The organism is Pseudomonas sp. TNT2022 ID1044 (genome assembly GCF_028656895.1).
Classification (GTDB): Bacteria; Pseudomonadota; Gammaproteobacteria; order Pseudomonadales; family Pseudomonadaceae; genus Aquipseudomonas; species Aquipseudomonas reinekei.
Genome location: NZ_JAMDHB010000022.1, coordinates 282,450 through 393,718, shown reverse-complemented (window position 1 = coordinate 393,718; position 111,269 = coordinate 282,450). Strand labels below are relative to the sequence as shown.

114 protein-coding genes and 1 pseudogene (2 of these 115 cut by a window edge) are annotated in these 111,269 nt (G+C 59.0%); 55 read left to right on the top strand and 60 right to left on the bottom strand.

Annotated features, from left to right (window positions below):
* Both M5G20_RS24245 and M5G20_RS24240 read right to left on the bottom strand, forming a co-directional pair.
* Positions 1-873, bottom strand: partial view of an NAD(P)/FAD-dependent oxidoreductase gene (locus tag M5G20_RS24245; RefSeq protein WP_273921233.1) — the 5' portion only. 741 nt of this gene lie to the left of the window's left edge; 873 of the gene's 1,614 nt are visible here — the first part of the coding sequence; its start codon is at positions 871-873; its stop codon lies beyond the left edge, outside the window.
* A gap of 95 nt (positions 874-968) precedes the next feature.
* Positions 969-1,634, bottom strand: coding sequence for a COG3650 family protein (locus tag M5G20_RS24240; RefSeq protein WP_273921232.1), 666 nt, complete (start codon positions 1,632-1,634; stop codon positions 969-971).
* Positions 1,635-1,811: 177 nt separating this feature from the next.
* Between M5G20_RS24240 and M5G20_RS24235 the strand changes: the two genes are divergently transcribed.
* The gene (locus M5G20_RS24235; protein ID WP_273921231.1) at positions 1,812-2,171 is read left to right on the top strand and encodes a hypothetical protein; all 360 of its coding nucleotides are present in this window, start codon (positions 1,812-1,814) and stop codon (positions 2,169-2,171) included.
* A gap of 45 nt (positions 2,172-2,216) precedes the next feature.
* Here M5G20_RS24235 and M5G20_RS24230 read toward each other — a convergent pair whose 3' ends face one another.
* On the bottom strand, positions 2,217-2,816 hold the full coding sequence (locus M5G20_RS24230; protein ID WP_273921230.1) for a short chain dehydrogenase: 600 nt from the start codon (positions 2,814-2,816) through the stop codon (positions 2,217-2,219).
* A gap of 106 nt (positions 2,817-2,922) precedes the next feature.
* On the opposite strand from M5G20_RS24230, the gene M5G20_RS24225 reads away from it, so the two are divergent.
* Complete coding sequence (locus tag M5G20_RS24225) at positions 2,923-3,831, top strand: LysR family transcriptional regulator (RefSeq protein WP_273921228.1); 909 nt, start codon at positions 2,923-2,925, stop codon at positions 3,829-3,831.
* 176 nt (positions 3,832-4,007) lie between these two features.
* Here the strand turns inward: M5G20_RS24225 and M5G20_RS24220 are convergent, their stop codons facing one another.
* From M5G20_RS24220 to M5G20_RS24200, 5 genes are all read right to left on the bottom strand, one after another.
* Positions 4,008-4,709 carry an ABC transporter ATP-binding protein gene (locus M5G20_RS24220; RefSeq protein ID WP_075946837.1) on the bottom strand — a complete coding sequence of 234 codons (702 nt, stop codon included), beginning with the start codon at positions 4,707-4,709 and terminating at the stop codon, positions 4,008-4,010.
* Positions 4,710-5,477, bottom strand: coding sequence for a high-affinity branched-chain amino acid ABC transporter ATP-binding protein LivG (livG, locus tag M5G20_RS24215; RefSeq protein WP_273921227.1), 768 nt, complete (start codon positions 5,475-5,477; stop codon positions 4,710-4,712). It lies immediately after the preceding gene.
* Entirely contained in the window at positions 5,474-6,730 is a 1,257-nt protein-coding gene (locus tag M5G20_RS24210) for a high-affinity branched-chain amino acid ABC transporter permease LivM (RefSeq protein WP_150732164.1), read from the bottom strand. Before M5G20_RS24210 ends, livG begins: the two co-directional genes overlap by 4 nt.
* Complete coding sequence (gene livH / locus M5G20_RS24205; RefSeq protein ID WP_060541117.1) at positions 6,727-7,650, bottom strand: high-affinity branched-chain amino acid ABC transporter permease LivH; 924 nt, start codon at positions 7,648-7,650, stop codon at positions 6,727-6,729. Before livH ends, M5G20_RS24210 begins: the two co-directional genes overlap by 4 nt.
* 233 nt (positions 7,651-7,883) lie before the next feature.
* Entirely contained in the window at positions 7,884-9,011 is a 1,128-nt protein-coding gene (locus tag M5G20_RS24200; protein WP_273921226.1) for a branched-chain amino acid ABC transporter substrate-binding protein, read from the bottom strand.
* 350 nt (positions 9,012-9,361) lie between these two features.
* Between M5G20_RS24200 and M5G20_RS24195 the strand changes: the two genes are divergently transcribed.
* The gene (locus tag M5G20_RS24195) at positions 9,362-9,667 is read left to right on the top strand and encodes a DUF2288 domain-containing protein (protein ID WP_075946841.1); all 306 of its coding nucleotides are present in this window, start codon (positions 9,362-9,364) and stop codon (positions 9,665-9,667) included.
* A 294-nt stretch (positions 9,668-9,961) separates the two neighbouring features.
* On the opposite strand, the gene M5G20_RS24190 is transcribed toward M5G20_RS24195, so the two are convergent.
* A complete protein-coding gene (locus tag M5G20_RS24190; protein WP_273921225.1) occupies positions 9,962-12,163 on the bottom strand; it encodes a hypothetical protein in 2,202 nt (733 codons plus the stop codon).
* Between the two features lie 198 nt (positions 12,164-12,361).
* On the opposite strand from M5G20_RS24190, the gene M5G20_RS24185 reads away from it, so the two are divergent.
* Entirely contained in the window at positions 12,362-13,258 is an 897-nt protein-coding gene (locus M5G20_RS24185) for an NAD(P)-dependent oxidoreductase (RefSeq protein ID WP_273921223.1), read from the top strand.
* Here M5G20_RS24185 and M5G20_RS24180 read toward each other — a convergent pair.
* Complete coding sequence (locus M5G20_RS24180; RefSeq protein WP_337994302.1) at positions 13,215-15,431, bottom strand: putative bifunctional diguanylate cyclase/phosphodiesterase; 2,217 nt, start codon at positions 15,429-15,431, stop codon at positions 13,215-13,217. The genes M5G20_RS24185 and M5G20_RS24180 overlap by 44 nt on opposite strands.
* Positions 15,432-15,724: 293 nt before the next feature.
* On the opposite strand from M5G20_RS24180, the gene M5G20_RS24175 reads away from it, so the two are divergent.
* Positions 15,725-17,077 carry a spinster family MFS transporter gene (locus M5G20_RS24175; protein WP_273921219.1) on the top strand — a complete coding sequence of 451 codons (1,353 nt, stop codon included), beginning with the start codon at positions 15,725-15,727 and terminating at the stop codon, positions 17,075-17,077.
* 87 nt (positions 17,078-17,164) lie between these two features.
* On the opposite strand, the gene rapA is transcribed toward M5G20_RS24175, so the two are convergent.
* Positions 17,165-20,011 carry an RNA polymerase-associated protein RapA gene (rapA, locus tag M5G20_RS24170; RefSeq protein ID WP_273921218.1) on the bottom strand — a complete coding sequence of 949 codons (2,847 nt, stop codon included), beginning with the start codon at positions 20,009-20,011 and terminating at the stop codon, positions 17,165-17,167.
* Positions 20,012-20,242: 231 nt separating this feature from the next.
* Here rapA and M5G20_RS24165 point away from each other — a divergent pair, with 231 nt between their 5' ends.
* The 3 genes from M5G20_RS24165 to ccoM all read left to right on the top strand — a co-directional run bounded on the left by M5G20_RS24165 (position 20,243) and on the right by ccoM (position 21,106).
* A complete protein-coding gene (locus M5G20_RS24165) occupies positions 20,243-20,584 on the top strand; it encodes an aspartate-semialdehyde dehydrogenase (RefSeq protein ID WP_273921217.1) in 342 nt (113 codons plus the stop codon).
* 100 nt (positions 20,585-20,684) lie between these two features.
* Positions 20,685-20,846: a hypothetical protein gene (locus M5G20_RS24160; RefSeq protein ID WP_092267318.1), complete on the top strand. Its 162-nt coding sequence runs from the start codon at positions 20,685-20,687 to the stop codon at positions 20,844-20,846.
* Between the two features lie 143 nt (positions 20,847-20,989).
* Positions 20,990-21,106 (top strand): cytochrome c oxidase subunit CcoM, encoded by a 117-nt coding sequence (gene ccoM / locus M5G20_RS30175; RefSeq protein WP_056856105.1) that lies wholly within the window; start codon positions 20,990-20,992, stop codon positions 21,104-21,106.
* 168 nt (positions 21,107-21,274) lie between these two features.
* Here the strand turns inward: ccoM and M5G20_RS24155 are convergent, their stop codons facing one another.
* The gene (locus tag M5G20_RS24155; protein WP_273921216.1) at positions 21,275-22,750 is read right to left on the bottom strand and encodes an inorganic phosphate transporter; all 1,476 of its coding nucleotides are present in this window, start codon (positions 22,748-22,750) and stop codon (positions 21,275-21,277) included.
* 378 nt (positions 22,751-23,128) lie between these two features.
* Positions 23,129-23,329 (bottom strand): hypothetical protein, encoded by a 201-nt coding sequence (locus M5G20_RS24150; protein WP_075949566.1) that lies wholly within the window; start codon positions 23,327-23,329, stop codon positions 23,129-23,131.
* A gap of 677 nt (positions 23,330-24,006) precedes the next feature.
* Here M5G20_RS24150 and pcaR point away from each other — a divergent pair.
* From pcaR to pcaC, 11 genes are all read left to right on the top strand, one after another.
* The gene (gene pcaR / locus M5G20_RS24145) at positions 24,007-24,849 is read left to right on the top strand and encodes a pca regulon transcriptional regulator PcaR (RefSeq protein WP_150732173.1); all 843 of its coding nucleotides are present in this window, start codon (positions 24,007-24,009) and stop codon (positions 24,847-24,849) included.
* A 125-nt stretch (positions 24,850-24,974) separates the two neighbouring features.
* Positions 24,975-26,321: an MFS transporter gene (locus M5G20_RS24140; RefSeq protein WP_212625574.1), complete on the top strand. Its 1,347-nt coding sequence runs from the start codon at positions 24,975-24,977 to the stop codon at positions 26,319-26,321.
* Positions 26,322-26,529: 208 nt separating this feature from the next.
* Positions 26,530-27,387, top strand: a complete 858-nt coding sequence (locus tag M5G20_RS24135) for a CoA transferase subunit A (protein ID WP_150732175.1) — start codon at positions 26,530-26,532, stop codon at positions 27,385-27,387.
* Positions 27,387-28,166 (top strand): CoA-transferase subunit beta, encoded by a 780-nt coding sequence (locus tag M5G20_RS24130; protein WP_103394508.1) that lies wholly within the window; start codon positions 27,387-27,389, stop codon positions 28,164-28,166. The genes M5G20_RS24135 and M5G20_RS24130 overlap by 1 nt, the downstream gene beginning before the upstream one ends.
* Positions 28,163-29,368: a 3-oxoadipyl-CoA thiolase gene (gene pcaF / locus M5G20_RS24125; RefSeq protein ID WP_273921215.1), complete on the top strand. Its 1,206-nt coding sequence runs from the start codon at positions 28,163-28,165 to the stop codon at positions 29,366-29,368. Before M5G20_RS24130 ends, pcaF begins: the two co-directional genes overlap by 4 nt.
* 37 nt (positions 29,369-29,405) lie before the next feature.
* Positions 29,406-30,110, top strand: a complete 705-nt coding sequence (gene pcaH / locus M5G20_RS24120; protein ID WP_150732177.1) for a protocatechuate 3,4-dioxygenase subunit beta — start codon at positions 29,406-29,408, stop codon at positions 30,108-30,110.
* A 1-nt stretch (position 30,111) separates the two neighbouring features.
* Entirely contained in the window at positions 30,112-30,678 is a 567-nt protein-coding gene (gene pcaG / locus M5G20_RS24115) for a protocatechuate 3,4-dioxygenase subunit alpha (RefSeq protein ID WP_150732178.1), read from the top strand.
* A 239-nt stretch (positions 30,679-30,917) separates the two neighbouring features.
* Complete coding sequence (locus M5G20_RS24110) at positions 30,918-32,222, top strand: MFS family transporter (protein WP_150732179.1); 1,305 nt, start codon at positions 30,918-30,920, stop codon at positions 32,220-32,222.
* A 45-nt stretch (positions 32,223-32,267) separates the two neighbouring features.
* Positions 32,268-33,632 (top strand): 3-carboxy-cis,cis-muconate cycloisomerase, encoded by a 1,365-nt coding sequence (locus M5G20_RS24105; RefSeq protein WP_273921214.1) that lies wholly within the window; start codon positions 32,268-32,270, stop codon positions 33,630-33,632.
* Between the two features lie 11 nt (positions 33,633-33,643).
* The gene (pcaD, locus tag M5G20_RS24100) at positions 33,644-34,435 is read left to right on the top strand and encodes a 3-oxoadipate enol-lactonase (RefSeq protein WP_150732181.1); all 792 of its coding nucleotides are present in this window, start codon (positions 33,644-33,646) and stop codon (positions 34,433-34,435) included.
* 10 nt (positions 34,436-34,445) lie between these two features.
* Positions 34,446-34,838 carry a 4-carboxymuconolactone decarboxylase gene (gene pcaC / locus M5G20_RS24095; RefSeq protein WP_034146727.1) on the top strand — a complete coding sequence of 131 codons (393 nt, stop codon included), beginning with the start codon at positions 34,446-34,448 and terminating at the stop codon, positions 34,836-34,838.
* A gap of 160 nt (positions 34,839-34,998) precedes the next feature.
* Here the strand turns inward: pcaC and M5G20_RS24090 are convergent, their stop codons facing one another.
* The 4 genes from M5G20_RS24090 to emhA all read right to left on the bottom strand — a co-directional run bounded on the left by M5G20_RS24090 (position 34,999) and on the right by emhA (position 42,480).
* Positions 34,999-36,258 (bottom strand): OprD family porin, encoded by a 1,260-nt coding sequence (locus M5G20_RS24090; protein WP_273921213.1) that lies wholly within the window; start codon positions 36,256-36,258, stop codon positions 34,999-35,001.
* A gap of 439 nt (positions 36,259-36,697) precedes the next feature.
* Positions 36,698-38,158 carry an efflux RND transporter outer membrane subunit EmhC gene (gene emhC / locus M5G20_RS24085; protein WP_273921212.1) on the bottom strand — a complete coding sequence of 487 codons (1,461 nt, stop codon included), beginning with the start codon at positions 38,156-38,158 and terminating at the stop codon, positions 36,698-36,700.
* A complete protein-coding gene (gene emhB, locus M5G20_RS24080) occupies positions 38,158-41,319 on the bottom strand; it encodes an efflux RND transporter permease subunit EmhB (protein WP_273921211.1) in 3,162 nt (1,053 codons plus the stop codon). The genes emhC and emhB overlap by 1 nt, the downstream gene beginning before the upstream one ends.
* A gap of 3 nt (positions 41,320-41,322) precedes the next feature.
* Positions 41,323-42,480: an efflux RND transporter periplasmic adaptor subunit EmhA gene (gene emhA / locus M5G20_RS24075; RefSeq protein WP_273921210.1), complete on the bottom strand. Its 1,158-nt coding sequence runs from the start codon at positions 42,478-42,480 to the stop codon at positions 41,323-41,325.
* Positions 42,481-42,746: 266 nt separating this feature from the next.
* On the opposite strand from emhA, the gene emhR reads away from it, so the two are divergent.
* The gene (emhR, locus tag M5G20_RS24070; protein ID WP_273921209.1) at positions 42,747-43,379 is read left to right on the top strand and encodes an efflux system transcriptional repressor EmhR; all 633 of its coding nucleotides are present in this window, start codon (positions 42,747-42,749) and stop codon (positions 43,377-43,379) included.
* A 352-nt stretch (positions 43,380-43,731) separates the two neighbouring features.
* Complete coding sequence (locus M5G20_RS24065) at positions 43,732-44,124, top strand: VOC family protein (protein ID WP_075949549.1); 393 nt, start codon at positions 43,732-43,734, stop codon at positions 44,122-44,124.
* 34 nt (positions 44,125-44,158) lie between these two features.
* Here M5G20_RS24065 and M5G20_RS24060 read toward each other — a convergent pair whose 3' ends face one another.
* Positions 44,159-44,506: a winged helix-turn-helix transcriptional regulator gene (locus tag M5G20_RS24060; RefSeq protein WP_273921208.1), complete on the bottom strand. Its 348-nt coding sequence runs from the start codon at positions 44,504-44,506 to the stop codon at positions 44,159-44,161.
* 148 nt (positions 44,507-44,654) lie between these two features.
* On the opposite strand from M5G20_RS24060, the gene gstA reads away from it, so the two are divergent.
* Positions 44,655-45,284, top strand: coding sequence for a glutathione transferase GstA (gstA, locus tag M5G20_RS24055; protein WP_273921207.1), 630 nt, complete (start codon positions 44,655-44,657; stop codon positions 45,282-45,284).
* A gap of 156 nt (positions 45,285-45,440) precedes the next feature.
* Here the strand turns inward: gstA and M5G20_RS24050 are convergent, their stop codons facing one another.
* The 4 genes from M5G20_RS24050 to M5G20_RS24035 form a co-directional block, all read right to left on the bottom strand.
* On the bottom strand, positions 45,441-45,749 hold the full coding sequence (locus M5G20_RS24050) for a DUF3077 domain-containing protein (RefSeq protein ID WP_273921206.1): 309 nt from the start codon (positions 45,747-45,749) through the stop codon (positions 45,441-45,443).
* A 387-nt stretch (positions 45,750-46,136) separates the two neighbouring features.
* Positions 46,137-47,186: an alkene reductase gene (locus M5G20_RS24045; protein ID WP_273921205.1), complete on the bottom strand. Its 1,050-nt coding sequence runs from the start codon at positions 47,184-47,186 to the stop codon at positions 46,137-46,139.
* A 21-nt stretch (positions 47,187-47,207) separates the two neighbouring features.
* Complete coding sequence (locus tag M5G20_RS24040) at positions 47,208-48,374, bottom strand: MFS transporter (protein WP_273921204.1); 1,167 nt, start codon at positions 48,372-48,374, stop codon at positions 47,208-47,210.
* Positions 48,375-48,409: 35 nt separating this feature from the next.
* The gene (locus M5G20_RS24035; RefSeq protein WP_075947552.1) at positions 48,410-48,712 is read right to left on the bottom strand and encodes an ArsR/SmtB family transcription factor; all 303 of its coding nucleotides are present in this window, start codon (positions 48,710-48,712) and stop codon (positions 48,410-48,412) included.
* A gap of 171 nt (positions 48,713-48,883) precedes the next feature.
* Between M5G20_RS24035 and M5G20_RS24030 the strand changes: the two genes are divergently transcribed.
* Entirely contained in the window at positions 48,884-49,462 is a 579-nt protein-coding gene (locus M5G20_RS24030) for an acyl carrier protein phosphodiesterase (RefSeq protein ID WP_273921203.1), read from the top strand.
* A gap of 38 nt (positions 49,463-49,500) precedes the next feature.
* Here the strand turns inward: M5G20_RS24030 and M5G20_RS24025 are convergent, their stop codons facing one another.
* Positions 49,501-50,292 (bottom strand): lysophospholipid acyltransferase family protein, encoded by a 792-nt coding sequence (locus M5G20_RS24025; protein ID WP_273921202.1) that lies wholly within the window; start codon positions 50,290-50,292, stop codon positions 49,501-49,503.
* The gene (gene olsB / locus M5G20_RS24020) at positions 50,292-51,047 is read right to left on the bottom strand and encodes an L-ornithine N(alpha)-acyltransferase (RefSeq protein WP_034146715.1); all 756 of its coding nucleotides are present in this window, start codon (positions 51,045-51,047) and stop codon (positions 50,292-50,294) included. The genes M5G20_RS24025 and olsB overlap by 1 nt, the downstream gene beginning before the upstream one ends.
* A gap of 155 nt (positions 51,048-51,202) precedes the next feature.
* On the opposite strand from olsB, the gene M5G20_RS24015 reads away from it, so the two are divergent.
* From M5G20_RS24015 to M5G20_RS23975, 9 genes are all read left to right on the top strand, one after another.
* Entirely contained in the window at positions 51,203-52,081 is an 879-nt protein-coding gene (locus tag M5G20_RS24015; RefSeq protein ID WP_273921201.1) for an acyl-CoA dehydrogenase family protein, read from the top strand.
* 179 nt (positions 52,082-52,260) lie between these two features.
* The gene (locus M5G20_RS24010; protein ID WP_273921200.1) at positions 52,261-53,355 is read left to right on the top strand and encodes a serine hydrolase domain-containing protein; all 1,095 of its coding nucleotides are present in this window, start codon (positions 52,261-52,263) and stop codon (positions 53,353-53,355) included.
* Complete coding sequence (locus M5G20_RS24005) at positions 53,352-53,675, top strand: amidase (RefSeq protein WP_273921199.1); 324 nt, start codon at positions 53,352-53,354, stop codon at positions 53,673-53,675. Before M5G20_RS24010 ends, M5G20_RS24005 begins: the two co-directional genes overlap by 4 nt.
* A 321-nt stretch (positions 53,676-53,996) precedes the next feature.
* Positions 53,997-55,172, top strand: coding sequence for a M20 aminoacylase family protein (locus tag M5G20_RS24000; protein ID WP_273921198.1), 1,176 nt, complete (start codon positions 53,997-53,999; stop codon positions 55,170-55,172).
* An 80-nt stretch (positions 55,173-55,252) separates the two neighbouring features.
* A complete protein-coding gene (locus M5G20_RS23995) occupies positions 55,253-56,563 on the top strand; it encodes a citrate-proton symporter (protein ID WP_273921197.1) in 1,311 nt (436 codons plus the stop codon).
* Positions 56,564-56,565: 2 nt separating this feature from the next.
* The gene (locus M5G20_RS23990) at positions 56,566-58,008 is read left to right on the top strand and encodes an amidase (protein WP_273921371.1); all 1,443 of its coding nucleotides are present in this window, start codon (positions 56,566-56,568) and stop codon (positions 58,006-58,008) included.
* A gap of 82 nt (positions 58,009-58,090) precedes the next feature.
* Entirely contained in the window at positions 58,091-58,861 is a 771-nt protein-coding gene (locus M5G20_RS23985; RefSeq protein WP_273921196.1) for an IclR family transcriptional regulator, read from the top strand.
* Positions 58,862-58,964: 103 nt separating this feature from the next.
* Positions 58,965-59,555 (top strand): YceI family protein, encoded by a 591-nt coding sequence (locus M5G20_RS23980; RefSeq protein ID WP_273921195.1) that lies wholly within the window; start codon positions 58,965-58,967, stop codon positions 59,553-59,555.
* A gap of 1 nt (position 59,556) precedes the next feature.
* Entirely contained in the window at positions 59,557-60,714 is a 1,158-nt protein-coding gene (locus M5G20_RS23975; RefSeq protein ID WP_273921194.1) for a phospholipase D-like domain-containing protein, read from the top strand.
* A gap of 208 nt (positions 60,715-60,922) precedes the next feature.
* On the opposite strand, the gene bglX is transcribed toward M5G20_RS23975, so the two are convergent.
* Complete coding sequence (gene bglX, locus M5G20_RS23970) at positions 60,923-63,214, bottom strand: beta-glucosidase BglX (protein ID WP_273921193.1); 2,292 nt, start codon at positions 63,212-63,214, stop codon at positions 60,923-60,925.
* Between the two features lie 236 nt (positions 63,215-63,450).
* On the opposite strand from bglX, the gene M5G20_RS23965 reads away from it, so the two are divergent.
* From M5G20_RS23965 to M5G20_RS23950, 4 genes are all read left to right on the top strand, one after another.
* Entirely contained in the window at positions 63,451-64,056 is a 606-nt protein-coding gene (locus tag M5G20_RS23965) for a LemA family protein (protein ID WP_212625557.1), read from the top strand.
* A gap of 29 nt (positions 64,057-64,085) precedes the next feature.
* Positions 64,086-64,838 carry a TPM domain-containing protein gene (locus M5G20_RS23960; RefSeq protein WP_075947539.1) on the top strand — a complete coding sequence of 251 codons (753 nt, stop codon included), beginning with the start codon at positions 64,086-64,088 and terminating at the stop codon, positions 64,836-64,838.
* Positions 64,839-64,866: 28 nt separating this feature from the next.
* Entirely contained in the window at positions 64,867-65,484 is a 618-nt protein-coding gene (locus tag M5G20_RS23955; RefSeq protein ID WP_212625556.1) for a TPM domain-containing protein, read from the top strand.
* A 120-nt stretch (positions 65,485-65,604) separates the two neighbouring features.
* Positions 65,605-66,819 (top strand): class I SAM-dependent methyltransferase, encoded by a 1,215-nt coding sequence (locus tag M5G20_RS23950; RefSeq protein WP_273921191.1) that lies wholly within the window; start codon positions 65,605-65,607, stop codon positions 66,817-66,819.
* A gap of 74 nt (positions 66,820-66,893) precedes the next feature.
* On the opposite strand, the gene M5G20_RS23945 is transcribed toward M5G20_RS23950, so the two are convergent.
* Positions 66,894-67,784 (bottom strand): DMT family transporter, encoded by an 891-nt coding sequence (locus tag M5G20_RS23945; protein WP_273921190.1) that lies wholly within the window; start codon positions 67,782-67,784, stop codon positions 66,894-66,896.
* Between the two features lie 335 nt (positions 67,785-68,119).
* Here M5G20_RS23945 and M5G20_RS23940 point away from each other — a divergent pair, with 335 nt between their 5' ends.
* The 3 genes from M5G20_RS23940 to M5G20_RS23930 all read left to right on the top strand — a co-directional run bounded on the left by M5G20_RS23940 (position 68,120) and on the right by M5G20_RS23930 (position 69,541).
* A complete protein-coding gene (locus M5G20_RS23940; RefSeq protein ID WP_273921188.1) occupies positions 68,120-68,701 on the top strand; it encodes a DJ-1/PfpI family protein in 582 nt (193 codons plus the stop codon).
* 13 nt (positions 68,702-68,714) lie between these two features.
* Entirely contained in the window at positions 68,715-69,020 is a 306-nt protein-coding gene (locus M5G20_RS23935) for a ribbon-helix-helix domain-containing protein (RefSeq protein ID WP_273921187.1), read from the top strand.
* A 176-nt stretch (positions 69,021-69,196) separates the two neighbouring features.
* A complete protein-coding gene (locus M5G20_RS23930) occupies positions 69,197-69,541 on the top strand; it encodes a YegP family protein (protein ID WP_212625551.1) in 345 nt (114 codons plus the stop codon).
* A gap of 129 nt (positions 69,542-69,670) precedes the next feature.
* On the opposite strand, the gene M5G20_RS23925 is transcribed toward M5G20_RS23930, so the two are convergent.
* Both M5G20_RS23925 and M5G20_RS23920 read right to left on the bottom strand, forming a co-directional pair.
* A complete protein-coding gene (locus M5G20_RS23925; RefSeq protein ID WP_273921186.1) occupies positions 69,671-70,558 on the bottom strand; it encodes a dihydrodipicolinate synthase family protein in 888 nt (295 codons plus the stop codon).
* A 30-nt stretch (positions 70,559-70,588) separates the two neighbouring features.
* Positions 70,589-71,371, bottom strand: a complete 783-nt coding sequence (locus M5G20_RS23920) for an aldolase (RefSeq protein WP_273921185.1) — start codon at positions 71,369-71,371, stop codon at positions 70,589-70,591.
* A 111-nt stretch (positions 71,372-71,482) separates the two neighbouring features.
* On the opposite strand from M5G20_RS23920, the gene M5G20_RS23915 reads away from it, so the two are divergent.
* Positions 71,483-72,025: a helix-turn-helix domain-containing protein gene (locus tag M5G20_RS23915; protein ID WP_034150121.1), complete on the top strand. Its 543-nt coding sequence runs from the start codon at positions 71,483-71,485 to the stop codon at positions 72,023-72,025.
* A 151-nt stretch (positions 72,026-72,176) separates the two neighbouring features.
* On the opposite strand, the gene M5G20_RS23910 is transcribed toward M5G20_RS23915, so the two are convergent.
* Entirely contained in the window at positions 72,177-73,196 is a 1,020-nt protein-coding gene (locus tag M5G20_RS23910) for a DUF4917 family protein (RefSeq protein WP_273921184.1), read from the bottom strand.
* 147 nt (positions 73,197-73,343) lie between these two features.
* Here M5G20_RS23910 and M5G20_RS23905 point away from each other — a divergent pair, with 147 nt between their 5' ends.
* The 8 genes from M5G20_RS23905 to M5G20_RS23870 all read left to right on the top strand — a co-directional run bounded on the left by M5G20_RS23905 (position 73,344) and on the right by M5G20_RS23870 (position 81,247).
* Entirely contained in the window at positions 73,344-74,252 is a 909-nt protein-coding gene (locus tag M5G20_RS23905; RefSeq protein WP_273921183.1) for a LysR family transcriptional regulator, read from the top strand.
* Between the two features lie 237 nt (positions 74,253-74,489).
* Complete coding sequence (locus tag M5G20_RS23900; RefSeq protein ID WP_273921181.1) at positions 74,490-75,683, top strand: CaiB/BaiF CoA transferase family protein; 1,194 nt, start codon at positions 74,490-74,492, stop codon at positions 75,681-75,683.
* The gene (locus M5G20_RS23895; RefSeq protein WP_273921180.1) at positions 75,680-76,612 is read left to right on the top strand and encodes a hydroxymethylglutaryl-CoA lyase; all 933 of its coding nucleotides are present in this window, start codon (positions 75,680-75,682) and stop codon (positions 76,610-76,612) included. Before M5G20_RS23900 ends, M5G20_RS23895 begins: the two co-directional genes overlap by 4 nt.
* 157 nt (positions 76,613-76,769) lie before the next feature.
* The gene (locus M5G20_RS23890; RefSeq protein ID WP_273921179.1) at positions 76,770-78,101 is read left to right on the top strand and encodes an MFS transporter; all 1,332 of its coding nucleotides are present in this window, start codon (positions 76,770-76,772) and stop codon (positions 78,099-78,101) included.
* A 222-nt stretch (positions 78,102-78,323) separates the two neighbouring features.
* A complete protein-coding gene (locus M5G20_RS23885) occupies positions 78,324-78,962 on the top strand; it encodes a LysE family translocator (RefSeq protein ID WP_150732223.1) in 639 nt (212 codons plus the stop codon).
* A gap of 87 nt (positions 78,963-79,049) precedes the next feature.
* On the top strand, positions 79,050-80,396 hold the full coding sequence (locus M5G20_RS23880) for a sensor domain-containing protein (protein WP_273921178.1): 1,347 nt from the start codon (positions 79,050-79,052) through the stop codon (positions 80,394-80,396).
* A 117-nt stretch (positions 80,397-80,513) separates the two neighbouring features.
* The gene (locus M5G20_RS23875; protein WP_007976786.1) at positions 80,514-80,672 is read left to right on the top strand and encodes a KGG domain-containing protein; all 159 of its coding nucleotides are present in this window, start codon (positions 80,514-80,516) and stop codon (positions 80,670-80,672) included.
* A gap of 71 nt (positions 80,673-80,743) precedes the next feature.
* Positions 80,744-81,247, top strand: a complete 504-nt coding sequence (locus M5G20_RS23870; protein WP_150732225.1) for a DUF4142 domain-containing protein — start codon at positions 80,744-80,746, stop codon at positions 81,245-81,247.
* Positions 81,248-81,287: 40 nt separating this feature from the next.
* On the opposite strand, the gene M5G20_RS23865 is transcribed toward M5G20_RS23870, so the two are convergent.
* A complete protein-coding gene (locus M5G20_RS23865) occupies positions 81,288-81,698 on the bottom strand; it encodes a low affinity iron permease family protein (protein ID WP_273921175.1) in 411 nt (136 codons plus the stop codon).
* 213 nt (positions 81,699-81,911) lie between these two features.
* Here M5G20_RS23865 and M5G20_RS23860 point away from each other — a divergent pair, with 213 nt between their 5' ends.
* Together M5G20_RS23860 and tam are read left to right on the top strand one after the other, a co-directional pair.
* Positions 81,912-82,997: a type I restriction endonuclease gene (locus M5G20_RS23860; RefSeq protein WP_273921174.1), complete on the top strand. Its 1,086-nt coding sequence runs from the start codon at positions 81,912-81,914 to the stop codon at positions 82,995-82,997.
* 232 nt (positions 82,998-83,229) lie between these two features.
* Positions 83,230-84,000, top strand: coding sequence for a trans-aconitate 2-methyltransferase (gene tam / locus M5G20_RS23855; RefSeq protein WP_273921173.1), 771 nt, complete (start codon positions 83,230-83,232; stop codon positions 83,998-84,000).
* Between the two features lie 64 nt (positions 84,001-84,064).
* Here tam and M5G20_RS23850 read toward each other — a convergent pair whose 3' ends face one another.
* From M5G20_RS23850 to M5G20_RS23835, 4 genes are all read right to left on the bottom strand, one after another.
* Complete coding sequence (locus tag M5G20_RS23850; protein ID WP_150705074.1) at positions 84,065-84,334, bottom strand: short-chain dehydrogenase; 270 nt, start codon at positions 84,332-84,334, stop codon at positions 84,065-84,067.
* Between the two features lie 406 nt (positions 84,335-84,740).
* Positions 84,741-85,661 (bottom strand): RHS repeat-associated core domain-containing protein, encoded by a 921-nt coding sequence (locus tag M5G20_RS23845; RefSeq protein ID WP_273921370.1) that lies wholly within the window; start codon positions 85,659-85,661, stop codon positions 84,741-84,743.
* Between the two features lie 181 nt (positions 85,662-85,842).
* Positions 85,843-86,250, bottom strand: coding sequence for a type II toxin-antitoxin system HicB family antitoxin (locus M5G20_RS23840; protein WP_273921171.1), 408 nt, complete (start codon positions 86,248-86,250; stop codon positions 85,843-85,845).
* Positions 86,251-86,327: 77 nt separating this feature from the next.
* A complete protein-coding gene (locus M5G20_RS23835; RefSeq protein ID WP_273921170.1) occupies positions 86,328-86,597 on the bottom strand; it encodes a short-chain dehydrogenase in 270 nt (89 codons plus the stop codon).
* 59 nt (positions 86,598-86,656) lie between these two features.
* On the opposite strand from M5G20_RS23835, the pseudogene M5G20_RS23830 reads away from it, so the two are divergent.
* Positions 86,657-87,520: pseudogene (locus M5G20_RS23830) on the top strand (phage portal protein); the annotation flags it as partial.
* A 57-nt stretch (positions 87,521-87,577) separates the two neighbouring features.
* Here the strand turns inward: M5G20_RS23830 and M5G20_RS23825 are convergent.
* From M5G20_RS23825 to M5G20_RS23815, 3 genes are read right to left on the bottom strand one after another with little or no spacing between them, the layout of a single operon-like run.
* Positions 87,578-88,114, bottom strand: coding sequence for a hypothetical protein (locus M5G20_RS23825; protein ID WP_273921169.1), 537 nt, complete (start codon positions 88,112-88,114; stop codon positions 87,578-87,580).
* Between the two features lie 5 nt (positions 88,115-88,119).
* A complete protein-coding gene (locus tag M5G20_RS23820; protein WP_273921168.1) occupies positions 88,120-88,458 on the bottom strand; it encodes an STAS-like domain-containing protein in 339 nt (112 codons plus the stop codon).
* On the bottom strand, positions 88,448-89,629 hold the full coding sequence (locus M5G20_RS23815; RefSeq protein WP_273921167.1) for a hypothetical protein: 1,182 nt from the start codon (positions 89,627-89,629) through the stop codon (positions 88,448-88,450). Before M5G20_RS23815 ends, M5G20_RS23820 begins: the two co-directional genes overlap by 11 nt.
* On the opposite strand from M5G20_RS23815, the gene M5G20_RS23810 reads away from it, so the two are divergent.
* Positions 89,606-89,941, top strand: coding sequence for a hypothetical protein (locus M5G20_RS23810; protein ID WP_273921166.1), 336 nt, complete (start codon positions 89,606-89,608; stop codon positions 89,939-89,941). The genes M5G20_RS23815 and M5G20_RS23810 overlap by 24 nt on opposite strands.
* Positions 89,942-89,998: 57 nt before the next feature.
* Here M5G20_RS23810 and M5G20_RS23805 read toward each other — a convergent pair whose 3' ends face one another.
* The 3 genes from M5G20_RS23805 to M5G20_RS23795 all read right to left on the bottom strand — a co-directional run bounded on the left by M5G20_RS23805 (position 89,999) and on the right by M5G20_RS23795 (position 92,755).
* Positions 89,999-90,805 (bottom strand): DUF3800 domain-containing protein, encoded by an 807-nt coding sequence (locus M5G20_RS23805; protein WP_273921165.1) that lies wholly within the window; start codon positions 90,803-90,805, stop codon positions 89,999-90,001.
* 195 nt (positions 90,806-91,000) lie between these two features.
* Positions 91,001-91,264: a hypothetical protein gene (locus tag M5G20_RS23800; protein WP_273921163.1), complete on the bottom strand. Its 264-nt coding sequence runs from the start codon at positions 91,262-91,264 to the stop codon at positions 91,001-91,003.
* Positions 91,265-91,969: 705 nt separating this feature from the next.
* Positions 91,970-92,755: a hypothetical protein gene (locus M5G20_RS23795; RefSeq protein ID WP_273921162.1), complete on the bottom strand. Its 786-nt coding sequence runs from the start codon at positions 92,753-92,755 to the stop codon at positions 91,970-91,972.
* A gap of 445 nt (positions 92,756-93,200) precedes the next feature.
* On the opposite strand from M5G20_RS23795, the gene M5G20_RS23790 reads away from it, so the two are divergent.
* The gene (locus M5G20_RS23790; RefSeq protein ID WP_273921161.1) at positions 93,201-94,418 is read left to right on the top strand and encodes a tyrosine-type recombinase/integrase; all 1,218 of its coding nucleotides are present in this window, start codon (positions 93,201-93,203) and stop codon (positions 94,416-94,418) included.
* Between the two features lie 529 nt (positions 94,419-94,947).
* Here M5G20_RS23790 and M5G20_RS23785 read toward each other — a convergent pair.
* The 11 genes from M5G20_RS23785 to M5G20_RS23735 form a co-directional block, all read right to left on the bottom strand.
* Positions 94,948-95,163: a helix-turn-helix transcriptional regulator gene (locus M5G20_RS23785; protein ID WP_273921160.1), complete on the bottom strand. Its 216-nt coding sequence runs from the start codon at positions 95,161-95,163 to the stop codon at positions 94,948-94,950.
* A gap of 125 nt (positions 95,164-95,288) precedes the next feature.
* Positions 95,289-96,968, bottom strand: a complete 1,680-nt coding sequence (locus M5G20_RS23780; protein WP_273921159.1) for a DNA cytosine methyltransferase — start codon at positions 96,966-96,968, stop codon at positions 95,289-95,291.
* Between the two features lie 329 nt (positions 96,969-97,297).
* Positions 97,298-97,543, bottom strand: coding sequence for a hypothetical protein (locus tag M5G20_RS23775; protein WP_273921158.1), 246 nt, complete (start codon positions 97,541-97,543; stop codon positions 97,298-97,300).
* Between the two features lie 58 nt (positions 97,544-97,601).
* Positions 97,602-97,739, bottom strand: coding sequence for a hypothetical protein (locus M5G20_RS23770; protein WP_273921157.1), 138 nt, complete (start codon positions 97,737-97,739; stop codon positions 97,602-97,604).
* Positions 97,740-97,777: 38 nt separating this feature from the next.
* Positions 97,778-98,080 (bottom strand): hypothetical protein, encoded by a 303-nt coding sequence (locus M5G20_RS23765; RefSeq protein WP_273921156.1) that lies wholly within the window; start codon positions 98,078-98,080, stop codon positions 97,778-97,780.
* A gap of 26 nt (positions 98,081-98,106) precedes the next feature.
* Complete coding sequence (locus M5G20_RS23760; protein ID WP_273921369.1) at positions 98,107-100,905, bottom strand: toprim domain-containing protein; 2,799 nt, start codon at positions 100,903-100,905, stop codon at positions 98,107-98,109.
* Positions 100,906-100,910: 5 nt separating this feature from the next.
* The gene (locus M5G20_RS23755) at positions 100,911-101,156 is read right to left on the bottom strand and encodes a hypothetical protein (protein WP_056852146.1); all 246 of its coding nucleotides are present in this window, start codon (positions 101,154-101,156) and stop codon (positions 100,911-100,913) included.
* Between the two features lie 70 nt (positions 101,157-101,226).
* The gene (locus tag M5G20_RS23750) at positions 101,227-101,601 is read right to left on the bottom strand and encodes a hypothetical protein (protein ID WP_273921155.1); all 375 of its coding nucleotides are present in this window, start codon (positions 101,599-101,601) and stop codon (positions 101,227-101,229) included.
* Positions 101,598-101,891 carry an ogr/Delta-like zinc finger family protein gene (locus tag M5G20_RS23745; protein ID WP_273921154.1) on the bottom strand — a complete coding sequence of 98 codons (294 nt, stop codon included), beginning with the start codon at positions 101,889-101,891 and terminating at the stop codon, positions 101,598-101,600. The genes M5G20_RS23750 and M5G20_RS23745 overlap by 4 nt, the downstream gene beginning before the upstream one ends.
* Positions 101,888-102,361 (bottom strand): YmfL family putative regulatory protein, encoded by a 474-nt coding sequence (locus M5G20_RS23740; RefSeq protein ID WP_273921153.1) that lies wholly within the window; start codon positions 102,359-102,361, stop codon positions 101,888-101,890. Before M5G20_RS23740 ends, M5G20_RS23745 begins: the two co-directional genes overlap by 4 nt.
* A gap of 29 nt (positions 102,362-102,390) precedes the next feature.
* On the bottom strand, positions 102,391-102,603 hold the full coding sequence (locus M5G20_RS23735; RefSeq protein WP_273921152.1) for a DNA-binding protein: 213 nt from the start codon (positions 102,601-102,603) through the stop codon (positions 102,391-102,393).
* A gap of 86 nt (positions 102,604-102,689) precedes the next feature.
* Here M5G20_RS23735 and M5G20_RS23730 point away from each other — a divergent pair, with 86 nt between their 5' ends.
* A complete protein-coding gene (locus tag M5G20_RS23730) occupies positions 102,690-103,037 on the top strand; it encodes a helix-turn-helix domain-containing protein (RefSeq protein ID WP_273921151.1) in 348 nt (115 codons plus the stop codon).
* Between the two features lie 30 nt (positions 103,038-103,067).
* A complete protein-coding gene (locus tag M5G20_RS23725; RefSeq protein WP_273921149.1) occupies positions 103,068-103,634 on the top strand; it encodes a hypothetical protein in 567 nt (188 codons plus the stop codon).
* A gap of 382 nt (positions 103,635-104,016) precedes the next feature.
* Here the strand turns inward: M5G20_RS23725 and M5G20_RS23720 are convergent, their stop codons facing one another.
* From M5G20_RS23720 to M5G20_RS23680, 9 genes are all read right to left on the bottom strand, one after another.
* The gene (locus tag M5G20_RS23720) at positions 104,017-105,273 is read right to left on the bottom strand and encodes a phage late control D family protein (RefSeq protein ID WP_273921147.1); all 1,257 of its coding nucleotides are present in this window, start codon (positions 105,271-105,273) and stop codon (positions 104,017-104,019) included.
* Positions 105,270-105,710 (bottom strand): phage tail protein, encoded by a 441-nt coding sequence (locus M5G20_RS23715; RefSeq protein ID WP_273921146.1) that lies wholly within the window; start codon positions 105,708-105,710, stop codon positions 105,270-105,272. Before M5G20_RS23715 ends, M5G20_RS23720 begins: the two co-directional genes overlap by 4 nt.
* 7 nt (positions 105,711-105,717) lie before the next feature.
* Positions 105,718-108,306, bottom strand: a complete 2,589-nt coding sequence (locus M5G20_RS23710; protein ID WP_273921145.1) for a phage tail tape measure protein — start codon at positions 108,304-108,306, stop codon at positions 105,718-105,720.
* Positions 108,299-108,418 (bottom strand): GpE family phage tail protein, encoded by a 120-nt coding sequence (locus tag M5G20_RS23705; protein ID WP_273921144.1) that lies wholly within the window; start codon positions 108,416-108,418, stop codon positions 108,299-108,301. The genes M5G20_RS23710 and M5G20_RS23705 overlap by 8 nt, the downstream gene beginning before the upstream one ends.
* Before the next feature lie 8 nt (positions 108,419-108,426).
* Positions 108,427-108,753 carry a phage tail assembly protein gene (locus tag M5G20_RS23700; protein WP_273921143.1) on the bottom strand — a complete coding sequence of 109 codons (327 nt, stop codon included), beginning with the start codon at positions 108,751-108,753 and terminating at the stop codon, positions 108,427-108,429.
* A 47-nt stretch (positions 108,754-108,800) separates the two neighbouring features.
* Positions 108,801-109,316 (bottom strand): phage major tail tube protein, encoded by a 516-nt coding sequence (locus tag M5G20_RS23695; RefSeq protein ID WP_130932221.1) that lies wholly within the window; start codon positions 109,314-109,316, stop codon positions 108,801-108,803.
* A 49-nt stretch (positions 109,317-109,365) separates the two neighbouring features.
* Complete coding sequence (locus M5G20_RS23690; RefSeq protein WP_273921142.1) at positions 109,366-110,538, bottom strand: phage tail sheath protein; 1,173 nt, start codon at positions 110,536-110,538, stop codon at positions 109,366-109,368.
* A gap of 150 nt (positions 110,539-110,688) precedes the next feature.
* Positions 110,689-111,111 carry a phage tail assembly chaperone gene (locus M5G20_RS23685; RefSeq protein WP_273921141.1) on the bottom strand — a complete coding sequence of 141 codons (423 nt, stop codon included), beginning with the start codon at positions 111,109-111,111 and terminating at the stop codon, positions 110,689-110,691.
* A gap of 3 nt (positions 111,112-111,114) precedes the next feature.
* Positions 111,115-111,269, bottom strand: partial view of a phage tail protein gene (locus M5G20_RS23680; protein WP_273921140.1) — the final stretch only. The gene runs 1,399 nt beyond the window's last position; the window shows 155 of its 1,554 coding nt (coding positions 1,400-1,554); its start codon lies beyond the right edge, outside the window — the gene reads right to left on this strand; its stop codon occupies positions 111,115-111,117.

Here is a 111,269-nt window from a genome sequence, read left to right as displayed (position 1 = left end):
ACGGAAACCCACCGAGAACGGTTTGGCTTCCATGTATACACCACGACCGTGGAGCATGCGGAAGGTGTCACGGGCACTGTGGCCGAGGGCGAGGATCACGTGTCTGGAGTGGATCTGCTCGCCGCCATCGAGTTCGACACCGACCAGTTGCCCGTCTTCGATCAGCACGTCGGTGACCCGCTGCTGGAAGCGAACTTCGCCGCCCAGAGCGCGAATCTGTTCACGCATGTTTTCCACGACACCGGTCAGACGGAACGTACCGATGTGCGGTTTGCTGACGTAGAGGATTTCTTCCGGGGCACCGGCCTTGACGAATTCGTGCAGGACTTTGCGGCCAAGGAATTTCGGGTCCTTGATCTGGCTGTAGAGCTTGCCGTCGGAGAATGTCCCCGCGCCGCCCTCGCCGAACTGCACGTTGGATTCCGGGTTGAGTACGCTTTTACGCCACAGGCCCCAGGTGTCTTTGGTGCGCTGGCGTACTTCGGTGCCGCGCTCGAGGATGATCGGCTTGAAGCCCATTTGCGCGAGCAGCAGCCCGGCGAAAATCCCGCACGGACCGAAGCCGACGACGACCGGGCGTGCACTCAGGTCGGCCGGCGCCTGGCCAACTTCTTTGTAGCTGACATCCGGTGCCACGTTGACGTTACGGTCATCGGCGAACGTGTGCAGCACCGCCGCCTCATCGCGAACGTTGAGGTCGATGGTGTAGATGAAGCACAGTTCGGAGGATTTTTTGCGCGCATCGTAGCTGCGCTTGAACAAGGTGAAATCGAGCAAATCATCGCTGGCGATGCCCAGGCGCTGCACGATGGCAGGGCGCAGGTCTTCTTCGGGATGGTCGATCGGCAACTTGAGTTCAGTGATTCGTAACATGGCGGGATCCGGTTCGCGGGGCGCACAACTGCGCCAGGGCGTTTGAAGCCGGCGATTATAAGCTTCAAAGGCCCGGTTCCGTGAGGCTTAAACGATCAGTCGTCGCGCGAGCCGCCGAAATACCCGCAACCGCGCTGCACCTGACCATCGATGCGCAGTTCGGCGCTCATGTGCTGGATGCTGCCGCTGCTGCTGTCGACGCAGCGTTGCGGCGCGACCCACAGTTCGATGTGCTGGTTGTTGGCGTCGGTGCTGAGGTTGAAGCGGCCATCGCCCAGTTGTTCTTCGACGTAGGGTACGGCCAATGGCGGCTGGCCGGCGCGGTCGATGACCATGCCTTTGCCGCTGACCTTCACGCTCCACTCGGGCGCATGGCCGGCGGCGCGCAGAATCAGCAGTTTGAAATTGGGATCGTCACACGCAGTGCCGGAACGTTCGACGCGGTAGAGCGTTTCCAGATCGAGCTGACCGTCGCCATTGCCGGCAACGACTCGCCCACGCACATCGGCGAACAACTTGCCCTGCGCATCGGCCAGACTCGCGGCCTGTTGCAGCACGCTGGTGCCGCCCGTGTCGTTGACCACATAACGACGGGTGTCGCCGCACGGCTGGAACCACAGCTTGCCATCCGCTGCCGTTAACTGGCCTTGCATGCGGGTCTGGCCGACGTGGGAAGCATTTTCACGCGGGCCATCGAACAACTGGCAAGCGGCGAACAGCGGAAGCAGGGCAACAAGGACTAAGGAACGGGCAACACGCATCTTGGGGTCTCCTGACAAGTGACGCCACGTTACTCAGCCTGACCGTTCATCACAACCCATGTCTGGCAATTGTCAGGGGCTTGAACCCGGCGCAGGTAATATTTGGCTTTACTTCAGCCACGGGTAGTTTCATGCCCTGGTGTTTAATCGGTCGGCCATCTATTTACGGGAGATGTTATGAAGGGATTGACCAAGGCGATACTGGTGACGTTAGGGATGATGGGGGGACTGCAATGCCTGGCGGCCGAAATTGCTTTTTCATCCGCGACGGATTTCAGGGAGATCAGCCTGAACCTCAAGCGGGCAGATGATCCCATCCCGCCCGCTATCAACCTGCAAGTTACGCTCAGCCCGGATGCGCAACGCCGCATGGCGCAGTTGACGCGGGAGAACCTGTATCAGCCTTTGACGCTGTTCATCAACGGGGTGCATGTGTCGACTTCGACGATTCAAGCAGCGGTCGAAGGCCCCGCGCTGATGATCGCATTACCGCCTGAAACAGCGCGCCATCTGCTGCCGACGTTAGTGGAGCCATAAGGCACTGCAAGGTGGCGCGAGGCCCGCGCCGCACATTGAACATGTTCAGCCTACGTGAAAGGTCTGCCCCGTCTGCAAGCCTTCGACACTTTTGGCGTAGGCCAACGCCACATCCACTGCGGGAACCGGTTTGAAACCGCGGAAGTACGGCGCGTATTTGCCCATGGCTTCGACCAGAACGTTCGGACTGATCGAGTTCACCCGCAGCCCGCGTGGCAGCTCGATGGCGGCAGCGCGGACGAAGCTGTCCAGCGCACCATTGACCAGTGCCGCCGAAGCGCCGCTGTAAATCGGGTCATGGCTGAGCACGCCAGTGGTGAAGGTGAACGAGGCGCCGTCGTTGGCGAACTCACGGCCAATCAGCAGCAGGTTGACCTGGCCCATCAGCTTGTCTTTCAGGCCAAGGGCAAAACTTGCGTCTGTCATTTCTGCCAGTGGCGCGAAGGTCACGTTGCCGGCGGCGCAGATCAGCGCATCGAATTTGCCGGTCCGCTCGAACAGTTTGCGAATCGAGGTGCTGTCACTGATATCCACTTGAAAATCACCGCTGCTGCGACCAATGCGGACGATCTCGTGGCGCTGGGACAGTTCCTTGTCGACTGCCGAACCGATGGTGCCGCCTGCGCCGATCAAAAGAATTTTCATGGGTAGTGATCCTCATGTGGGTTGAATGAGGCTTGAGTTTAGAGTGGTTTTTTCTGCTGATAAGCGTGCTAATAGGCAACCTTTGGTTTTCAGATGGAAACAATCCATGAGCGAAATGGATGATCTGGCGGCGTTCGCGGTACTGATCGAAGCGGGCAGTTTTACCTTGGCCGCGCAGCAACTCGGTTGCAGCAAGGGGCAATTGTCCAAGCGCATCAGTCAACTGGAGACGCAGTTTTCCGTGGTCCTGTTGCAACGCACTACGCGGCGCTTGAGCCTGACAGCGGCGGGCGCTGCGTTACTGCCGCAGGCGCAAGCCTTGGTGGTTCAGGTGGAAAGGGCGCGTCAGGCGTTGGCGCGGTTGAAGGACGACATGGCCGGTCCGGTGCGGATGACGGTTCCGGTTTCGCTGGGCGAAACCTTCTTCGATGGTTTGTTGCTGGAGTTCTCGAGCCAATACCCCGAAGTGCAGATCGAACTGGACCTGAGCAACCAGTATCGCGATTTGTCCCGTGACGGATTTGACCTGGCGGTTCGCTCTGACGTGGCCAATGATGAACGCCTGGTCGCTCGGCCGTTGCTGGCGTGGCACGAAATGACCTGCGCCAGCCCTGCTTATCTGGAACAGTTCGGCGAGCCACAGACGCCCCAAGCATTGGCCGAACATCGCTGCCTGCTCAATAGTCACTACAGCGGTCGCGAAGAATGGCTGTATCACCAGCAGCACGAGTTGCTGCGAGTGCGGGTGTCGGGACCGTTCGCCAGCAATCACTACAACCTGCTGAAGAAAGCCGCACTGGCCGGTGCTGGCATTGCCCGTCTGCCGTCCTACTTGCTACCGGCGGAATTGGCTGACGGTCGTTTACGCGGGCTCCTGCGTGATTATCAGACCCGGAGCATGCCGATGTACCTGGTGCACCCGTACCAGGGTGGGTTGCCCAAGCGTACGCAGGTATTGGCGGATTATTTGATTGGCTGGTTCAAGCGCAGTGGGGAGGTGCTGGACAGGCTATAGACCCTTGTAGGAGCCGGCTTGCTGGCGATGGCGTTGTAACATTCAAAAGAAATGTTGACTGATAGACCGCTATCGCCAGCAAGCCGGCTCCTACAGGGGTGTTCATTTGATTTCGGGATTGTGTGCGGGTACAAAAAAACGGCCCGCGAGGGCCGTTTCTTCTTTACCGCAAAGCCTTAGCCGCCGAGGTACGCTTCGCGCACTTTCGGGTCGGTCAGCAGGGATTCACCGGTGCCTTGCATCACTACCCGGCCGTTCTCCAGAACGTAGGCACGGTCAGCGATTTTCAGCGCCTGGTTGGCGTTCTGCTCCACCAGGAACACCGTCACACCGTCCTTGCGCAGCTGTTCGATGATGTCGAAGATCTGCTGGATGATGATCGGTGCCAGGCCCAGCGATGGCTCGTCGAGCAGCAGCAGCTTGGGCTTGCTCATCAGCGCACGGCCGATGGCGAGCATTTGCTGTTCGCCGCCGGACATGGTGCCGCCGCGCTGGCTGAAGCGTTCTTTGAGGCGCGGGAAAAGTCCGAGGACCTTGTCCATCTGTTCCTGATAGTCGCCCTTCGCCGTGAAGAATCCGCCCATGGACAGGTTCTCTTCAACGGTCAGGCGGGAAAACACCCGACGACCTTCCGGCACCACGGCGATGCTCTTGCGCATGATCTGCGAAGAGTCCTGGCCGACCAGTTCCTCACCCATGTAGCGGATGCTGCCGCTGTGGGCGCGCGGCGAACCGCACAGGGTCATCAACAGCGTGGACTTGCCGGCACCGTTGGCGCCGATCAGGGTCACGATCTCGCCCTGACGGACTTCGACGTTGACGCTGTGCAGCGCCTGGATCTTGCCGTAGAAGGTGGAAACGTTTTCGAACTGCAGCATTTACGCTTCCCCCAGGTAGGCTTTGATCACTTCAGGATTGTCGCGGATCTGTTCCGGCGTACCGTCGGCCAGAGGCGTGCCCTGGTTGATCACGACGATGTGGTCGGAAATGCTCATGACCAGTTTCATGTCGTGTTCGATCAGCAGCACGGTGACGTTGTGCTCTTCACGCAGCACGCTGATCAGCGCCTTGAGGTCTTCGGTTTCCTTCGGGTTCAGGCCGGCGGCCGGTTCGTCGAGCATGAGGATCCGCGGGCGGGTCATCATGCAACGGGCGATTTCCAGGCGACGTTGCTGACCGTAGGCCAGGGTGCCGGCCGGACGGTTGGCGAACTCTTTCAGGTTGACCTTTTCCAGCCAGTACTCGGCAAAGTCCATGGCATCGCGCTCGCTCTTGCGAAACGCCGGGGTCTTGAACAGGCCGGACAGGAAGTTGGTATTCAGGTGACGGTGCTGGGCGATCAAGAGGTTCTCGACCGCGGTCATGTCCTTGAACAACCGCACGTTCTGGAAGGTGCGCACCACGCCTTTGAGGGCGATCTTGTGGCCCGGCAGGCCTTCGATTGGCTCGCCGTCCAGCAGGATGCTGCCGCCGCTCGGCTTGTAGAAACCGGTCAGGCAGTTGAACACCGTGGTCTTGCCGGCGCCGTTCGGGCCGATCAACGCCACCACTTGTTTCTCTTTCACGCTCAAGGCAACGCCGTTGACCGCCAGCAAGCCGCCGAAGCGCATGCTCAGGTTTTCTACTTTAAGGATCTCGCGGCTCATTTGCGCAGCTCCATGTGAGGACGTTGCATGGGCAGCAGACCCTGAGGGCGCCAGATCATCATCAGTACCATCAAGGCACCGAACATCAACATGCGGTACTCACTGAACTCTCGCATCATTTCCGGCAGCAGGATCATCACCACGGCAGCGAGGATCACACCCAGCTGCGAGCCCATGCCACCCAGCACCACGATGGCGAGGATGATCGCCGACTCGATGAAGGTGAAGGACTCCGGTGTCACCAGGCCCTGACGGGCAGCGAAGAAGCTGCCGGCAAAACCGGCGAATGCCGCGCCGAGGGTAAATGCCGAAAGCTTGATGATGGTCGGGTTCAGGCCCAGCGCTCGGCAAGCGATTTCATCTTCACGCAACGCTTCCCAGGCACGGCCCAGAGGCATGCGCAGCAAACGGTTGATGACGAACAGCGCAGCCAGTGCCAGGAACAAGGCAACGAGGTAAAGGAAAATCACCTTGTTGATCGAGTTGTAGGCCAGGCCGAAGTACTCGTGGAAGGTTTGCATGCCTTCCGCGGCTTTGCGTTCGAAGGTCAGGCCGAAGAACGTTGGTTTCTCGATGTTGCTGATGCCGTTCGGGCCGCCGGTGATATCGGTCAGGTTACGCAGGAACAGACGGATGATTTCACCGAAGCCCAGGGTCACGATCGCCAGGTAGTCACCGCGCAGACGCAACACCGGGAAGCCCAGCAGGAAGCCGAAGGTGGCCGCCATCAGGCCGGCGATTGGCAGGCAGATCCAGAAGCTCAGACCGAAGTAGTGCGACAGCAGCGCGTAGCTGTAGGCGCCGACGGCGTAGAAGCCGACATAACCGAGGTCGAGCAAACCCGCCAGACCGACCACGATGTTCAGGCCAAGGCCGAGCATCACGTAGATCAGCACCAGCGTGGCGATATCCACCGCACCGCGGGAGCCGAAGAACGGCCAGACCAGTGCACCGGCAATCAGCGCAATGATGATCCAGCGCTGGGTGGTCGGCAGGGTCAGGAAGTTGCTGGCCTTGGCCGGAATCAGCGGCATGTTGGGCGAAGAACGCCAGGCCGAACTGATCTGCTGGTCGAACAGTACACGCAGGAACATCAGCACCGAACACACGGCGATGGTGATCAGGGTCGCGGTGCTGGTGCCATGAACTTCGAGGTTGATGCCGACGATGGTCAGCTTCAGACCGAGTACCGGGTAGGCCACGGCCCACACCAGCAAGGCGCTGAACAACGCCTGTTTAAGATTCCTAGTCATACCTTCTCAACCTCCGGACGGCCCAGCAGGCCGGTTGGCCGGAACAACAGCACCAGAACCAGCAGGCCGAACGCCACGACGTCCTTGTACTGGTCGCCGAAGATATCGGCACCAAAGGCTTCCGCCACACCCAATACGAGCCCACCGAGCATGGCGCCCGGAATGCTGCCGATACCGCCCAGTACCGCTGCGGTGAAGGCCTTGAGACCGACCAGGAAACCGGCGTTCGGGTTGATCACGCCGTATTGCATGCTCAGCAGAACGGCCGCGATGGCCGCCAGCGCAGCACCGATGACGAAGGTCAGGGCGATGATGTTGTTGGTGTTGATACCCAGCAGGTTGGCCATCTTGATGTCTTCGGCGCAGGCGCGGCAGGCGCGGCCCAGGCGAGAGCGGGAGATGAACAGCGTCAGGCCGAGCATGGCGACCAGGGTCACCACGAACACCACGATTTGCATGTAGGAAATCAGCACTTCATGTGCGCCACCTGGCCCAAAGGTAAAGTTGCCCGGGATCAGGTTGGGGATGGATTTGTCCTTGGAGTCTTGCGCCAGCAGAACGGTGTTCTGCAGGAAGATCGACATACCGATGGCGGAAATCAGCGGGATCAGACGGTTGCTGCCGCGCAAGGGGCGGTAGGCGATCCGTTCGATGCTGTAACCGTAGGCACTGGTCACCACGATAGTGGCGATGAAAGCGGCGGTCATCAACAGCGGAACACTGTCGAGTCCCATCATGGCCAGCCCGGCGATGGCGATGAACGCCACGTAGGAACCGATCATGTACACCTCGCCGTGGGCGAAGTTGATCATTCCAATGATGCCGTAAACCATCGTATAGCCGATGGCGATCAGGGCATACGTGCTGCCAATGGTCAGGCCATTAACCAGCTGTTGGAAGAAGTGATAGATGTCAGGCATTACAGCGCTCCTAAAAACCTGATACGCATTTCACTGGTGGAGTCATTTTCCCGCCCGAGCCCCGTGGATCTGCATCCACTTCGAATTCGGGGTTTGCCAGCGAACCGCTGATGACGGTTTTGAGATTTTCAGGTGGGGAGACTGGCGGATCACGCCAGCGCGGCCCAGGTACGTTCGTAAAACAAAGCCCACGGCACGCCGTGGGCTTTATTGGCAGTCAGTCAGGCAACGCCTTACTGAGGCTTGGCTTCAGTTTTTGGTTTGCCGAAGTGCCACTCGTAAACCACAAATTTGAAGTCTTTCAGGTCGCCTTTCTCGTCGAAGCTCAGGTCGCCGGTTGGCGTCTTGAAGGTGCCTTTGTGGATGGCTTCAGCCACTTTGGCGGTGTCTTCGGACTTGGCAGCCTTGATACCTTCGGCGATCACTTCCACAGCCGAGTAGGCCGGGAACACGAACGGACCGCTCGGGTCTTCTTTCTTCGCTTTGAACGCGTCAGCCAGGGCAATGTTGGCTGGATCCTGGTCGAAGGATTTCGGCAGGGTCACCAGCAGGCCTTCGGAGGCGTCTTTGGCGATCTGCGAAATGGAGTCGTTACCCACGCCTTCCGGCCCCATGAACTTGGCTTTCAGGCCTTTTTCCTGGGATTGACGCAGGATCAGGCCCAGTTCCGGGTGGTAGCCGCCGTAGTAAACGAAATCGACGTTGGCTTGCTTGAGCTTGGCGATCATCGAGGAGAAGTCTTTGTCGCCGGCGTTGACGCCTTCGAACACGGCGACTTTCACGCCTTTCTTCTCGAGAGTGGTTTTGACCGCCGAGGCGATGCCTTCACCGTATTGCTGTTTGTCGTGCAGGACAGCAACGATTTTCGGTTTGACGAAGTCGGCGATGTAGTTACCGGCGGCAGGGCCCTGGGCGCTGTCCAGACCGATGGTACGGAAGACCATTTTGTAACCACGGGCGGTGATGTCCGGGCTGGTGGCAGCCGGGGTGATCATGATCACGCCTTCGTCTTCGTAGATGTCCGAAGCCGGTTGGGTGGAGCTGGAGCACAGGTGACCCACCACGAACTTGACGCCGTCGTTGACGACTTTGTTCGCTACGGCCACGGCTTGTTTTGGATCACAGGCGTCATCGTATTCGACGGCTTCGAGTTTCTTGCCGTCTACGCCGCCTTTGGCGTTGATTTGTTCGATGGCCATTTTGGCGCCACTGAACTGCATGTCGCCGTATTGGGCTACAGGACCGGTTTTAGGGCCGGCGATGCCGATCTTGATGGTGTCAGCTGCGAACGAATGGCTGGCAACCCCGGCCAGAACCATAGCGGCAAACAGTTTGGAAATCTGCTTAGTAGCCTTAGTCATAGTGCTCCACTCTTACTGTTGTAGTTTTTATAGTCCTGGCGCCGTTGGCAGCAGAACCGGGTCAGATATCTACGACATCCCCCGGAAATGCCCCTCGGCAACTGTACCGGTACAGTGTAGAGCGCCGATTGTCAGCCTGGGAAGCTGGCGCCAGGGGGCAAAACTTGGGGGTGTCGCTATTTTGAAAGAAAAAGACAGAATTGCGGCGGGGCTTTGAAGGGCTTATAGCCAGATTCCGTGCATTCCTTGGCATTCCTGCTCTTTTCGTTCGGTGACACAAATTGCATCTGGGTTTTTCTGCCAGACCACCGACGTTATCATTGCGTCGATTTCTTTTCCGGACCGGACCCATGACTGAAGAACCTAGCACCCTCTATGCCAAACTGCTTGGTGAAACCGCATCTATTACCTGGAAGGAACTGGAGCCGTTCTTTGCCAAGGGTGCCCTATTGTGGGTCGATCCGAGCCTGGATTTGATCGCCGCCGCCGAGGCTGTAGCGACGGACGAAGGCGAGAAAGTGGCTGCCTGGCTGGCCGAAGACAAGGTCGCCAAGCTGTCTGAAACGCGGGCGCTGGATCTTTTCGAACGTGACCCGCAGCTGTGGGCCGTGGTGGTTTCGCCGTGGATTATGATCCAGGAAAGAGCGCAGCCTTGAAGGGTTGCACCTTGTTGGTGCGACGCGTGCCCGGCGGAAAGTGTGTAGCCGAGTAGCGTGATGGCACGTTGCCGTAGAGAAAGGCCACAGCCTCACGGTGACGTAAACGTAACGGGAACAGTTGAGAGAGCAGCCTGAGGGCTGCTTAATTGTTTCTGGATGTTGGAGAGGGTGAAATCTTCAGTGGATTTCAGGGGCCCATCATCGCTGGCACCCATCTCTCACCAATCCGGAGCGTACGCCACGAATCTGTGGGAGCTGGCTTGCCAGCGATTGGGGCAACCCGGTTCTGGATCAGACCGAGAACGTCTTGCCCGTATGGTTATTCAACGAAATAACCTTGGTCTTGCCGATTCGGTGACGGTAGATCTCGCGCAGGTATTTGATCGATTTTTTCACGCAATCGCGGGACAGGCGGATATCGTTGATCGATACGAACTTGTCCTTGTCGTTGATCAGCTCGCGGTACTTCTTCTCGTACATCGGTTTGATCGCGTACCAGTTGGTATCGAGGATCTTCGCCGGGTTCTCGAATTCGTTGAGCAGGTCGTCGATGCGGTCTTCGTCAAAGTGTTCATTGATGATGAAGTCGAGGATCGAGTTGTCCAGCGTCTCGTCGAAGCGGTACGGGTTTTTCGCGAAGCAACGTTTGATGAACGCCACGATCAGCGTCAGGAAGTCGTCCGACAGGCACGGGCTCTTGGCGATCAGGGTGGTCAGCGACAGGTTGGCCGAGGCGCCGATCACCAGGGCGTAGCGCTTGAGCGTGGTGTTCGGGAACAGGCTGTTGAGGTGCGTCTTCAACCGGTTCAGGTCCATGTACGACAGCTTGTAGTCCTTCGGCAGCGAGACGATCGAGACCACCGACGAGCAGTTCTTGAAAAAATGCAGGTCGTGCAGCGCGGCCGCGTCGTAGCCCGAATTCTTGTACTGCTCCAGCGATGCGCGATAGCGCTTGGATTCGATCGGCAGCAGGCTGATGCCTTCGATGGCCTGGGTGACCTTGTTGAAGTGCGGCAGGTCGATCGAGCGGAAGAACAGGTCGTCGATGTTCAGGCGCTGCGGCTCTTTCTCGAAGACCTTGAATTTGTCGCTGCTGGGCGGCGGGGTTTCCGGCACCACGGATTCGGCATAGGCAATGGCCACCGGGCCGGCCAGGCTCATGAACAGGTCATTGGCGTCCAGGCGAATGGTTTCGCCGATGTCGATGCCGGCGCGACGGAAATAGTTCTGGTCGTAGTCCGTCGTAACCGCCTGGGCCGTCAGAATGTTGAAGATCTGCTGCGAGATGTATTGGTTGGCGTGCTTTTCCATCGCATTGACATCAATGTTCTGGATGTTGCCGTCATCGTTTTCTTCGGCGTAACGCATGATGTCGTTGGAGATCAGCATCATGGCGTTCCATGGACGGATACGGCCCATGACGCTGGCTTCGCTGCTGTCTTCATTGGCGAAGTTGTAGGAGAAATCCCACTCTTCCGACAGGTATTTACACAGCAGGCGACCGGCGTTGATGTGCAGCGCTTCGGACATTTCGCTGCGGTGGTCGGAAATGTTCGGCAGTACGCAGATGCCGCTGGTGAAGATCGGCTCGAAGACGAATGAATGACCGCTTTTGCCGTCGTGTTCGTCCATCGGCTTGGTGTCGAACGTCTTGTTCATGTACGAGTGTTGCTGGGCCAGGCCGAATTCCGAGGCCATGCCCGAACCCGTACCGCCACCGGCGCTGAAAATCGAGAAATACAGGCGTGACTGGTTGGCCTTGATGCCACAGCTGTCGATCAGGTACGAGTGAATCATCTTCCAGTCTGGGCTGGAGAAACGCTGGGTGTCCTTGTTCAGGATGATCTTGGCCAGGTACTGGCCGAGGATCGGCGCGTTACCGGCACCACCGGCGTGGACTTCCGACAAGTCCATGATTTTCATTTTGCTGTAGTCGCGAAGGAAGCCGCTTTTTTCGCCCTTGCGCGAGAAGCGGATGCGACCGGCGATATCCTTGTCCAGGTCGCCGAGCATGACCAGCGGCTCCACCAGAAACACGGGTTTGGTGGCCTTGTTCGGCATCAGGCGCAGGTTGTTGCGAATCCACTGGGCCGGGCTGTAGCCTTTTTCGGCGTAGCGTTTGTCCGGCGACAGGCGATCTTCATTGTTGAATTCGTTGAGGTAGAACTTGCGGGCGTTGTACACCAGTTCCGCGACGTCCAGCGCAATGTTCGAACCGCAGCGGCCCAGGCCGATCAGGCACACCGACGGGAATTCCTGGTCGCTGTGGTGTTCGCTGTCGCCTTCCAGGTGTGGCGGGCGCGGGAACACCATGTCGCGCAGGCCGTCGAGGTTGTCGAGGATGCGGTCGGTGTTGGTTTCGGTGAAGTACAGGTATTGCTGGGTGGCCAGCGGGCGCGATGGCGTCAATGGCTTCGACGGTGCGGGGCTGTTCGCCGCCGGGCTCGGCGTCAGGTCGGAAATCGCGGTGGCCGGGTTATTTTTAGAAGTCATGGTTCGCCATGTACCTGGGCTGGTTGGTCGGGCGACATGCTGTCGTCGAACCGTCACGGAATAAGATCTCGCGTCTTTTATCAGCGCGTATTTGTCCCAAGCGTCAGTGCCATGGCCTGAACGTTTCTCGGGGGAATCCTTTCCTAAGTCATGATAAATCGGCCAGGATTTGGCGATCTTTAATCAAAAGGAGGCAAAATGATGTCAATGCTACCTTCGCTGGGTTTTGCTGGAATTGGCTTGATGGGGCTGCCGATGTGTCGGCGATTGCTCGCGGCGGGTTACCCGCTGACGGTGTGGAACCGTAATCCGGCCAAGTGCGCGCCGCTGGTCGAGGCCGGGGCGCGGCAGGTCGCGACCCCGGCCGAACTGTGCCAGCACGCCGATGTGGTGATGCTGTGTCTGGCGGACACGGCGGTGGTGCGCGAGGTGGTGTTTGGCCCAGCAGGCGTTGGCAAGGGGGCGAAAAGCGGCCAGTTGCTGGTGGACTTTTCCAGCCTGGAACCGACGGCCACGCGAGAAATGGCTGCCGAGCTTGTCAGCCAAACCGGCATGGGTTGGCTCGATGCGCCGGTGTCGGGCGGTGTAGTCGGTGCGGAGGCCGGCAGCCTGGCGATCATGGTCGGTGGCGATGGTGAGGCGCTCGAGCGGGTCAAACCGGTGTTGCTGAGCCTCGGTCAGCGCGTGACGCACATGGGGCCGGTCGGTGCCGGGCAGGTGACCAAGGCCTGCAATCAGATGATCGTGGCCTGCAATGCCCTGGTGATTGCCGAAGTGGTGGCCCTGGCAGAGCGCTCGGGGGTCGATGCGAGTTTGATCGCCGAAGCGCTGGCCGGTGGTTTTGCCGATTCAAAGCCGCTGCAGATCCTCGCGCCGCAAATGGCCGAAAGCCGATTCGAACCGGTGAAGTGGCACGTGCGGACGTTGCTCAAAGACCTGGACACCGCGGTGAAATTCTCCCGCGAGCAGGGTTCGGCTACCCCGGTCAGCGGTCTCGCCGCGCAACTGATGCGGCTGCATGGGGCGCAGGGGTATCTGGAAAAAGACCCGTCTACATTAGTGCAGATGTACCGTGAACCAGACTCAGCGTCGTAACGGAATAGGTGTTTTTTCGCTGGTTGATTTCTTTCAGCACCGGGTGCAACTCGGCGAGCGGCACCGGCCGGCTGAGCAGGTAACCCTGAACGTAGTCACAACCCTGGCTTTCAAGAAACTGGTACTGCTCGAAGGTTTCGACGCCCTCGGTGACCACATCCAGGTGCAGGGTGTGGGCCATGGCGATGATCGCCTGGACAATCTCCATGTCCTGGGTCGAATTCGGGATGTCCTGGATGAATGATCGGTCGATTTTCAGCGTGTTGAGCGGCAGGCGCTTGAGGTAGGCCAGGGACGAATAGCCGGTGCCGAAATCATCGATCGACAGTGACACGCCGAGGGCGCGAATCTGTCGCAGCAAGACCAGCGTATCGGCGATGTTGCCCATCAGCGCGTTCTCGGTCACTTCCAGTTCCAGCCGTTGTGGCGCGACCCCGGCATCCAGAAGCGCCTGTTCGATCTCGGTGGCCAGTTCTTCGCGCGCCAGGGTCAGGGGTGAACAATTCACCGCGATCCTGAGCGCCTCGCAACCCTGGCGCGACAGCTCGCCGAGGTCTTCACAGGCCTTGCGCAGCACCCAGTGGTCGAGTTCGGTGATCAGGCCGTTGGCTTCGGCGATGGTAATGAAGCGATCCGGGGCCAGGAAGCCGTGGGTCGGGTGTTGCCAGCGAATCAGCGCTTCGAGTTTGCTGACCTGGCCGGTTTTGAGATCGTAGATCGGTTGGTAGTAGAGCAACAGGCCGGCGTCTTCACGCAGGGCGTGGCGCAGTTCCTCTTCCAGTTGCAATTCGAGTGTGGCGCGGGCCTTGAGATTGGCGCTGAAAAAATTCAGGCCGTTGCGTCCGCTGCCCTTGGACTGATACAGCGCCAGGTCGGCGTTTTTCAGCAGCTCTTCACAGGTTTTGCCGTCTTCCGGAAAGACACTGATGCCGATGCTGGTGGTCATCACCATGCGCCGCCCGGCGAGCTCAATGGGCTCTTTCATTTTTTGCATGATGCGCTGGGCCATGTGCCGCGCTTCTTCACGATCATGCAGGTCGATGAGGATGCAGAACTCATCGCCACCGAAACGTGCCACGACATCTTCGTGGCTACGGATCGAGCCTCTGATGTGCCCGGCGAGGACCTTGAGCAGTTCATCGCCGGCATCGTGGCCAAGGCTGTCGTTGATCCGCTTGAAGTGGTCGATGTCGAGGAACAGCACCGCGAGCATGCCGCTCTCGCAGGTTTTCTGGCTGAGTTTTTCGGCGAAGAGCTGATTGAAGCCACGACGGTTGATCAGGTTGGTCAAGGGATCGTAGTGCGCCACTTGTTGCAGGGACATGCGCGCCTGGTCCAGTTGACTGAGCAGCGAGTTGACCCGTTGCAGATCGTTTTCCTTGTGCTGCAGCTTTTTGTCCGCCAGCGCCGCGCTGATGCTGCTGCCGATAATCAGCAGCGTCATGATGGCCACGGTCAGGCCCAGTTGCAGGTGGTTGTTTTCTCCGGGCTCGGTCAGGAGGCTGCCAGTGGGCAGCACCAGATTGAAGGCAGCCATGCCGGTGAAATGCATGCTGATGATGCCGGCCCCGAGCACCAGGCTGGCGCCGTACTTGAGCCATTGATGAAAAGCCCCTGTGCCATTGCGCAAGTAAGTCGACAGCAGCAGCGCCGCCAGACTGGCACCGATGGCGATCACGATCGAGAGGCCGAACAACAGCGGTTGATAGTAGGCCTGAGCTTGCGAACGCAGTGCCGACATGCCCACGTAATGCATGGCGGCGATGCCCAGGCCGATACCGATGGCGGCCCTGAAGCATTGCCACAAGCTCAGTTGCGCACGGCTGAGGGTGTGCATCGCCAGCCACGAAGCGAGTAGGGCGATCAGCAGGGAAACGAGGGTGATGGGCAAGTGGTAATGAATAGCGATCGGCGCCTGGAACGCCAGCATGCCGATGAAGTGCATGGCCCAGATTCCACCCGCGAGGCAGCCGGCGCCGACCCAGCGCCAGAGTCGCTGTGAGGCCTTCTTTTCTGCGTGAGCCACCCGCTCGGCCATGTCCAGCGTGGCAAAACTGCCGGCGCAGGCAACCAGATAAGCCAGTAGCACCAGAAAAGGGTCATGTATGCAGTTGAGTATGACCTGCCCACTCTCTGGCAGCTCGGTAATGAAATGCAAACCAAGCCACTCCATAGCATGCCCCGTCGTTGTCTTCCTGACCGGCGCAATCAACGCCAGCGAATGTCATGGAGTATAGAAGGCACCGCCGGAACGCAAGCCGTAGTGGCACATTGTCCTGCAATCCTTTTGGAATTATGGCTAGATCGTTTGGAAATAAAATGTTGCACGGGCCGCGGCCGATCCGATGGCCGGGTATCAGCTTTACGAATAATTACAGACAGCAGTGGGGCGCCTGACTAGATTGCAGGTTCCGGGCTCGGATGCACTGGCAGTGAAGCCCCCATAACAATAAATGAGACGGACCCATGCAGAACTCGACCCAAGCGGCGAATGCCTGGCGCATTCTGTTCCTGCTGTTCCTGGCCAACCTGTTCAACTTTTTCGACCGCACCATCCCGGCCATCATCATCGAACCGATCCGCATGGAATGGCACCTGAGTGACTTTCAACTGGGGATCATCGGCACCGCGTTCACCATCGTCTACGCCATCGCCGGCCTGCCCCTGGGCCGAATGGCCGACACCGGCTCGCGTGCCAAGCTGATGGGCTGGGGCCTGGCGGCATGGAGCGGGTTGACGGCGGTCAACGGCATGGTGGGCAGTTTCTGGAGTTTCCTGATCGTGCGCATGGGCATCGGCATCGGCGAAGCCAGTTACGCGCCCGCCGCAAACTCGCTGATCGGCGACTTGTTCCCGGCCCACCGTCGGGCGCGGGCCATGGGCATTTTCATGCTCGGCCTGCCCTTGGGCCTGCTGCTGGCGTTCTTCACCATTGGCGCGATGGTCAAGGCATTCGACAGCTGGCGCGCACCCTTCTTCATCGCCGCCGTACCGGGGCTGATCCTTGCGGTCTTCATGTTTTTCATCAAGGAGCCCAAGCGCGGCGCCGCTGAAAGCGTGCAGGTTTCGCAGGAGAAGGTTGACCGGCCGATTCGCCGGGTGCTGGCGGTGCCGACCTTCCTCTGGCTGGTCATGGCCGGGCTGTGCTTCAACTTCGCCACCTACGCCTGCAACTCGTTCCTGGTGCCTATGCTGCAGCGTTATTTTCTGATGCCGTTGCAGGAAGCGGCAGTGGCGACCGGGGTGATCGTCGGCGTGACCGGGTTGTTCGGCCTGACGCTGGGTGGCTGGGTCGCCGACAAGATTCATCAGCGGGTTGCCAATGGACGTCTACTGTTTGCGGCGTTCAGTCTGATCATCTCCACGGTCTGCACGGCTTGGGCGCTGCATTCGGGACGGATCGAGATCGGTGTGTTCGTGGCGGTATTCAGCGTGGGCTGGTTGTTTGCCTACAACTTCTACACCTGCGTGTACACGGCGATTCAGGACGTGGTCGAGCCACGCTTGCGCGCCACGGCCATGGCGCTGTTCTTTGCCGGTTTGTATTTGCTCGGCGGTGGATTGGGGCCGGTGGTGGTCGGTGCGTTGTCCGATCACTTCGCCCACACGGCGATGCTCGCGGCTGGCGCTGAGCAGATGACCGAAGCGTTCAAGGCTGTCGGCCTGCACGACGCGATGTACCTGATTCCGGTGGCGCTGTTCTTCACCATGGTGTTTCTGGTGCTGGCTTCGCGGTGTTTTGTGCGTGATGCCAAGCGGATGAAGGAAGGGTTGGTGGCAGTGGTTGGGCCTGAGGTTCCAGCGGCTGCGGCTATGTAGCCATCACGCAAAACCTGTAGGAGCCCACTCCAAAAAAGGCCCGCATCGCTGCGGGCCTTCTTTATTTAGCAGGGCAGAGCAGGGGATTTAACCCGCCACCAACACCCGGATCGCTTCCAGTCGCAGCGCAGCCTTGTCGAGCATGGCCAGGCCTTGCTCGCGTTGTTTGCGCAGGGCAACCAGTTCGCTGTCACGAACGGTCGGGTTGACCGCTTGCAAGGCGGTCAGGCGCGCCAGTTCTTCGTCGGTGTCGGCGGCCAGGCGACGCTGCGCCTCTGCCACACGCTCGGCGTGACGCGGGAAGATCTTGTCTTCGCCGGCATTGATCCGTGGTGTCAGCTGATCGCGCTGAGCCTGGATGAACTTGTTGGCGCTAGCGCGCGGAACGCTTTCCAGTTGATCGTTCAGGGTTTCGAATGACACCCGGGCCGACAGGTCGTTGCCATTGGCATCGAGCAGGCAGCGCAGCGCCGCCGGCGGCAGGTAACGGCCCAGTTGCAGCGAGCGCGGGGCAACCACTTCGCTGACGTAGAGCAGTTCCAGCAACACGGTGCCAGGTTTCAGCGCCTTGTTCTTGATCAACGCCACGGCGGTGTTGCCCATGGAGCCGGACAGCACCAGATCCATACCACCCTGGACCATCGGATGTTCCCAGGTGATGAACTGCATGTCTTCGCGAGACAGCGCCTGGTTACGGTCGTAAGTGATCGTCACCCCTTCGTCGTCGCCCAGCGGGAAGCTGGCGTCGAGCATTTTTTCGCTCGGCTTGAGGATCAGGGCGTTTTCCGAATGGTCCTCGCTGTCGATGCCAAAGGCGTCGAACAGGGTTTCCATGTAGATCGGCAGGGCGAACTGGTCGTCCTGTTCAAGAATATCTTCGACCAGTGCGTCGCCTTCGCCAGCGCCACCGGAGTTGAGCTCCAGCAAGCGGTCACGACCGGTGTGCAGTTCAGCCTCCAGGCGCTCACGCTCGGTGCGGGCCTCGTCGATCAGCGCTTGCCACTCGCCATCGTCGGCTTCTTCCAGCAACGGCAGCAGGCGCGGGCCGAACTGGTGCTGCAAGGCGTTGCCGGTCGGGCAGGTGTTGAGGAACGCGTTGAGCGCTTCGTGATACCACTGGAACAGGCGCTCTTGCGGGCTGGTTTCCAGGTACGGCACGTGCAGTTCGATGGTGTGCTTCTGGCCGATCCGGTCCAGACGACCGATACGTTGTTCCAGCAGATCCGGGTGGGACGGCAGGTCGAACAGCACCAGGTGGTGGGAGAACTGGAAGTTGCGACCTTCGCTGCCGATTTCCGAGCAGATCAGCACTTGCGCGCCAAATTCTTCATCGGCGAAGTAGGCCGCGGCGCGGTCACGCTCGAGGATGTTCATGCCCTCGTGGAACACCGTGGCCGGAATGCCGGAACGCACGCGCAGGGCATCTTCCAGGTCCATGGCGGTTTCGGCGTGGGCGCAGATCACCAGCACTTTGGTGCGCTTGAGCATTTTCAGCTGATCGATCAGCCACTCGACACGCGGGTCGAATTTCCACCAGCGCTCTTCTTCATTGGCGTCCGGCTGAGCCTGGAAGCTGACTTCCGGATACAGCTCGGCGTGATCGCCCAGCGGCAGTTCGAGGTATTCGTCCGGGCATGGCAGCGGGTACGGGTGCAGTTTGCGCTCCGGAAAACCTTGCACGGCGGCGCGGGTATTACGGAACAGCACGCGACCGGTGCCGTGACGGTCCAGCAGCTCACGCACCAGGCGGGCACTGGCTTCGGTGTCGCCATCGTTGACCGCAGTCAGCAGGGCCTCGCCTTCGTTGCCGAGGAAACCGTGGATGGTCTTGTGTGCTTCAGGCAACAGGCGACCCTTCTCCAGCAACTCCTGAACGGCTTCGGCCACCGGGCGATAGTTTTCGCTCTCGGCGCGGAAAGCGGCCAGATCATGGAAACGGTTCGGGTCGAGCAGGCGCAGTCGGGCGAAGTGGCTGTCCTGGCCGAGTTGTTCCGGGGTGGCGGTCAACAACAGCACGCCGGGAATGGTTTCAGCGAGTTGCTCGACCAGCGTGTATTCAGGGCTGGCCTGGTCTTCGTGCCACACCAGGTGATGCGCTTCGTCGACCACCAGCAAGTCCCAACCGGCCGCGAACAGCGCGTCCTGGGCCTTCTCGTCTTCCACCAGCCATTCCAGGGCCACCAGCGCGAGCTGAGTGTCTTCGAACGGGTTGGAGGCATCGCTTTCGATAAAGCGCTCTTCGTCGAACAGCGCAACCTGCAGGTTGAAACGGCGACGCATCTCCACCAGCCACTGGTGCTGGAGGTTTTCCGGAACCAGGATCAGCACGCGATTGGCGCGGCCCGAGAGCAGTTGGCGATGGATCACCAGGCCGGCTTCGATGGTTTTGCCCAGGCCTACTTCGTCGGCCAGCAAAACCCGCGGTGCAATGCGGTCGGCCACTTCGCGGGCGATGTGCAGTTGATGCGCGATCGGTTGCGCACGCACGCCACCCAGGCCCCACAGCGAGGACTGCAGCTGGCGGCTGGTGTGTTCGAGGGTGTGATAACGCAGGGCGAACCAGGCCAGCGGGTCGATCTGCCCGGCGAACAGACGGTCGCTGGCCAGGCGGAACTGGATGAAGTTCGACAGTTGGGTTTCTGGCAGGGTGACCACTTCGTTCTGCGCGTTGAGGCCGTGGTAGACCAACAGGCCATCGACGTCGTCGACTTCGCGAACGGTCAGTTTCCAGCCTTCGAAGTGAGTGATGGAGTCACCCGGCGAAAACCGTACACGGGTGAGGGGCGCATTCCTTAGCGCGTACTGGCGGGTGTCGCCAGTGGCCGGATAGAGCACGGTCAACAAGCGGCCGTCCTGTGCCAGAACGGTGCCCAAACCCAGCTCGGCTTCGCTGTCACTGATCCAGCGTTGCCCCGGTTGATACTGCTGCGCCATGCTGCCTGACTCCCACCTTGAAAAAGCGGGCTATCTTAACGGAATCAGCTCTGCAGACCAAAGGAATACCTGTGCAGGAGCTGCCTTGGGTCATGATATTTTGATCTTCAGGACCTGAACAAATCGTAGCTGGCGACCGTTATTGCAGTGTCGATTGGGTCACAGTTTGCGACCGATGGCTCAAGTCGCCATCCACGCAGCCGACAGCCTGCTGACAGGAGACCAAAATATATGCTGCCACCGATGCTCCCCTTGAGTGCCGTGCCGATCACCTCGCAGCACGACCCGGTCCGCCCGCGCCCGGACATCGCCCCTGTGGTGCCCGTACAGGAAAGCTCCACCGACAGCACCATCGACCTGAAAAATCGCGATCCCGACGAAACCGCCTTGCTGCTACGCGAAGAACAGCGCCGCAAGCAAGAACAGCAAAGACGTCGACGTGAAGCCGACGAAGACCCTGAAGCGCACCTGGCCATTCCCGGGGATGAACTCAATGCCGACAACACCGTGCCGGTAGCGCCCTTGATGGAAGATCAGCCCCGTCAGGGTTTGTGGGTCGATATCGAGATTTGAGCGAGTGGCTGGTCAGCGCCGTCGCCAGACCGCATTATTGGCGCAAACCTGCCGAGCGAAGCGGCAGCTGAATTCATTTTCAAGCGATGCACTGAACGCCATGAGCCAAGACGACAAACTGATCGACCTCAATGCCGAACGCGCCAAGCGTGTCCATGACCTCAACGACAAGCGCCTGAATGAAGTGCGTCAGGCGTTCGAGCAAGCCATGCCGCTGGGCAAACCGAAGAAAAAGCCGAAGAACAAACCGAAAAAACGTTGAATCCCCCTGCATCGTTTGATGCAGGTCAGTTTTTCCCCTCCTTTGCGCCCTGTCTTGGGCGACATTGATCCCGGTCAATATTCTCTCCTGCCCGTTTGGGTAACTTAGCCCTATCGCAACAGGGCAAGAGCAGGAGACGCGTCATGTTTTTCGACAACGTGGTGATCGCCGGAGTGCTGACCGTCAGCCTCATGTTCGTTTTTTTTGCAGGATTCGGATTTTTTATCTGGAAGGATTCGCACAAGCGGAAAAAGCCGTAGGTCTTTCCGGATGCAATGAGCACGCAAGGCATTTTGGGCAACTTCGGTTGCCCTTTTTTTTGCCCTGAAGAATCTATTGGCATGCACCGATCCCCTGTAGGCGCGAAGACATCGGCAATAAAAAAGGCGCGGTCCTTGCGGAGCGCGCCTTTTTCGTTCGGCTGCTGATCAGCTGCCGAGTGCCTTCGAGGCCAGCCAGAACAACCCGGCCGACAGCGCGACCGTGGCTGGCAGGGTCAGCACCCAGGCCAGCAGGATGGTTTTGACGGTGCCGCCTTGCAGGCCGCTTTTGTTGGCGACCATGGTGCCGGCAACACCCGAGGACAGCACGTGGGTGGTGGACACCGGCAGGCTGAAGATGTTGGCCATGCCGATCAGGCTGGCGGTGGTGATCTGCGCCGACATGCCCTGGGAATAAGTCATGCCCTGCTTGCCGATCTTCTCACCGATGGTCAGAACCACGCGTTTCCAGCCAACCATGGTGCCCAGGCCCAGGGCCAGTGCAACCGCCAGAATCACCCAGAACGGCGCGTATTCGGTGGTGGTGGTCAAGTCCTTGCGCAGCTTGTCCAGGTCAGCCTTTTCACGAGGTGCCAGGCCAGGCAGCTTGCTGACCTTCTTCGCCGTGTCATCCAGGCAGAGCAGGTAGCGACGTACTTCGATACGGCTATCAGACGGCAGCGAGTGGTAGTCGGCTACACCCTTGAGGGTGCCCAGCAGCGCGGCGATGGTCGGTTCGGTCTGCTGCGGGTTGCAACGGAATTTCTCCGGCAGATCGCCTTCCACGCTTTTGCCCAGCGCCAGGAACTCGCCCAGGGTCTCGGCGTTGCGCTGATAGAACTGGTTCAGGTGCAAAGTGGCGTCGCGGGTACGTTCGATCTGGTAGGTGGTGCTGTTCAGATCAAGTACGAACTGCGCCGGCACGATGCCGATCAATACCAGCATGATCAGGCCGATACCCTTCTGGCCATCGTTGGAGCCGTGCACGAAGCTCACGGCCATGGCCGAGATCACCAGCACCAGGCGGTTCCAGAACGGCGGGTGTTTCTTATCGTCGATCTTGCGGCGCTGCTCCGGCGTCTTGTGCATCTTCGACAGCGGACGCCACCATTTCAGGCCGATCAGAATCAGCGCGGCAATCAGAAAGCCTGCCATTGGCGAGAACACCAGCGACATCGCGATATCGATTGCCTTCTGCCAGTTCACGCCGTCGGCCAACGGAATATCGTTGATCAGGGCGTTGGCCAGGCCTACACCGAGGATCGAGCCGATCAGCGTATGAGAACTGGAGGCAGGGATACCGAAGTACCAGGTGCCCAGGTTCCAGGCGATGGCGGCGGCGAGCAACGAGAACACCATGGCCAGTCCGTGACCGGTGTTCACATTGATCAGCAGCTCCACCGGCAGCAGGTGGACAATGGCATACGCCACGCCAACGCCGCCCAGCAACACGCCGAGGAAATTGAACACACCGGAAAAGAACACCGCCAGATGAGGCGGCATCGCTTTGGTGTAGATAACAGTGGCGACCGCGTTAGCGGTGTCATGAAATCCGTTGATGAACTCGAAGGCGAGGACAAAAGTCAGGGCGAGCAGGAGGCTCACTAGCACCCAAGCATCCAGTCCGCTGAATAAATCGATCATGAAGGTTTTCTGACCCGGTCATAAGGGGGGCGGGATTATGCCAGAAAAGCGTGTCAATCAATGCACTAGCTGCTCGTCGGTAACATTATTCAACGAATTAAATGACACCAAAACCCAGCACACCAATGGTTTCCAGGGGTGTGCAAGTCTTTGAATTTCTTTGGAAACGCCGATGACACAAGGGTTTCGCTCGCCTGATGGCGGGCTCTGAACGCTTGTGTGAAATTTCTGAGATGAGGGTCAGATATGCGCCCTTTACCCTGTCCGATGAGCAAGGTGGCCGCTGCCCGCTCGTAGCGGGCGCAAAAGGCAACATCCGTACATCCCGCTTTTAACGGGTGCAACCGCAGACCCTTGAAAGAACTCGAACCGAGGCCGTCAAGGCTCTTCGGCTTTGAGTTCCTTTTCCATTTTTTCAAGTTCTTGCTTGAAAACCTGATCCTGAACGGTGGCGCGTTTACGCCAGGGTTTGCGTTCCGGTTCGGGCTGGGCGGCGTAGGTGGTGACTTCCCCGCCGTAAACTTCCTTGTAACGTTGTTCCTGGCGCTCAAGTTCCACGCGCAGTTCTTCTTTCGTCACAGTGCTACCTGATTGAGTTGAGATGAATTCTGGTGATACGCGCTGCATTCAATGTATTGACCATGCTCGACGCAACGACAAGGCCGGTGAAGGCATCGTTTTACGGCTGGGCGATCAATACGTCCATGTTGCAGGCGGCCACGGCACCAGAGATAAACAGCTGACGCAGCATCAGCTTCCAGTTTCAGCGAGCGCGTTGACGATGCAAATGCAGTCAGCGTCGGACGCTTGCCGGGGGCGGCAGCGATGGAACATCGTGCCACCGGGTAGCGGAATCGGTCAGTAGAAAACCGTTTGGCTACTGATTTGCATTATAGCGAGCGATTCACAGAACTCTATCTCCAAAGAGTTAAAAGTTGGTCGTGATGTGTGATTGTTTTGTTACTCGTAACTTTCACTGCCAACTAGAACACGCAATGATGTCACTGCGCAGTGATGCCTTTCTGGCGCCATTAAGTCGAACAACTTTGGGCAAGTACATCGACTGTGTTAACTGTGCTCCCTGGCGACAGCAAAAACATTTATCCCGCTCTTTAGTCGCCGGGATTTCAGGTTACCAGCGATTGCGATTATCGGTCGATGGTTCGATAATCGCCCAATCTTGGCTGGCCGGGGTTGTGTGCCGGACCGATAGCCGCTTGTAATAGTCGCTGATCCGTGTGGGACAAGGACCTTATATGAACGATCAATTGCGTAACTCTTTCGCTTCTGTGGCTCCGCCCATCGTCGCTTCGCCCGCCAAGCGGATTCAGGCACTGACCGGTGATCCGGACTTCATGACCTCGCTGGCGCGTGGGCTGGCGGTCGTGCAGGCGTTTCAGGAGCGCAAACGGCACCTGACCATCGCCCAGATCAGCCACCGCACGGAAATTCCCCGCGCCGCTGTGCGACGTTGCCTACATACCCTGATCAAACTCGGCTACGCCACCACCGACGGCCGCACGTATTCCTTGCTGCCCAAGGTGCTGACCCTCGGGCATGCCTACGTCTCCTCGACGCCGCTGGCGGTTTCGGCCCAGCCGTACCTGGACCGCATGAGCGAACAACTGCACGAGGCCTGCAACATGGCCACCCTGGAAGGCGATGACATTCTGTACATCGCCCGCTCGGCGACCACTCAGCGCCTGATTTCGGTCGATCTTTCGGTCGGTGGGCGCCTGCCGGCCTATTGCACGTCGATGGGCAGGATTCTTCTGGCGGCGCTGGACGACACGTCCCTTGGGGAGTACCTCGATCACGCCGATTTGCAGGCCAAGACCAGTCGCACGATCCACACCCCCGACGCATTGCTCGAATGCCTGCAGGAAGTCCGGCAGCAGGGCTGGTGCATCGTCGATCAGGAACTGGAACAAGGCCTGCGCTCGATTGCCGTGCCGGTGTATGACGCTTCCGGCCAAGTGGTTGCAGCCCTCAACGTCAGCACTCACGCGGGCCGGGTCAGTCGCAATGAGCTGGAGCAGCGCTTTCTCCCCGGTTTGTTAAGCGCCAGCCGCGACCTCAGCGCTCAGCTGTTTGCCTAAGATGTTCGATAATCGCACGGAGTCGCGTCCGGTGAATTGACGCTGTTTCCTGTGGGTCATTAATGTCGCGGCTGCGCCAGCGTTGCCTGGCTACCCCGATCGACTGTGATCCACGGATAAAAATAATGAACCAGCCTCAGTCTGCTGTAGGAAACTGCCTCGACGTGCAGTCCTTCATCAATGCCCAACCCATTTCGCGCTATCAGTGGCGAGTGGTGATTCTCTGCTTCCTGATTGTCTTTCTCGATGGTCTCGACACCGCCGCCATGGGATTTATCGCGCCTGCGCTTTCCCAGGATTGGGGCATTGATCGCGCCAGTCTCGGGCCGGTGATGAGTGCCGCGTTGATCGGCATGGTCTTCGGCGCACTGGGCTCCGGCCCGTTGGCTGACCGCTTTGGGCGCAAAGTCGTGCTGGTCGGCGCGGTGTTGCTGTTCGGTGCGTTCAGCCTGGCTTCGGCTTACAGCACCAACGTCGAGCAACTGTTGGTGTTGCGCTTCCTGACCGGGTTGGGCCTGGGCGCCGGTATGCCCAATGCCACGACGCTGCTGTCTGAATACACCCCCGAGCGCAAGAAATCCCTGCTGGTGACCAGCATGTTCTGCGGCTTCAACCTGGGCATGGCCGGTGGCGGATTTATTTCGGCCAAGTTGATTCCCGCGTTCGGTTGGCACAGCTTGCTGCTGATCGGCGGGATTCTGCCGTTGATCCTCGCTGTCGTGTTGCTGTTCTGGTTGCCGGAATCGGCGCGGTTTCTTGTCGTGCGCAATCGCGGCACCGACAAAGTCCGCAAGACGCTGGCGCCGATCGACCCAACGGTGGTCGCCCAAGCCTCGAGCTTCAGCGTGCCGGAACAGAAAACCGTGAAGGCGCGCAACGTGTTTGCGGTGATCTTCTCTGGTACCTACAGCGTCGGCACGTTGTTGCTGTGGCTGACCTACTTCATGGGCCTGGTGATTGTTTATCTGCTGACCAGCTGGCTACCGACCCTGATGCGTGACAGCGGCGCGAGCATGGAACAATCGGCGTTCATTGGCGCATTGTTCCAGTTCGGCGGCGTATTGAGCGCGGTGGGCGTGGGCTGGGCGATGGACCGGTTCAATCCACACAAGGTGATCGGCATTTTCTATCTGCTGGCCGGCGTATTTGCCTACGCGGTGGGGCAGAGCCTGGGCAACATCACGCTGTTGGCAACCCTGGTGCTGGTGGCGGGTATGTGTGTCAACGGCGCGCAATCGGCGATGCCGTCGCTGGCCGCGCGGTTCTATCCGACTCAGGGGCGTGCCACCGGGGTTTCGTGGATGCTCGGGATCGGTCGTTTTGGGGCGATCCTCGGTGCCTGGATGGGCGCAACGTTGTTGGGCCTGGGGTGGAACTTCGAGCAGGTACTGACGGCGCTGGTCATTCCGGCGGCACTGGCAACCGCAGCGGTGGTGATCAAAGGCTTGGTCAGTCATGCGGATGCGACCTGATCCTGGCTTGAAATAGCGGTGTCCTGATCGTTCCCGCGCAGGACGTGGGAACGATCAATAGCTAGACAACAATGTGTTCGATAAACGAACACTCAGTCGATTATCGGATTGTTTGGCGTTTTTTACAGGCTTAATCTGCAGTCATTCCGGCGCTGCGCATCGGCGTCTTTTTCCACTGTCGGTTAATAACAAACGGGAGCCTGCCCCAATGGCTGAAATTCTTTCGCTGCACGACGCGGTGAAGCAATTCGTAAACGATGGCGATACCGTCGCGCTCGAAGGCTTTACTCACCTGATCCCTACGGCGGCGGGTCACGAAATCATTCGCCAGGGCAAGAAAGACCTGACCCTGGTGCGGATGACCCCTGACCTGATCTACGACCAGTTGATCGGCGCCGGTTGTGCTCGCAAGCTGATTTTTTCCTGGGGTGGCAACCCTGGCGTAGGTTCACTGCACCGTCTGCGTGACGCCGTCGAGAAGCAGTGGCCCCACGCGCTGGAAATCGAAGAACACAGCCATGCCGACCTGGCCAATGCCTACGTCGCCGGTGCTTCCGGCCTGCCGTTCGCGGTGCTGAGAGCCTACGCCGGTTCCGACCTGCCAAAGGTCAACCCGCTGATCAAGTCCGTCACTTGCCCGTTCACCGGCGAAGTGCTGGCCGCCGTGCCTTCGGTGCGCCCGGACATCACCGTGATCCACGCACAGAAAGCCGACCGCAAGGGCAACGTGTTGCTCTGGGGCATTCTCGGCGTGCAGAAAGAAGCCGCGCTGGCCGCCAAGCGCTGCATCGTTACCGTTGAAGAAATCGTCGACGACCTCAATGCACCGATGAACGCCTGCGTATTGCCGACCTGGGCCTTGAGCGCGGTCTGCCACGTCCCTGGCGGCGCGCATCCGTCCTACGCCCATGGTTACACCGAACGCGACAACCGTTTCTACCAGGCCTGGGACCCGATTGCCCGCGACCGCGACACCTTCACCGCGTGGATCAACGAGTACATCCACGGCAGCGCTGACTTCAGCGAGTTCCAGGCCAAACTGGCCGCCGCTTCGGAGGCGAAGTAATGACTTACACCACCAATGAAATGATGACCGTCGCCGCCGCTCGCCGCCTGAAAAACGGTTCGGTATGCTTCGTAGGCATCGGCTTGCCATCGAAAGCGGCCAATCTGGCGCGCCTGACGTCCTCGCCAGACGTCGTCCTGATCTACGAATCGGGCCCGATCGGTGCCAAGCCGAGTGTATTGCCGCTGTCGATTGGTGACGGTGAGCTGGCTGAAACCGCCGACACCGTAGTGCCGACTGGCGAAATCTTCCGCTACTGGCTGCAGGGTGGGCGGATTGACGTCGGCTTCCTCGGCGCCGCGCAAGTCGACCGTTTCGGTAACATCAACACCACCGTGGTGGGTGATTATCACGCACCTAAAGTGCGTCTGCCGGGTGCCGGTGGCGCGCCGGAAATTGCCGGTTCGGCCAAGAGCGTGCTGATCATCCTCAAACAGTCGGCGCGTTCCTTCGTCGACAAACTCGACTTCATCACGTCGGTTGGCCATGGCGAGGGCGGTGATTCGCGCAAGCGTCTCGGTCTGCCGGGCGCCGGTCCGGTCGGCATCATTACCGACCTGTGCATCATGGAGCCGGAGGAGGGTACCCACGAGTTCGTGGTCACCGCACTGCACCCGGGCGTGACCCGCGAGCAAGTGGTCGCCGCTACCGGTTGGGCGATTCGTTTTGCCGACCATGTCGAGCAAACCGCTGAGCCGACCGAGGTCGAGCTGACTGCATTGCGTGATCTAGAAGCCCGCACGGCAGCCGCCCACGGCCAAGCACCTGGAGAAGCGTGATGCGTGACGTTTATATCTGCGACGCGATTCGCACCCCGATCGGCCGTTTCGGCGGTGGCCTGTCGACGGTTCGCGCCGACGACCTGGCCGCCGTGCCGATCAAGGCCTTGATGGCGCGCAACCCGTCGGTGGACTGGACGGCGGTAGACGAGGTGTTCCTCGGCTGCGCCAACCAGGCCGGTGAGGACAACCGCAACGTCGCGCGCATGGCGCTGCTGCTGGCCGGTTTGCCGGAAAGCATTCCGGGCGTGACCCTCAATCGCCTCTGCGCTTCGGGCATGGATGCCATTGGCACTGCGTTCCGCGCTATTGCCAGTGGTGAAATGGAATTGGCGATTGCCGGTGGCGTCGAGTCGATGTCCCGCGCGCCGTTCGTGATGGGCAAGGCTGACGCTGCTTTCTCTCGCAACATGAAACTGGAAGACACCACCATCGGCTGGCGCTTCATCAACCCGTTGATGAAGGCCCAGTACGGTGTGGATGCGATGCCACAAACCGCCGACAACGTGGCGGACGATTACAAGGTGTCCCGCGCCGATCAGGACGCGTTCGCCTTGCGCAGCCAGCAACGTACCGCCGCCGCGCAAGCCGCCGGTTTTTTCGCCGAAGAAATCGTCGAAGTGCGCATTGCCCACAAAAAGGGTGAAACCGTGGTCAGCCAGGATGAACATCCTCGCGCGGATACCACCCTGGAAGCCCTGAGCAAACTCAAACCGGTCAACGGTCCCGACAAAACCGTTACCGCCGGCAATGCGTCGGGCGTCAACGACGGCGCCGCCGCGTTGATCCTGGCTTCAGCCGAAGCCGTGAAGAAACACGGCCTGACTGCCCGCGCCAAAGTGTTGGGCATGGCCAGCGCCGGTGTGGCACCGAGTGTAATGGGCATTGGCCCGGTACCGGCGGTGCGTAAACTGATCGAGCGCCTCGGTGTGGCGGTCAGCGATTTCGACGTGATCGAACTCAACGAAGCCTTTGCCAGCCAGGGCCTGGCGGTGCTGCGTGAACTGGGTGTCGCCGACGACGCGGCCCAGGTCAACCCGAACGGTGGCGCCATTGCCTTGGGCCATCCGTTGGGCATGAGCGGTGCGCGTCTGGTGCTGACTGCGTTGCATCAGCTGGAGAAGACCGGTGGCAAGAAAGGCCTGGCGACCATGTGCGTCGGTGTCGGCCAGGGTCTGGCTTTGGCAATCGAACGGGTCTGACACACCCTGTCGGCTAATAAGAACTGAGGAAAAAGTAATGACTGACAAGCCTGGTTACCGTCGCCCGCAGGAGGGTACTCAGCCCGAGTACCTGCACCCGAGCTATCAATCCACCAACCTGCGCTCGCCCTCCAAGCCGTTGGTGTTTTTGCCCCATTCGCTGTCGGAAATCACCGGGCCAACCGTCGGCGCCGAGCGCGTCAACGAGAAGGACAACGACCTGACTGCCCAGCACGAAGGCGAACCTCAGGGTGAACGCATCATTATCCACGGCCGCGTGCTGGACGAAAACGGTCTGCCGGTCCCAGGGATTCTGGTGGAGATCTGGCAGGCCAACGCCGCCGGTCGCTACGCCCATGCCCGTGACCTGCACGACGCGCCGCTTGACCCGAATTTCACCGGGACCGGCCGCACCGTGACCGACGCCGATGGCTGGTACCAGTTCCAGACCATCAAGCCCGGTGCGTATCCGTGGGGTAACCACCACAACGCCTGGCGCCCGGCGCACATCCACTTCTCGCTGTTCGGCCCGAGCATCCTGACGCGGCTGGTCACGCAAATGTATTTCCCGGGCGACCCGCTGCTGGCCTATGACCCGATCTACAACTGCGTGCCCGACACTAGCGCCAAAGAGCGTTTGATCGCCACGTTCGATCTGGAAAAAACCATCCCTTCCTATGCCCTCGGTTATCGCTGGGACATCGTTTTGCGCGGCCGCGACGCCACGCCGATGGAGAAATAAGATGACGCTGACTGCGACCACGTCCCACACCGTCGGACCGTACTACCACATCGGCCTGACCTGGCTGAACCGCGAAAACCTGACTGTCGAGCAAACCCTGGGCGAGCGCGTGGCGATCACCGGGCAAGTGGTCGATGGCAACGGCGATGTCGTCAACGACGCCATGCTGGAAGTCTGGCAGGCCAACGCCGCCGGCAAGTATGACCACCCGGAAGACGACCAGGAAAAACCCCTGGACCCGAATTTCGAAGGCTTTGGCCGGGTGCCGGTGGATGCCGAAGGGCGCTTCCGGTTTACCACCATCAAGCCGGGCACGGTCGAGGGCCTCAAGGGCACGACCCAGGCGCCGCACCTTGTGGTTCTGGTGTTTGCCCGTGGTTTGGTCAAGCACTTGCTGACGCGGATCTACTTCGATGGCGAACCGGCCAACGTCGACGATCCGTTGCTCGAATGTGTACCGGCCGAGCGCCGCACTACGCTGATGGCGAAGCAGGATGCGAGCGGTGTGTATCAGTGGAACGTCATCCTGCAAGGCACTGATGCCGAGACGGTGTTCTTCGATTACTGATTGGATACAGACTTGTGGCGAGGGAGCTTGCTCCCGCTGGCTTGCGAAGCGAGCCCAAACCCGGCGATCACGATAAATCAGGCAGACCACGTCGGCCGAATTTACGACTGCTTCGCAGCCGAGCGGGAGCAAGCTCCCTCGTCACAGGAACGTGTGTTGGCTTTAGGCCTATGCATTTGCGGAACGGGACTGTTACAAAGTGTGTCTAGGCTCTCACAGTCCCTATTGAGTGAAAAACAATGACAACGACCACCGCTACAGAACCTCTATACACCGGCGAAGAACGCAGCAAGCGGATCTTCGCCATTGTCGGTGCCTCGTCCGGCAACCTCGTCGAATGGTTCGACTTCTACGTCTACGCCTTCTGCGCGATTTATTTCGCCCCGGCTTTTTTTCCGTCAGACAACCCCACGGTGCAGTTGGTAAACACGGCAGGCGTGTTCGCCGCCGGGTTCCTGATGCGACCGATCGGCGGCTGGATCTTCGGCCGTGTCGCGGACAAGCACGGGCGCAAGAACTCGATGCTGATCTCGATTCTGATGATGTGCTTCGGCTCGCTGCTCATCGCCTGCTTGCCCACCTATAAAGACATCGGCGTCTGGGCGCCGATCCTGTTGCTGTTCGCGCGCTTGCTGCAAGGTTTGTCGGTGGGCGGCGAGTACGGCACCACCGCGACGTACATGAGCGAAGTAGCGCTCAAGGGCCAACGCGGTTTCTTCGCTTCGTTCCAGTACGTGACCCTGATTGGTGGACAGTTGCTGGCCGTGTCGCTGGTGGTGATCCTGCAACAGTTCCTCACAGAGGAAGACCTGCGTGCCTACGGCTGGCGGATTCCGTTCGTGGTCGGTGCGGTGGCGGCGTTGATTTCGCTGTTCCTGCGTCGTTCGCTGAAGGAAACCACCAGCAAGGAAATGCGCGAAAACAAAGACGCCGGCAGCATCCGCGCACTGTTTCGCGACCACAAAGCCGCGTTCATCACCGTGCTGGGTTACACCGCCGGTGGCTCGCTGATTTTCTACACCTTCACCACTTACATGCAGAAATACCTGGTGAACACCGCCGGCATGCACGCCAAGACCGCCAGCTACATCATGACCGGCGCGCTGTTCCTGTACATGTGCATGCAGCCGCTGTTCGGCATGCTCGCCGACAAAATCGGTCGACGTAATTCGATGCTCTGGTTCGGTGGCCTTGGTACCTTGTTCACGGTGCCCATCCTGCTGAGCCTGAAAACTGTCGGCAGCCCATTCCTGGCCTTTGTGTTGATTACCCTGGCCTTGGCGATCGTCAGTTTCTATACCTCGATCAGCGGCCTGGTGAAAGCCGAAATGTTCCCGCCGGAAGTGCGCGCATTGGGCGTGGGCCTGGCGTATGCGGTGGCGAATGCGATCTTCGGCGGTTCGGCGGAATTTGTGGCCCTGAGCCTGAAGAACGTGGGCATGGAAAACTCCTTCTACTGGTACGTGACGGCGATGATGGCGATCGCTTTCCTGTTCAGCCTGCGTTTGCCGAAACAGGCGAAGTATCTGCATCACGATCTTTGATCTTCACGCGCGGGCCGCCAAGGCCCGCGCCTTCAGGAACTGTTTATGAACCAGCGACCGGGCAATCAATTGTTCGATGCCTATTTCACTGCCCGCGATATGCGTGAAGTGTTCTGCGATCAGGGCCGGGTCCAGGCCATGCTTGATTTCGAAGCCGCGCTGGCCCGGGCCGAAGCGCGGGTCGGGTTGATTCCGCAGTCTGCGGTGGCGCCGATCAGTGTGGCGTGCCAAGCCGGGCATTACGATTTCGCGGCCCTCGGTGAGGCGATTGCCGTCGCCGGCAACTCGGCGATTCCGTTGGTCAAGGCACTGGGCAAACAGATCGCTTCGCACAATGCCGAGGCTGAGCGCTACGTGCATCTGGGCGCGACCAGTCAGGACGTGATGGACAGCGGCCTGGTCCTGCAACTGCGGCAGGCGCTGGAACTGATCGAAAACGATCTGGCGCAATTGGGGCAAATCCTCGCGGACCAGGCCCAGCGTTATGCGGCGACACCATTGGCCGGGCGCACCTGGCTGCAGCACGCTACCCCGGTGACCCTCGGCATGAAAATCGCCGGTTGGCTGGGGGCGGTGACGCGCAGCCGTCAGCGACTGATTGAACTCAAACCGCGTCTGCTGGTGCTGCAATTCGGTGGTGCTTCCGGAACGCTCGCGGCCCTCGGCGACCAGGCCATGCCGATTGCCCAGGCGCTGGCTGAAGAGCTGCAACTGACATTGCCCGATCAACCGTGGCACACCCAGCGCGACCGGGTGGTGGAATTTGGCGCGGTGCTTGGCCTCATTGCCGGTAGCCTCGGCAAGCTCGGCCGCGACATCAGCCTGCTGATGCAAACCGAGGTCGGCGAAGTGTTCGAGCCTTCGGCGCCAGGCAAGGGCGGCTCGTCGACCATGCCGCACAAACGCAACCCGGTCGGCGCGGCGGTGTTGATCGGCGCGGCGACCCGTGTGCCGGGACTGCTGTCGACGCTGTTCAGCGCCATGCCGCAAGAACATGAGCGCAGCTTGGGGTTGTGGCATGCCGAGTGGGAAACCCTGCCGGAAATTTGCTGCCTGGTGTCCGGCAGCTTGCAGCAGGCGCTATTGATCGCCCAAGGTCTGGAAGTGGATGCCGAGCGTATGGCCCGCAACCTCGACCTGACTCAAGGCCTGGTGCTCGCCGAAGCGGTGAGCATCGTCCTCGCGCAACGGGTTGGCCGCGATACCGCGCATCATCTGCTGGAACAATGCTGTAAACGCGCCGTGGCCGAACAGCGTCATCTGCGCGCGGTACTCGGCGACGAACCGCAAGTGACTGCCGAACTGACGGCCGCCGAACTCGATCATCTGCTGGACCCCGCCCATTACCTCGGTCAGGCCAAAACCTGGGTCGAGCGAGCGGTGGCTGAACATTCTGCGTTGACTGCCTGAAGGAGATTGCTGTGGCTTTCGTACAACTCGCCGATGGCGAACTGAATTACCAAGTTGACGGTCCGGTCGATGCGCCGGTGCTGGTGCTGTCCAACTCATTGGGTACCGACCTGCACATGTGGGACGCGCAAATCCCGGCGTTCACTGAGCATTTTCGCGTGCTGCGTTTCGACACCCGGGGTCACGGCAAGTCGCTGGTAACGCCGGGGCCGTACAGCATCGAGCAACTGGGCCGCGATGTGCTGGCGCTGCTGGATGCGCTGCACATCGAGCGTGCGCATTTCTGCGGTTTGTCCATGGGCGGCTTGATCGGGCAGTGGCTGGGAATCAATGCCGGCGAGCGCTTGAACAAGCTGATCGTGTGCAACACCGCGGCGAAAATCGGCGATCCGTCGGTGTGGGACCCGCGTATTGAGATGGTCTTGCGTGATGGTCAGGCCGCTATGGTTGCCCTGCGCGATGCGTCGATTGCACGCTGGTTCACCCCGGACTTCTCCGAAGCCAACCCGGCGGCGGCCAAGCAGATTACCGACATGCTGGCGGCGACTTCGCCTGAGGGCTATGCGGCCAACTGTGCGGCGGTGCGTGATGCCGACTTCCGCGACCAGCTGTCGTCGATCAAGGTGCCGCTGCTGGTGGTTGCCGGCGCGCAGGATGCGGTGACGCCACCGTCCGGCGGGCATTTCATTCAGGAACATGTGGCGGGTGCCGAGTACGCCGAGTTTTACGCGGCGCACCTGTCCAACGTGCAGGCCGGTGACGCGTTCAGCCAGCGGGTCCTGACGTTTTTGTTGGCTCAATAAGGGGATTGTTGTGGACGAGAAGCAACGTTACGACGAGGGAATGAACGTTCGTCGCGCGGTATTGGGCGACGCCCATGTCGATCGCAGCCTGACCACCCTGACCGAGTTCAACTCGGAGTTTCAGGAAATGATCACCCGCCACGCCTGGGGTGACATCTGGACGCGCCCGGGCCTGCCGCGCCACACCCGCAGCCTGATCACCATCGCCATGCTGATCGGCATGAACCGCGAAGGCGAACTCAAACTGCACCTGCGCGCCGCCGCCAACAACGGCGTGAGCCGTGGCGAGATCAAGGAAGTGATCATGCAGAGCGCGATTTACTGCGGCATCCCGGCAGCCAATGCGACATTCCACCTGGCGGAGTCGGTGTGGGATGAATTGGGAGTTGAATCGCGGGAGTGATCCCGCGATTGTTGTTGCCTGAACTGACGCCATCGCGGGCAAACCCGCTCCCACAGTGGTCCGATGTGAACGCCAATTTTGTGGTCACTGAAGATCCCTGTGGGAGCTGGCTTGCCAGCGATGGCGTCAGCGAAATCGCCATCGCGGGCAAGTCATGCTCCTACAACAGGCTGATCGGGTAGCTGATGATCAAGCGGTTCTCATCGAACTCGTTGTTGCTGTAATCCCGGCGCATGGTCGAGTTGCGCCATTTCACGTTCAGGTCTTTCAGTGCACCGCTCTGTACGGTGTAGCCCAGTTCACTTTCACGTCCCCACTCCTTGCCGTCGGTGATGGTGCCGGTGTGCACGTTATCGCCGCTGATGTAGCGGTTCATCAACGTCAGGCCCGGTACGCCGAGGGCGACGAAATTGTAGTCGTGACGCACCTGCCAGGATTTCTCCCGGGCGTTGTCGTAGCTGGAGTTGTAGCTGTCGTTGGCCAGGGTGCCGCCGCTGGTGCCATTGACCCGCATCCAGGGGCTGTCGCCGGTGAGTTTCTGCAGGCCGACGTAGAAAGTGCTGCCGCCATACTTGGCCGAGAACAGGCCGTACAGGGTTTTGTTGTCCAGTTCGCCAGCGCGGGCGCTGCCGTCATCCTTGCCGTAGAAGAATCCGAGGTTGGCGCCCAGGGTCCAGTCACCCAGTGGTTGGCTGTGGGTCAGGTTGATGAACTGCTGGCTGTAGATGTCTTTGAGTTCGGCGTTCCACAGGCCGATCTGCGTGCGCTTTTCGTTGAACAGGAATTCGCCGCCCTGGAAGTTGAAACGGTCGGAGGTGAACGCCGCTTTGCCGGTCATCGACATGTCGTCCATGCTGCTGTCATCGCGGGGGCTGTTCTGGCGGAACTGGCCGCCGTACAGCGTCAGGCCCGCGATCTCCTTCGAGGTGATCTGCCCGCCGCGGAAGGTTTGCGGCAGTGAACGCCCATCGTCCGAACGCAGGATCGGCAGCACCGGCATCCACTCGCCCACCTTCACTTCGGTCTGCGACAGCTTGGCCTTGAACGCCACGTTGGTGCGCCCGAAATTGTCTGCCGGACGACCGTCACTGTTCAGCGGCAGCAGTGCCGTACCGCCAGTGCCTTTTCCGCCATCGAGCTTCACCGAGTACAACCCCAGCACATCCATACCAAAACCGACGGTGCCCTGAGTGAACCCGGACTTGGCGTCGAGGATAAAACTTTGCGTCCATTCTTCAGCCTTGCCCTGGGTCTTGGTCGGATTGGTGAAGTTGCGGTTGAGGTAGAAGTTGCGCAGGTTCAGGTTGACCTTGGCCCCTTCAACGAAACCAGATTCCTCGGCGTGGGCGGGCAGGGCGGCGGCCGCGAGGGCCAGGGCGATCAGGCTGGGAACAAAATACTGCGCAGGAGAAGGCGTCATGGGCTCGGGTCTCTCTAATTTTTGTAGATAAAGCGAGGGTGATGCCGCAACTCTTCAGTTGCAGACGAATACGGGAAAACAGGGCAAACGAATCGGGGTCAGCCGGACAGGGCGGGGCGCGGGGGCATGCTGTAGAACCTGTTGTTTTTAGTCTTGTGGAGCGGATGGTGCGGGGAATGTACTGGATGGTTCAATCGGTGAAAGCGGGTTTTGGGCGATTATCGAACGTAAGATTGATCCGGGTTTTTGTGCTGTTCTTCAGCGCTTCATCGCTGGCAAGCCAGCTCCCACCGGCTCACAGTGGACCCTAAAATTTACGTACGACACGGACACTGTGGGAGCTGGCTTGCCAGCGATGAAGCCCGCACGGCTAACACCGCTTTTCCCGCAACCAACAAAAAGCCCACCAAAAGGTGGGCTTCGTATGTTCACCGCGGTATCAGAACAACTTCAACTTCGGCGCTTCTTCCTTCAACGGCTCGACCTTCGCCGTCTGTTCGTTCCAGCCACCACCCAGTGCCTTGTACAGGTTCACTGCGCTGACCAGTTGCGCCAGGCGGTCGGTGATCAATGCCTGTTGCGCACTGAACAGCTGACGCTGGGCATCGAGGAAGGTCAGGTTGCTGTCGACACCGATACGGTAGCGACGCTCGGCCAGGCGGTAGTAATCCTGGTTGGCGCTGACGAAGTCACGCTGAGCCTGCAACTGCTGGGTGTAGGTCTGGCGGGCAGCCAGGCCGTCGGCGACTTCCTGGAAGGCCGTTTGAATGGACTTCTCGTAGTTCGCCACGCCGATGTCTTTCTGGATTTTCGAGTAATCCAGGCTGGCACGCAGGCTGCCGGCGTTGAAGATCGGCAGGTTGATCTGCGGCTGGAACAGCCAGGTGCCCGAACCGCCCTTGAACAGACCGGACAGGTCCGGGCTCAGGGTCCCGGCATTGGCGGTCAGGCTGATGCTCGGGAAGAACGCTGCGCGCGCCGCGCCGATGTTGGCGTTGGCCGCTTTCAGGTTGTACTCGGCTTGCAGGATGTCCGGACGACGTTGCAGCAGGTCGGACGGCAGGCCCGGCGGTACGTCGCTCAGCAGATCGTCCGCCAGCGGTTTGGCCGCTTGCAGGTTGGCCGGAATACCGGTGCCGAGCAGCAGCACCAGGCTGTTTTCATCCTGAGCAACCTGACGGGTGTAACGGGCCAATTGCGCACGGGCGTTTTCCACCGAGGTCCGCGACTGCGCCAGGTCCAGGGCCGAGGCGACCCCCACTTCGTTGCTGCGGGCGGTGAGCTTGTAGCTCTCCTCGAACGCGGCCAGGGTGTCCTGGGTCAGCTTGAGCAGTTCCTTGTCAGCCTGCCAGGTCAGGTAGGCATTGGCCACGCTGGCCACCAGGCTGATCTGCGTGCTGCGACGGCCTTCTTCGGTGGCGAAGTACTGCTGCAGCGCTTCTTCGTTCAGGCTGCGAATCCGGCCGAACAGGTCGAGTTCGTAGGCGCTGACGCCGACGGTGGCCGAGTAGGAACTGGTGATGCTCGATTCGCCGGTCTGCGACGCATCGGCCGGAACCCGTTGACGGCTACCGGTGCCATTGGCCGAAACAGCCGGGAACAGGTCGGCGCGGGAGATGCGGTATTGAGCCGCAAACGCGTCGATGTTCAGGGCCGCGACGCGCAGGTCACGGTTGTTTTCCAGGGAAAGCTGAATCAACTGCTGCAACGCCGGGTCATGGAAAAACTGCTTCCAGCCCTGCTCGGCAGCGGCCTGAGCCGGTGCCTGGGCCGGCGAATACGCCGGCCCTTGAGGGTATTGGCCCGCCACCGGAGCATCCGGTTGCTGATAATCAGGTATCAGCGAGCAGCCACCGAGCACGAAGGCGGCGACTGCCAGGGAGAGTAGCGACTTGCTCATTAGCCAGCCTCTTTAGGAGTTTCAGTAGCGTCTTCCTGGTCGACGTTTTTACGCTGACCCATGGCCGACACAGTGACGAAGAACAGTGGGACCCAGAAGATCGCCAATACGGTTGCCGTGATCATACCGCCAATCACCCCGGTACCGATGGCATGCTGGCTACCCGAACCTGCGCCCGTGGAGATCGCCAGGGGTACCACACCGAGCACGAAGGCGAGCGAGGTCATGATGATCGGTCGCAGACGCATGCGGCAGGCTTCGATGGCCGCCTCGCGCAGGCTGCGTCCCTGTTCGTGCAATTCCTTGGCGAATTCGACGATGAGGATGGCGTTTTTCGCTGCCAGACCGATAGTCGTCAACAAGCCCACCTGGAAGTACACGTCGTTGGACAAGCCGCGCAGGCTGGTGGCCATCAGCGCACCGATGATCCCCAGCGGCACCACCAACATCACCGCGATCGGAATCGACCAGCTTTCATACAGCGCCGCCAGACACAGGAACACCATCAGCAACGACAGGGCATACAGTGCTGGCGCTTGCGAGCCGGACAAACGTTCCTCGTACGACAAACCGGTCCAGGAAATACCGACACCGGCCGGCAGTTTCTTGGCAATGGCTTCGACTTCGGCCATCGCTTCACCGGTGGAGTAACCCGGGGCCGGGGCGCCGAGGATTTCCATCGCTTCCACGCCGTTGTAACGGGCCAGTTTCGGCGAGCCGTAAATCCATTCACCCTTGGCGAACGCCGAGAACGGAACCATGGTGCCGGCGCTGTTACGCACGTACCACTTCTTCAAGTCTTCAGGGCTCATGCGCGCCCCTGGCTGGCCTTGTACGTAAACCTTCTTCACCCGACCGCGGTCGATGAAGTCGTTGACGTAGCTACTACCCAGGGCGATCGACAGGGTGTTGTTGATGTCCGCGATGGTAATGCCCAGGGCACTGGCCTTCTCGTCATCGATTTCCAGCTGGTATTGCGGCTCGTCGTTCAGGCCGTTCGGACGGACCTGAGCCAGGATCTTGCTTTGCGCGGCCATGCCGAGGAACTGGTTACGTGCTTCCATCAGTTTCTCGTGACCGATACCGGCGCGGTCCTGCAGGAACACGTCGAAACCGGTGGCGTTACCCAGCTCCAGTACCGCTGGCGGAGCGAAGGCGAACACCATGGCATCGCGGAAGGTGAAGAAGTGCTGTTGGGCACGGGCCGCCACCTTGAACACGCTGTTGTCGGCGTTACGATCGTCCCACGGGCGCAGCATGATGAACGCCATACCCGAGCTCTGGCCACGGCCGGCGAAGTTGAAGCCGGTCACGGTAAACACCGAGTTCACTGCATCACCTTCACCACCGTCCTTGCTCGGACGCAGCAGGAATTCGCGCATTTCGTCCACGACCACTTGGGTGCGCTGGGCGGTCGAACCGGCCGGCGTCTGCACCTGGGCGAACAGTACGCCCTGGTCTTCCTCAGGCAGGAACGCGGTTGGAATGCGGGTGAACAGCCAGATCATGCCAACCACGATGATCAGGTACGCCAGCAGATACGGCGCCTTGTGCGTGAGCATGCTGCCCACGCCGCGCTCGTAGCTTTTGACGCCACGGTCGAAGTTGCGGTTGAACCAGCCGAAGAAACCGCGTTTCGGGGTGCCGTGCTCGCCTTTCTTAATCGGCTTGAGCATGGTGGCGCAGAGTGCCGGGGTGAAGATCAGCGCAACCAGTACCGACAGGGCCATGGCCGAGACGATGGTGATCGAGAACTGCTTGTAGATCACACCGGTGGAACCGCTGAAGAACGCCATCGGCAGCAGTACCGCCGACAGTACCAGGGCGATACCCACCAGGGCTCCCTGGATCTGGCCCATGGATTTCTTGGTGGCTTCCTTGGGCGACAGGCCTTCTTCGCTCATCACCCGCTCGACGTTTTCCACCACGACGATGGCATCGTCCACCAGCAAACCGATGGCCAGCACCATACCGAACATGGTCAGGGTGTTGATGCTGAAACCGGCTGCCGCGAGGATCCCGAACGTACCCAGCAACACCACCGGAACGGTCATGGTGGTGATGATGGTGGCGCGGAAGTTCTGCAGGAACAGGAACATCACCAGGAACACCAGCGCTACCGCTTCAACCAGGGTGTGAACCACGCCCTTGATCGACTCGGTCACCACCGGAGTGGTGTCGTACGGGAACACCACTTCCATCCCTTGCGGGAAGAACGGCTTGAGGCTGTCGATGGTGGTACGCAGTGCCTTGGCAGTATCCAGCGCGTTGGCGCCGGTGGCCAGTTTCACCGCCAGACCGGACGCCGGAGCGCCGTTGAACTGAGCGTTGATGCTGTAGTTCTCGCCACCCAGGCCCACTTCGGCGACATCTTTCAAGCGAACTTGAGAACCGTCCTTGTTGACCTTGAGCAGGATCTTGTCGAATTGCTCGGCGGTCTGCAGACGGGTCTTGCCGATGATCGTCGCGTTCAGTTGCGTGCTGGGCAGGGCAGGCAGGCCGCCGAGTTGACCGGACGACACCTGCACGTTCTGCGCGGCAATGGCGGTCTTGACGTCGATCGGGGTCAGGTTGAAGTTGTTCAACTTGGCCGGGTCGAGCCAGATACGCATGGCGTACTGGGAACCGAACACCTGGAAGTCACCGACACCGGCGGTCCGCGAGATCGGGTCCTGCATGTTGGACACGATGTAGTTCGACAGGTCGTCCTTGGTCATGCTGCCGTCGCGCGACACCACGCCGATGACCAGCAGGAAGTTCTTCACTGCCTTGGTCACGCGGATACCCTGTTGCTGCACCTCTTGCGGCAGCAGCGGGGTGGCCAGGTTCAGCTTGTTCTGGACCTGAACCTGCGCGGTATCGGAGTTGGTGCCTTGCTCGAAGGTCGCGGTGATGGTCATGGTGCCGTCGGAGTTACTTTCCGAAGACACATAACGCAGGTTGTCGATACCGTTGAGCTGCTGCTCGATCACCTGAACCACGGTGTCCTGCACGGTTTGCGCAGAAGCGCCCGGATAGGTCACGGAAATGGCGATCGCTGGCGGCGCGATGCTCGGGTATTGGTTGATCGGTAACTTGAGGATCGATAGTGCCCCGACCAGCATGATCACCAGGGCAATTACCCAGGCGAAAATCGGACGGTCGATAAAAAATTTCGACATGGTTTACTCCCCTTTGCCGCCAGACGCTTTATCAGCTGCCTGTGCGGGGGCCGGGTTCTTTGCGGCTACGTTGGTCGCCTCGCTGGCTTTGACTTCGACGCCCGGCTTGACGTATTGCAGGCCTTCGGTGATCAGGCGATCGCCGGCTTTCAAGCCATCTTCGATCAGCCATTGGTTGCCGACAGTGCGGCTGGCCTTCAGCTGACGCAGTTCAACCTTGTTGTCCGGGCCGACGACCAGTGCGGTCGGCGTGCCTTTGAGGTCGCGGGTCACGCCTTGCTGCGGGGCCAGAATCGCCGCGCTGTTCACACCGGCCTGCAACTGGGCGTGCACGAACATGCCCGGCAACAGCGTATGGTCAGGGTTCGGGAATACCGCGCGCAGGGTGACGGAGCCGGTGGTCTGGTCAACCGAGACTTCGGAGAATTCCAGCTTGCCATCGAGTTTGTACTGGCTGCCGTCTTCGAGGGTCAGCTTGACCTTGGCCGAGTTGTCGCCGGCCTTCTGCAAGCGACCGCTTTCCAGTTCGCGGCGCAGCTCGAGCAGTTCGACCGAGGACTGAGTCACGTCGACGTAGATCGGGTCGAGTTGCTGGATCACCGCCATCGCTTCGGTCTGCGCGTTGCTGACCAGCGCGCCTTCGGTCACCGAAGAGCGACCGATACGACCGGTCAACGGGGCATAGACCTTGGTGTAGCGCACGTTGATCTGGGCCGACTGCAGCGCGGCTTCCGATTGCAGGCGGTTGGCGACGGCGGTGTCGTATTCCTGGCGGCTTACGGCTTGCTCGTCGACCAGTTGCTTGTAGCGGTCGGAGATCGATTTGGTCGAACGCAGGTTGGCTTCGGCGCTTTTCAGAGTCGCTTCATAGACCGATGGGTCGATCTGATAGAGCTGCTGGCCGGCTTTGACGTCGCTGCCTTCCTTGAACAGACGCTTGAGAATGATGCCGTTGACCTGTGGACGTACCTCAGCAATGCGGAATGCACTGGTGCGGCCGGGCAGTTCGGAGGTCAGCGTAAACGTTTGCGGTTGCAGGGTGACAACGCCGACCTGAGGCGGTGGTGCGGCCGGTGCCGCTTCTTCCTTTTTGCATCCGCTGAGCAGCGATGCCAGGGCGACGGCGGCGACCAGAGCGGTAAGAGCTGGCTTGAATTGCATGAAAATCCTCGGGTCAGGCGCGTAATAAACGCACAAGAAAAGATGGAAGGTAAAAATGGGGTGCCGGGTGGATAAGTAGCTTGCTAAGGAATATACTTACGTTCACGGCTGTTTGTAAATACCTTGGCTGTGTACCCACGCTGTTACAGAAGCCATCGAATGGCTGCAATTGTTGGCCCGGGGACGATACCCAAGAGCGATCGCCCCACTTTTATTCAGCTGATATCCAGACATCGCTGAAGCATCCTGATTGAGGTTGTACTGCCATGGTCCGTCGTACCAAAGAGGAAGCTCAAGAAACCCGCAGCCAGATTCTCGAGGCGGCTGAAAAAGCCTTTTACGAGCGGGGCGTGGCCCGTACGACCCTGGCGGATATCGCAACCCTCGCCGGTGTCACGCGCGGGGCCATCTACTGGCATTTCAGCAACAAGGCGGACTTGGTGCAGGCCATGCTCGATACCTTGCATGAGCCGCTGGAAGAAATGGCCAAGGCCAGCGAAAGCGAAGATGAACTCGACCCTCTGGGCTGCATGCGCAAACTGTTGATTCATTTGTTTCATCAAATTGCACTGGACCCGAAAACCCGACGCATCAACGAAATTCTGTTTCATAAGTGCGAATTCACCGATGAAATGTGCGATCTGCGCCAACAGCGCGTGGCAGCCAGCCTCGACTGCAATGTACGGATCGGCCTGGCCTTGAGTAACGCCGTGAATCGCGGACAGTTGCCGGAAAACCTCGACACCGCCCGTGCCGCCATCAGCTTGCACGCTTATATCGATGGCATCCTGTATCAATGGCTGTTGGCCCCCGACAGCTTCCAACTGCACATCGAGGCCGAGCGCTGGGTTGATACCGGTCTGGATCTGTTGCGTTTCAGCCCCAGCCTGCGCAAATAAAGCAAGATGCTAATCGGCGTCTTGTGTGTCAACCGTTGGAGCGGTGGATGAACAGTTCTTCACCCGCTTTGCGCTAATGGGGTGCTTTTATATACGTACGTTCACGCGGATGACAGGTCGTCAGCGACGTAATTTGTAGGAATTTTGTGTCGTTTCTGTGGGCGGTGTGGCCTGACCAGTCATTTGCATCGGATTTGACCAGCACGCTGTGTGGATGTGAGCGGCAGAGATCGACCCAGAGTGTGTAAAAACAGCTTCCAAGACCGACGGAGTATGTTTCAGGCCAGGAGTTGAAAACAGCCTGAAAATTCTTGGTAGGGTGCGAGAAGGCTTCCTCTTTTTAGGATAAAAAATGATTTCACATGTATTCATCGGAGTGAATGACTTCAATCGGGCATTTGTGTTTTATCAAGGGGTCATGCAGATACTCGGACTTGATCTCAAGTTCACAGAACTTGAACGCCCATGGGCGGGCTGGAAACACCCTGACACTGCACGGCCTCTTTTCGTGGTGGGCAAACCGTTCGACGGCGATTCTGCGACGCTAGGAAACGGGCAAATGATTGCTCTGCTGGCACCTAATCGACAGATCGTACACAACGCCCATACCTTGGCGTTGGCATTGGATGGAACATGTGAAGGCGCTCCGGGCTTGCGACCCGAATACCACCCGAATTTTTATGGGGCGTATTTTCGAGACCCTGAAGGAAACAAGCTTTGCGTCTGTTGTCACGATCCGGAGTAGGCCAAGTGTAGGATCGGTCAGGCACAGGTGGGGACTAGCTTTCTTGATCCAAGGGCATCAGGGTTTTCCCACTCTGCTTCAGCCACAAACCAAAGTCCTGCATGACGCTGACCACGGGTCTCAATCGGTTACCGTCCTCAGTCAGTTCGTACTCCACTTTGACGGGAACTGATGGATATACCGTGCGCTTCACCAGGCCGACCTCTTCAAGTGCCCGCAGATCTAGGGTGAGCATCCGCTGCGAAATTCCCGGTACATCTCGACGCAACTCGTTGAAGCGTTTGGGCCCGTCCAGCAGGTATGACACCAGCAGAAGACGCCATCGACCACCCAGCAGGCGCATGGCTTCCTCCACGGAACAACCCGTCACGTTCTTTTTCATGGCGTTTTCCTTAAGGGGGGGGCAGGTATATTTTATGTACCTAGATGATAAAAAAGTGCCTTCTTCCATTTGTATACCTTATCCCTAAGATGGTCATCCATCGCTTTCTGGACGGAGGCGATGTAATAGACCTATTAGGAGATCGCTTGTGAAGCTCTACTACATCCCCGGCAGTTGCTCCCTTTCCCCTCATATCGTAATCAATGAACTGGGTCTTGATGTCACGCTTCTCCAGGTTGACCACCGCGAACATACGGTGGAGGGAGGCGCCGACTATTACGATATCAATCCACTCGGCTATGTACCGATCCTTGAACTGACAGATGGGACTCGACTTCGGGAGGGTTCGGCAATCGTGCAGTATCTGGCTGACCAGAAGCCGGAGTCACAGTTGGTTCCACCCAATGGCACACTGCAACGGTATCGGCTACAGGAATGGCTTGGTTTTTTGTCGTCGGAGATCCACAAGGGATTCATTCCACTCCTGTATGCCGGGCTTGCGGGCAAGTACGCAGACACTGCCAGGCCCAAGCTGGAAGCGCGCTATGGGTGGATAGATACGCAACTGGCTGATCGTCAGTATCTGCTCGGCGACACCTTCACCGTAGCCGACGCCTACCTGTTCGCCCTGACTGGATGGGGACAGGCCGCCTGGTTGAAGTCCTGTTACAAAGCGGATATTCACTTCGACGACCTGAAAAATCTTCAGGCCTGGTATGGCCGGGTACATCAGCGCCCTGCGGTACAAAAAGCGTTACGGGTTGAGGGGTTGGGATAAAGAAAAGCCAGCGTGTAATCACGCTGACTGCGCTTCGTGCCCGTATCCATTGCACCTTCCTGAAAAGAAGTCAGAAGGTGTAAACCTTATTCAGGACGGGACATCGCAGTTAAAAAAGCCGCGTTCTTACGCGGCTTTTTTACGCATGAGCCGTCGCTATTGCCTGGCGTCCGTGCGCTCACGATCAGCGTCTCGGTCCAGTACTTTCGCCACGTCATCGATCACGGCTTTGCTCATCGCCGTCAGGTAATGCGCGGCCCAGGCGTGGCGGTCGGTGTCTTTGGCGTAGGCGGCGTCGACGGTGAGTTCCTTGGCGAGGAACAGCAGGTTGGAGGCTTGAGCCAATGCATCAGCGAGGGGCACGCCGCGGCTGACATGAAACAGCGCCTGGTTCGAGCAGTAGATGAAAGGGGTGAAGCCGATGGTTTTGAGTTCTGAGGGATCGATTGGATGTGTTTTAGCCATGGTGAAGCTCCTAATTTGAAGGGCTGCCGCATTCGTTTCCAAGCGAATGGGTGGCAGCTGTGCGCAGGTTGGAAAACCGGGAAATTAGGAAACCGGCACGCCCGAAGGCGTCCCGCGCACAGCCGCCATGACTCAACATCGTGACGGGCAAACTGTTGCGTTCAATTTCGACGGGTTTCCAAGCCCGACCGCTGAATGGTCAGCGATGTCTGGAGACTATCCCGTCAAACAAAAGCGCAACAAGGCATCAAAGTGCCCAACAGCGAGATTCGGAGTTTGCCTACAAGGTCCTACGGCGTCATCCGATATTGCGGTTTCGTAATTAAACGAAATGCAAAAGCCCCGGCTCTTTCGAGTCCGGGGCTTTTGCATTTCTACGGGAAGCGATTACAGCGTCGGGTAGTCGATGTAGCCGACCGGGCCCTTGGCGTAGAACAGCTCCGGACGCGCTTCGTTCAGCGGCGCATCGGCCTTCAGGCGTGCCGGCAGGTCCGGGTTGGCAATGAACGGTACGCCGAAGGCGACTGCATCGGCCTTGCCAGCGGCCAGCCAGGCGTTGGCGCTGTCTTTGGTGAAGCGTTCGTTGATGATGTACGGGCCGCCGAAGGCTTCCTTGATTTGTGGGCCGAGGCTGTCGGCGCCTTCTTTCTCGCGGGAGCAGATGAAGGCGATGCCACGCTTGCCCAGTTCACGCGCCACGTAGGTGAAGGTTTCGGCCAGGTTGTCGTCGCCCATGTCGTGGGAATCGGCACGCGGTGCCAGGTGCACACCGACGCGGCCGGCGCCCCAGACTTCGATGGCGGCGTCGGTGACTTCCAGCAGCAGGCGGGCACGGTTTTCCAGGGAGCCGCCGTAGATGTCGGTGCGCTGGTTGGTGCTGCTTTGCAGGAACTGGTCGAGCAGGTAACCGTTGGCGCCGTGGATTTCCACGCCGTCGAAACCGGCGGCCTTGGCGTTCTCGGCACCGGTGCGGTAAGCGTCGACGATGTCGGCGATTTCAGCGGTTTCCAGGGCGCGAGGCGTCGGGTAATCGGACAACGGGCGAACCAGGCTGACGTGACCTTTCGGCTGGATGGCGCTCGGTGCGACCGGCGCTTCACCATTCAAGTACAACGAGTGCGAAACCCGGCCGACGTGCCACAGTTGCAGGAAGATCTTGCCGCCCGCGCCGTGGATCGCCTTGGTCACGTTGGCCCAGCCACGCACCTGATCGTTGGACCAGATGCCGGGGGTGTCCGGATAGCCCACGCCCATTGGCGTGACCGAGGTGGCTTCGCTGAGGATCAGGCCGGCGGAGGCGCGTTGTACGTAGTACTCGGCCATCAGCGCGTTCGGCACGCGACCTTCGTCGGCGCGGCAGCGGGTCAGCGGGGCCATGATGATGCGGTTGGACAGTTCGAGGTCGCCCAGTTTGATCGGATCGAAAATAGTCGTCATTTAATCGCTCTCTTTTGAAGATCAGTTAGTAGCAGGAGCCAGTTCGGGATTGCCGTTCTGACGGAAAGTAATCAGGGTCACCACCAGGGCGAGTACGGCCAGTGCGGCGGCCGCGAGGGGCACGCGGGTCAGGCCGAAGCCGTGGGCAATCACGCTGCCGCCGACCCAGGCGCCCAGGGCGTTGCCAACGTTGAAGGCGCCGATGTTCAGGGTCGAGACCAGGTTGGGCGCGGCCTTGCCGTAGGTCACCACGTTGACTTGCAGGGCTGGCACGGCGGCGAAACACGCGGTGGCCCAGAGGAACAGGGTGATTTCGGTGGGGATCAGCGCGACGCTGGTCCAGGTCAGTACGGTGGAGACCACAGCCATGGCGATGAAGACGCCGATCAATGTGGCGGCCAGGCCTTTGTCGGCCAGCTTGCCGCCGATGATGTTGCCGACCGTCAGGCCCAGACCGATGAGCATCAGGGTCCAGGTCACGCCACGTGGCGAGACACCGGTGACTTCGCCCAACAGTGGCGCGACGTAGGTGAACAAGGTGAACACCGACGCGGCGAACAGTGCGGTCATGCTCAGGGACAACCAGATACCGGCGCCTTTGAGGGCACGCAGTTCGGCGCGCATGTCGAGTTTTTCTTCATCGCGCTTGGCCGGCAGGAAACGGATCAGGCCGAACAGCGCAATCACACCAATCACGGTCACTGCCCAGAAGGTCGAACGCCAGCCGGCTTCCTGACCGAGGGCGGTGCCCAGTGGCACGCCGAGTACGTTGGCCAGGGTCAGGCCGGTGAACATCAGGGCCACGGCCGAGGCGCGTTTGTTCGCGGGCACCAGGCCGGCGGCTACCACAGAACCGATACCGAAGAAGGCGCCGTGGCACAGGGCTGTGACCACGCGGGCAAACATCAGCACGTTGTAGTCACTGGCCACGGCGCAGAGCAGGTTGCCGATAATGAATATGCCCATCAACGCCACCAGCGCTGCTTTGCGCGGCAGTCTGGCGGTGGCCAGCGCCATGAACGGCGCACCGATGGCCACGCCCAGGGCGTAACCAGTCACCAGCCAGCCGGCGCCGGGAATCGACACACCGAGGTCGGCCGCCACATCGGGCAGCAAGCCCATGATGACGAACTCGGTGGTGCCGATGGCGAAGGCGCTCAAGGCGAGGATGAGTAGCGAGAGGGGCATTGGTTAATTCCTTGTCGGCTGACTGACGTAAAGGGTCAGAGCGCTTTGCTGAAGACTTTGAGGAACTCCTGAATGGTTTCCTCATTGCGTTTGAAAAAGTGCCACTGGCCGACTTTGCGGCTGCTGATCAGGCCGGCGCGCTGCAGGGTCGCCAGGTGTGCAGACACCGTTGACTGCGACAGGCCGCAGCGTTGATCGATCTGCCCGGCACAAACGCCGTGCTCGTTGCTGTGGGACTGGTCGGGAAATTCGACGGTCGGGTCTTTGAGCCAGTGCAGGATGTCTCGCCGTACCGGGTGCGCCAGGGCTTTTATTATTTCGTCGAGGTCGAGGTTCATGGTTGGGTGCTCGTGATCAGTAAAACGCTATATCGCGATGAGGCGAACTTTATATCGCAATTTCGCGATACACCAATATGATTTTGCTCTGAGGACAGAGTAAATCGGTATATCGGGTTATAACGATACGCTGAGTGTAAACAAACAAGGGGGCAGTGCTAAGCTGCGCCCATGAACTATCTCGCACATCTTCACCTCGGTGGCCAGCGCCCCGGTCAATTGCTCGGCAGTCTGTATGGCGATTTCGTCAAAGGCAGGCTGCAAGGGCAGTTCGAACCGGAAATCGAAGCGGCCATCCAGCTGCATCGCAGCATCGACGTGTTCACCGATCGGCACCCGCTGGTGGATGCTTCGTTGGCGCGGTTTTCCCTGACGCGCCGGCGCTATGCCGGGATCGTCCTCGACGTGTTTTTCGACCATTGCCTGGCCCGGGACTGGGCGCTGTACGCGGACCGGCCGCTGGAGCTGTTCACCTCGGATGTGTACCGGGTGCTGTCCAGCGAACGGCAACTGCCGGAGCGGCTGGCGAAGATCGCCCCGCACATGGTGGCCAATGACTGGTTGGGGTCGTATCGGGAATTCGAAGTGCTGGAGCAGGTGCTGCGGGGGATTTCGCGGCGCTTGACCAAACCTGAAGAGCTGGCGGCCGCAATGCAGGAATTGCGGGTTTTGTATGAGCCGTTGAGCGAGGATTTCCGGCTGTTCTACCCGCAGCTTCAGGACTTTGCGCAGAGCCATCCAACAACATAATCCCCCTGTGGGAGCGATGTCCCACAGGGGGGATGTGTTCAGGCTGCGATGGCAGGGCGCAACGGGACTTGCTGTTTTTCCGGTATCGCCCCAAACAATGCCTTCTGCACGGCCTGTTGCGCCTCGAACGCCAGTGCCGCGCGTTCACGACCTTCGCAGGCGATCGGCTTGAGCAGGTGGATCTCCACCTGGCCGCGGTCATTGGCAAACAAGCGCATCAGGTGTGAGAGCAAATCGTCATCGCCAATGAACGGCGCCAGCAGGCAAGGCTCACCATCACGCACATAACGAATCGCCACCGGTTGCAACGCCACGTCGGAATCGATGGCGGCGGACAGCAGGCGCCCGTGGAAAGTGCGCAACGAACGGCCATCGGTGGTGGTGCCTTCGGGGAACATCAGCAGTGGATGTTCATGCTGCAGATGGCGGGTCATTTGTTTGCGGATCAACTGACTGTCGCCCGAACCCCGACGGATAAACAGGCTGCCGGCCTTGGCCGCCAGCCAGCCTGCGACCGGCCAGGTGCGTACTTCGGCCTTGGACAGAAACGACAGCGGGGTGAGCATGCCCAGCAGCGGAATGTCGGTCCATGACACGTGGTTGCTGACCCACAGCATCGGCGCTTTCGGTAATTGACCGCGAACGGTCACGTCGAAGGGCAGGGCATTGCTCAGGCGCGCCATGAAAAATCTCGACCAGCGCTGACGACGTTCCATCGAATGGGCCAGGCCCAGACGTTCGAACATCCCGAACACACTGGCCATGCTCAGCCCCAGCGCCACCACCAGCAACACTCGCGCGATTCGCGCGTACACCCGCAACCGGCTCATTACACCGCCGCCTTGAAGTGTTTGGCGTAGCGCGGGCAGAGTTCGTCGCGCTTGAGCAGGATGAACACGTCGGCGACCTGGAAGTCTTCGTCCCAGCAGGGTTCGCCACAGATTTTCGCGCCCAGGCGCATGTAGGCCTTGAGCAGCGGCGGCATTTCGGCGATGACGTTGGAAGGAATATCCAGGGTCGGCAGCGGTTTTTTCGGTTCGGCGCGCAGGTGTTCGGTGCACAGGTAGCGCTCGCGCAGACGCTGCATGATGGCGTGGGCCTGAATGCCGCCGTCCTGCATCGGGATGCTCGCGCAACCCATCAGGTAGCTGTAGCCGCCCTGGTTCAGCACTTCGGCCAGTTCGCCCCAGAGCACGGCGATGGTGCCGCCGTTGCGGTAGGCCGGGTCGACGCAGGTGCGACCGATTTCCAGGATCGGCCCTTGCAGATGAACCAGGCCATGCAGGCTGAATTCTTCTTCGCTGTAGAACTTGCCCAGGCTGCTGGCGGCGGTGTGGTCGAGCAAGCGGGTGGTCGCCACCAGACGCCCGGTGTTCAAGTCACGCACGCCGATGTGGGCGCAGTGAACATCATAGTCATCCATGTCCAGACCCAGTTCCGCGCCTTTCAGCTTGGCGTTGAACTCGCCGCTGAACACGTTGAAACGCAAGGCCTGAGCTTCCTGCAGAGCCTCGGCGCCCACTAGGCGTTCGGCTTGCAGGCGGCGTTCGTTGCCGGTGTCGCTGATGCGGGCGATCTGAGTCATGGCGAATCTCCGTGCGGGCTGCTCACCCGTCTTTGGGTTACAGCGGATCGACTTTCTTTATCCAGCCTTGTTGTGCAAAGTCAGGCTATGTAGCCCCGGTGTCATCGCCATGAAGCTTTGGTGATGCTTATATGACAGCCCAAAAGGAGCCTCTTATGCCCTGGCAAACCCTGTTGAATAGCCGCGATCGCCTGCCCGCCAACCCGGACCTGGGCGAAGGGTTCGCAACCCTGTTACAGCAATTGGGCACGGTCACGCCGTTCGAGTTGGCGGTGGCGGGCGGGCGCCTGATGGCGACGCCGGGGTTGGCGTTTCTGGTGGGGTATCAGGCGGCATTGCGCATGCTTTGGCCAAGCGCGCCATCAAGCCTCGGCGCCCTGTGCGCCACTGAGCAACGCAGCCTGCGCCCGGCCGACATGCAAACCCGCCTGAGCGGTTTGCGCGTGAGTGGGCGCAAGGATTTCGTCACCGCTGGCGATGCCGCCGACTGGCTGCTGATCGCTGCTCGCAGCGAGCAACCTGGCGACGATCCGCGCTTGAGTCTGACGGTGGCCTATCCCGATGAGCCCGGTGTGCGGGTGGAAAAGCTGCCGCCGATGCCGTTGATGCCGGATATCAGTCATGGTCGCTTGTTTCTGGATAACGCGTTGTGTGAACTGCTGGCGGGGGATGGCTGGGACGCGTACGTCAAACCGTTCCGCACCCTGGAAGATGTCTATGTGCTGAGTGCCATGACGGCGTGGCTGTATGGCGTTGGTCAGGACTGTGATTGGCCGCAGAATCTGCAGTTGCGCTTGCTGGCGTTGCTGGCTGGGTGTGCGGAGGCCAGTCGGCAGGCACCGAATCATCCGGCCGGGCATGTGTTGCTCGGTGGATTGTTTGCGCAGTTCGAGGGGCTCAAGGCTGAGGTCAATCAAGCGCTGGCCGAGGGACCGTCGGAGTGGGCGACGATGTGGCAACGGGATCAGGCGGTCATGGATCTGGCGGCGGGGGCCAGGGCTAAGCGTCTTGCCAAGGCATTGGCGGCGATCTGACGGGCCTCATCGCTGGCAAGCCAGCGCCTACAGGGATTTCAGGTGAGTGAAATATTGTGTACGACGCAGATCCTGTAGGAGCTGGCTTGCCAGCGATGACGGCCTCATTGACAACACAAGTCCCGGAACTGTCATCAACCTCGGCTAGGCTCAGCAGGTTCACTTCCAAGAGCCCCGCCATGCCCAAAGGCCTGTCGCTGTTTTTCCTGCTGCTATTCAGCCTCTCGGTCCACGCTGAAAACTGGCCCGCCGAACAATGGTCAACCGGCCCGACCGTCACCGGTCCAGCGCTTAACATTCTGGAGAGCTACGCATTTCCAACGCGCAACGACACCACCCGTCAAGGCATCCGCACCGATGCCTTGCTGGTGATCCGCGACGGCCAGTTGATCTACGAACGCTACGCCGGCCCAACCTCCGCCGAGACGCCGCACCTGACCTGGTCCATCAGTAAAAGCCTGATGGCCACGGTCCTCGGCGTGGCCTACGGCGAAGGCTTGTTCAAGCTGCAAGACCCGGTGCAGAAGTTTTACCCGCCACTGAAAAAACACCCGGACATGACCATGGCCGACTTGCTGCATTGGGCCTCTGGCATCGACTGGCAGGAAGACTGCGAATACGCGCCGTTGAAATCGTCGGTGGTGGCCATGCTCTACACCCGAGGCCACCAAGACATGGCGGCATTCACCGCCGGTCACCACCGATACGCGGCGCCGGGCCAGGCGTTTCGCTACTCCAGCGGCGACAGCAATCTGTTGTCCGCCGCGCTGAAAACCATCGTCGGTGCAAATCGCTATGGGGGCTTTCCATGGACAGCATTGTTCGAGCCGCTGGGCATTCGCCACGCGGTTTGGGAAACCGATGCCACGGGCACGTTCGTCGCGTCCTCGTACGCCTACCTCACCGCGCGGGATCTGGCGCGGGTCGGTTTACTGATGGCCCGCGACGGTCGCTGGGGCGACAGGCAATTGCTGCCCAAGGATTGGGTCGCTTTCAATCGTGAACCGTTCGACCACTACCGCGCCCATCAGGATGAGGCGGTCCCCGGCGGCCACTGGTGGCTCAATCGTGCGGTAGATAGCGCCGCGCAACCCTGGCCCGATGCCCCCGTCGATACGTTCGCGGCGCTGGGCCATTGGGGGCAGGCGATGTACGTGATCCCCAGCGAAAACCTGGTGATCGTGCGCTACGGCGATGACCGTGACGGCCGCTACCGGCACAACGAAATGCTCAAGCTCGCGCTGAAGGCTTTTGCCGGGAAGGGGCAGCCATGAGTGGTTTCATCAGGCGTCGACCGATCAGCTCATTGTTGTTGATCCTGCTGCTCGCCTTGCTTGGCTGGATCTGGCATGAGCGGGTCGCACTGTGGGCATTCCCCGACATCATCAGCGCCTACACCGCCAAGGAATATTGCTCGTGCCGGTATGTGATGAACAACGACGCCGAGTATTGCCGTGGCTATGTGAAACAGTGGCTGCCCACCAGCGGCTTTACCGATGACACTGCCAGCAAGCGCATCACCGTCAGCGGCATGGGCCGCAGCAACAGCGCCGCCTGGATCGGCGAACACCAAGGCTGCCGCTTATCCCCCTGACTGCGGCGATGCTTTTTGTGGCGAGGGAGCTTGCTCCCGCCCGGCTGCGCAGCAGTCGCAAAGTCAGCAACCCGGTGAATCAGACGTACCGCGGTTGCAGGTTTTTGGCGCTGCTTCGCAGCGCAGCGGGAGCAAGCTCCCTCGCCACAAGGGGCCGCCAGTGAGATCGACGGCCATCAGGTTCCACACCGTGGAACCACATTCGATTGTCCTCACGCGCGACTCGCGGTTATCTGGCGGTGAGCGCGACCTGCCTTGATGTGTCGCGAAATCAAAACGAACAAAAAGAACGGGAATTCACCCGGCCCGAGGACAATCGTCATGACCCGACATCAGCACATTCTCGCCTGGCTCAGCGACGTGGCCAGCGACCTGCACGCCACCCGCCAGGACATCCATGCCCACCCCGAACTCGGCTTCGAGGAAAACCGCACCTCGGCACTGGTGGCCAGATCCCTCGAAGCGTGGGGCTACGAGGTGCATACCGGCATCGGCAAGACTGGCGTGGTCGGTATCCTGCGCAACGGCAGCAGCCCGCGCAAACTCGGGATTCGGGCGGACATGGACGCACTGCCGATCATCGAAAATACCGGCGCCACGTACAGCAGCCAGCATCAGGGATGCATGCACGCTTGCGGGCATGACGGTCACACCACCATGTTGCTGGGCGCCGCACGTTATCTGGCGGCAACCCGTCAGTTCGACGGCACCCTGACCCTGATTTTCCAACCGGCCGAAGAAGGCCAGGGTGGCGCCGAAGCGATGCTCGCCGATGGCTTGCTCGAACGTTTCCCCTGCGATGCGCTGTTCGGCATGCACAACATGCCGGGCCTGCCTGCCGGTCATTTGGGTTTTCGAGTAGGGCCGATGATGGCCTCGCAGGATTTGCTCACCGTCACCATTGAAGGTGTTGGCGGCCATGGTTCGATGCCGCATCTGGCGGTCGATCCGCTGGTGGCGGCGGCGAGCGTGGTGATGGCGTTGCAAACGGTGGTCGCGCGCAACATCGATGCGCAGCAGGCCGCTGTGGTGACGGTCGGCGCATTGCAGGCCGGGGAAGCAGCCAACGTGATTCCACAACAGGCCATCCTGCGCCTGAGCCTGCGCGCGCTGAACGCCCAGGTGCGTGAGCAGACCCTCGACCGCGTGCGTGCGATCATCGAATCTCAGGCTAAGAGTTTTGGTTGCAGTTCGACAATCGAACATCGCCCGGCTTATCCGGTACTGGTCAACCACGCCGCCGAAACCGAGTTCGCCTGCCAGGTGGGTGTCGAGTTGGTGGGCGCCGATGCGGTGGACGGCAACACGCCCAAACTCATGGGCAGCGAAGACTTCGCCTGGATGCTGCAACGTTGCCCCGGTGCCTACCTGTTCATCGGCAATGGCGTGTCGCGGCCGATGGTGCATAACCCCGCGTATGACTTCAACGATGACATCCTGCTGACCGGCGCTGCGTACTGGGGTGCGCTGACCGAGAGCTGGCTCAAGCCTGCCTGATTTCCTCTCTTTCTACTGCCGCTGGACCGGGCGCGCGCTGGCGTGCCCGCCGTTACCCATCAGGTTTTTGGAGAGTTCCCATGCAGACTTCGAGCACTGGCGTTTCGCGCACCCGGCAGGTGGTCGCCGCCGTTATCGGTAACGCGCTGGAATGGTATGACTTCATCGTTTACGGCTTTCTGGCGAGCATCATCGCCCGGCAATTTTTCCCGTCTGAAGACGAATACGCATCGTTGCTGATGGCGCTGGCGACCTTCGGCGTCGGCTTCTTCATGCGCCCGGTGGGCGGCATTCTGTTGGGCATGTACTCGGACCGCAAAGGCCGCAAGGCAGCGATGCAGATGATCATCCGCCTGATGACCGTGTCCATCGCCCTGATCGCCTTCGCGCCGAACTACGCCGCGATCGGCATGGGCGCACCGTTGCTGATCGTGGTTGCACGCATGCTGCAAGGCTTCGCCACGGGCGGCGAATACGCCAGCGCCACGGCGTTCCTGGTGGAAAGTGCGCCCGCGCATCGCAAGGGTTTGTACGGCTCGTGGCAATTGGTCGGGCAGTGCCTGGCGGTGTTTTCCGGCGCGGGCATGGTGGCGTTGTTCACCCACCTGTTGACCCCCGAGGCACTGGACAGCTGGGGCTGGCGGATCCCGTTCATGATCGGCTTGTTGATCGGCCCGGTGGGCTTGTGGATTCGCAAGCACATGGAGGAACCGGAGGCGTTTCTTGAAGCGCGCAAACAGGCCAAAGGCGCCAGCCCGAGCTTGATGCAAGTGATCCGCGAACATCGCCGCGCCATTCTGGTGTCGATGGGCCTGGCGTGTGGTGCGACCGTGTCGTTCTACGTGGTGCTGGTGAACATGCCGACGTTCGCCCACAAGAATCTTGGCTTGCCGCTGGACCAAGTGTTGTTGGTGCAAATGCTCGCCGTGGCGCTGATGACGGTGATCATTCCATTGTCCGGTGCACTGTCGGATCGCCTGGGCCGACGCCCGGTATTGATGGCCTTCACCCTGGCGTTTTTCGTGATGGTGTATCCGCTTTACGTGTGGGTCGCGGCAGCACCTTCCATCGAGCGCTTGCTGGTGATGCAACTGTTGCTGTGCAGCGCGATTGGCGGTTTTTTCGGCCCGGCACCGACCGCGCTGGCCGAGCAGTTTCCGATTGAAGTGCGCTCCACCGGGGTATCAGTGGCCTACAACGTGGCGGTCATGGTCTTTGGCGGTTTTGCGCCGTTGATCGTCACCTGGCTGAGCAAGGTATTGGCGACACCGGTGGCGCCGTCGTTCTACGTGTTGTTCGCTTGCCTGCTGACGCTATTGGGGACTTACTGCATGCAGGAAGCTCCACGGGCAAAGCGATCTGTCGAACTCAACCTTGAGGTGAAACCTTGAGCATCAATCCAATTGTTGAAATGGACGCCGATGCGCTGTCCCGGGCCATCCATGGGCGGCAGGTGTCTTGCCGCGAGGTGATGCAGGCGTACCTGGCGCAAATCGAGCGCTTCAATCCGCAGGTCAATGCGCTGGTGTCGCTGCGTGCGGACGATCAATTGCTGGCGGAGGCCGACGCCTGCGACCGGCAGTTGGATCAGGGCCAGTCCCGTGGCTGGATGCACGGCATGCCGCAAGCGGTCAAAGACCTGGCCGCCACTTCCGGTTTGCGCACCACCATGGGCTCGCCGCTGTTTGCCGGGCAAGTCCCGAAACACGACGCCATCAGCGTGGCGCGGGTGCGTGACTGCGGGGCGATCATCATCGGCAAGAGCAACGTCCCGGAATTCGGCCTCGGTTCGCACACCTACAACAGCGTGTTCGGCACCACCACCAACGCCTACGATCCGGCGCTGGCCGCCGGTGGCAGCAGCGGCGGGGCGGCGGTGGCGCTGGCGTTGCGCATGCTGCCGGTGGCCGACGGCAGCGACATGATGGGCTCGCTGCGCAACCCGGCGGCGTTCAACAACGTCTTCGGTTTTCGCCCGTCCCAAGGCCGCGTGCCGCACGGTCCGCAGCCGGAGGTGTTTGTCCAGCAACTGGCGACTGAAGGGCCGATGGGCCGCACGGTCACCGATGTCACTCGGTTGCTCGGGACGCAGGCCGGTTACGACTCCCGCGTACCGTTGTCGCAGACGCAGGACCCGGCAATTTTCCATCAATCACTGGTGCAGGATTTCAGCGAGGTCCGCGTGGGATGGCTGGGGGACTACAACGGTTATCTGCCCATGGACCCCGGTGTGATGAGCCTGTGCGAATCGGCGCTGCAGGACTTCGCGGCCCTGGGTTGCAAGGTCGAAGCGTGTCAGCCGGATTTCTCCATGGAGCGCCTGTGGCAAACCTGGCTGACCCATCGCCACTGGCTGGTGCAAGGCAGCCTCGGTGCGTTGTACGCCGACCCACAGAAACGCGAGCAGCTCAAACCCGAAGCGCAATGGGAAGTCGAAGGCGGGCTGCGCCTGACGGCAGCGGATGTCTATCAGGCTTCGGTCAACCGTAGCGACTGGTATCGGGCGTTGAACGAGCTGTTCGAACGTTACGACTTCCTGTTGCTGCCCACCGCCCAAGTGTTTCCTTTTGATGCACAAACACCCTGGCCGCGCGTCGTTGGCGGGCAGAGCATGGACACTTACCACCGCTGGATGGAAGTCGTCATCGGGCCGACCCTGGCCGGGTTGCCGAGCATGAACGTCCCCGTGGGTTTCAGCCCGGGCGGCCTGCCGATGGGCCTGCAAATCATTGGCCCGGCCCAGGCTGACTTCGCGGTGCTACAACTGGCGTATGCCCACGAGCAGCTGACCCAGTGGGTCAAGCGTCGGCCACCCGGTTGTCTGCAAAACGCCTGAGCCTTTGGGGGCGGCGCGCATCTTGCTGTACTTTGAAAAAAGAGCAAGCGAGCGTCCATTCCGGCTGAGGGAGATCGAACCGATGGAGACCAAGGCAGAAACCGGCAGCGTGCGTTCGGTCGAGCGTGCGTTGGCGATCGTCGAACTGCTGGGCGAGCATCAGGCGTTGGGGCTGGAGGAACTGCATTACCTGACGCGCCTGCCCAAGGCCACCGTGTCGCGCATGCTGTTGACCTTGCAGGAGCAGGGCTGGATCTACCGCGGCTTGAGCGACCGGCGTTACCGTTTATGCGCCAAGCGTTTGTTTGGCGACAGCCAGCAACGCTTCAAGCGACGACTGGTGGAAAACGCTGCGCCGTTGTTGCTGGAGTTGAGCGAACGCACCGGGCTGGTGGTGGACCTGTCGTGCTTCGACGGCGAGCGGATCGAGGTCATGGAAAGTGCCATTCCCACGGTGCTGCGCAAACGGTACCCAAACAATTGCCAGATCGTCGGCCAGCACGCCAGCCTGTTTCATTCGGCCATGGGTCGGGCTTGTCTGGGGGAACTGGACAGCCATGAAGTGCAGCGCCTGGCCGAGCGTGAACGGTTGAGCGACGAAACACTGTTCAATGCCTCGCAAACGGTATTGCACCAAGGCTTTGGCCAACGCACCGAAGGTTACTGGGAGTACCCCGTGCGCTTGCCGTTCCTGATTCGCGCAGTGGCCTTGCCGATCCGTGCCGATGGCCGACTGGTCGGCAGCATGGCGCTGCACTGGCCGATGGATCAGGCTCCGGTGGAGCGGGTGCTGAGCCTGCACCTCAACAGCCTGGCCACGACCATTGGTCATGTGCAGCAGGCGATGGCCTGAGTGGAACTTGTTTTGGTTTAGAGACTCAAGGCAACACATTTCTTGCAACCTGTGACAGGCCGGTTAAGGTTCAGCACAGGTTTACTTGCCCCCACGAGTCTCTATGTCCAAGCGGTCAGTCACCCAAACCCTTGCTTTACTGCTGTTGGCCGGCGCTTCGCTGTCGGCCCAGGCCAACTGGTATCTGGACGGCGAGTCTTCGCGGCTGTCGTTCGTCAGCACCAAAAACGCCAATGTTTCCGAAGTGCAGCGCTTTCTGGTGCTGCACGGCAAAGTCGATCCCAAAGGCCTGGCGCAGGTTGAAGTCGAGCTGGATTCGATCAACAGCGGCATCCCGCTGCGTGATGAGCGCATGCGTAACAACCTGTTCGAGATCGACAAATTTCCCGAAGCGCTGATCACCACGCAAATCGACCTGCGGCCCATCAATGACCTCGCGCCCGGTGCGCAACTGGAGTTGCGGCTGCCGCTGACTGTCGACCTCCACGGCAAGCAACACACCTACGACGCCGAACTGCTGGCCACGCGCCTGGATGACCGGCGCTTCCAGGTGGTGACGCTGGAACCGCTGGTGATCAATGCCGAAGACTTTGACCTGGCGCCGGGTCTGGAAGCGTTGCGCAAGGTCGCCGGTTTGTCGGCCATCAGCCTGTCGGTGCCGGTGGGTGCGGTGCTGATTTTTACGGCGCGTTGACATGGCAGGGGCCATTTTTCCGTGGCGTGAAGGCAACCACTTCGAACTGCTGATCGACGGTCCGCAATTTTTCCCGCGCATGCTGGTGGCGATTGCCCGTGCCAAGGAGCAGGTCGAACTGGAGTTGTACCTGGTGGAGGCGGGCGCCTGTGCCGAGGCCATGGTCCAGGCGCTGGTCCAGGCAGCCGAGCGCGGTGTGCGGGTGCGTTGCCTGTTCGATGATTACGGCAGCCTCGCGTTCACCCTGACCTTGCGCCAGCGGCTGATGGCGGCCGGGGTCGAATTGCGTTTCTACAATCGCCTGAACTGGCGGCGCTGGGTCGGCAATTTTTACCGCGATCACCGCAAACTGTTGCTGGTCGATCAGAGCATGGCGGTGGTCGGGGGTACTGGCGTCACCGATGAGTTCTGGACGCCGGGTGAAGACGTCAGTGAATGGCACGAAGTGATGGTGGAAATCAGCGGCCCGCTGGTGCTCGACTGGCAACTGTTGTTCGACCGCCAATGGATCGCCAACCGCCATCGCCGCGCCTGGAAACCCGCCGCGCATTTCGGCTTGCCGCGTTTGCCTCGGGTGCCGTCGATGGGCGAGGGCATGGGCCGCGTTGCCTACGCCGACGCCCGCCAGCACCGCGACATTCTGCAGTCGTTGATTCGTGCACTGAACAGCGGCCAGAAGCGCATCTGGCTGGCCACGCCGTACTTTCTGCCGACCTGGAAAGTCCGTCGCTCATTGCGTCGTGCGGCTGGTCGCGGCGTCGATGTGCGCCTGCTGCTGACCGGGCCACGCACCGATCACCCGTCCGTGCGCTACGCCGGGCATCGCTACTATCCGCGCCTGCTCAAGGCCGGGGTGCAGATCTACGAATACCAACCGTGTTTCCTGCACCTGAAAATGGTGTTGATCGACGACTGGGTCAGCATCGGCTCGTGCAACTTCGATCACTGGAATTTGCGCTTCAACCTGGAAGCCAACCTCGAGGCACTGGACCCCGGACTGACCCGGGACGTGGCGGCGAGTTTCGAGAAGGACTTCGCGCTCAGCCAGGAAGTCAGCCTTGAAGCATGGCGACGCCGACCGCTGTGGCGGCGGATCAAGCAGCGGGTGTGGGGATGGGTGGACCGGTTGGTGGTGAATCTGCTGGATCGACGGGGTTGATCCGAATTCCTGAACACCCACAAACCACTGTAGGAGCTGGCTTGCCAGCGATGGGGCCATAGCATTCAACATCTTCGCTGGATATTACGCGATGCCCTTGTAGGAGCTGGCTTGCCAGCGATGGGGCCATAGCATTCAACATCTTCGTTGAATATTAAACCGCCATCGCTGGCAAGCCAGCTCCTACAGAGGGTCGTGATGTGTCGGGTTACAGCAACTCAAAACTCTGCTGCGTCACGTCCTGTGAATCCAGGCCGATCTGCACATTGAACTTGCCCGGTTCAGCCGCGTACTTGAGCTGGCTGTTGAAGAACTTCAGGTCATCCTCGGTGATGGTGAAGTGCAGGACCTTCTGTTCGCCCGCCTTGAGCAGCACTTTCTGGAAGTTCTTCAGTTCCTTGACCGGGCGAATCATCGAGCCGGTCACGTCCTGGATGTACAGCTGCACCACGGTTTCGCCGTCACGCTTGCCGGTGTTTTTCACCGTGACGCTGGCGTCGAGCTTGCCGGTCTTGTTCAGCGTGGTCGAGGACAAGGCCATGTCGCTCAGGCTGAAATCGGTGTAGCTCAGGCCGAAACCGAACGGGAACAGGGGACCGGTGGTGTCGTCGAAATACTGCGAGGTGTAGTTGCCCGGCTTGCCTGGCGTGAACGGCCGGCCGATGCTCAGGTGGTTGTAGTAGGTCGGAATCTGGCCGACCGAGCGCGGGAAGGTGATCGGCAGTTTGCCCGACGGGTTGTAGTCGCCGAACAGCACGTCGGCAATGGCGTTGCCGCCTTCGGTGCCGCTGAACCAGGTTTCCAGGATCGCGTCGGCCTGTTCCTTCTCTTCGAGAATCGACAGCGGGCGGCCGTTCATCAACACCAGCACCAGCGGTTTGCCGGTGGCTTTCAGGGCGCGGATCAGCTCACGCTGGTTTTCCGGGATGTTCAGATCGGTGCGGCTCGACGATTCATGGGACATGCCACGGGACTCACCCACCGCCGCGACCACCACGTCAGCATCCTTGGCGGCTTTTACCGCTTCATCGATCAACACGTTCGCCGGGCGCGGGTCATCGACCACTTCCGGGGCATCGAAGTTGAGGAAGTTCAGGTAGTCGAGGACCTTCTTGTCGCTGGTGATGTTGGCGCCACGGGCGTAGATCAGGGTCGATTTATCGCCCAGCGCGGCACTCATGCCATCGAACAGGGTCACCGATTGCGCCGGGCGACCGGCGGCGGCCCAACTGCCCATCATGTCGATCGGCGCCTTGGCCAATGGACCGACCAGGGCCACTTTCGCGGTTTTCTTCAGCGGCAGGGTTTCGTTCTGGTTCTTCAGCAGCACCAGGCTGCGACGCGCGACGTCGCGGGCCTCGGCGCGGTGCAGGCGGCTGTCGGCGTAGGTGTCGGCCGGATCATCCTCGGCCTTGCCGATGCGCAGGTACGGGTCCTTGAACAGGCCCATGTCGTACTTGGCGTCGAGCACCGCACGCACGGCGTTGTCGATGTCGCTCTGCTGGATCTCGCCGGACTTCAGCAAGCCCGGCAGTTCCTTGCCGTACAAGGTGTCGTTCATGCTCATGTGGATGCCGGCCTTGATCGCCAGCTTCGCCGCTTCACGGCCATCGCGCGCGACGCCGTGTTTGATCAGCTCGAAAATCGCCCCGTGGTCACTGACGGCCAGGCCCTTGAAGCCCCATTCCTTGCGCAACAGGTCGTTCATCAGCCAGGTGTCGGCGGTGGCTGGCACGCCGTTGATCGAGTTCAGCGCAACCATCACGCCGCCGGCACCGGCATCAATCGCCGCGCGGTACGGCGGCAGGTAATCCTGGTACATCTTGACCGGGCTCATGTCGACCACGTTGTAGTCGCGACCACCCTCGACCGCGCCGTACAGGGCGAAGTGCTTGACGCTGGCCATGATGCTGTCGGCCGCATTGGCGCTAGCACCCTGGAACGCCTTGACCATCACCCCGGCAATGCGCGACACCAGGTACGTGTCTTCGCCGAAGCCTTCGGAGGTGCGGCCCCAACGCGGGTCGCGGGAGATGTCGACCATCGGCGCGAAGGTGATGTCGAGGCTGTCAGCCGCGGCTTCCTTGGCGGCGATACGCCCGGACAGGCCGATGGCGTCCATGTCCCAGCTCGACGCCAGGGCCAGCGGGATCGGGAAAATGGTGCGGTGGCCGTGGATCACGTCATAGGCGAAGAACATCGGGATCTTCAAGCGGCTGCGCATGGCCGCGTCCTGCATCGGACGGTTTTCCGGGCGTGTGATCGAGTTGAACGTGCCGCCGATGTTGCCCGCTGCAATTTCCTTGCGGATCATCTCCCGGGGCATTTCCGGGCCGATGCTGATCAGGCGCAGCTGGCCGATTTTTTCATCGAGGGTCATTTGCTTCATCAGGTTGCTGACGAAGGCTTCCTTGTTCTCCAGAGGTGCGGGCGTCGTGGCGGCCAATACGTTATGACTGGCCAGGCTGACGAGCAGGCCCAGCAAACACAGCTTATTCATGAATAGTTTTCTCAAGGGCCCAAACGGCGATGTACACGCCGGCCAGCCAAAATTTAGGGAGCGACTATTGTTGTTCGGGTACCGGTGCAAAAAATGCCGGATACGGTTGTTTGCGCAGGGCATCTTTTAGCCCATTGCCCCGATGCAATCCAGTGGCGCGGCCGATTATGCCCCAAGAGCCGGCCGAGAGGGTCGCCGGTTGTTTTTTCCATGCCTGTGAAGGGAGCATCACTGATATGAATGTACGACAGTCCTACCGGTCGAGCCTGCAAGTTGCCACGTTATTGGTGCTCGCCACGTTGCTGACCGCCTGCGGTATCAACAACATTCCGACCCTCGACGAACAGGCCAAGGCTGCCTGGGGCCAGGTGCAAAACCAGTATCAGCGGCGCGCCGACCTGATCCCCAACCTGGTGGAAACCGTCAAGGGCTACGCCGCCCATGAAAAGGAAACCCTCACCGCCGTGATCGAGGCCCGGGCCAAGGCGACCTCGATTCAGGTCGACGCCTCAACCCTCGATAACCCGGAAAAACTCAAGCAGTACCAACAGGCTCAGGATCAGCTCAGCGGTGCCTTGAGCCGGTTGATGGTGGTGTCCGAACGCTATCCGGACCTCAAGGCCAACCAGAATTTTCTCGCCCTGCAATCGCAGCTTGAAGGCACCGAAAACCGCATCAGCGTGGCCCGGCGGGATTTCATTCTGGCGGTGCAGAAATACAACACCGAGATCCGCACCTTTCCCGGTCGGCTTTGGCACAGCGTGATGTACAGCGACTTGCAGGTACGCGAAACCTTCGAAGCCACGCCGGGTTCGGAAAAACCGCCCGAAGTTAAATTCTGATCGGTGCGTCACCACGGGCGAGGTTGCACATGCGCGTCTTGAAAGCTGGCCTGGTGCTGTTGCTGTGGGTATTTGCCCTGGCGGCCCAAGCCGAATTGAAGTTCCCTGAACTGACCGGTCGGGTGGTGGACAACGCCGGGATGATCGAACCGGTGGTGCGTGAGCAACTGACGCAACAGCTTCAGGCCCACGAAAAAGCCACCGGTGAGCAACTGGTGGTCGTAACGTTGCCGGATTTGCAAGGCACTGACATTGCCGACTTCGGCTATCAACTGGGGCGCCACTGGGGCATCGGGCAGAAAGACAAGAACAACGGCGCGCTACTGATCGTCGCGCGGGATGAGCGAAAACTGCGTATCGAAGTCGGCTATGGCCTGGAAGATCGCCTGACCGATGCGCAGAGTTCGGTGATCATCCATCAGGTCATCACCCCCGCGTTCAAGACCGGCCATTTCAGCAAGGGCATCAGCGATGGTGTCGCGGCGATGCTGGTGGTGTTGGGCGGAAATCCGCTGGACGAACCGTCGACCGTGTATGAATCCACCGGCGATCCGAGTGATGATTTCGTCTCGCGGCATCCGGGGCTGTTCGTGTTTTTGGTTCTGTTGTTCATCCTGACTGTGTTTGTTGGCCAGATGCTCGGTATTCTTCCCGCCGGCCGGGGCGGTTCAGGCGGCTCCGGTGGTGGTTTCGGCGGCGGCGGTTTTGGCGGTGGCGGCGGCGGGGGCTTCAGCGGCGGCGGTGGCAGTTTCGGCGGCGGTGGTTCGTCCGGCGGTTGGTAACAACACAAATGAGCAGGCATTTCACAACATGGCACTACTGACTGAACACGAACAACGTAAAGTCGCCGAAGCGATTGCCCGGGTCGAGCGTGACACCGACGCCGAACTGGTGACCGTGCTCGCGGCCCGCGCCGACGACTATGCGTACATCCCGCTGCTGTGGGCCAGCCTGCTGGCGCTGGTGGTGCCGGGGATCGTGCATTACCTGACGGGCTGGCTGACCCTGCACAGCCTGCTGATGGTGCAGTGGATTTCCTTCATCGTGTTGTGCCTGGTGTTCCGGTTGCCGAAAGTCACCACCCACCTGATCCCGCGCTCGGTCCGTCACTGGCGCGCCTCGAACCTGGCGCGCCGGCAGTTCCTGGAGCAGAACCTGCACCACACTGAAGGCAGCACCGGCATTCTGATTTTTGTCTCTGAAGCCGAGCGCTACGTGGAGATCCTGGTGGACGAGGGCATTTCCAGCCGCCTCGACAATAAGAACTGGGACGCGATTGTCGCCGCGTTCACCCAGCAGGTGCGGCAGGGGCAGACGCTGCAAGGGTTTGTCAGTTGCGTCGAGGCATGCGGTGAGTTGCTCAAGGTGCATGTGCCAGTGACGCATGTGCGAAATGAGTTGCCGAACCGGTTGGTGGTGTTGGGCTGATCTCACTGACAATCCCTCGCCACAGATTCTTTGCCGTTCGGGAAATTAGCCGTGCCGTCGCACGCCATCCCCCCTAAAATACCCGCCATTCTCGATCCGCCCGCCTGAGGCCGTTTTTTCATGTCTGTCACCGCCACTCCCGCCAGCCTCGCGCCGGATCATCACGCCCGGTTCATCGACCTGCTGCAAAGCAGCCTCGAGCAAAACGCCTTCATCAAACTGGTGCTGGCCAAGTACGTGGGCGATGAAACCGATCTGCAGCGGATTATCATCAAACCGGTGACGGTCAAGACGCAGCCTTGCCTGTCCTTCGTCTATCGCTACAAAACCCGTGACATCACCAAGAACCTGCCGCTGGCCGAAGGCGTGGCGAGCATTGCCGAGCTGCTGCCGACGTCGTTCAAAAATGCGCATTTGTTGGCGCTGACCGACGAAGCCCAGCTCGAATACAGCAAAAAGGGCAAGCCTTCGCTGTTCATGAGCAAACCTCAGCAATTGCGTGAAGTGCCATCCGCTGAGCACAACCGCGAGAAAAACCGTTTTCTGGATTTGAGCCGACCGTTCCTCGCCGACCTCGGCGTGACCAACAGCAAGCACGAGCTGATTCCGGCGATGTCGCGCAAGTGGAAGCAGATCAACAAGTTCATCGAAGTGTTCAGCCATGCGCTGACCTCATCGCCGCTGGCGCTGGACAAACCGGTGCGCGTTGCGGACTTCGGCTCGGGCAAGGGTTACCTGACCTTCGCCATTCACGATTACCTGCGCAACACCCTGAACGCCGAAGGCGAAGTGACCGGCGTCGAGCTGCGTGAAGACATGGTCACCCTGTGCAACGCGGCGGCCGCCAAGCTTGAGCATCCGGGGCTGGTGTTCAAGTGCGGCGACGTGCGCAGCGTGGCGCCGAGCGAGCTGGACGTGATGATCGCGCTGCACGCCTGCGACATCGCCACCGACTATGCCATCCACACCGGCATCCGCTCCGGGGCGTCGATCATCATGTGCTCGCCGTGCTGCCATAAGCAGATCCGCCTGCAAATCCAGAGCCCGGCGCTGCTCAAGCCGATGCTGCAATACGGCTTGCACCTGGGCCAGCAGGCGGAAATGGTCACCGACAGTTTGCGTGCGCTGTTCCTTGAGGCCTGCGGTTACGAAACCAAGGTGTTCGAGTTCATCTCACTGGACCACACCAACAAGAACAAGATGATCCTGGCGGTCAAACGCGCCGAACCGGTTGACCCGGCCCAGCTGCTGACGAAGATCCAGGAACTCAAGGATTTCTATCACATCAGCGAGCATTGCCTGGAAACACTGTTGCGGGCCGACGGCTATCTCTGATCCCTTGCAGGCGCCGGCTTGCTGGCGATGGCGATCTTGAGGGCGCCATCGCCAGCAAACCGGCTCCTACAGGTTCAGGCGGTGGCGACGCGGGCGGGTTTGACGGCGGTCTTGCGCCCCAGCATCACCGTCACAATCACACCGCCGGCAAACAACCATGTCACCGGCTCGACGTGTTCCCCAAAGAACAGCGCCGAAAAGGCGATGGTGAAAAAAATCTGCAGCAACTGGATCTGACTGACCCGGGCGATGCCACCCATGGCCAACCCGGCGTACCAGGCAAAGAAGCCGATGAACTGCGAAAACAGCGAAACGTAACCGAAAGCCCACCAGGTCTTGGCGGAAATCTCGCCCTGATGCTGCAGCGCCAGATACACCACCGGGCCGATCAACAGCGGCGTCGACAGCACCAGCGCCCAGCAGATCACCTGCCAGCCGCCCATTTCCCTGGCCAATCGGCCACCCTCGGCATAACCCAGGCCACCCACGGCAATCGCACCGAGCATCAGCAAATCGCCCGCCTGAATGCTGCCGGCGCCGCTGATCAGCGCGTAACCGAGCACCAGCGCACTGCCCAACGCGGCGTAGGCCCAGAAGGCTTTCGATGGACGTTCATGGGACAACCACGCGGCGTACAGCGCCACGCACAGCGGCTGCAAGCCGTTGACCAATGCACCGTGGGACGCCGGCAAGGTTTGCATGGCCCAGGCTGACAACACCGGAAAACCGAGAATCACCCCGGCAATCACCAGGCTCAGGCCTTTGATCTGTTTCCAGGTCGGCCACTTTTCCCGGCGCCACAGCAACAGCAACGCCGCCGGAACCGCTGCGAACAATGCGCGGCCAAGGCCATTGAGCAGCGGATGGAGTTCCTGCACGACGATGCGTGTGAAGGGCAGGGTGAGGCTGAAGATGACGACGCCGAGCAGGCCCAAGGCCATGCCGGTGTTTTCGCGGGAGGACATGATGGCGACCGAAATTGTGGGTTATTGGAAGTGCTTTCATCTAGCCATAAACCGTGGTGTTCGCGCTGTTACAGCTAGGCGCAGAGTTATCCGTACAGTTGGGAGCGAAGCTCTTGTGGCGAGGGAGCTTGCTCCCGCTCGGCTGCGCAGCAGTCGTCAAACCTGCGCACGCTTTCTCAAAAAAAGACGCAAGGGGCCGCTTCGCAGCCCAGCGGGAGCAAGCTCCCTCGCCACAAAAGCGCAGTGTCCGTAGTAGTCGGTTATTACCCACCCCCGCGGATAAGGACTACCTTGAATACTCCTGCATGCCCACGTTTCCCAGAGGAGTCCTCCCCATGGCCGCTAAAAAAATTCTGATGCTGGTCGGCGATTACGTCGAAGACTACGAAGTGATGGTGCCGTTTCAGGCGCTGTTGATGGTCGGCCATACCGTTCACGCGGTGTGTCCCGACAAAACCGCCGGCCAGACCGTGCGCACGGCCATCCATGACTTCGAAGGCGACCAGACCTACAGTGAGAAACCGGGTCACTTGTTTGCCCTCAATTTCGACTTCGCCAAGGTCAAGGCAGCAGATTACGACGCGGTGCTGATCCCGGGCGGTCGTGCGCCGGAGTACCTGCGCCTGAACGAAAAAGTCCTGGAGCTGGTGCGCGATTTCGACAAGGCCGGCAAACCGATTGCCGCTGTGTGCCACGGCGCGCAATTGCTGGCGGCGGCCGGGGTTCTCGAAGGGCGCGAGTGCAGCGCTTACCCGGCCTGTGCCCCGGAAGTGCGTCTGGCCGGCGGTACGTTTATCGATATCCCGGTGACGGACGGCCACGTTCAAGGCAATCTGGCCACGGCGCCGGCCTGGCCAGCGCACCCGAACTGGCTCGCCGGTTTCCTCGGTTTGCTGGGCACCAAAATCACGCTGTAACGAGGAACCTGTCATGTGCGAGCTCTACGTCAAGGCGGACCCGATTCTCTACGAATCGCGTTCCCGCTCGCTGCGCATCTGCGGGGTGGTGACCACCTTGCGCCTGGAGAACCAGTTCTGGGACATCCTCAGCGAAATCGCCGGGGTCGACGGCATGACCACCAACCAGTTGATCGCCAAGCTGTATGAAGAAGTGATGGACTACCGCGGCGAGGTGGTGAACTTCGCCTCGTTCTTGCGGGTGAGTTGTACGCGCTATTTGAGTCAGCGGCGGGTGGCTGCTCCGGAGTTGTCGGTGGTGAAGCGTTCAGTCAATTAGGTTTCAGCGTACTTACAGGCCCCATCGCCAGCAGGCTGGCTCCCACAGTGGATTTGTGTACATCAGTCCAATGTGGGAGCCAGCCTGCTAGCGATAGGGCCCACACAGGCGACAGAAACAGCAGGCTGGTCTTTACTCTGAAGCGCGCAACCTCTCAATCGCCAAGGAGAAACAGCATGTCCGGATGGTACGAAGTGAGTAAGAGCAGCACCGGTCAATTCCGGTTTGTATTGAAAGCGGCGAACGCCGAAACCATTCTGACCAGCGAGCTGTACACCACCCGCGCCGCAGCCGACAAAGGCATCGCGTCGGTCCAGGCCAATAGCCCGCTGGATGAACGCTACGAAAAGAAAACCACCAAGGATGGCCATCCTTATTTCAATCTCAAGGCCGGCAATCACGAGATCATCGGCAGCAGCGAATCGTATTCCTCCGACGCCGCCATGGACAAAGGCATCGCCAGCGTCAAGGCCAACGGCCCGAGCAAAGTGATCAAGGACAAGACCTTGCCGGTACTCTAAAAACACCGCACCTCCCTGTAGGAGCTGGCTTGCCAGCGATGGGGCCGGCACATCCAACGATGATGTCGTCTGACATGACGCTATCGCCGGCTAGCCAGCTCCTACAAAAGGGCTGTGCAGGGTTGCAGATCAGCGTAGGGCTTTGAGCAACCCTTGCAGTTGTTCACAACCGGCCTCGCTCAGCGGGAACACCGGCAGCCGCGGATCTCCGACTTCCAGATCGGTCGCCCGCAAGCCCGCTTTAATCGTCGCCGGCAAGCCACCCTTGAGGATGAAATCGAGCAACGGCAACTGGCGATAGAACAGCTCGCGTGCCTTGCCCAGATCATTGGCCAACACCGCTTCGTACAAATCCAGGTTGAGCTGCGGGATCAGGTTCGCCGCCGCCGTGCACCAGCCTTTGGCCCCGGCCGCGAAGGCTTCCAGCGCCAGCGGGTTGCAGCCGTTGTAGAACGGCACCTGGCCCTCGCCCAGGCGTTGCAGTTGATGCATGCGCTGAATGTCGCCAGTGCTCTCCTTGACCATGGTCACGTTTTCCACGCCGTTGACGATGCGCAGGATCAGGTCCACCGACATGTCGGTGCCGCTGGTGGCCGGGTTGTTGTAGAGCATGATCGGCACGCCGATGCTGTCACCGATGGCGCGGTAGTGGGCGAGGATTTCTGCTTCGCTGAGCTTCCAGTAGGACGTCGGCAGCACCATCACCACGTCGGCGCCGTGGGCCTCGGCGAAGCGTGCGCGGCGCACCGCTTTGGCAGTGGTCAGGTCGGACACACTGACAATGGTCGGCACGCGTTTGGCCACCTGCCTGATGCTGAACTCGGCGACCTGGTCCCACTCCGCGTCGCTCAGGTAAGCGCCTTCACCGGTGCTGCCCAGTGGCGCGATGGCATGCACGCCGCCATCGATCAAGCGGTCGATGGAACGCCCGAGCGCGTCAAGATCAACGCCTTCGCCGTTGGCGGTAAACGGGGTGATGGTGTAGCCGATGATGCCGTGAATGGTTGCGCTGGACATGGTGTCTCTCCGTTCAAAAAAGGTCAGGGGTCAGTTCAGGCAATCGGCGTGTCGGCGCAGATTCTGTCGGGCGTAATAGTTGAAAGCGGCGGCGTGGCGTTTCGGCCGGGCAATCCAGTCGTGGGCTTCACGGCCAAGCTCAGGGATGATGGGCTTGATGGTCCCGGCACTCATCGCCAGCAACTGCAACCTGGCTGCGCGTTCGATCAATTGCGCGATCACACAGGCCTCCTCGATGGTGGTGCCGGTGGACAACTGGCCGTGGTGGGAAAGCAGGATCGCCCGTTTGTCGCCCAGTGCACCGGCGATCAACTCGCCCTCTTCGTTGCCGACTGGCACACCGGGCCAGCCTTCGAGGAACGCGCAGTCGTCGTAGAGCGGGCAGAGGTCCATGTGGGAAATCTGCAGCGGCACTTCCAGCATCGACAACGCGGCGACATGGGTCGGGTGGGTGTGAATGATGCAGTTCACATCCGGCCGGGCGCGGTACACCCAACTGTGAAAACGGTTGGCCGGGTTGGGCATGCCGTGGCCTTCGAGCACTTCCAGGTCTTCGTTGACCAGCAGCAGATTGCTCGCGGTGATTTCGTCGAAACCCAGGCCCAGTTGTTGAGTGTAGTAAGTGCCAGGTTGCGGGCCGCGGGCGGTGATTTGTCCGGCCAGACCCGAGTCATGGCCATTCTCGAACAGAATACGGCAGGTCAGGGCCAGCTTTTGGCGGTCGGTCCACGTATTATCGGCGAGGGTGTTTTGCATCTGGTTGAGCGCTTGTTTGACCAGTTGATCTTTGGGCAGTGCTAATGTCTTGGCCATATCGGTGTCCTCTTTGGCTGAGTCATGCAGATGACACGAAAGATGCTATATGACACTTTGTGTCATGAGCAAGGACAATTCGTCACCTCCTTGATGGATTTATCGCTCCACATGTCTATCCGTTTGAAATTATTAAGAAAAAAACTTGGGGTAACCCTTGAGGCGCTGGCGGAGAAATCCGGCATGACCAAGAGTTACCTGTCGAAGGTCGAACGCGGGCTCAACACGCCATCGATAGCGGCTGCGTTGAAACTGGCCAAGGCGTTGAACGTGAAGGTCGAGGAATTGTTCTCGGAGGACAACGTCAGCGTCGACAGCTACAGCCTGGTGCGTAGCCACGAACGGCAACCTTTGGGCGCCAGCGACGACAACCCGGGTTACGCCGTACTGGCCCATCAGGTGAGTGAACGTAACCTGCTGCCGTTCATCATTTATCCGCCAAGCGAATTTGCCGACAAAACCTTCAAGGAACATTTGGGCGAAGAGTTTCTGTTCGTCCACGAAGGGCAGGTGGAAGTGGATTTCGTCAGTGAGCGAGTGCTGCTCAATCGGGGTGATGCGCTGCACTTCAACTCGCAGAAACCGCACCGGATCCGCTCGGTGGGCGAGGTGCAGGCGCAGTTGCTGGTGGTGGTGCATAGCGCCGAGGAATGAGCAGTCAGGCTCTTTGTGGCGAGGGAGCTTGCTCCGGCGCGACTGCGCAGCAGTCGTAAAACCTGCCAGCGGATTTACCCTGAAAGCATGCAGGGGGCCGCTTCGCAGCCCAGCGGGAGCAAGCTCCCTCGCCACAGGTTCAGTGTTTGCCTCAGACCTCAACTGGCACGGTGAGCTTCGGGCTGCCAAGCCCATGGGTCTTAGAATCAAAGAACCGCAATTCCACACCCGTCCCCTCAAAGACCTTTGCGTAATGCCGCTTCTGATGCTGGATGAACGCCTTGCTGCGCGGATAAATCGAGATCGCCAGCACCTGCGGTTTTGCCAGGCGCAGGGCGTGGATGATGTGGCTGTCCTGCTCGCCCAGCGCGTGCCCGAAGATGCACAAGCCGTCGCTGTGGCCGAGTAGCTGCTCGTAGCAGAACGACAGGTAATCGGAACTGCGAATGGTCTTGAGCTTGTCCGCACTCGGGCCTTCGTTGACGAACAGCGGTACGTCATCGAGGGTCTTGATCGTGTTGTTGATGGCGAAATTGCCCAGCAACGTGCCCTCGGTCGACATCAGTTTGCGCGCCGTACCATCCTGATTGCGCACCAGGTGCAGCCCGCCATGCAGGTACAGCAAACGGGTTTTATCGGTGGCGGTGACGCTCAGGTCGAAGGCGGGTTCCTCACCCTGAAACAGATCGGTGATCGCCTCGGGCTGATGTTGCACCGCCCAATAGTTGAGCAGGTCGTAATTGGTGGTGAACACCGTGCGATAGGTGCTCAATTCCTGATTGATGGTCGCCAGCGTCGACGGCACCACCAGTCGCCAAGGGATGTGCACCGCATGCACGGTGTTGATCAGCGCTTCCTTGATTGCGTAGTAGCGGTTGCGCGGCGCGGCGGAACTCACAGCCAGCGCCTTGTTGACCCGGCTGGTGGTTTTCAGCGCGCTCAGCACTTGCTCGAAACTGCGGCTCTGCATCGCATCGAACACGCTCAGCTCGGAGGGGCTCAGTGGTTTTTCTTCGACGGTGCGAGCGTTTTCAAACAGCGAGTCGTAGCCGAAATCCTCCCACACCGCGCGGCTGGCGCCATTGCCCACCAGCAGGCCGCCGAACGCAGCGCTCTTGCGCAGGGCGTTCCAGTCTTCAAGTTGGGCATCGACATCCTGGAAATCGGTCATTGCGTTGTTCGACTCACGGCAAAAAAAGGGTGATGGGCGGCGACTTTATCACGACCGGGCGCAGAGCCAGCGTGTTCTCGCCGGGCACAGCCCGGGCGAAGAACGTTATGCTGCGACTTCGTCCGAGCCAACATCACCGAGCCCCTGATGCTGCAAAAAAGCCTGATCCGCCGCCTCGACCTGATCACCCTGCAACTGTTTGTCGCCGTGCACGAAGAGGGCACGCTGACCCGTGCCGCTTCGCGCGAAGCGATTGCCGTGTCGGCGGCGAGCAAGCGTTTGATGGAGCTGGAAGAGGCGCTGGGCATCAGCCTCTTCGTGCGTCAGGCCAAAGGCATGACGCTGACGCCGGCCGGCGAAACCTTGCTGCATCATGCGCGGCAAATGCTGTTCAACGTCGAGAAAATGGGGCTGGAACTGGGCGAGCACAGTCACGGGGTGCGCGGCTACGTGCGGATGCTCGCCAATCTCTCAGCGATCATTCAGTTTCTGCCGGAAGACTTGCGGGACTTTTCCGCGCGTCACCCGCAGGTCAAGACTGACCTCGAAGAACGCCCCAGCGCCGGGGTGATTCAGGGGGTTCTGGATGGCGTGGCTGACCTCGGCATCTGTTCGATCGACAGCGACATCAAAGGCCTGCACAGCGTGTTGTACCGTCCGGACAAACTGGTGGTGCTGATGCCGCCGCATCACCCGCTGGCCAACCGTTCAAGCGTCGCCTTCGCCGATACCCTGGACAGCGATTACGTCGGCCTGCACGCCGCCAGTTCGATCAACATGCGCACCCACGCGGCGGCACGCGAGGCCGGCAAGGTGCTGCGGGTGCGCATTCATGTGCCGGGGTTCGACGCCATGTGCCGCATGGTCCAGGCCAACATGGGCATCGGCGTCCTGCCGCAGCGGGCCTATGAATTGTTTGGTCGGGCACTGGGACTGACGGCGGTGCCGCTCAGCGACGACTGGTCGGATCGCGCCTTGATCGTGGTGGTGCGTAATGAGGCGTTGCTGTCGCCGGTGAGCCGGATGTTGTTTGAGCATTTGCGTGGTTCTGTCTGACAGATTTTCATTGACTGGACTGGTCTCTTCGCTGGCAAGCCAGCTCCTACAAGGATCGGCGGCGCACACGGATCCCTGTAGGAGCTGGCTTGCCAGCGATGGCGGCATGGAGGCCGCGATAATCTCCGCGGTCGTTCGCATTTCGCGAACGCCCGTTGCCGACTGAAGGTTGGATTCCTTTGTCCCCGGTCCTCTAGCCTTGGCAGCAATTCCAAGAACAACTAGAGGTCCCCCGCGATGACTGCCCCCTTGAGTGCAATCAAAGTGATCGAGATCGGCACGCTGATCGCCGCGCCGTTCGCCGCGCGCATGCTCGCCGAGTTCGGCGCCGAAGTGATCAAGATCGAAGCCATGGGCCAGGGCGATCCCCTGCGCAAATGGCGCAAGCTGCACGAAGGCACCTCGTTGTGGTGGTACCTGCAATCGCGCAACAAGAAATCCCTGGCGCTGAACCTCAAATCCCCCGAAGGCATCGAACTGGTCAAGCAACTGGCGACCAGCGCCGACGTGCTGATCGAAAACCTGCGCCCCGGCGCCCTGGAAAAACTCGGCCTCGGCTGGGACGTGTTGCATGCCCTCAACCCGAACCTGACCCTGGTGCGGATTTCCGGCTACGGCCAGACCGGCCCCTACCGCGACCGTCCCGGCTTCGGCGCCATCGGCGAGGCCATGGGCGGGATCCGCTATACCACCGGCACCCCGGGTTCACCACCGGCGCGGGTGGGCGTCAGCCTCGGCGATTCCCTGGCGTCGCTGCACGCGGTGATCGGTGCGCTGATGTCGCTGCTGCGGGTCAAGACCGGGCAGGGCGGTGGGCAAATCGTCGATGTGTCGTTGGCCGAAAGCGTGTTCAACGTCATGGAAAGCCTGGTGCCCGAATACGACATGCTCGGCCATGTGCGCGAACGCAGTGGCGGTGCCTTGCCGGGCATCGCGCCTTCCAACACTTACCTCACGGCCGAGGGTGCCTACGTAGTGATCGCCGGCAACAGCGACCCGATCTATCGCCGCTTGATGAACGTGATTGGCCGCGCTGATCTGGCTGAAGCGCCGGAATTTGCCCACAACGACGGACGTGCGGCCAAGAGCAATCTGCTCGACGCAGCGATCACCCACTGGACCAGCAGCCTGCCCATCGACGACGTTCTGGCCGCGCTGGAAGCCGCCGAAGTCCCGGCCGGGCGCATCTATTCGGTGGCCGACATCGTTGCCGATCCGCACTATCAGGCGCGGGACATGCTGCTTAACGCCGAACTGCCGGGTGGCGTCACGGTGAAGATGCCAGGCATCGTGCCGAAACTCTCGCAAACCCCCGGCGGCGTGAATTGGTCAGGTCCCGCACTGGGCCAGCACACAGACGGCATCCTCGCGCAATTGGGCCTGACCGTCGCCGACATCGAACGCCTGAAAACCCAAGGAGTGGTGCAATGATCACTGATTATTCCGAGCGCCTGATCGTTCAGGAAGTTTCCCCGCGTGACGGTTTGCAGATCGAGCCGACCTGGGTTGAAACCGTCGACAAAATTACCTTGATCAATCAACTGTCGCTGGCCGGGTTCAGTCGTATCGAAGCCGGGTCGTTCGTGTCGCCAAAAGCCATTCCGGCCTTGCGCGATGGTGAACAGGTTTTCAAGGGCATAGACCGGCAACCGGGGGTGATCTATGTCGCGTTGATCCCCAACCTGAAGGGCGCGCAACGGGCAATGGCCTGCAGCGCCGATGAGCTGAATCTGGTGATGTCCGCCAGCCAGACCCACAACCTGGCGAACATGCGCATGCGTTGCGAAGACTCGCTGGCCGCGTTTGGCGAGATCGTACAGTCCGTTGGTGATAGCAACGTTCGGCTCAACGCCAGCATCGCCACCACCTTCGGCTGCCCCTTCGAAGGCAAGATCGATGAAGACCGGGTGTTGCAGATCGTCGAGGCCTATCAGGAACTCGGCATCCAGGGCATCACCCTGGCCGACACCACCGGCATGGCCAACCCGCGCCAGGTCGATCGCTTGGTGCGGCGGGTGTTGCAGCGGGTATCGCCCGCGGATCTGACCCTGCATTTCCATAACACCCGAGGCCTGGGTTTGTGCAACGTGCTGGCCGCTTACGAGGCTGGCGCCCGGCGCTTCGACGCTGCCTTGGGTGGCTTGGGCGGCTGCCCGTTCGCGCCGGGGGCTTCGGGCAATATCTGCACGGAAGACCTGGTCAATTTGTGCGATGAAATCGGGATCCCAACCGGCATCGATCTGCCGTTGTTGCTTAAGCTCTCCCGAGAATTGCCAGCGCTGCTCGGCCACGAAGTACCCGGCCAACTGGCCAAGGCCGGACGTAACTGCGACCTGCACCCTCTGCCGCACAACTTGTAGGAGCCGGCTTGCTGGCGATGCGGACGTGCCAGTCAACCTCAATCTCGACTGACACACGGCTTCGCCAGCAAGCCGGCGCCTACAGAAAGAAAGCCACCACCCACCAGACAACAAAAACAATCGGACACCCCAAGGGAAGTCCGCCTGGAGAACCACAATGAGCCTTAATGCACTGGAGGCCGGCGCGAGCCCGGCCGTTAGCCACGATGAAGAAAAAGCCCTGGTCAGCAAGGTCGCCTGGCGCCTGATGCCGCTGATCATGGTCTGCTACCTGTTCGCGTTTTTCGACCGCATCAACATCAGCTTCGCCAAGTTCCAGCTACAGGCCGACCTGAGCCTGAGCGACACCGCTTATGGCCTCGGCGCCGGGCTGTTCGTGGTCGGTTATGTGATTTTCGAAGTGCCAAGCAACATGATGCTGTACAAGGTCGGCGCTCGACGGTGGATCGCCCGGATCATGATGTCCTGGGGGCTGGCCACCGCGTTGATGGTGTTCGTCAACAGCGAATGGCAGTTCTATGTGTTGCGCTTCGTGATCGGTGCGATGGAAGCAGGCTTCGCCCCTGGCGTGCTGTATTACCTGACGCTGTGGTTCCCGCAGCACTACCGCGGGCGCATTACTTCGATGCTGTTCCTGTCGTCGGCGTTCGCTGGCCTGGTTGGCGCGCCGTTCTCCGGGCTGGTGCTGCAACACCTCGACGGTTTTATGGACATGCGTGGCTGGCACTGGTTGTTCCTGCTCGGCGGCGTGCCTTGTATCGGTCTCGGTTTGCTGGTGCTGACCTTGCTCAAGGATCGCATCGAAGACGCCCATTGGCTGACACCCTCTGAGAAAACGCTATTGGCCAGCCGCATTGCGCACCATGAACCCCACAAGAGCGGCGGGTCGTTACTTGCAGCGCTGCGGATTCCGGGTTTCCTGACCCTCGGCTTGATCTACTTCCTGATTCAGGTAGCGTCCTACGGCTTGAATTTCTGGGCGCCGCAATTGATCCGCAGTGCAGGGACCGAGAGCCCGGTGATGATCGGTTTGCTGACGGCAATTCCTTACATCTGCGGCGCGATCAGCATGGTGGTGATCGGGCGCTGGTCCGATGCCTGCGGAGAACGGCGCAAGTTTGTCGCGGGTCTGGTCGCGGTAGGAGCGATTGGCTTCTTCAGCGCGGGGATTTTTGCCAGCCACACAACCTTCCTGATCGTCGCGCTGGGCCTGCTCGGCGCCGGGATCATCGCCTCCATCCCGAGCTTCTGGACCTTGCCACCGAAGCTGCTGGCCGGTGCTGGCGCAGGGGCTGCGGGCGGGATTGCGGTGATCAACACCCTGGGCCAGTTCGGCGGTATCGTCAGTCCGGTCATGGTCGGCCGCATCAAGGACCTCACCGGCAGCACCACGCCGGCGCTGTATGTGATTGGTGTGTGTGCGCTGATCGCGGTGGCGCTGCTGATGTGGGGACTGCCGCAGAAACTGCGCACCCTCGACAAAGCCTAGAAAAATCGCAAGTTGCGCCAGCTCCCACAGGGACCACGCATCCCTGTGGGAGATGGCGCAGCCTGCGGTCTTTTGATTCTCAAGATGTCACCGTCATTACTTCCCCTCCCTGCTATACCCGAAATTCATCGACTGATGAAGTTCTTCGACGATCTGTCAGTCAGCAACTAAAGACCTGATATAGACTGGCGACCATTTACCACCTGTGCAAAAGGACTTCCCATGACCCCCTCGTTGCTGATGGCTGTTCTCGCCTCGGGATTCATTTACGGCATCACCCCGGGACCGGGTGTTTTGGCCGTGTTTGGCATTGGCGCGGCGCATGGGCGGAGAGCGGGCGCAGGGTTTCTTTGCGGGCATTTGCTGGGGGATGTGATCTGGTGCAGCACCGCGCTGGTAGCGATTGTCGGGGCGCGGGAAATCGGCAGCACCGCGTTTGACGTGCTGGGCGTGCTCAGTGGCCTCTATCTGTTCTGGCTCGGCTGGCGTGCGGTGAGGGCGCGCCGCAGCAGTGCCGATGCGCCGCAAGGCCCGGCGCGCCAGCCGTTTTGGCATGGCATCCTGTTCGGCCTGACCAACCCGAAGGCCTACCCGGTGGCGGTTGCCACGTTCACGGCATTGCTGTCGAGCCGCGCCGAGTTGCTGACCTGGTCGATGCTGCCGTGGCTGATATTCCTTAGCTTCGTTGGCGGCCTTATCGCCTACGCTATCCTCATCGGCATAGTCGGGGCGCAGCGGGTTCGCACCTTGTATCAACGTCATGAGCTGGCGATTACGCGGTTGTGCGGGGTGATGTTCATCGGTTTTGCTATCAATGCATTGGCCCATGCGCTGCCGGGGCTGGTGACGAACAAGGTTTGACGCTGATCGCTCGGATGCATCAGCCGCACACGTACGGGTCAGGGATATGTTTCTATTGCTGCATTGTTCGGACACGCGCCCGGCACCATGACCACCAGAAACTCCGCTCCGATGGCGAGCTACATCGACCTCCTGCTGGACGCCGTTTGCGCGGTCGACAAACAAGGTCGCTTCGTTTTTGTCAGTGCCGCCTGCGAGCGTATTTTTGGCTATACCCCCGATGAATTGATCGGCCAGCCAATGATCGAACTGGTGCACCCGGCCGATCGCCAGCGCACCCTCGACGCCGCCCGCGAGATCATGGACGGCGAGCCCAAGCTCAACTTTGAAAACCGTTACCTGCGCAAGGACGGCCAGGTGGTGCACATCCTCTGGTCGGCGCGCTGGTCGGAGGTCGACCAGCTGCGCATTGCCGTGGCCCGCGACATCACCGAGCGCAAGCAGGCCGAGTCCCGGCAGGCGGCACTTTATGCGATTTCCGAAGCAGCCCATGCGGCGGAAGACCTGCTGGCGCTGTTTAAACGTATCCACCTGATCATCGGCGAATGGTTGCCGGCGCTGAATTTTTCCGTCGCGTTGTACGACGAACACTGCGCAGAGCTGAATTTCCCCTACCACGTCGACGACCACGAACCACAACCCGAGCAGCCCGGCACGATCACCGCTCGGCTGTGCGCCGAAGTTATCCGTAGCGGCCTGCCGATCCTGCTGACCCCGGGCCAGGAAAATCCACCCAAGGGTTTCGAGATGCTGGTGACCGGGCAGAGCTCGCCGTGCTGGCTCGGCGTGCCGCTGAACTCACAGAACGGCACCATCGGCGCATTGATCGTCAAAAGCATTCCGGGGGGCGAGCGCTACACCGAGCAGGATAAAGAGCTGTTGCAGTACGTCTGCGCCCAAGTCGCCACGGCGATCGAGCGCAAGCAATTGCACGAGCGGCTGCAACGCATGGCCCAGTACGATCAGTTGACCCAACTGCCTAACCGCGGATTGCTGCGTGACCGGCTCAAAATTGCCATCGAGGCCGCGCGTGAGACGCAGGGGCGCGTGGCGCTGCTGTACGTCGACCTCGATCGCTTCAAGCAGGTCAACGACACGCACGGCCATGCGGTGGGCGACATGCTCCTGCAAACCGTGGCCAATCGGCTCAAGGGCTGCGTGCGCGAAACTGACACGGTGGCGCGCATCGGCGGCGATGAATTCGTGGTGTTGTTGCACAGCATCCACGCCTCGGGCGATGCCGATTGCGTGGCCGGCAAAATCCGCCAGGTGCTGGCCGCCCCCCTGCGCCTGGACGGGCACAGCCTGAACATCCAGCCAAGCATCGGCGTTGCCCAGTACCCCGAACACGGGACGGAAGAAACGCAGTTGTTCCGGCATGCCGACGAAGCCATGTACACCGCCAAGCGCGAGCACCACCTGCGGCTCGTCTGAAAAAATCGCCACCGTTCGTCGTGGCGATTACAGGTTTTCTAAACCTTTTGCACCGCGAAAATTCAGATTCTATGCGGGCTCCAGCTCGCCGCGATCAATACCAAGAGGTAGAGAATCATGCCTAACTCAAGAAACTCGAACTCGGGAAACTTCGCCAACGATCGAACCAAGGCCTCTGAAGCCGGTCGCAAAGGTGGGAAAACCACCACAACGACTGTCGATAAAGAGCCTGCGAAACCCGATATGGGCCGCAAGCCCGGACAGAAATCCAAGTAAGGATGACGGTGGTTTTGATTGAGAAGCGGGGGCGAAAGCTCCCGTTTGAATTTGAAGAGGAGGGCGCGACCATGAGCCCGATGGCCACCCGATTACGCAACAGTGGTTTTGCCGTATTACTGGGCCTGTGCGCCAACAGCGCTTTTGCCCAGACACCCACCGAATTCATCAACGATGCATCGGCCAAGGGTGTGGCCGAAATCGAAGCCAGCCGCCTGGCGCATCAGAAAGCCGAATCCAAGGAGGTCAAGGATTACACCATCGTCGTGATCAACGACCGCACCACCGCCAACCAGCATCTGGCGAAAATCGCCAAGCAACTCGACCTGCCGGTGGCGCCCCGCGAAGAGGTTGTGGAGAAGGCCAAGACCTTGATGCCGCAGGTCATGGACGGCGCGACGTTCGATGAGGCGTACGCCGCGAGCCAGGTGAAGACGACTCAAGAAGCCATCGAGCAACTTGAACAAACGGCGCAAACCACCGACGTGCCGCAAATCAAAGCCTTCGCCGAAGAAACCTTGCCCAAACTGCAAAACCATCTGCAAATGGCCAGGGCGCTGCAGGCCAGTCGCTAGGCGCTGCATGGCTCAGGCGACTTCGGTCGCCTGAGCAACTTCAGCAGTCCTGCAAACCTGACTTGCCCTTTTCTTCGACAACAGTACCTTCCAGTTTTATCGTCTGTCCCTCGCCAAGCTTGCGGTACTGCTTTCTCAGCGCCTCCAGTTCCTTGAGGTCCAGCGCTTCCAGGCCCAGCATCGCGTTCTGCGCTTCCTTCGTTACCCGCAGCAATTCATCGACCTTCAAATGCAAAATGTCCGTGTCGCGGTTCTGCGTGTTCTGGATCAGGAACACCATCAGGAACGTAATGATGGTGGTCGAGGTGTTGATGACCAGTTGCCAGGTGTCGTTGTACCCAAAGATCGGACCGCTCACCGCCCACAAAAAAATCAGAATGATTGCACCCATGAACGTCGTGGGGCTGCCGGCCCACAGGGCGAGTTTCTGCGCGACTTTTGCGAATTTCATGGCCGTGTTCCTTATTGGGGATGAACCTGAAATTCAGACATCGGGGGGGAGATGAAAATTCGGCTGGGTTACACGCCTCAATAATTCTCGGCAGTGAGCAAAGTCTTAAATCTAGGGTGGAATCTTTCCTTGTGCCGGTTTGTGACTAGTATCTATGGCAATCAATTTGCCAGCATGTATTCACCCGGATCGACAACGGAAAAGAGGCTACTCATGGAATTCTTCGAAAAGTTAGCAAGTCTCGCTGCCAAAGTTCGTTTGCAGGGCGCAGCCATCCAAACGGAGGAGGCAACCAAGAATGCTTTTGTCATGCCATTCATCAGCACGGTACTTGGCTACGATGTTTTCGATCCGACGGAAGTGACGCCCGAATTCGTTTGCGATATCGGAACGAAGAAGGGAGAAAAAATCGACTACGCAATCATGAAGGCAGGCGAGGTACAGATCCTCATCGAGTGCAAGAAAATAGGCGAGCCGCTGCACATCAATCATGCCTCACAGCTATTTCGCTATTTTCATGTCACCAGCGCTCGAATCTCCATTCTCACCAACGGTCAGGTCTATAAGTTTTTCACTGATCTCGACGCGCCGAACAAGATGGATGAGAAACCGTTTCTCGAGCTCGACTTGCTGGATATCGATGAGTACTCGGTGCCTGAGTTGATCAAGCTCACAAAGTCGGCATTTGATGTAGATTCGATCATCAGCGCCGCAGGTGAGTTGAAGTACGTCAGCCAGATCAAGAAGGTCATTGCGTCTCAGGTGAGCAAGCCCGATGACGATTTCGTAAAGGTGTTCGCTTCACGGGTTTACGACGGGGTGATTACGCAGAAGGTCCGCGATCAGTTCCACGAGCTCACGCGAAAGGCTGTTGTGCAGTTCCTCAATGACCAGATCAATGACCGCCTCAAGTCGGCCATGAGTGGGGCCATTCAGCCAGCAATGGCCTCGTTGCCGATCACTACCGGTAACACTGAACAACTAGAGGTTCGAGACGAGTCAGAGGACAAAGTACTCACGACGTTGGAAGAACTGGAGGGCTATCACATTGTCCGTGCAGTGGTCCGGTCGGTTGTCGATGCCAAGCGAATTGTTCAACGCGACACTCAAAGTTACTTCGGCATCTTGCTTGACGATAACAACAGGAAACCGATCTGCCGCCTGCACTTCAACCGTTCGCAAAAATACATCGGCATATTTGACGAAGAGAAAAATGAAACCCGGCATGCCATCAACTCCGTCGATGACATTTACGAGTACTCGGATCATTTGAAAAAGACCGTCGGGTACTACGATTAGGTTTGCTGTCTAGCGACGATGGTCAATCTAGCTGCAAAACCTGTGGGAGCGAGCTTGCTCGCGATAGCGCCCTGTCAGTCGACGACACTGTTGACTGTGCATTCGCCATCGCGAGCAAGTTCGCTCCCACAATTTTTGTGCCAAAGGTGGAATAGAGCAGACCTTCCGGCCGGTGTATCGTAGCAATCCGGTTTGGCCTAATGGCTGAACGACGCACCGACAGGAGAACGCAATGAGTTGGTCCGCCAAACAGTACGTCGCTTTTGAAGATGAGCGCACCCGTCCCGCCCGTGACCTGCTGGCGGCGATCCCCGCCGGGGACGTGCGTTCGGCCGTGGACATCGGGTGCGGCCCCGGCAACTCCACCGAGTTGCTGGTAGAGCGTTTTGCCGGAGCGACGGTGCGGGGGCTGGACAGTTCGCCCGATATGATCGAAGCCGCACGCAAGCGCTTGCCGCAGGTGCGGTTCGACCTTGCGGACATCGACACCTGGCAGGAAAGCGGCCCGTTCGATGTGATTTTTGCCAACGCGGTGTTGCAGTGGTTGCCGGACCACGCCACGTTGCTGCCTTCGCTGGTGAGCAAACTTTCTCCCGGTGGCAGCCTGGCGATCCAGATGCCGGACAATCTGAATCAACCTTCGCATCGCCTGATGCGTGAAGTCGCGGCTGACGGCCCATGGGCGGGCAAACTGGCGGGCGCCGCTGGTCAGCGAACTGAGATGGACAGTGCCAGCGGTTACTACTCGATACTGAAAGCCTGCTGCACCCGCGTCGATGTGTGGCGCACCACCTATCATCACCCATTGGCGGGCGGTGCCTCGGGTGTGGTCGAGTGGTTCAAGGGCAGTGGTTTGCGGCCGTTTCTCGAACCGCTGGATGAGGCAGAACGGGCGCAGTATCTGAAGCAGTATCAGGCCGCTATCGAAAAGGCTTATCCGGCGCTGGGCGATGGTTCGGTGCTGTTGCCGTTTCCGCGGTTGTTTCTGGTGGCGACGCGCTGATGTGAAAAAGGGACAGATGACCTTGAGAGTCATCAGTCCCTTTTCTTGACCGCCAGAATAATCGTCAGGACGTTTCTGCGTCCATGCGCCGGGCGATCACATCCAGCACATCGCAACCATCGCGCAGAGGGATGGAGCACAACAATGCGAAGTCGCTGAGAATCACCGAGTCAGTGCTGATTTCATCTCGCATCGCGAGGTTTTCGAGAACCTGCGTCACGGCACCGATTCGGTATCGGGCGCTGCTGAGCAGTGAGTGCAACGGTTGGGTGGTGTTGACGTAAAACGAGGGGAGGTCGTCGGCGTTGCTGGTTAAAGCCATGAACTCTTGCATGAGTGATTTCCGTGTAATTTTGAATTAACCACTCCATCGTCGCCAAACAAAGGGTGGCAGCTGTACGCGGGTTGGCGAACCGGGACACGGCAAAACCGGCAGATCCTAAGATCTCCCACGCACAGCTACCAAAAACAGGCAGCACAGTGCGTTCAAAAGCACACCGATTAACAGCTCGGAAGCTTCTGCACCGTATCGTCGAGTCGCCAAACCCGACACGCCATTTGGGCGCACTCGGACTATAGGTCTCATGACAAACGCACGGCAATGCGCAAGTGTACGGACATTTCCCAGTGTCGTGTAGGACATTGCTTTTTGTGCGTATTAACCGAGGAACTCGTCCAATTGATGATGAATTGGTAGGGCCTTGAGCTAAGTCGTCGACGCAACATTCAATGATTGCTGCCTAGCGGTTGGTCGATCTGATGTTTCCGGCTGTGGTTCTATTTTCGTTTATGACTTGCACTTGAGATAACTCCCCCATGGGGGCGGTTACGAGTTTGGGGTGATTCATTGGTGCAGTTGGAGATAACTCTGTAACTGCAGTTGAATGGAGAGGCTCGACAGGATTTGGGCGGATCGGTGGGGTGTAGGGTGGTGGTGGAGCATCCCGGAGCGCGGCGGCGTATGAAGGTAGATCTGTAACAACGGCTGAATATTCAGGGGGATTACCACCCCTGCCCAGCGACTGAAGCCATCCAGTACCTCGAGCTGTTGCTGCTCTTGTCGCTCTGTATGCCAACGTCAAACTGGCTGCACCCGCAGTCATCGCTCCGCTTGCGACAACCGGTGCTAGTAAAGAACCCGGGTTTGTAATTGCTACTGCCCCCAGCAGTACACCGGCAGCCCCCGTACCCAGCGCTCCTATTCCTTGTCCGCTGAAGCGACCACTACTGAGCAAGGAAAAAAGCATACCTCCCCCCGAGGACGTGCCACCAGCAACGGCAGCAAGTTGAGTGAGAATGGGCAAAATAGCGAAGTGCCCTGTCGGGTCACGATAATTGACGGGATCTCCAACGCAATACATGTAGGTGTTCAAACCACCCGCCCCGAATGGGCTCAACTTGTCTGGACTGTGGAAACGCATCAGTACCGGGTTATAGGCCCGATAGCCGTTACCCAGCATGTACCAACCCGTGTGAGGCTCTCTCAACTCGCCATTGAATCCCAGACGAGTCGAAAGCAGGTGGTCAGATATCAAGTGCCCGTAAGCGGTATAGCTCACGGCCCTTGCTTCACCTCGACTCACTTCTGCCAAAATGGATTGGCTCTTGCTGGTGGCCAGCAGAATCGTATGCCGACTGATGTCGTTGTTTCGAGGGGGCATCATCAGAGAGGTCGCTTATTTCTGCTGAGGAGGATAATTGCTGTTTTACACCCATTTCCTCACCTCATGAACTAGCAGAACTGATAGTCTTTGGGCTCACCTTCGACCTTGCATAATTCAATGCTCAGACACAATAAACCGGTCACTTGCGACCGGTTTATTGACTAATGAATCAAAGCCATCAGCCCTGCTGCAACACCTTGAGTGCCGCCGACGCCAGAAAGCCCGAACGGCTTTTCTCCTCCGGATGGTGCAGTACATATTCATCAATGCGGTTGAGCAGGTAGCCGGGCAGCGTGATGTTGAGCTTCTGGGCTTTGCCCAAGTACTTGGTCACGTCAATGTCCACCAACGCCCACGCGCATCCCGCATATTTTGGATCGGCAGCGTGCAAGGTCACTTTGTTGGCGGGCGGAATGGGCGAACCGTCTTCTGCCAGAATCTCGAAATGACCTTCAATGGCTTCGCGGGCCATCGCCATCGCGTCATCCAGATCTTCCCCGGCGGAAAAGCAGCCCGGAATATCGGGGACTTCAACGCCCCAGGCGTGCTCGTCGTCGTCCATTGAAATCGCAATTGGGTAAAGCATGTTCATTGTCCTCCATGGACATCGCCCTTGGTGCTCTGAAGCACAAAGGGCGCCTCGAAAAGGCGCCCAATCAATCATCAAGACTGCTCTGCATTCATGCGCCGAGCGATGACATCCAACACATCGCAACCATCGCGCAGAGGGATGGAGCACAACAATGCGAAGTCGCTGAGAATCACCGAGTCAGTGCTGATTTCATCTCGCATCGCGAGGTTTTCGAGAACCTGCGTCACGGCACCGATTCGATATCGGGCGCTGCTGAGCAGTGAGTGCAATGGTTGGGTGGTGTTCACGTAAAACGAGGGGAGGTCGTCGGCGTTGCTGGTTAAAGCCATATATTCTTTCATGAGTGATTCCTTGAATTGAGGAGATTCCACCACTCAGTGTCGCCAAACAAAGGGTGGCAGCTATACGCGGGTTGGCGAACCGGGACAAGTCGACCCGGGCCAGCGTGTACCTGCAATCGGGGCTCAACTTCAAACGCAATGCTCTGGCTCGAACCTTCATCCCGCACAAACTGCTGAGCCGCCAGGCCTTCGAACAGGTGGCCCTGGATTTCATCTGGTGCGGCAACACCTACCTGGAGAAGCGCGACAACATGCTGCGTCAGGCGCTGGGGTTATTGCCGGCGATGGCCAAGTTTGTGCGTCGAGGCGTAGAAGAGGGGAGTTACTTCCAGGTGCGTGGCTGGCGTGACGAGCACGAGTTTCGCAAAGACAGCATCTGCCATCTGCGGGAGGCCGACATCAACCAGGAGATTTACGGATTACCCGAGTGGCTGTCAGCGCTTCAAAGCGCTCTGCTGAACGAAGCGGCGACCCTGTTCCGGCGCAAGTACTACCAGAACGGCAGCCATGCCGGCTTCATTCTGTACATGACCGACGCGGCACAGAACGAGGACTTCGTTACGGATCTGCGTAGCGCCATGAACAGCAGCAAAGGCCCGGGAAACTTCCGCAACCTGTTCATGTATGCACCTGGTGGGAAGAAAGACGGCATCCAGTTGATTCCGATCAGCGAAGTCGCTGCCAAGGATGATTTCGGCTAGATCAAAAACATCAGTCGCGACGATCTGCTCGCGGTCTTGCGCATTTATCCACAACTGATGGGCATTGTGCCGCAAAACTCGGGGGGCTTTGGTTCGATGCGCGAAGCCGCTCAGGTCTGGGCGTTGAATGAACTGGAACCGCTGCAGGCGCGCCTGATGCAAATCAACGAATGGCTGGGCGAGGAAGTGATTCGATTCCGGGAGATGGAGTTTGGCGACTGACTCGGCATCGATTACGCAGGCTGGGTTACAAGCCTGCGCTTCCATCGTATGTCCAATCTAGTAATTTTCCGGCCATTTCCATTCATTAATAGGCTGGTATCTAGTAAGTATAAGCTTGTGAATTTCGTTGGATAACTTCAATGTCAAATTATTGATTGCACTGATTCTTGTGTACTTGTCTTTGACCAGTTTTAGCTTTTCGGAATCTATAGTTGATTTGTCACGAATCTGAGCAATGAGGTTTACACATGTTTCGGTAAACTGCATTTTTTCAACTGCAGGGTTTAGACTGTTGCAGCATTTTCCGTAAATAATGCCGATTTTTCGCTCGATTATGTTGCAGCGGTGTTCTATGTAAGAGCTAAAAAGTTTGCTTTTTGCAAGATGAGCTTCGTCATCGTCCTCTGCATCCTTCCAGAATTTGTAGTTTTCGTCCGCTATTTCTTGCAGTGTCTTTTCGATGCCTGCAGCAATCGTGTTAATTTCAGATTGCTTGTGAAGCGCTCTTGAATTTTTGAAAACAAATAGCCAGCCTGCTAGCATTACAATAATTGCCAGTAGTCCGCTTTCTGCAAGTATTTTTATGAGGCTCAATCGATCTACCTCATTTGCGCTGCGGGCTTGGCTTCATTAATATACTTCAGAATATTGCTTTTTACACTTTCGTATTCAGAGATGAAGGTCAAGCGACGAAGTACTTCTTCTTTGCTAAAGTTTTCGTAAATCACCAAGCCGGCAAATGCCTCGTCTGCAAATGAAGATGGGCATCCAAGAGTGTTTGTTAAATCTATAGTTACGTATTCGTACTTCTCAAGCTCTTTGAGTAAAAATTCTTTTCTAAAACGAAGCCCATTAGATTCGCCATCTTTTTCGTCACGACCAAAAGGCATGTCAGAGAAGTCGTTTCCGACATCAATTACTGTTCTCTCACCTTTCATCTTTCTTCTCCAGCATTAAGTTCCACTGAATAAGGGTTCCTTTAAAATAGGATCCTAAGGTTTCAAGAATCTCCTTGTCACCCTCAGTTCTGTACTCATAATGCCCTAGTCCGCTGTAAATTAACATCGACCCTTGGGGGTTTTTTTGGACAAAATCCTTCGCTTCAGTCAAACCTTTACCGCGGTTGTCCCGCTTGAATCGGGAGCGCCCATAGTCAACTGCAGCCTTAATGCTTTTTGCGTCTCCGGAAGAAAGCACTTTGACATCAAGAAGCCTGGAAATTGTTTCAATAAGTTCATGTGCCCATGGCTTAGTGCTAATGGTAGTTGGAATGCTCGCTCCCATATCATACATTGCAATGAAAAATTGATCGCCGACATGTTGCACAATAATCCACCAGTTCTGAAGTTCCAGAGGTACTGGTTCGTCAAAGAAGCTATTGTCATAGGCATGTTGCCATACGTTGGAAATTGATTCTGTTACAGCATTGTAAGCGAGCAGGGCGCCTTCGTGCATTCCGACTTTTTCTACAGCCTGCTGCGCGTAAATTAGGACCTTCTTAAGTTGCTTTCTATGGTATTCAGGTGCCACTGTTTGCGGCGGCATGGTACAAATTTCCATGGTGTCCGCATAGGCTCTTAATGACCTCATTCTGGATTCGCCGGTTAGGTTCCATAGTCCGAAAGTTCGAAAGAACATCGATACTTCTCTGGAACATTCGCCAGTCGTTTTAATTATGCTGTTATCTTTTCGCTTTTTTTGAATTTGTTCAATGTTTGCATATAGTACTAGTAGCGCTGATACTTTTACAGATTTTACATGCTGTAGGTCAATCAGGATCCGACCTTTCGAGGTTTCTTTTTCTAACGTTATTAGAAATTTAGCAAATGCATCATAGTTTGGCTCGAATAACGAAAATGAGGAAGACGCAGTGATGATCGTTCGGCCTAAAATTTTACGTCGTGAGTTTACGAGTTTATGCAAACTAAATTTACGAGGATTTCTTGCGTTTTGTAAAGTCCGACGAGACTTAAGTTCCTGCTTTAGAAAATCTGATTCCGTTCTCTTTTTCATTGGTTCCAACATCTCGGCGTGCAGATGCCCCTCATCTGGAGCAAACGCGCAACGATAGATCGGAGCAACGATGTGGTCAACGCCAATCGTGTTCATGATTTAGGTGCGATGCACCGAACCATTTCTGATCTGTCTGGATTGGTACCAGATGCCGAGTGGAGCTGTACGGTTATCCGGCCCTTTGTAGTTGAACTGTTTGGACATACAGCGTTTTGGGTTTTTATGGCTCGCGATCTGCCTCTATTCCGCCCCGTCACACAGGTTGAACTGCGCTACTTTTGGAGCAATCCCCCCGAAAGTCGGCGTCGTGTGCTCGAGGTTGAGCGCTACCGCCGCGTGATCTCACAAATCGATGCCCTATACAAAACGACAAATCAAGCTTGGCGCGATCACTTGGCGGCAACCTGACGGCCCTTCATCTGCTGCATCAGGTGATGACAGAAAAGCGCCAACGTCTACCGTAGGCTAAACAGAAGGAACAACGTCGGGATTGGCTACTTTAACCCTACGAATGCCGCTTCTGCGCTGTACCATGGAGAGCCTTTCAAAGAACAGGTCGTGAAACACCTTGAGATTTTCGCAGTCGTCCGGCTTAACGGCGTAATAGCTCAGTTTTCCAACCAGCCCGCAAATCCAATCGGCACATTGAATCGTTTGATATAGGTGGCTCTCGGCCTGGATAGGGGGCTCGACGAGATTCAAGCGTTTGTCATGACCGAACATCGAAAACGACGCTTGTTTCACAAGCTCATGGCGCATGCTGTTTCCGTCATTTTTTTGGTTCATATCGTCTTGTTGATCCAGGACGATCATGAAGCGGCTGTCGCGAATAGTCATTTCCTCATCGAGACGTTTGATCACTTCTTTCAGAACGTGCTTATACAAACCCTTGGCATTTGAATTGTCCGGATCTCGGTCCTTTTCAATGCCGACGTGAATAAAGAAGCCCCCCAGCTCATGAACCTTCAATAGCAGCCGATTAATCGCAGTGATTTTCTCCCTGCGCATATTGCTTTTTCCATTGAACTGGCTGGTTTTGAAAAATGATGACGCCTTCTCTTCAAACGAAGCAGGATGGGTACCCGACAGCTCGATTTTTTTACCCAAGAGGTTCTTCTTGAGGTTGAAGAAAAATGCTGAGAAAGCTCTGACGCTTTCGGCTGGAAGTACTAGGCCAGCGAGGCCGAAAACTGGATGGGTATGGTAAGACTTGTGGGTTTTTGAAACAAACGGACCGATGTGACCAAACTCGTCCAGGTAAGCGACATACATTCACGACACTCCAGAAACACGAAAGCCCAGTGTATAGAATACACTGGGCCTCGGAGACGGAGCGACTTTAATCGCGTCCTGGGTAGAATACTACGCTCCCCTTGCCAAAATGGCAATGGCTCTGCATTCAGAGTACTCACGGTTCAGTGGAGCAGCGAAAGCGCTGACTTCGCAGCAAGCCTTTTAGGAAAGGCATTACCCACGCAAAGCCCACCGCGGCCACTTCTCGCCTTTGCATCCACCGTAGAACTGTGAGGCTGCCTCATGTGCAGTCAGATTTTCCGGAATTCGATCTGCTGCATAAAACGCGTTGTCCATGCTGATCAAAAGCCCTGTTCCAGAATAGTCGTGTCTAAGTTTTCCTTCATCATCGTGCTTTGCAGTGTTGATCGCATTGGCGATCAACGCTGTCTGGACCTCGGTGATGAACTGATATTTCTTCCAGTCGAACTCTGCCACGTTTTCACTCCATTTGGTCAGCTTAGATATCCCAAGAGTCCAATCCTACGGGCGCTGCAGGCCAATTACTAGCAGTGCAACGACGTAGGCGAGGTACCCGCTGAATTGCCCTGTCGTGCACCGTATTGGGGCGTGATCATCGGGGTAGGGTGGGACTTCACCTGGCGCGCGCCGTCGTCCCCCCGCCACGCCTGCGGGCTAAATAGGGCGCTTTTTCTGCACGCCCTGCAGGTGCTGCGACGTGGGCCTGGCTGGGCTTGCTCTGGGATTGATAGGGGTGAAAAAGCCTGCGAATCCCTGCGAGGGTAGGCTGTTTTGAAGGCATGGCTGGAGCGAAGTCTCAGGGCGATTCTGAGAGCTCACTCGGGAAAAGGGTTAGTTTTTGAAAATGGGGGGAAGGCTGCTTTGCAGGCCCCGTGTTTGTTGGGCTTGGGCGCTAACTTTGAGGGGTTAGTTATGGTTAGGTTTGAGGTTAGTAAATCTTAAGATGTTGATTTATAAGGGTTTTATTGAATTAGTTTTTAACAGTTATATAGGTTAGGAAATTACCTCTCATAACCCTAGAGCTAACCTATGGCATCGACTGCAAAGCCGCGCAGCACAAGGCTTTCAGGGCGACCACAAAAAACTTACCGTCCTAACCTCTTTCCCGTGGGTCAACATGAAAAGCTGAATTCACAATAGGGAGGGCATGCGTGCATATGCTTACTCAAGAGCTTCTGTGTGCAAACTCTTTGGGTATTTGCGTTTTGTGAAGTACCAATTAGTCGCCCACATACCGGCAAAGCCGCCGAGAAATGAGGCTGCGATAGTGCCAGCACGCCCTAAGTCCGAGAGGAATTCAAGCCGTCCGCCCGAGGCGGCAAATAAGGCCCCTGATGCGGCTACGCCAAGGTAAAAAAGGAGATCGGGAATCTTGCCTCTGGTCGGCTTCTTCCGGGGTTTTGTACGAAGAAATCGGCCAAAATTTCGAGCGCCTCTGGGCAACCCTCTCAGGGTGCCTTTGATTCGTGGTTGCCGATCTGTACTGGTATGCAGAATCTCCACCACGGCGCCATCGTTCGCATCTAGGAAATCGAACGTGAACTCAACCTCATTCGTGTCTTCGCCAGGCGTCGTAAGGATGCGGAAATCATTGACTGCGCGACCGGTTTTAAGCACTGAAAGGGAAAGAATTCTTCCATCTGCTATGTGAAAGCGAAGGGGGTCTTTGTCGACGATGTCGCCACCCGACAAAGTGTTTTCGCCACTGTTCCAGATGATGATGATGGATTTGGTGAGACGAGGAATGCTGCTGCCGTTGTACTGAACGACTATCGCTGGTGGCAATGAATCTGAGCTACTGCCTAAAAGATGCTCGCCTAAATAGACGTAAGCCAAGCTAGTCCGCTGGCGCGCCAGTCGATACGTAACCACTGCGACAATGGTACCTACGAGGATGCTGAACCAACCTTGGTTCAAGATGCTCATCGCTTGATCGACCCACGGCATGACTGTATCCCTACAGGAGATGATGAAGGGTGGTACTTCGCGCTTGGTACGTGTTGCACAAAAAACAAAGGCCTGCATCGCTGCAAGCCTTTGTCTTTAGATGGTGCCGGCACCAGGGATCGAACCTGGGACCTACTGAGTACAAGTCAGCAGTCTTTGCCTGGACATCCAAACGTTCAAACGGCCCCCAAAACAGCCCCCATCTGAATACAGTCACGTGCATGCATAGCTGGAGGCCTTGAAAATAGTGGAGCGGGTGAAGGGAATCGAACCCTCGTTATCAGCTTGGGAATCTAATCCGCTTGCAATATCACATCATCACAGGGGATATCATTTTGGGGCTGTTGGCCAGTAGAATCGCGGCTCTCAGAAGGGTGAAACAGATCCTCTCGTCTCGCATCATCTCCCCTTAGTTCAGGCCAACTGTCACCAGGAACTGTCACCAGTGCTCACGGAAAAGCAAATTCAGGCGCTTAAGCCCAGAGAAAAAGACTATGTGATGTCGGACGGCCGCACGGCCCGCGGCGAGGGTGTCCTGGTGCTCAAAGTCCGGCCCAATGGGACAAAAGAGTTCTATTTCCAGCGGCACGTCGGCGGTAGAAAAGTAATGTCGAAGCTCGGTAGCTGGCCTGACATGAAACTCACGACGGCGCGAGAAAAATCACGGGGCGAAAAGGAGGTCAAGATTTCCGCTGGGACGTTCCAGGAGCTGATCGACTCCTACGTCAACAAGCTCGAAACCGAGCAAGCCGCGTCAGCCGGAGATGTGAAATGGTCGCTGAATCACTACGTCAGTAAATCCTTCCCGGACCTGGTGAAGCGTCCTGCCTCCCTTATCGGGCCTGCCGAAGTCCGCAACATCATTGCCAAGATGATCAACGACGGAATCACCACTTACTGCAATCGCGTGCGCTCACAGCTGCATGCGGCGTTTCAGATGGGTTTAGAGCAGGAGTTCAATCCGCGCAGCTATCTGAATGTGAAAGTGAAGTTCGGTCTGATCAGCAATCCTGTTGCCAGTGTGCCCGTCCAGGGTGACTGGGAACAGCCGGGCGATCGAGCGCTTTCCCCCGACGAATTGGCAACACTGTGGCAGATGTTGCCTGAGCATTTGAGTCTGGTGACGTCAGAACTCCTGAAGTTCCTGATCGCATCTGGTGGCCAGCGCCCAGAGCAGGTGCTGGCGACAGAGCGAGGGCAATACTTCGATGATCATCTGATCATCCGCAACAAGAAGGGTAGGGGCATTGATGGAGAGCGGTCGCTCCACGTCGTGCCCTATAACAAGTTGATGCGCCAGAACCTGAAAGCGATGAATGAAGTCAACGAAAACAGCGCTTTCCCTTTCGAGGGCAAGGCCGAAGGGAAGGGGTTGCACACTCAGTCGCTGTCGCGCGCAGTCACCAAACTCTACGGCCGGCACACGAAAAAATTCAACGGACCATTCACGCTTCGGGACATTCGACGTACCTGCAAAACGCTGATGGGCGTTGCTGGTTTAAGTAAAGAACTAAGGGACAGAATACAGGGGCATGCGTTTAACGATGTGTCGTCGAAGCACTACGATCGTTACGACTATTTCAAGGAAAAGAAAGCCGGTTTGTTGCGTTGGTCGAACTGGCTGCAAAAGAACGTGATTGACGCTCAATCAGCCAATAAATAAGACCGTGTATTCGGTTCTGATCGTGATCTATTTCGGGGGTTTAAGCGCCGTGAGGAGTCGCCAGTAACAGCGCTTTGCAGCGTTGACCTCACTACAAACCCTCCCTCTCCTACCTAACCATTGCCCACTAGCCATTCGAGCGAAACACCCCGATCTTCCCTTCACTTTTTCTTCATGCACCAACTCTACAGTCATGCCGATGCTGGGCCGAAACGAGACAGTGTCGCGTGCATCCAATCTGTGCGGAAGTTGTGGGCCATCTTCACGGTGGTAAAAAGACTTGAGCGAACCATTACCGGTAACCATCCCGAGTTCAACCAATGTCACGGCGTGCGGGCTGTTGTTTGTCACTTGGATCGTCCCATCCTCTTCCTGGAAAACGGTTAAAGATGTCCTTGTGCGCCACAAGGCCAAGATCGAAACGCAAAGAGAAACTACAGAGATGACAATAGGCACTGTGCTCATGGGGTGTCCCTCCAGCGTGGTGGTCGCTGGATAATCATGCCTGAGATCCAAGAAAAAAGGCCGCTTACGCGGCCTCGATCGATTTCTGCTTCTGCCATTCTCCCGGGTTGCTCTGCCATTCAGCGATCGCAGACTCCCGCCAGCCGACCCGACCCGCAGAGATGTTCACTGGTTTTGGGAAACGACCTCGTTTGATCTCGCGCCAAAGGGTGGCATGGGAGAAGGAAGTAACTTCCAGCACGTCCCTTTCCCTCATGAAACGATCAAGTTTTTTTGTCATTGCATTACCTCAATCAACAGGTCAGCCATGGCAAAAACCAACCATTCCGGTGATTGCCCACCATAACTCTTGTGAAGCCATGAAACCTATGCCGGCACAGAAGGCCAAGGCGACAATTTTCAAATTCATAGAGTTGCTATCTCCTGTTGAGCAACGCTCAGCCCCACAGCCACAGGCCGAACCCAGATTGGCATGCTGTTGAGCATGAATGTTTCGCCGGCGGCGGCCAGCAGTAGCGTGGTGCCCATTACATGGGCAATTGCCTCGGCAGCTTTCGGTGGTACCGCGTTGCCGATCCGCTCACGCCAAGCCTGATCGCTCAAACCGTCCAGTTCGAACTGTTCCTCCGGATCAACCAAGCTTTGCAGTGAGGCCAGCTCCAGCGTGGTGAACGGCCGGTGCCAAGTGCCGTCGAGGCTCTCGATAACACAGGTCAAGCGGTCGTTGGCTTCGGGCATGCGGGGATCAGCGACCGACCAACGGCCGTTGTCTTGCTTGGCGCTCGCCGAAACGGCGCCGCATTGATCATTCCAACCAACAACGCCGTAATGGCCTCCAGTCAGGTACGCATCACCCTTCACGCGCTTCATACCAGGGCGGGGGTCTTGCACTGCAAAAGCTCCCTGGCCAGTTGTGCTGCCGGCGATGACTGTTCCCGTCGACTGGTCCCATGGTGATACCAGGTACTTGCCGAAGCCTTCACCCGATCGGCGTGGGTCGGCAACGCTGAAGGTGCCTTGCCCGGGCGATTTCACGCCGATCACTGCGCCGCTGGTTTCGTCCCAGCGGCGAACGCCGTATTGCTGGTATTGCAAAGCACCGACCTTGGCGCGCGGATCGGCCACCGAGAACGCACCGTTCGTTGGGCTGCTGCGACCTGCGACAGTGCCGGCGGTATCGCGCCAGTCGTGAACACCGAGATAGCCGGCGCGGTATTCCGGAACGATCACCAGGTCACGCAGATAGCCGTCCTCGATCGCCAGATCGTTCAGGCTGCGCCAATCCTTGCCAGCGGTGACCAGAGCCAGGCGAACCCATGTTTTCCATTGCAGCGCAGGAACCCGGTGCATCGGGCCTGCGGATTCAACATCACCAGCCAGAGGCATGCGGCCGAGGATTGAGCCGACAGACTTGAGCGTCTTCTTTTCCGGCTCGTACAGGAACGGCGGCACCTTCTCGACATGGCGAGCCACCAGCAGGAAGCGCTTGCGGCTTTGGGCCAGTCCACCGATGACGCCGCAGTCATGGGTTGTTTCAGCGACGGCGTAGCCGTAGTGACCCAGTACCTTGTTAATCTGGTCCAGCAGATGCCGGCCACGGGTTGCAAGACGGGGTACGTTCTCGAAAACGATCAGCGACACCGGGTCGTCTTTCCAGGCCTCACACATCAACCAGATGCAGCGCAGCGTCAGTTCATTCAGTGCCTGGTATTTTGGTGTCAGGCTCATCGTTTCAGATAGCAACCCCGACGCACCCTTGCATGGGCTGGAGATGAATACGGCGTCTGGGCGTTCGTTGTTGGCAGCTCGGCGTAGGTCTTCGGCGCTCGCTTCCGCCCAGCCCGGTGGCGGGGCTTTGCCGTGGAAGCGGATGTACTGGTCGCGATTGAAAAGGTCCATAAGGGTGCCGCGCACACCAGACAGGCGTTCGAAGTCGCGCAGGCCTGCCGGGTCAACGTCAACGCCGCCGATGCACTGCCATTCGGCTTGGATGTTGCCCACGACGGGCTTGGCACTGTTGAAACCCTTGGCGCCGCCACCGAGGCCACAGCACATATGAAAATGTTTGAGCGTGCGCTTAAGCATAACGACGTCCCTTTGCCTGTTTGCCTGCTGCCTTTTCTGCCATGAGCGCAGCCCATTCCACGGTCTTGCGTTGCTGACGGAGACGACTGCAGTTCTGGTGTCTGCGTGTGGAACGGGCTTTTCCGCAGATATCGCAAACGCTGGGGAGGTCAAGGCGATGGCTAGCCATTGTGGGGCGAGTTCTAGAGCCGGATGTTGCTGAGTTCGTGATAGCCTCGGCATTGCCATCGTTGAGGGTTTGGGCTTGCATGGTTCTCTCCTTTCATTGGTGGTCGGTGTCGAGGGGTTGCAGCCCCTCGGCACCACTTCCAGTTACTTCGTTACCTACTTCAGTTCGCCGTTCGGAGGCGAGCTGTGGCCGCCATCAATAGCCCGGCGGGATAAACTCCCTTCGGCTCATTCTTGAAACGCACAATCACGGCGTTGCCGTATACACGCAGAACGATGCCTGGCTTGTGATGGCGTTTCGGGCGACGGGCGCGCTTGCCTGTGATTGCCTGATTCACCTTGTCGCCGGGTTTGAACACCGCTGCATTTGCCTTTCTTCGGCCAACGTTGAGGTTTCGTACTCGCATGGTTTTCTCCTTGATGCACCGGTGCTGATGGGGGCAGCCATCGGCGCCGTCTCGTTGCTTACTTGGCAAGCCAGATCAGTGCGTCAGGCACTTGAATGGCCACTACTGCAATCAGCGCGACGGTCGCGATCGTGCTGATCAAATTGCTCAACATTTCCCTGCTGCCCTGGTGGGCTGTTTCGTTGGTGCGTTGCATGGTTCTCTCCTTTCAGTGTTGGCCGGTTGCAGCCGGCGTTACATATCGCTGTCTGGCTGTCGCACCAGGTGCAGCTCCAAGCCTTCAAATTCGTTGTTGTCTTCAGTGCCTGCCTGCCATTCCAGCACCGCCCGGATCTGCAGGCGCGAACAATTGAGCACCACGATTTCAAGCTGTCCGTCTGCGGCTCGAACCTCCAGGATGTCGACAAGGCCGTCAGCCCCGTAGGCATCGGCCTGTACGGTTTTCCGGTGGTCATTGCCTATTTGCTTCAACAGCTCGGTGACTCGGTCTTGCAGACTTACCGCTGCATCACCACCGGCGAGTATCTGAATTTGCATTCGCAAGTCCTGTCGGTGATTGGCGTTCAGGCCTGAAAAATCCAGCACTTAACAATCGGCTGTTTGGTGATCGTGGCATTGGAGTGCTTGGCCTGGTGGGCACGCACCGCGCTGTCAGTTGCCTTGTTTGTGTCCAGCAACTTCCGAGAGCGGGAGTCCTTCAGGCGATCCCTCAATTCGCTGATGTCGGCAACCTTTTGGCGGTGCTCGGCCGCGCATTTGACGAAGTCGTTGAGGTTGATGGCGATGGTGTTGTCTTTCTTGCTGTGGTTGACCACCGGACCATCGGCGTCCAGACCTTCGAGGTACTCGTACACTTCCCAGAATTCAGCTACTACCGGGTGATCCGAGCTGATCGAGGATTGACGCTCGATCGCCATGCGGATGATTTGGGTGCGGGTGTGGCTGATTTGCGGCTCGCTGAGGGGGATGACCAGGCGCAGGCAATCGAGCAGGGCGAGCAGTTGGGCGTGGTTTTTGTTGATACGCTCGACGCGGATGTAGCCGCGCAGTTTGTTGCCGCAATGGCCACAGTGGTCGTGCTCATTTTTGAATGGCGTTTCGCAGGCAAAGCAGTGGCTGTGCAGATTGCGCAGCTTGGCTTCGTAACCGGGCATGCGCTGGGCAAACAACTCCATCACTTCCGACTCTTTGCGTACCGCCTGCAGCAGGAAGTTGCTGAGCCTCGCGCCTTCCAGGGAATTGAGCAGATCCGCTGCGGCACGGCTTTCGGCAGTGACGGTTGGCCGTACAAAGTGCAGCTTCACAATCCTGGTCATGATCGCTTCGGACGCAACGACCGGTGCGTTTTGGCTGATCGCGATGGTGGCGCGAAAAGGTGGCTCGTAGGTCTCATTGCCGGCGGTTTTGACACCCTTGGTCGCCAGTGTGCCGCCGCCGTAGTAGTCCTTCAGCTCGTCCCATTCGAACGTTTTGGCGTGGGCCTTATCGTCACCACTGCGATCCGACTCGAGCAGTACGACGGGCATGCCGGAGATTTGGCCCATCAGACGACTACGCCCAGCCTTGGTGGATTTGGACGGGTCGAAACCTTCGTATCCTTCGCGCCCGAGCAGTTTCCACAGCAGGGTGAGCAGGGTGGTTTTACCGGCACCGGCTTCGCCCGTGGCTTCCAGGAAGGGGAACGACTGGTACCGTGCGCGGATCTGTTCGGCGAACAGCGAGCCGAACCAGAAGGTCAGTGCCACGGTGCCCTGGGCGCCAAAGCACTGCCAAAGCAAGTCCAGCCAGTGCGTGTCGTAGTCTTTGATGTCCTTCTGAAGGGCGATTTTCACGCCTTTTTGGAGGCTCTTGAGTTTCAGCTTGCCCATCTCGAAGAACTCTTCTTCGTTGATAGTGATCAGCTGCCCTTCCTTGATGGCGATGTCGTTGAACACGTAGCAGCCATACTCGCGGCTGTAGCCCACGTAGTCGATCGTTTGAACGGTTTTGATACCGAAAAGCTGGTCTTTCATGATCTTGTCCAATTGCTGCCCACTACCGGTGAACACGGCTCCGGCACCCATGCCGAGAAGTCTTTTTTTAAATTCGCTGGCCGCTGCGACCTGGCCGCCGGTGAAGGTGTTTTTCACCGAGCCGCCGTCATGGGGGAAGTCGACGCGGAAGAAGTACCAGGACTCGTCGGTGATCTCGTTGCGCTGGAAATACAGGGCCTTGGGGTAACAGTTGGCGATCTCGACCACGCAGCCGGACATGCGCAGCGCCTTGGCGCGACGTGCTTTGTCGTTCAGTTGTTGGTCTTCATGGTTATCGCTGGCGTCCAATGCCTGCATGGCGCTGTTGAACTTCGAGATGTCCAACTTCCACCAGTACAGGCGAGAGTCGAAACCGAAGTGAAACTCTTCGCGCTCGCGCCACTGATACATGAGCAAGGCTTTCTCCACGGCGCTCTCGGCAATCAGCAGGGCGCCGTGGTGCTTGGCTTCGTCCAGCTCCTTGTCGATTCGCTGGGTACGGGCTTCGACGTCATCCATGAACGCCCAACGCTGATGCAGATCGTTCCAATCGACCTTGCGCGAATCCGGTTGTGGGATCTGTGCTGCGTCACAGGTGAAGCCAAGGTCACGCGCCTGACGGACCCACATGCGGGTGTATTTGTGCGCACCTGGTTCGTTGTCCAATGCCCAAATCAATTTCGGCGTTTTGCCGGCGCGAGAGGTGATCAGGGCTTTCAGTGATTCTTCTGGATAGGCGTTCGAGGAAAGTGCAGCAACAGCGGGGATGCCGTTTTGCACCAGGGCAATAGCGTCGAAGATGCCTTCAACAATCCACAATTCATCCACCTGCAGAAGATCGACGCAGGGCGGCACCCACCAAAAACCCTTGTAGCTTTCGCCGGGTTTAAATCGCGCTTTCTTCTTGCCGAAGCGGTTCGGCTTGTCGATGAGCCGCTCCCAGTAGCCGCCCTTGTCGAGGGGAAAGCGAACCGTGGCCGAGCCGATGTTCAAATCACGGTCGTAGTAATGCTCCTGGGTGTACCAGCCTTCAATCATCCCAACGTCGAAGCCGCGGGCGAAGGTCAAGTAGGCCTTAGCGCTGGCAGCGGGCTGGTCGTCGGTGGCCGGGGCGCGCTTGCTCCAGTCGTCGAAGAGGTCGCTGTACAGCTCTTTGACTGGTTCCATATAGCGGCATTTCTGCTCGCGGCCGCAGCGGATGAACCATGGCTCGTCATACCGAGAGAACAGCCGGCGCTGGTTGCACTGAGGGCACGTTCCCTTGCGCATGTATTGAGTGCCGGCCATGTGTTGCAGACCATAGTCAGCTTCAAGCCGCTGCAGCACGTCGGCACGCAGTTGGTGGTCCATGGTCTTCACTGCGCACGCTCCGCAGTGTTTGCACCTAGCTGTTTTTCCAGCTCCTTGCGTGTCCGGCAAATACCGGCCAGGTGTGGGATATCCTGGAGCACCTTCGGTGCCCGCTGGCCACGCGGTACATTTCGGTAACGATCGGAGTACCAAACGTCGGCCATGGTGGTGTCGTACTGACTGTTGAGCCATTGCAGGTATTGCTCTGCCTGCTGTTGGTTCAACTCCAGTTGGATGGTGATATTGCTCATTTCGGCCACCAATAAAGTGCAGTTTCCCCTTACCCACGCATGGCGGGCATGTAGCAGGGGCGGTTCAGATTTAGTTCGAGGTGTTGCGGGAGGTCAGCAAGCGCGCTGGTAAGAAGCGGGCCGGGACGGGGTAGCGCTTTTGGGTTTGGGTATCGAGCAGCCAGACCAGGTAACGATAAGCGCTGCTGCCCGGATAGATACCCAGCCGCGCTACGCGTTTCGATGTCATGCCTTCGAATTCGGTAACTGCCAGCTCGGCGATCCGCTGCACCAGGTGCTCAGGCACTTCGAGCGACTGAGCGAGGTAACGTTTGCAGTTTTCGAGCAGTTGGTGGTCACCGGACAGGTGCTGTCCATGCTGCCGGTACAGGTATGCAACGGCAGCCTGTTGCATGGCGGCGCGATAATCATTGGTGGGGTTGATCGTCAAGGCGATGGTGTTCATGCGAGTGTGGCCTCCATTTCCAGTTGATCCAGCAAATCGGGTTGATCGTTGGCTGACTTCATCGCGGCGCGACGCAGGGCAACATCCGCAACGGGAAGACGAACAGTGGGATTGGCCATGCCGCTCGGACTCATTTCATGAGTCATTTCGAACTGAGCACGAACGGACCAGCCGCAGGCTTCGTTGACGCATTGCAGGTAAGCCACTCGCAGGAAAATATGGGTGCCTTCACTGGTGCGGATACGCATGCGGCCCATGCAGTGGGGGCAGACTAGTTTGTAAGTGCTCACTGGTCGGCCTCCTTGCTGTGCAGTGAAATGGTGGCCAGAACCTCGGAATGGCGTGCGCTCAGATACTTGCTGTGGGCAGCAAGGATTGCAGCCGCTTCACCTTTCTCGATGACTCCATCAGCCAAAGCTTTATCAATGATCTGGTCGACCACCCCTCGCTTGGCAGCTGTGCTGACCGAGCGGCTGTACAACTCGATGTTGTCCAGGGTTTCAGGGGCAGCGATCGGTACGAACATGCCGCTGTAAAGGGATGCCACATACTCAGGGAAAAAGCTGGTTCCAGCGTCTCGTTCGAGCATATGAATCTGATCGTCGCTCAGCGGGCGGCTACCGGCATTTTCGTAGACGTGGTTATCGAATTTTTTGAGTTCGTAGCCGAGGCGCGCTGCGGCGCATTCACGGCCACCTGGGTAAGCACAGACAACCGCGCTTACTACTTGGCGTCTGGTTTCTAGCACTGGGCGTTTCATCTTCTGGTTTCCTCCGTGAGCCAGAGGCCCTAGTTTGCAATCACGCCGTCTTTGATCCCGAGCAGAACGGCTGCCCGGTGAGCTTCACCGCGGAGGCACTTTTTCTGCCCATTCAGGACCGCATACACGGTGCTTGGGTTGAGGTTGTGTCGTTTCGCGAATTCAGCAGTGGACAGTCCCTGCTCAACCAACCTTCCTCTGGCACGTTGTAGTGCTTGCTCGGTGATAGCTGCGTTCGGCATAGTGCTAATTCGTGTGATTTGGTGTGGATTTATGGCGATCTTGTCCCAATTAATTGGGACTGTCAAGCCTGAGGGGTACAAATTTGATGACCATTGGAGCTCGGCTACGTGAGGAGCGGGCACGGCTGGGCGTTACTCAAACGGATTTGGCTGTTGCGTGCGGTGTCGCGAAGAACACTCAGCTGAACTATGAGAAGGACGAAAGAAGTCCTGATGCCACTTATCTGCTTCTGGCTAAACAAGCCGGGATGGACATTCACTATGTACTGTTTGGTGAGCGCTCTCCGGTCCATGCAGACCAACTTTCACCCTATGAGATGGAGATGCTTTCGTATCTCAGAGAACTACCGGACTTCGATAAAGAGTCGCTTCGACGCATGGCATTTGCCATGTCGGCCGTCGCTAAAACCCAGACACCAGCGCCACGTACATAGCCTGTAACTAACGATAAGGAATCTGTTTTGATGCTTGGGATTGCAAAGAAAATTGCGTTGGCAGTTGCGTTCAGTTCATCCATATCACTCACGGCTCATGCTCTGGAGGCGCAGCACTTCGACAGCCTCCCAGCTATGGTCGAGGATTTTGGGGATTTTTCTGCGGAAAACGGCACCTTCAAAGTCGTGGCGGACAAACCGCTGCATGTGCAGTTTGCGCCTCAGGTAGTGCCTGGCGATTTGCCAGAAAATATTCGGTACGAAGTACAGCGTGCTGCGCTTTATGGTGTTTACCGGACCTTCGTACATACTTCGGTCGACTCAGTCCAGGTCACTGCATACCCGATTGAGATCGACCTCAAAAGTCATGTGTCGAAAAACCTAAAAGGCCCCACCGTGAAGGTGACGGTCACGAGGGCGCAAGCACTGGAGGCTGTTCAAAAATTTATTCGTGTCGATGATTTTTCAGAACTCGTAGACCCGAAACAAATGGGCACGATTCAGTTGGATAACTGGACCAAGGACTTTGAAAGTCTCTACTACAAGCAGCCAAATATCGACAAATTGCTGGTGGAGTTGAAGGCAAAACAGGCCTAGCGCTGTTCTTGACGACTTCACAAGAGCCGTATCCCAAAGCTCAGCCTAGGCTGGGCTTTTTTATTCCGGGGTTCTCCCCATTGGCGAAATCTGCCGAAAAATGTACTGTATGCGCATACAGTAATGGAGCAAGCCCACTATGGAATCGAGTTGCGTCCCCGCCCACCCAAAAGTCCACGGGTTTACAACAATCGAGCCCGTAACAAAGCTGGAGCGAGACCTGATCGTCGGGTTCCGGTGCCTCTCTTCGGATGACCGGAACCGTATTTTCCTGGTCCTGCAAGCCATGGTGTCAGTTCAACAGTCGAGCGAAGTGGAGGCGGGTGGCCCTAAGGTCATCGTTTGTTGACCTGTCTGCAGACCCGCCCTTCGGTGGGTTACCTTAATTCTGAAGTCGTTTGAACTCCCGCTCTGCTGCCCTTTTCGCGGATGCTTTGCTCTCGTATAGATGCGTGAGCCGTCTAGGTTTGCTTTGGTCTCCCTCGGTGAGTTGCTTTTGCTCCCCGGTCTTTTCGTCGCGATACCAGGCGACAATTCCCGTGAAGTTGTCCGATGTGTCGGCCAGCTCGTTCACGCCCTCTTCATCCGGCAGCTTGGACTCCAATTCGAGACTGGTGGTGAATGAGTCCGGCGAGAAACTATGTTTGACGTTGCCGCCTAACCACACCACGTCCGAGATCTCTTGCTTGATGCCCACCAGGGAATAGGTCAACTCTGGCGTTAGATCTGGTCGGCCCTTGGCCAGCGTATAGCTAAGGGTGGCGGTGCCACGTTGGAGACGGCTCATTTCTGCGCGAGCCGCCACCAGTGCGCTCTGCTGGTCGGTGTAGGTATGGCGCAGGTCTTTCAGGTTCTCTCCTCCGCCGGCAATGGCTTCTTTCTTCTGCGCACTGTTTACTTCGTAGTAGAAGGCGCGCACGCCGGTATAGCTGTCGCGATCGGCCTGCAGGAAACGGTGCTGATCGCCGTCCTGGCGCGTGAGGGTGATGTGGGGGAGATTCAGACCGCTGGCTGTGGTTGATTTCCCGACGGGCATGAACAGCAGGCGACCGGCTTTCACAGTAGCGATGGCATCGTTCTCTATCCCGAGACGGCTGAGCAGATTTGCATCGGACTCATTGGCCTGGTCCAGGTGCGCAAGGTTGAGCGCGCTGAATGCGGCGCTGACCACGGCACCGAGACCGTACGCCCCGGCAATTGCCTCAATGACGGCCTTCAATGTTTGGCCGTGCCAGCTGCGCTCCCGCTTGACCTTCAGGCCCGCACGCAGATCCACGCTCCGAGCGCGGATGCTGAGTTGGTCAGGCGCACCGCTGTGCTCGGTCTCGTCGACGGTATAGGTGCCTTTGTCGATCAGGCCGGTATCGCTCCAACCCAGCCAAACCTGCAGGACAGCACCCTTGGGGGGAATGGCCAGCCGGCCGTCATGATCAGACAGGGTGATGTCGAGCTGGTCCGCTTCCATCCCGCGATTATCGGTGAGCTCGATGTTGATCAACCGCGCCTCGATCGCTGCCGTGATGTCGTTCCCGTCCACCAGGACGCGGCATATCGGTCGGGGGTAGGCCGTGGCTTCGCGGTACGCGTCTTTTGCCCTGCCCAGGTAGGTGCTGGCCTGGCTGATGGCCTGATCGATCACAGCACTCTCCTCAGGATGTTTCCTGCTGTGCTTGCACCCGCGCCGAGGATGTCGGCACGGCCGTCATCAATGCGCTTGAGTGCAACGGTGAACTCGATCCGGCGAGCGGCGCCGTCTCTAAAAAACAGGGTCCTGGTTTCGTTGATGCTTTCGATAACCCAAGTCCCGAGGATCCGCCCGGTACCCTCAATCAGTGGCCACGACTTCCCGGTATCAGCCATTACCCGCAGGGTATCCAAGCTCAGGGGTGTTCCCAGCAGCGCGGGAAGTAAGACGCCAGGCAATGTGATCGCATCCTCGCCACGCCCCAGATACTGTCGAGCAGGGTTGGTACCGATACGTGAGGTGGTGCCGTGGCGCCAATCTGTCTGCCGCTGCAGCTCCTGATAGACCAGCGTTTCCAACGTGAAGACGAACATGCCAAGGGCCATCATCATGGTGGGGTTACTCCTGGTCCAAAAGGGAACTGCGACCGCGCGCCTGCTTGGCGCTCTGACGCTTGTCCAGTTCGGCCGCGACAGCGCGTGCAATGGCAGCCGGATCCATTCCAGGCGCGGGATGGATGTTGATTACGATCTGATCACCCGGAGCCTGGGCGACGGGCGCTGAAGCGGTGGCAATCGGTGCTCGATTGTCGACCGCGATCGCGCCGCCGGCACTGCCCATACCAATGGCCAGCGCGCCGGCTTGGGCCAGCCGTTTACCAGCACCGGCGACAGCGGCCAGTGGTCCGCCTTCACCATCGGACAGACCTTGAGCCAGACCCGCCATGGTGAAGCCACCCAGTTCAGCGAACACGCGGGAGGGGCTGTGGATACCGAGCTTTTCCTTGAACCAGCCAATGGTGCTTTCGCCCGCTCCGACAACGGCGTCTTTCACGCTGCCGGCGGCAGCGGTGATGCCGTTCACCAACCCGGCCATGATCATGCCGCCGAACTCGGTGAATTTCCCCGGCAGCTCAACGCCGAAGTAACTCATCACACCGGCGAAGGCACGGTAGAAAAGTCCAAGCGGGCTGAAGTTGACAAGGATCTCGAGAATGCCGGCGATACCGCCACTGAAGCCTTGCTTGAGCTCAACCCACAACGTACCCAGGTAGGCTTTGACCTTGTCCCAATTGGCATAGATCAGATACGCGGCTGTCGCAATGGCCGCGACAGCCGCGACGATTGGGTTCGCCATGAACAGCCGGCCAATCCACAACAAGGCCTGGCCTACGATCGGCAGGACCTTTGTGCCCATGTTGACCAGCAAGCCGAGTAGGGAGGGCAGCTTTATACCGATCAGTGACAGACCGTAACGAACAGCCAGGAACGGTCCTAGCGCCCCCGCGACAGCCAGCGCAGCAGCACCGAAGCCGGCGGCGACAGCGGCAATTCCGGCAGCAACGGTCAATATGCCCTTAACCAGGTTGGGGTTCGCCTGAGCCCAGGCATTCACCTTTTCGAGCACATTGTTGAAGCTGTCCACTAGCGCGACCAAGGTCGGCCGAAGCGTCTCGCCCATCGCGCTGCTGAGGTTGAACATTCGATTTTGCGACATCTGCCAGCGTGCGGACAGTTGCTCGCCCTTGATGTCTCCCTCGCGCTGCATCGAGCCGGCGCCCTTGGTGCTGTTGACCAGGTCGAGCTGACGACGGTACTCGGCGATGTTGTTGGCCAGCTTGGCAGCGTCATCGCCATATTCCTTGCCAAACAACTGAGTGGTGACGCTCAACTGCTCACCTTTGGGCAGTTTGTTGACTGCATCCAGTACCTTCTGAATGGTGCCGGTGGCGTCTTTTGCCATGCCTTCCTGAACGGCCTTGGCTTCAAGCCCAACGGCTGCCAATCCCTCTTGAAAACGCTTCGGTTGGTTGGTCGCGATTGCGAGCTCGCGGATCATGGCGTTGGTGGCCGTGCCCGCGACCTCGGCCGAAGAGCCCAAGGTCAGAAAAGTTGAGCCCAGCGCGGCAGCATCCTTGAACGACATGCCGACCGAGGCCGTGATACCAGCAGTGCGTTGCATGACATCAATGATGTCTGCGCCCTTGGACTTGGCGTTGTCATCCAGGTAGTTGATCGCGTCGCCGAGTTGGCTGACGTTCTTGATCGGCAGCTTGTACAGGTCGGCGATCCGGGCGAGGTTTTCGCCGATCTGATCCGCCGGAAGTTCGAAAGCGGTGGCAGCCGTCGCGGCGACGCGGGCGAACTCGAGCAGGTCGTCTTTGCCTTGGACACCCATGCGCGCAGCACCTTCGACCAGGGCGGCGATATCGGTCGTGGCCATGGGAATCTGCTCGGCCATTTTCTTGATGGCAACGCCCATGTCGTAGTAGGTCTGGGTGAGCTTGCCGTTGTCGTCCCGGGCACCTTCAACTTGTTTCGCCACGCCGGCCATCGCGTCCTCGAAGCTCGAGTAGCTCTTCACCATGCCGAGGATGGGTAGGCCAACGGCGGCACCGGTAGCGGCGGAACTGGCGCCGGCTACTGCCGCGTTGCCAGCGAGTTCACGCCCTTTGCTGTAGTTCTGTTGCAGTCTGGAAACGCGCTCTTGCTGTTTGCCCAATGCAGCCAGCCGTTCACGCTGGACCTTGATGGCTTGGTTCGCCGCTTCAATGTCTGTTTTCAACCGGCGCTCAGTGCTGCCCAAATTGCTCGTATCCGCACCGGTGGATTTGACCAGGGGAATCAGGCGCTGCAGTTCGGCGCGTTGCTCGCCGTGCTTGTTCTTCAGCTTTTCCACTGCCGCAGTGGCGTTGATGAACGTCTTCTGGAAGGCCGCAGAGGGGGCGTCCATGGTCTTGAGCTGCTCGCGGTACAGGCGCACTTTGTCCTGGGCCTTGGCCAGTTCCTCAGAGGTTTGGCGCACAGCCTCGCGTTGTCGGGTGTAGCTGGAAATATCCGATTGCTGCGCGTTCAGCGCCTTCAATTGGTCGCGTGCTTCCTTGAGCGCGCGTGAAGTGGCATTACTGCCGTTGCTGATCCGCTTGAGTGGGGCGGTGACCTTGTCGACCGCCGACAGCAGTACTTCGAGCCGCAGCTTGTCAGTCATCTTTTGCCCCGCTTCTTACCCGGGCGCGTTCGCGCCATTCCATCAGTTCAGTAAGGGACAGCGGATCCATGGCCGCTGGCCCCCAGTGGAAAATCACGGCGATGTCCGCCATGGCGTCATCTACGCAACGAGGGACGCATCCGTCTTCGCCGACTTCGGCAGCAAAAAACCCGTCACCACGGTAGCCATCTGCACCAGGTCGGCCGGGTCCATTTGCCCGAGCTCATGGTCGGTCAACGCCGGGATGGTGATGCGAGGCAATACCTTGCGCAGAGCGAGGACGTCCATCTGTAGCAGGTCCGCCAGGCTCACCCCGCGCAGCTCGCCCGACATAGGTTTGCGCAGGGATACAGAGGTGAGTTGCTCGTTACCGCGCTTGATCGGGGTATCCAGGGTGATGTCTTCAACATTGGGGTTCTTTTGCGGGGCTTTTTCTGGCGTGGGCATGGTGATGTCCTGAGAGTGGGGGAGGGGAGTCGCCTTAGGAGTCACGGTTAGAGGCCGATGGCTTTGCGGTGCTCAGCCAGCATGTCTTTTCCGTTGACGTTGAAGATGAAGTTGAGCAGGTCGATTTCGACCTCCACGTTTCCATCGATCGACAGCTTGTAGTAGCTGCAGGTGGTGGTGAACTTGTGCTCGGTATCCTCACCAGACTCGGCATCGCCCATGTCGATTTCTTCATGGCGACCACGCACAACGACCTCGACGGCCGAAACGTCGCCGGTGTCATCACGTTGAATGGATCCGGCCCAACGCAGCATCACGCCACTGGCAGAGACGGCGCCGTATTGACGCAGCGCGGTCAGGTCCCAGCCGCCGAGTGTCCATTCCAGCTGGATGCCGTCGTCGCTGTGGCCGAGGTCGGCCTTGACCGGCCCGTCCATGCCTCCACCACGGAACTGTTCGAATTTTCGCCCGAGCTTGGGCAGGGTGACGCTCTTCGACTGGCCGACGTAGCTGACGCCGTCGTTGAAGAGATTCATGTTTTTGAGCTTTTTGGGCAGGGCCATCGGGGCGCTCTCCTACGGCGCGGCCGAGACCGCGCGGGTGAATGGGTGATCAGGCGTTGACGCGGCTGGCGAAGTCGACCAGGTAGCGATCGGTGATGCGCTGGCGCAGGTTCAGGTTCTCCAGCGGCGGTACCGGCGTGTAGTCGTAGTCCAGGTACAGCTTGCCGGCCTTCAGGGTGTCCTTGTCATTGGCGGCCTCGTCGTACCAGCACTCGCCGCCAATCAGGTAGCCCAGGCGTACCAGTTCGCGGAACTTCGCATTGACGCCTTCGACGAGGTCGCGCACCAGGCTTGCGTGCATCGGCTTGTCCACCGCCCAGAACTGGCCCTCAGCCATGGTATCGGCGAGCACCTGGGCGGTGCGGGTGTAGTTCTCGAAGGCAAACAGTGGATCGTCGCTGCAGGTGCGCGAGCCCCAGAAGCGGAAACCTTCACGGCGAATCAAGGTGGTGACGTCCGCTGCGTTGAGCAGGCCGGCGTCGGTGGCAGGGTTCTGCAAATCCCAGTAGATGTCCTTGCTCAACCCCGACACACCGTTGACCGGCACGTTGGACAGGGTTTTGTGCCAGCCGACCTGCTCGTCGAGCTTGGCGCGCAACCCCAGCGCGCGGGCGATGGACGAGGCGGGGGCATCCGCATTCGTGGTGGTGTCCCAGTTGATGAAGTCCGGCCAGATGGTCATCAGTTCCCGGGCACCGAAGTTCTCCCGGTACGCGATCGCCTCGGAAACGGTCTCGCAGTCCCAGGCATTGGCGTAGGCAAAGCCTCGAAGCTTCTGCGCGATGACCACCAGCTCGGTGGCGACGGCCAGAGAATCCAGACCAGGTACACCGAGGATGCGCGGACGCACACCCAATTGGACTTCAGCCGCGAGCAGAGCCTTGAGGCCTTTGTACTGGCCGTTGGCGCTGACGCTGCCCACGATATTGGAAGTGGTTTCTGCTTCGGTAGCGCCTTCCTCAACCCGCACCACCACCGTAACCGGGCTGGCCTGGTCGGCGATGGCGTCCAGACTTCTGGCCAGCGTACCGAGCTCGCCGGCCTTGCCGCTGGCAGTCAGTACGTCAGTGAGCAGGACAGGTTTGTTCAGTGGGAATGCAATGGGGTCCGCGTCGCTGGCAGTGCAGACCATGCCGACGACCGCCGTGGCGATAGTGCGGATGGGGCGGGTGCCCTCGTTGATTTCGACGACTCGGACGCCGTGATGGTAGTCAGTTGCCATGGTGATTCCTGCGCGTTGGTGGCGATGAAACGCAGGGTGACGCGCGCGCGATGCAGCAGCTAGCATCTGGGGTTGTAGGAAGGGCTGGCACAACAAGCACGTGCAGTGCTGAAAGGAAAAGCCCCGCTGACGCGAGGCTGTGTACGGCGATTATTGGGTCTGCTCGGCGATCCAGGCCGGCGGCGACGGGCGTTCTGTCTCGGCCGGAAACGCCGCTTGCTCGGGCCAATCGCGCAGCGCCTGCATATAGTCCAGCAGGCCGGCGAACTGCTCCGAGGTAATGGTGGTCGGCCGGTTCAGCTCGCGCTCGTCGCGGTGCCGGTCACGAATCCATTGCACGCGCTGAATTTCGCTGTCGCGCCAGGAACGTTCGAGTACGGCCAGATCCTCGGGCGGTGGGTCGATCAGGATCGGCAACCCGTCAGCATCATGGCTGCGAACCTTGCCGGGCTCGGGATTGGCGAGGACCTCTAGATAACGACCATCGCTGATTTCCTTCGCATCAGCTGGCATGGTCCTGTGCAGGCCTTCAAGATAGGTCGTTTGCGTGGTCTGACTATAGAATCGTTTCAATACTTAGACTCCAATTCCAATGACGCGGGCCGGCGAATTAATCGAGCCGCCCCAGTTGTACAAGTTCACCGCAACAGGCGACACACCTCCCGCCACAACATTGCCAGCGTTGCCATTCCCAGCGTTACCCAAAGGCGCCGCGAGCGCCCAAATGCAGC

What these genes read in the sequence shown, in the direction of transcription:
- M5G20_RS23880 (WP_273921178.1), top strand. Translation starts at nt 79,050, where the DNA reads ATGACCACCAGAAACTCCGCTCCGATGGCGAGCTACATCGACCTCCTG.
- M5G20_RS23905 (WP_273921183.1), top strand. Translation starts at nt 73,344, where the DNA reads ATGCTGCAAAAAAGCCTGATCCGCCGCCTCGACCTGATCACCCTGCAA.
- M5G20_RS23840 (WP_273921171.1), bottom strand. Translation starts at nt 86,250, where the DNA reads ATGCTTTACCCAATTGCGATTTCAATGGACGACGACGAGCACGCCTGG.
- M5G20_RS24195 (WP_075946841.1), top strand. Translation starts at nt 9,362, where the DNA reads ATGACTGAAGAACCTAGCACCCTCTATGCCAAACTGCTTGGTGAAACC.
- M5G20_RS23875 (WP_007976786.1), top strand. Translation starts at nt 80,514, where the DNA reads ATGCCTAACTCAAGAAACTCGAACTCGGGAAACTTCGCCAACGATCGA.
- pcaG (WP_150732178.1), top strand. Translation starts at nt 30,112, where the DNA reads ATGACGCTGACTGCGACCACGTCCCACACCGTCGGACCGTACTACCAC.
- M5G20_RS24005 (WP_273921199.1), top strand. Translation starts at nt 53,352, where the DNA reads ATGAGTGGTTTCATCAGGCGTCGACCGATCAGCTCATTGTTGTTGATC.
- M5G20_RS24220 (WP_075946837.1), bottom strand. Translation starts at nt 4,709, where the DNA reads ATGCTGCAGTTCGAAAACGTTTCCACCTTCTACGGCAAGATCCAGGCG.
- M5G20_RS23695 (WP_130932221.1), bottom strand. Translation starts at nt 109,316, where the DNA reads ATGGCCCTGCCCAAAAAGCTCAAAAACATGAATCTCTTCAACGACGGC.
- M5G20_RS23910 (WP_273921184.1), bottom strand. Translation starts at nt 73,196, where the DNA reads ATGACCGATTTCCAGGATGTCGATGCCCAACTTGAAGACTGGAACGCC.
- M5G20_RS23760 (WP_273921369.1), bottom strand. Translation starts at nt 100,905, where the DNA reads ATGGACCACCAACTGCGTGCCGACGTGCTGCAGCGGCTTGAAGCTGAC.
- M5G20_RS23750 (WP_273921155.1), bottom strand. Translation starts at nt 101,601, where the DNA reads ATGAACACCATCGCCTTGACGATCAACCCCACCAATGATTATCGCGCC.
- M5G20_RS23710 (WP_273921145.1), bottom strand. Translation starts at nt 108,306, where the DNA reads ATGACTGACAAGCTGCGGCTCGAAGTACTGCTGTCGGCGGTCGACAAG.
- M5G20_RS23930 (WP_212625551.1), top strand. Translation starts at nt 69,197, where the DNA reads ATGTCCGGATGGTACGAAGTGAGTAAGAGCAGCACCGGTCAATTCCGG.
- M5G20_RS24210 (WP_150732164.1), bottom strand. Translation starts at nt 6,730, where the DNA reads ATGACTAGGAATCTTAAACAGGCGTTGTTCAGCGCCTTGCTGGTGTGG.
- M5G20_RS23925 (WP_273921186.1), bottom strand. Translation starts at nt 70,558, where the DNA reads ATGTCCAGCGCAACCATTCACGGCATCATCGGCTACACCATCACCCCG.
- emhA (WP_273921210.1), bottom strand. Translation starts at nt 42,480, where the DNA reads ATGCAATTCAAGCCAGCTCTTACCGCTCTGGTCGCCGCCGTCGCCCTG.
- M5G20_RS23690 (WP_273921142.1), bottom strand. Translation starts at nt 110,538, where the DNA reads ATGGCAACTGACTACCATCACGGCGTCCGAGTCGTCGAAATCAACGAG.
- M5G20_RS23940 (WP_273921188.1), top strand. Translation starts at nt 68,120, where the DNA reads ATGGCCGCTAAAAAAATTCTGATGCTGGTCGGCGATTACGTCGAAGAC.
- M5G20_RS23770 (WP_273921157.1), bottom strand. Translation starts at nt 97,739, where the DNA reads ATGCAACGCACCAACGAAACAGCCCACCAGGGCAGCAGGGAAATGTTG.
- M5G20_RS23895 (WP_273921180.1), top strand. Translation starts at nt 75,680, where the DNA reads ATGATCACTGATTATTCCGAGCGCCTGATCGTTCAGGAAGTTTCCCCG.
- M5G20_RS23995 (WP_273921197.1), top strand. Translation starts at nt 55,253, where the DNA reads ATGCAGACTTCGAGCACTGGCGTTTCGCGCACCCGGCAGGTGGTCGCC.
- M5G20_RS23870 (WP_150732225.1), top strand. Translation starts at nt 80,744, where the DNA reads ATGAGCCCGATGGCCACCCGATTACGCAACAGTGGTTTTGCCGTATTA.
- M5G20_RS24030 (WP_273921203.1), top strand. Translation starts at nt 48,884, where the DNA reads ATGAACTATCTCGCACATCTTCACCTCGGTGGCCAGCGCCCCGGTCAA.
- pcaR (WP_150732173.1), top strand. Translation starts at nt 24,007, where the DNA reads ATGAACGATCAATTGCGTAACTCTTTCGCTTCTGTGGCTCCGCCCATC.
- bglX (WP_273921193.1), bottom strand. Translation starts at nt 63,214, where the DNA reads ATGAATAAGCTGTGTTTGCTGGGCCTGCTCGTCAGCCTGGCCAGTCAT.
- M5G20_RS23935 (WP_273921187.1), top strand. Translation starts at nt 68,715, where the DNA reads ATGTGCGAGCTCTACGTCAAGGCGGACCCGATTCTCTACGAATCGCGT.
- livG (WP_273921227.1), bottom strand. Translation starts at nt 5,477, where the DNA reads ATGAGCCGCGAGATCCTTAAAGTAGAAAACCTGAGCATGCGCTTCGGC.
- M5G20_RS24015 (WP_273921201.1), top strand. Translation starts at nt 51,203, where the DNA reads ATGCCCTGGCAAACCCTGTTGAATAGCCGCGATCGCCTGCCCGCCAAC.
- M5G20_RS23785 (WP_273921160.1), bottom strand. Translation starts at nt 95,163, where the DNA reads ATGACAAAAAAACTTGATCGTTTCATGAGGGAAAGGGACGTGCTGGAA.
- M5G20_RS23715 (WP_273921146.1), bottom strand. Translation starts at nt 105,710, where the DNA reads ATGATGATGGCCCTTGGCATGTTCGTCTTCACGTTGGAAACGCTGGTC.
- M5G20_RS24230 (WP_273921230.1), bottom strand. Translation starts at nt 2,816, where the DNA reads ATGAAAATTCTTTTGATCGGCGCAGGCGGCACCATCGGTTCGGCAGTC.
- M5G20_RS24045 (WP_273921205.1), bottom strand. Translation starts at nt 47,186, where the DNA reads ATGACGACTATTTTCGATCCGATCAAACTGGGCGACCTCGAACTGTCC.
- M5G20_RS23775 (WP_273921158.1), bottom strand. Translation starts at nt 97,543, where the DNA reads ATGCGAGTACGAAACCTCAACGTTGGCCGAAGAAAGGCAAATGCAGCG.
- M5G20_RS24185 (WP_273921223.1), top strand. Translation starts at nt 12,362, where the DNA reads ATGATGTCAATGCTACCTTCGCTGGGTTTTGCTGGAATTGGCTTGATG.
- M5G20_RS23740 (WP_273921153.1), bottom strand. Translation starts at nt 102,361, where the DNA reads ATGAAACGCCCAGTGCTAGAAACCAGACGCCAAGTAGTAAGCGCGGTT.
- M5G20_RS23985 (WP_273921196.1), top strand. Translation starts at nt 58,091, where the DNA reads ATGGAGACCAAGGCAGAAACCGGCAGCGTGCGTTCGGTCGAGCGTGCG.
- M5G20_RS24235 (WP_273921231.1), top strand. Translation starts at nt 1,812, where the DNA reads ATGAAGGGATTGACCAAGGCGATACTGGTGACGTTAGGGATGATGGGG.
- M5G20_RS23820 (WP_273921168.1), bottom strand. Translation starts at nt 88,458, where the DNA reads ATGAAAGGTGAGAGAACAGTAATTGATGTCGGAAACGACTTCTCTGAC.
- M5G20_RS24140 (WP_212625574.1), top strand. Translation starts at nt 24,975, where the DNA reads ATGAACCAGCCTCAGTCTGCTGTAGGAAACTGCCTCGACGTGCAGTCC.
- M5G20_RS24000 (WP_273921198.1), top strand. Translation starts at nt 53,997, where the DNA reads ATGACCCGACATCAGCACATTCTCGCCTGGCTCAGCGACGTGGCCAGC.
- M5G20_RS23700 (WP_273921143.1), bottom strand. Translation starts at nt 108,753, where the DNA reads ATGCCCACGCCAGAAAAAGCCCCGCAAAAGAACCCCAATGTTGAAGAC.
- tam (WP_273921173.1), top strand. Translation starts at nt 83,230, where the DNA reads ATGAGTTGGTCCGCCAAACAGTACGTCGCTTTTGAAGATGAGCGCACC.
- M5G20_RS24110 (WP_150732179.1), top strand. Translation starts at nt 30,918, where the DNA reads ATGACAACGACCACCGCTACAGAACCTCTATACACCGGCGAAGAACGC.
- M5G20_RS24050 (WP_273921206.1), bottom strand. Translation starts at nt 45,749, where the DNA reads ATGGCTAAAACACATCCAATCGATCCCTCAGAACTCAAAACCATCGGC.
- M5G20_RS24175 (WP_273921219.1), top strand. Translation starts at nt 15,725, where the DNA reads ATGCAGAACTCGACCCAAGCGGCGAATGCCTGGCGCATTCTGTTCCTG.
- M5G20_RS23885 (WP_150732223.1), top strand. Translation starts at nt 78,324, where the DNA reads ATGACCCCCTCGTTGCTGATGGCTGTTCTCGCCTCGGGATTCATTTAC.
- M5G20_RS23950 (WP_273921191.1), top strand. Translation starts at nt 65,605, where the DNA reads ATGTCTGTCACCGCCACTCCCGCCAGCCTCGCGCCGGATCATCACGCC.
- emhR (WP_273921209.1), top strand. Translation starts at nt 42,747, where the DNA reads ATGGTCCGTCGTACCAAAGAGGAAGCTCAAGAAACCCGCAGCCAGATT.
- M5G20_RS24010 (WP_273921200.1), top strand. Translation starts at nt 52,261, where the DNA reads ATGCCCAAAGGCCTGTCGCTGTTTTTCCTGCTGCTATTCAGCCTCTCG.
- M5G20_RS24190 (WP_273921225.1), bottom strand. Translation starts at nt 12,163, where the DNA reads ATGACTTCTAAAAATAACCCGGCCACCGCGATTTCCGACCTGACGCCG.
- M5G20_RS24025 (WP_273921202.1), bottom strand. Translation starts at nt 50,292, where the DNA reads ATGAGCCGGTTGCGGGTGTACGCGCGAATCGCGCGAGTGTTGCTGGTG.
- M5G20_RS23845 (WP_273921370.1), bottom strand. Translation starts at nt 85,661, where the DNA reads ATGCCCCCTCGAAACAACGACATCAGTCGGCATACGATTCTGCTGGCC.
- M5G20_RS23890 (WP_273921179.1), top strand. Translation starts at nt 76,770, where the DNA reads ATGAGCCTTAATGCACTGGAGGCCGGCGCGAGCCCGGCCGTTAGCCAC.
- M5G20_RS23765 (WP_273921156.1), bottom strand. Translation starts at nt 98,080, where the DNA reads ATGCAAATTCAGATACTCGCCGGTGGTGATGCAGCGGTAAGTCTGCAA.
- M5G20_RS24090 (WP_273921213.1), bottom strand. Translation starts at nt 36,258, where the DNA reads ATGACGCCTTCTCCTGCGCAGTATTTTGTTCCCAGCCTGATCGCCCTG.
- M5G20_RS23860 (WP_273921174.1), top strand. Translation starts at nt 81,912, where the DNA reads ATGGAATTCTTCGAAAAGTTAGCAAGTCTCGCTGCCAAAGTTCGTTTG.
- M5G20_RS24040 (WP_273921204.1), bottom strand. Translation starts at nt 48,374, where the DNA reads ATGCCCCTCTCGCTACTCATCCTCGCCTTGAGCGCCTTCGCCATCGGC.
- M5G20_RS23900 (WP_273921181.1), top strand. Translation starts at nt 74,490, where the DNA reads ATGACTGCCCCCTTGAGTGCAATCAAAGTGATCGAGATCGGCACGCTG.
- M5G20_RS23920 (WP_273921185.1), bottom strand. Translation starts at nt 71,371, where the DNA reads ATGGCCAAGACATTAGCACTGCCCAAAGATCAACTGGTCAAACAAGCG.
- M5G20_RS24240 (WP_273921232.1), bottom strand. Translation starts at nt 1,634, where the DNA reads ATGCGTGTTGCCCGTTCCTTAGTCCTTGTTGCCCTGCTTCCGCTGTTC.
- M5G20_RS23945 (WP_273921190.1), bottom strand. Translation starts at nt 67,784, where the DNA reads ATGTCCTCCCGCGAAAACACCGGCATGGCCTTGGGCCTGCTCGGCGTC.
- M5G20_RS24225 (WP_273921228.1), top strand. Translation starts at nt 2,923, where the DNA reads ATGAGCGAAATGGATGATCTGGCGGCGTTCGCGGTACTGATCGAAGCG.
- olsB (WP_034146715.1), bottom strand. Translation starts at nt 51,047, where the DNA reads ATGACTCAGATCGCCCGCATCAGCGACACCGGCAACGAACGCCGCCTG.
- M5G20_RS24035 (WP_075947552.1), bottom strand. Translation starts at nt 48,712, where the DNA reads ATGAACCTCGACCTCGACGAAATAATAAAAGCCCTGGCGCACCCGGTA.
- M5G20_RS24165 (WP_273921217.1), top strand. Translation starts at nt 20,243, where the DNA reads ATGCTGCCACCGATGCTCCCCTTGAGTGCCGTGCCGATCACCTCGCAG.
- M5G20_RS23755 (WP_056852146.1), bottom strand. Translation starts at nt 101,156, where the DNA reads ATGAGCAATATCACCATCCAACTGGAGTTGAACCAACAGCAGGCAGAG.
- M5G20_RS23730 (WP_273921151.1), top strand. Translation starts at nt 102,690, where the DNA reads ATGACCATTGGAGCTCGGCTACGTGAGGAGCGGGCACGGCTGGGCGTT.
- M5G20_RS23815 (WP_273921167.1), bottom strand. Translation starts at nt 89,629, where the DNA reads ATGAACACGATTGGCGTTGACCACATCGTTGCTCCGATCTATCGTTGC.
- M5G20_RS24160 (WP_092267318.1), top strand. Translation starts at nt 20,685, where the DNA reads ATGAGCCAAGACGACAAACTGATCGACCTCAATGCCGAACGCGCCAAG.
- ccoM (WP_056856105.1), top strand. Translation starts at nt 20,990, where the DNA reads ATGTTTTTCGACAACGTGGTGATCGCCGGAGTGCTGACCGTCAGCCTC.
- M5G20_RS24065 (WP_075949549.1), top strand. Translation starts at nt 43,732, where the DNA reads ATGATTTCACATGTATTCATCGGAGTGAATGACTTCAATCGGGCATTT.
- M5G20_RS23975 (WP_273921194.1), top strand. Translation starts at nt 59,557, where the DNA reads ATGGCAGGGGCCATTTTTCCGTGGCGTGAAGGCAACCACTTCGAACTG.
- M5G20_RS23780 (WP_273921159.1), bottom strand. Translation starts at nt 96,968, where the DNA reads ATGCTTAAGCGCACGCTCAAACATTTTCATATGTGCTGTGGCCTCGGT.
- M5G20_RS23865 (WP_273921175.1), bottom strand. Translation starts at nt 81,698, where the DNA reads ATGAAATTCGCAAAAGTCGCGCAGAAACTCGCCCTGTGGGCCGGCAGC.
- M5G20_RS23850 (WP_150705074.1), bottom strand. Translation starts at nt 84,334, where the DNA reads ATGCAAGAGTTCATGGCTTTAACCAGCAACGCCGACGACCTCCCCTCG.
- rapA (WP_273921218.1), bottom strand. Translation starts at nt 20,011, where the DNA reads ATGGCGCAGCAGTATCAACCGGGGCAACGCTGGATCAGTGACAGCGAA.
- M5G20_RS23955 (WP_212625556.1), top strand. Translation starts at nt 64,867, where the DNA reads ATGGCACTACTGACTGAACACGAACAACGTAAAGTCGCCGAAGCGATT.
- M5G20_RS24200 (WP_273921226.1), bottom strand. Translation starts at nt 9,011, where the DNA reads ATGACTAAGGCTACTAAGCAGATTTCCAAACTGTTTGCCGCTATGGTT.
- M5G20_RS23835 (WP_273921170.1), bottom strand. Translation starts at nt 86,597, where the DNA reads ATGAAAGAATATATGGCTTTAACCAGCAACGCCGACGACCTCCCCTCG.
- emhB (WP_273921211.1), bottom strand. Translation starts at nt 41,319, where the DNA reads ATGTCGAAATTTTTTATCGACCGTCCGATTTTCGCCTGGGTAATTGCC.
- M5G20_RS24180 (WP_337994302.1), bottom strand. Translation starts at nt 15,431, where the DNA reads ATGGAGTGGCTTGGTTTGCATTTCATTACCGAGCTGCCAGAGAGTGGG.
- M5G20_RS23965 (WP_212625557.1), top strand. Translation starts at nt 63,451, where the DNA reads ATGAATGTACGACAGTCCTACCGGTCGAGCCTGCAAGTTGCCACGTTA.
- M5G20_RS23795 (WP_273921162.1), bottom strand. Translation starts at nt 92,755, where the DNA reads ATGCCGTGGGTCGATCAAGCGATGAGCATCTTGAACCAAGGTTGGTTC.
- M5G20_RS24135 (WP_150732175.1), top strand. Translation starts at nt 26,530, where the DNA reads ATGGCTGAAATTCTTTCGCTGCACGACGCGGTGAAGCAATTCGTAAAC.
- M5G20_RS23980 (WP_273921195.1), top strand. Translation starts at nt 58,965, where the DNA reads ATGTCCAAGCGGTCAGTCACCCAAACCCTTGCTTTACTGCTGTTGGCC.
- M5G20_RS24060 (WP_273921208.1), bottom strand. Translation starts at nt 44,506, where the DNA reads ATGAAAAAGAACGTGACGGGTTGTTCCGTGGAGGAAGCCATGCGCCTG.
- M5G20_RS23705 (WP_273921144.1), bottom strand. Translation starts at nt 108,418, where the DNA reads ATGGCGGACATCGCCGTGATTTTCCACTGGGGGCCAGCGGCCATGGAT.
- emhC (WP_273921212.1), bottom strand. Translation starts at nt 38,158, where the DNA reads ATGAGCAAGTCGCTACTCTCCCTGGCAGTCGCCGCCTTCGTGCTCGGT.
- M5G20_RS23735 (WP_273921152.1), bottom strand. Translation starts at nt 102,603, where the DNA reads ATGCCGAACGCAGCTATCACCGAGCAAGCACTACAACGTGCCAGAGGA.
- M5G20_RS24105 (WP_273921214.1), top strand. Translation starts at nt 32,268, where the DNA reads ATGAACCAGCGACCGGGCAATCAATTGTTCGATGCCTATTTCACTGCC.
- M5G20_RS23725 (WP_273921149.1), top strand. Translation starts at nt 103,068, where the DNA reads ATGCTTGGGATTGCAAAGAAAATTGCGTTGGCAGTTGCGTTCAGTTCA.
- pcaH (WP_150732177.1), top strand. Translation starts at nt 29,406, where the DNA reads ATGACTGACAAGCCTGGTTACCGTCGCCCGCAGGAGGGTACTCAGCCC.
- M5G20_RS23805 (WP_273921165.1), bottom strand. Translation starts at nt 90,805, where the DNA reads ATGTATGTCGCTTACCTGGACGAGTTTGGTCACATCGGTCCGTTTGTT.
- M5G20_RS23915 (WP_034150121.1), top strand. Translation starts at nt 71,483, where the DNA reads ATGTCTATCCGTTTGAAATTATTAAGAAAAAAACTTGGGGTAACCCTT.
- M5G20_RS24130 (WP_103394508.1), top strand. Translation starts at nt 27,387, where the DNA reads ATGACTTACACCACCAATGAAATGATGACCGTCGCCGCCGCTCGCCGC.
- livH (WP_060541117.1), bottom strand. Translation starts at nt 7,650, where the DNA reads ATGCCTGACATCTATCACTTCTTCCAACAGCTGGTTAATGGCCTGACC.
- M5G20_RS24155 (WP_273921216.1), bottom strand. Translation starts at nt 22,750, where the DNA reads ATGATCGATTTATTCAGCGGACTGGATGCTTGGGTGCTAGTGAGCCTC.
- M5G20_RS23960 (WP_075947539.1), top strand. Translation starts at nt 64,086, where the DNA reads ATGCGCGTCTTGAAAGCTGGCCTGGTGCTGTTGCTGTGGGTATTTGCC.